Source organism: Herbaspirillum robiniae (assembly GCF_002213415.1).
Classification (GTDB): domain Bacteria; phylum Pseudomonadota; class Gammaproteobacteria; order Burkholderiales; family Burkholderiaceae_D; genus Herbaspirillum; species Herbaspirillum robiniae.
Genome location: NZ_NJGU01000001.1, coordinates 286107 through 400218 on the forward strand (window position 1 = coordinate 286107; position 114112 = coordinate 400218).

101 protein-coding genes (2 of these 101 only partly in view) are annotated in these 114112 nt (G+C 65.6%); 44 read left to right on the forward strand and 57 right to left on the reverse strand.

The features are described from left to right. The 3 genes in view from CEJ42_RS01180 to CEJ42_RS01190 are tightly spaced (at most 17 nt apart) and all read right to left on the reverse strand, a layout consistent with a single transcriptional unit that may run on beyond the window. Positions 1-434: the 5' portion of an ABC transporter ATP-binding protein gene (locus tag CEJ42_RS01180; RefSeq protein ID WP_088749809.1), read on the reverse strand. The gene continues 325 nt to the left of window position 1, outside the view; the window shows 434 of its 759 coding nt (coding positions 1-434); its start codon is at positions 432-434; the stop codon falls past the left edge of the window. After that, complete coding sequence (locus CEJ42_RS01185) at positions 431-1732, reverse strand: branched-chain amino acid ABC transporter permease (protein WP_088749810.1); 1302 nt, start codon at positions 1730-1732, stop codon at positions 431-433. The genes CEJ42_RS01180 and CEJ42_RS01185 overlap by 4 nt, the downstream gene beginning before the upstream one ends. A 17-nt stretch (positions 1733-1749) precedes the next feature. Further along, positions 1750-2697, reverse strand: coding sequence for a branched-chain amino acid ABC transporter permease (locus tag CEJ42_RS01190; RefSeq protein WP_088749811.1), 948 nt, complete (start codon positions 2695-2697; stop codon positions 1750-1752). 200 nt (positions 2698-2897) lie between these two features. On the opposite strand from CEJ42_RS01190, the gene CEJ42_RS01195 reads away from it, so the two are divergent. The 7 genes from CEJ42_RS01195 to CEJ42_RS01225 all read left to right on the forward strand — a co-directional run bounded on the left by CEJ42_RS01195 (position 2898) and on the right by CEJ42_RS01225 (position 8717). Continuing rightward, positions 2898-4391 (forward strand): protein adenylyltransferase SelO, encoded by a 1494-nt coding sequence (locus tag CEJ42_RS01195; protein ID WP_088749812.1) that lies wholly within the window; start codon positions 2898-2900, stop codon positions 4389-4391. 86 nt (positions 4392-4477) lie between these two features. Further along, the gene (gene msrB, locus CEJ42_RS01200) at positions 4478-4873 is read left to right on the forward strand and encodes a peptide-methionine (R)-S-oxide reductase MsrB (RefSeq protein ID WP_079215045.1); all 396 of its coding nucleotides are present in this window, start codon (positions 4478-4480) and stop codon (positions 4871-4873) included. A gap of 74 nt (positions 4874-4947) precedes the next feature. Further along, positions 4948-5568: a septation protein A gene (locus tag CEJ42_RS01205; protein WP_079215046.1), complete on the forward strand. Its 621-nt coding sequence runs from the start codon at positions 4948-4950 to the stop codon at positions 5566-5568. Continuing rightward, on the forward strand, positions 5565-5849 hold the full coding sequence (locus CEJ42_RS01210) for a BolA family protein (protein ID WP_079215047.1): 285 nt from the start codon (positions 5565-5567) through the stop codon (positions 5847-5849). Before CEJ42_RS01205 ends, CEJ42_RS01210 begins: the two co-directional genes overlap by 4 nt. A gap of 84 nt (positions 5850-5933) precedes the next feature. Then, on the forward strand, positions 5934-6710 hold the full coding sequence (locus CEJ42_RS01215) for a peptidylprolyl isomerase (protein WP_079215048.1): 777 nt from the start codon (positions 5934-5936) through the stop codon (positions 6708-6710). 272 nt (positions 6711-6982) lie between these two features. After that, positions 6983-7318: a hypothetical protein gene (locus tag CEJ42_RS01220; RefSeq protein ID WP_088749813.1), complete on the forward strand. Its 336-nt coding sequence runs from the start codon at positions 6983-6985 to the stop codon at positions 7316-7318. 280 nt (positions 7319-7598) lie between these two features. Beyond that, complete coding sequence (locus CEJ42_RS01225; RefSeq protein WP_088749814.1) at positions 7599-8717, forward strand: porin; 1119 nt, start codon at positions 7599-7601, stop codon at positions 8715-8717. Positions 8718-8895: 178 nt separating this feature from the next. Here the strand turns inward: CEJ42_RS01225 and purL are convergent, their stop codons facing one another. Beyond that, positions 8896-12921, reverse strand: coding sequence for a phosphoribosylformylglycinamidine synthase (purL, locus tag CEJ42_RS01230; RefSeq protein WP_088749815.1), 4026 nt, complete (start codon positions 12919-12921; stop codon positions 8896-8898). Between the two features lie 329 nt (positions 12922-13250). Further along, a complete protein-coding gene (locus tag CEJ42_RS01235) occupies positions 13251-13565 on the reverse strand; it encodes a BON domain-containing protein (RefSeq protein WP_088749816.1) in 315 nt (104 codons plus the stop codon). A gap of 5 nt (positions 13566-13570) precedes the next feature. On the opposite strand from CEJ42_RS01235, the gene CEJ42_RS24370 reads away from it, so the two are divergent. The 4 genes from CEJ42_RS24370 (at position 13571) to CEJ42_RS01250 (ending at position 17857) form a co-directional block, all read left to right on the forward strand. After that, positions 13571-13891, forward strand: a complete 321-nt coding sequence (locus tag CEJ42_RS24370) for a hypothetical protein (RefSeq protein WP_129587657.1) — start codon at positions 13571-13573, stop codon at positions 13889-13891. 40 nt (positions 13892-13931) lie between these two features. Then, on the forward strand, positions 13932-15206 hold the full coding sequence (locus tag CEJ42_RS01240; RefSeq protein WP_088749817.1) for an FAD-dependent oxidoreductase: 1275 nt from the start codon (positions 13932-13934) through the stop codon (positions 15204-15206). 175 nt (positions 15207-15381) lie between these two features. Then, positions 15382-16953 carry an NAD(P)H-hydrate dehydratase gene (locus CEJ42_RS01245; RefSeq protein WP_079215054.1) on the forward strand — a complete coding sequence of 524 codons (1572 nt, stop codon included), beginning with the start codon at positions 15382-15384 and terminating at the stop codon, positions 16951-16953. Then, positions 16904-17857, forward strand: a complete 954-nt coding sequence (locus CEJ42_RS01250; RefSeq protein WP_088749818.1) for a DMT family transporter — start codon at positions 16904-16906, stop codon at positions 17855-17857. Before CEJ42_RS01245 ends, CEJ42_RS01250 begins: the two co-directional genes overlap by 50 nt. Before the next feature lie 18 nt (positions 17858-17875). Here CEJ42_RS01250 and CEJ42_RS01255 read toward each other — a convergent pair whose 3' ends face one another. After that, positions 17876-18592, reverse strand: a complete 717-nt coding sequence (locus CEJ42_RS01255; protein ID WP_420809767.1) for an ABC transporter ATP-binding protein — start codon at positions 18590-18592, stop codon at positions 17876-17878. Between the two features lie 49 nt (positions 18593-18641). Between CEJ42_RS01255 and CEJ42_RS01260 the strand changes: the two genes are divergently transcribed. Then, on the forward strand, positions 18642-19277 hold the full coding sequence (locus CEJ42_RS01260; RefSeq protein ID WP_276329104.1) for an arylesterase: 636 nt from the start codon (positions 18642-18644) through the stop codon (positions 19275-19277). Between the two features lie 89 nt (positions 19278-19366). Here CEJ42_RS01260 and CEJ42_RS01265 read toward each other — a convergent pair whose 3' ends face one another. The 3 genes from CEJ42_RS01265 to CEJ42_RS01275 form a co-directional block, all read right to left on the reverse strand. Then, a complete protein-coding gene (locus tag CEJ42_RS01265; protein ID WP_079215058.1) occupies positions 19367-20086 on the reverse strand; it encodes a glutamine amidotransferase in 720 nt (239 codons plus the stop codon). Positions 20087-20530: 444 nt separating this feature from the next. Then, entirely contained in the window at positions 20531-22450 is a 1920-nt protein-coding gene (locus tag CEJ42_RS01270) for a SurA N-terminal domain-containing protein (protein ID WP_088749819.1), read from the reverse strand. Positions 22451-22672: 222 nt separating this feature from the next. Beyond that, on the reverse strand, positions 22673-23167 hold the full coding sequence (locus CEJ42_RS01275) for a TonB C-terminal domain-containing protein (RefSeq protein WP_079215060.1): 495 nt from the start codon (positions 23165-23167) through the stop codon (positions 22673-22675). Between the two features lie 358 nt (positions 23168-23525). Here CEJ42_RS01275 and CEJ42_RS01280 point away from each other — a divergent pair, with 358 nt between their 5' ends. The 4 genes from CEJ42_RS01280 to CEJ42_RS01295 all read left to right on the forward strand — a co-directional run bounded on the left by CEJ42_RS01280 (position 23526) and on the right by CEJ42_RS01295 (position 28861). Continuing rightward, positions 23526-24632 (forward strand): putative 2-aminoethylphosphonate ABC transporter ATP-binding protein, encoded by a 1107-nt coding sequence (locus tag CEJ42_RS01280; RefSeq protein ID WP_079215061.1) that lies wholly within the window; start codon positions 23526-23528, stop codon positions 24630-24632. A gap of 17 nt (positions 24633-24649) precedes the next feature. Further along, on the forward strand, positions 24650-26410 hold the full coding sequence (locus CEJ42_RS01285; RefSeq protein ID WP_088749820.1) for a putative 2-aminoethylphosphonate ABC transporter permease subunit: 1761 nt from the start codon (positions 24650-24652) through the stop codon (positions 26408-26410). Positions 26411-26476: 66 nt separating this feature from the next. After that, a complete protein-coding gene (locus tag CEJ42_RS01290; protein WP_079215063.1) occupies positions 26477-27511 on the forward strand; it encodes a putative 2-aminoethylphosphonate ABC transporter substrate-binding protein in 1035 nt (344 codons plus the stop codon). 153 nt (positions 27512-27664) lie between these two features. Continuing rightward, positions 27665-28861, forward strand: a complete 1197-nt coding sequence (locus CEJ42_RS01295; RefSeq protein WP_088749821.1) for a TIGR03364 family FAD-dependent oxidoreductase — start codon at positions 27665-27667, stop codon at positions 28859-28861. A 66-nt stretch (positions 28862-28927) separates the two neighbouring features. On the opposite strand, the gene CEJ42_RS01300 is transcribed toward CEJ42_RS01295, so the two are convergent. The 3 genes from CEJ42_RS01300 to leuC form a co-directional block, all read right to left on the reverse strand. Further along, positions 28928-30250 (reverse strand): 2-hydroxycarboxylate transporter family protein, encoded by a 1323-nt coding sequence (locus tag CEJ42_RS01300; protein WP_088749822.1) that lies wholly within the window; start codon positions 30248-30250, stop codon positions 28928-28930. Between the two features lie 67 nt (positions 30251-30317). Beyond that, entirely contained in the window at positions 30318-30956 is a 639-nt protein-coding gene (leuD, locus tag CEJ42_RS01305; protein ID WP_088749823.1) for a 3-isopropylmalate dehydratase small subunit, read from the reverse strand. Further along, positions 30943-32364, reverse strand: a complete 1422-nt coding sequence (gene leuC, locus CEJ42_RS01310; protein WP_088750193.1) for a 3-isopropylmalate dehydratase large subunit — start codon at positions 32362-32364, stop codon at positions 30943-30945. Before leuC ends, leuD begins: the two co-directional genes overlap by 14 nt. Before the next feature lie 141 nt (positions 32365-32505). Here leuC and CEJ42_RS01315 point away from each other — a divergent pair, with 141 nt between their 5' ends. After that, the gene (locus CEJ42_RS01315; RefSeq protein WP_088749824.1) at positions 32506-33396 is read left to right on the forward strand and encodes a LysR family transcriptional regulator; all 891 of its coding nucleotides are present in this window, start codon (positions 32506-32508) and stop codon (positions 33394-33396) included. A 340-nt stretch (positions 33397-33736) separates the two neighbouring features. Then, the gene (locus CEJ42_RS01320) at positions 33737-35401 is read left to right on the forward strand and encodes an MFS transporter (protein ID WP_079215068.1); all 1665 of its coding nucleotides are present in this window, start codon (positions 33737-33739) and stop codon (positions 35399-35401) included. Between the two features lie 97 nt (positions 35402-35498). Here CEJ42_RS01320 and CEJ42_RS01325 read toward each other — a convergent pair whose 3' ends face one another. Further along, positions 35499-36425: a LysR family transcriptional regulator gene (locus CEJ42_RS01325; protein ID WP_079215069.1), complete on the reverse strand. Its 927-nt coding sequence runs from the start codon at positions 36423-36425 to the stop codon at positions 35499-35501. A gap of 183 nt (positions 36426-36608) precedes the next feature. Between CEJ42_RS01325 and CEJ42_RS01330 the strand changes: the two genes are divergently transcribed. The 4 genes from CEJ42_RS01330 (at position 36609) to purT (ending at position 41133) form a co-directional block, all read left to right on the forward strand. After that, positions 36609-37910 (forward strand): CitMHS family transporter, encoded by a 1302-nt coding sequence (locus CEJ42_RS01330; protein WP_079215070.1) that lies wholly within the window; start codon positions 36609-36611, stop codon positions 37908-37910. Positions 37911-37944: 34 nt separating this feature from the next. After that, complete coding sequence (locus tag CEJ42_RS01335; protein ID WP_088749825.1) at positions 37945-39309, forward strand: acyclic terpene utilization AtuA family protein; 1365 nt, start codon at positions 37945-37947, stop codon at positions 39307-39309. Position 39310: 1 nt separating this feature from the next. Further along, positions 39311-39619, forward strand: a complete 309-nt coding sequence (locus CEJ42_RS01340) for an AtuA-related protein (protein ID WP_088749826.1) — start codon at positions 39311-39313, stop codon at positions 39617-39619. Between the two features lie 302 nt (positions 39620-39921). After that, entirely contained in the window at positions 39922-41133 is a 1212-nt protein-coding gene (gene purT, locus CEJ42_RS01345; protein WP_079215073.1) for a formate-dependent phosphoribosylglycinamide formyltransferase, read from the forward strand. Here the strand turns inward: purT and CEJ42_RS24375 are convergent. Continuing rightward, complete coding sequence (locus tag CEJ42_RS24375) at positions 41120-41395, reverse strand: hypothetical protein (RefSeq protein WP_129587658.1); 276 nt, start codon at positions 41393-41395, stop codon at positions 41120-41122. The genes purT and CEJ42_RS24375 overlap by 14 nt on opposite strands. Here CEJ42_RS24375 and nadB point away from each other — a divergent pair. The 3 genes from nadB (at position 41394) to CEJ42_RS01360 (ending at position 45902) form a co-directional block, all read left to right on the forward strand. Beyond that, the gene (gene nadB, locus CEJ42_RS01350; RefSeq protein WP_088749827.1) at positions 41394-42998 is read left to right on the forward strand and encodes an L-aspartate oxidase; all 1605 of its coding nucleotides are present in this window, start codon (positions 41394-41396) and stop codon (positions 42996-42998) included. The genes CEJ42_RS24375 and nadB overlap by 2 nt on opposite strands. 109 nt (positions 42999-43107) lie before the next feature. Beyond that, a complete protein-coding gene (locus CEJ42_RS01355) occupies positions 43108-43386 on the forward strand; it encodes a putative quinol monooxygenase (protein ID WP_079215075.1) in 279 nt (92 codons plus the stop codon). Positions 43387-43595: 209 nt separating this feature from the next. Then, complete coding sequence (locus CEJ42_RS01360; protein ID WP_420840737.1) at positions 43596-45902, forward strand: patatin-like phospholipase family protein; 2307 nt, start codon at positions 43596-43598, stop codon at positions 45900-45902. Between the two features lie 19 nt (positions 45903-45921). On the opposite strand, the gene CEJ42_RS01365 is transcribed toward CEJ42_RS01360, so the two are convergent. Continuing rightward, positions 45922-46743, reverse strand: a complete 822-nt coding sequence (locus CEJ42_RS01365; protein ID WP_079215076.1) for an alpha/beta hydrolase — start codon at positions 46741-46743, stop codon at positions 45922-45924. Then, complete coding sequence (locus tag CEJ42_RS01370; protein WP_088749828.1) at positions 46743-48047, reverse strand: MASE1 domain-containing protein; 1305 nt, start codon at positions 48045-48047, stop codon at positions 46743-46745. The genes CEJ42_RS01365 and CEJ42_RS01370 overlap by 1 nt, the downstream gene beginning before the upstream one ends. Positions 48048-48275: 228 nt before the next feature. Here CEJ42_RS01370 and CEJ42_RS01375 point away from each other — a divergent pair, with 228 nt between their 5' ends. The 3 genes from CEJ42_RS01375 (at position 48276) to CEJ42_RS01385 (ending at position 52399) form a co-directional block, all read left to right on the forward strand. Continuing rightward, positions 48276-48797, forward strand: a complete 522-nt coding sequence (locus tag CEJ42_RS01375) for a sigma-70 family RNA polymerase sigma factor (protein ID WP_088749829.1) — start codon at positions 48276-48278, stop codon at positions 48795-48797. Positions 48798-48799: 2 nt separating this feature from the next. Further along, on the forward strand, positions 48800-49780 hold the full coding sequence (locus CEJ42_RS01380) for a FecR domain-containing protein (RefSeq protein WP_088749830.1): 981 nt from the start codon (positions 48800-48802) through the stop codon (positions 49778-49780). 108 nt (positions 49781-49888) lie between these two features. Then, positions 49889-52399 (forward strand): TonB-dependent siderophore receptor, encoded by a 2511-nt coding sequence (locus tag CEJ42_RS01385; RefSeq protein ID WP_088749831.1) that lies wholly within the window; start codon positions 49889-49891, stop codon positions 52397-52399. 70 nt (positions 52400-52469) lie between these two features. Here the strand turns inward: CEJ42_RS01385 and nadC are convergent, their stop codons facing one another. Genes nadC through CEJ42_RS01400 form a run of 3 tightly spaced genes read right to left on the reverse strand, consistent with a single transcriptional unit; the run spans position 52470 to position 56138 of the window. Further along, complete coding sequence (nadC, locus tag CEJ42_RS01390; protein WP_079215081.1) at positions 52470-53378, reverse strand: carboxylating nicotinate-nucleotide diphosphorylase; 909 nt, start codon at positions 53376-53378, stop codon at positions 52470-52472. Further along, on the reverse strand, positions 53375-54514 hold the full coding sequence (gene nadA, locus CEJ42_RS01395) for a quinolinate synthase NadA (protein ID WP_079215082.1): 1140 nt from the start codon (positions 54512-54514) through the stop codon (positions 53375-53377). Before nadA ends, nadC begins: the two co-directional genes overlap by 4 nt. A 22-nt stretch (positions 54515-54536) precedes the next feature. After that, the gene (locus CEJ42_RS01400; RefSeq protein WP_088749832.1) at positions 54537-56138 is read right to left on the reverse strand and encodes an ABC-F family ATPase; all 1602 of its coding nucleotides are present in this window, start codon (positions 56136-56138) and stop codon (positions 54537-54539) included. A gap of 244 nt (positions 56139-56382) precedes the next feature. Between CEJ42_RS01400 and CEJ42_RS01405 the strand changes: the two genes are divergently transcribed. After that, positions 56383-56943, forward strand: coding sequence for a YceB family lipoprotein (locus tag CEJ42_RS01405; RefSeq protein WP_079215084.1), 561 nt, complete (start codon positions 56383-56385; stop codon positions 56941-56943). 46 nt (positions 56944-56989) lie between these two features. Here the strand turns inward: CEJ42_RS01405 and ldcA are convergent, their stop codons facing one another. From ldcA to queE, 4 genes are all read right to left on the reverse strand, one after another. Beyond that, entirely contained in the window at positions 56990-58012 is a 1023-nt protein-coding gene (ldcA, locus tag CEJ42_RS01410; protein ID WP_088749833.1) for a muramoyltetrapeptide carboxypeptidase, read from the reverse strand. Beyond that, the gene (tadA, locus tag CEJ42_RS01415; RefSeq protein WP_079215086.1) at positions 58009-58599 is read right to left on the reverse strand and encodes a tRNA adenosine(34) deaminase TadA; all 591 of its coding nucleotides are present in this window, start codon (positions 58597-58599) and stop codon (positions 58009-58011) included. Before tadA ends, ldcA begins: the two co-directional genes overlap by 4 nt. A gap of 6 nt (positions 58600-58605) precedes the next feature. Further along, complete coding sequence (gene queD, locus CEJ42_RS01420) at positions 58606-59052, reverse strand: 6-carboxytetrahydropterin synthase QueD (RefSeq protein WP_079215087.1); 447 nt, start codon at positions 59050-59052, stop codon at positions 58606-58608. 103 nt (positions 59053-59155) lie between these two features. Beyond that, positions 59156-59791 (reverse strand): 7-carboxy-7-deazaguanine synthase, encoded by a 636-nt coding sequence (queE, locus tag CEJ42_RS01425; protein ID WP_088750195.1) that lies wholly within the window; start codon positions 59789-59791, stop codon positions 59156-59158. A 323-nt stretch (positions 59792-60114) separates the two neighbouring features. Between queE and CEJ42_RS01430 the strand changes: the two genes are divergently transcribed. The 3 genes from CEJ42_RS01430 to CEJ42_RS01440 all read left to right on the forward strand — a co-directional run bounded on the left by CEJ42_RS01430 (position 60115) and on the right by CEJ42_RS01440 (position 62504). Further along, entirely contained in the window at positions 60115-60687 is a 573-nt protein-coding gene (locus CEJ42_RS01430; protein WP_079215088.1) for a TetR/AcrR family transcriptional regulator, read from the forward strand. Between the two features lie 171 nt (positions 60688-60858). Next, the gene (locus CEJ42_RS01435; protein ID WP_088749834.1) at positions 60859-61722 is read left to right on the forward strand and encodes an oxidoreductase; all 864 of its coding nucleotides are present in this window, start codon (positions 60859-60861) and stop codon (positions 61720-61722) included. Between the two features lie 62 nt (positions 61723-61784). Beyond that, positions 61785-62504: an NAD-dependent epimerase/dehydratase family protein gene (locus tag CEJ42_RS01440; protein WP_088749835.1), complete on the forward strand. Its 720-nt coding sequence runs from the start codon at positions 61785-61787 to the stop codon at positions 62502-62504. A 72-nt stretch (positions 62505-62576) separates the two neighbouring features. On the opposite strand, the gene CEJ42_RS01445 is transcribed toward CEJ42_RS01440, so the two are convergent. The 5 genes from CEJ42_RS01445 to CEJ42_RS01465 all read right to left on the reverse strand — a co-directional run bounded on the left by CEJ42_RS01445 (position 62577) and on the right by CEJ42_RS01465 (position 68678). After that, complete coding sequence (locus CEJ42_RS01445) at positions 62577-63281, reverse strand: hypothetical protein (protein WP_243397753.1); 705 nt, start codon at positions 63279-63281, stop codon at positions 62577-62579. Positions 63282-63470: 189 nt separating this feature from the next. Continuing rightward, complete coding sequence (locus CEJ42_RS01450) at positions 63471-64415, reverse strand: AraC family transcriptional regulator (protein WP_088749836.1); 945 nt, start codon at positions 64413-64415, stop codon at positions 63471-63473. Positions 64416-64566: 151 nt separating this feature from the next. Continuing rightward, positions 64567-66840, reverse strand: a complete 2274-nt coding sequence (locus CEJ42_RS01455) for a TonB-dependent siderophore receptor (protein WP_165774370.1) — start codon at positions 66838-66840, stop codon at positions 64567-64569. 243 nt (positions 66841-67083) lie between these two features. Continuing rightward, positions 67084-68067 carry a FecR domain-containing protein gene (locus CEJ42_RS01460; RefSeq protein ID WP_165774371.1) on the reverse strand — a complete coding sequence of 328 codons (984 nt, stop codon included), beginning with the start codon at positions 68065-68067 and terminating at the stop codon, positions 67084-67086. Between the two features lie 71 nt (positions 68068-68138). Next, on the reverse strand, positions 68139-68678 hold the full coding sequence (locus CEJ42_RS01465) for a sigma-70 family RNA polymerase sigma factor (protein ID WP_243397754.1): 540 nt from the start codon (positions 68676-68678) through the stop codon (positions 68139-68141). 199 nt (positions 68679-68877) lie between these two features. On the opposite strand from CEJ42_RS01465, the gene CEJ42_RS01470 reads away from it, so the two are divergent. From CEJ42_RS01470 to CEJ42_RS01480, 3 genes are all read left to right on the forward strand, one after another. Beyond that, complete coding sequence (locus CEJ42_RS01470) at positions 68878-69453, forward strand: TetR/AcrR family transcriptional regulator (protein WP_079215094.1); 576 nt, start codon at positions 68878-68880, stop codon at positions 69451-69453. A gap of 168 nt (positions 69454-69621) precedes the next feature. Further along, positions 69622-70863 (forward strand): MFS transporter, encoded by a 1242-nt coding sequence (locus CEJ42_RS01475; protein WP_079215095.1) that lies wholly within the window; start codon positions 69622-69624, stop codon positions 70861-70863. A gap of 162 nt (positions 70864-71025) precedes the next feature. After that, positions 71026-71772: an SDR family oxidoreductase gene (locus CEJ42_RS01480; protein ID WP_088749839.1), complete on the forward strand. Its 747-nt coding sequence runs from the start codon at positions 71026-71028 to the stop codon at positions 71770-71772. Between the two features lie 50 nt (positions 71773-71822). Here CEJ42_RS01480 and CEJ42_RS01485 read toward each other — a convergent pair whose 3' ends face one another. Beyond that, positions 71823-73205, reverse strand: a complete 1383-nt coding sequence (locus tag CEJ42_RS01485; protein WP_088749840.1) for an NAD-dependent succinate-semialdehyde dehydrogenase — start codon at positions 73203-73205, stop codon at positions 71823-71825. Between the two features lie 104 nt (positions 73206-73309). On the opposite strand from CEJ42_RS01485, the gene CEJ42_RS01490 reads away from it, so the two are divergent. From CEJ42_RS01490 to CEJ42_RS01500, 3 genes are all read left to right on the forward strand, one after another. After that, entirely contained in the window at positions 73310-74260 is a 951-nt protein-coding gene (locus CEJ42_RS01490; protein ID WP_088749841.1) for an AraC family transcriptional regulator, read from the forward strand. 85 nt (positions 74261-74345) lie between these two features. Beyond that, positions 74346-74750, forward strand: coding sequence for a DUF1801 domain-containing protein (locus tag CEJ42_RS01495; RefSeq protein ID WP_088749842.1), 405 nt, complete (start codon positions 74346-74348; stop codon positions 74748-74750). A gap of 79 nt (positions 74751-74829) precedes the next feature. Next, positions 74830-75198, forward strand: coding sequence for a cupin domain-containing protein (locus CEJ42_RS01500; protein WP_079215100.1), 369 nt, complete (start codon positions 74830-74832; stop codon positions 75196-75198). A 92-nt stretch (positions 75199-75290) separates the two neighbouring features. Here CEJ42_RS01500 and CEJ42_RS01505 read toward each other — a convergent pair whose 3' ends face one another. The 5 genes from CEJ42_RS01505 to CEJ42_RS01525 form a co-directional block, all read right to left on the reverse strand. Then, the gene (locus tag CEJ42_RS01505) at positions 75291-77501 is read right to left on the reverse strand and encodes an OsmC domain/YcaO domain-containing protein (RefSeq protein ID WP_088749843.1); all 2211 of its coding nucleotides are present in this window, start codon (positions 77499-77501) and stop codon (positions 75291-75293) included. 146 nt (positions 77502-77647) lie between these two features. Further along, entirely contained in the window at positions 77648-79240 is a 1593-nt protein-coding gene (gene guaA / locus CEJ42_RS01510) for a glutamine-hydrolyzing GMP synthase (RefSeq protein WP_079215102.1), read from the reverse strand. Between the two features lie 131 nt (positions 79241-79371). Next, on the reverse strand, positions 79372-80841 hold the full coding sequence (gene guaB / locus CEJ42_RS01515; protein ID WP_079215103.1) for an IMP dehydrogenase: 1470 nt from the start codon (positions 80839-80841) through the stop codon (positions 79372-79374). A gap of 169 nt (positions 80842-81010) precedes the next feature. Then, the gene (locus tag CEJ42_RS01520; protein ID WP_088749844.1) at positions 81011-81313 is read right to left on the reverse strand and encodes an RnfH family protein; all 303 of its coding nucleotides are present in this window, start codon (positions 81311-81313) and stop codon (positions 81011-81013) included. Continuing rightward, a complete protein-coding gene (locus tag CEJ42_RS01525) occupies positions 81306-81737 on the reverse strand; it encodes a type II toxin-antitoxin system RatA family toxin (protein WP_079215105.1) in 432 nt (143 codons plus the stop codon). The genes CEJ42_RS01520 and CEJ42_RS01525 overlap by 8 nt, the downstream gene beginning before the upstream one ends. Positions 81738-81803: 66 nt before the next feature. On the opposite strand from CEJ42_RS01525, the gene smpB reads away from it, so the two are divergent. Next, entirely contained in the window at positions 81804-82253 is a 450-nt protein-coding gene (smpB, locus tag CEJ42_RS01530) for an SsrA-binding protein SmpB (RefSeq protein ID WP_079215106.1), read from the forward strand. Between the two features lie 64 nt (positions 82254-82317). On the opposite strand, the gene CEJ42_RS01535 is transcribed toward smpB, so the two are convergent. Further along, positions 82318-83907 (reverse strand): tetratricopeptide repeat protein, encoded by a 1590-nt coding sequence (locus tag CEJ42_RS01535; RefSeq protein WP_088750198.1) that lies wholly within the window; start codon positions 83905-83907, stop codon positions 82318-82320. Positions 83908-83949: 42 nt separating this feature from the next. After that, positions 83950-84687, reverse strand: a complete 738-nt coding sequence (locus CEJ42_RS01540; protein ID WP_088749845.1) for a hypothetical protein — start codon at positions 84685-84687, stop codon at positions 83950-83952. Between the two features lie 395 nt (positions 84688-85082). Here CEJ42_RS01540 and CEJ42_RS01545 point away from each other — a divergent pair, with 395 nt between their 5' ends. Together CEJ42_RS01545 and CEJ42_RS01550 are read left to right on the forward strand one after the other, a co-directional pair. Continuing rightward, positions 85083-85772 carry a response regulator transcription factor gene (locus tag CEJ42_RS01545; RefSeq protein ID WP_079215109.1) on the forward strand — a complete coding sequence of 230 codons (690 nt, stop codon included), beginning with the start codon at positions 85083-85085 and terminating at the stop codon, positions 85770-85772. 1 nt (position 85773) lies between these two features. Then, positions 85774-87201 carry an ATP-binding protein gene (locus CEJ42_RS01550; RefSeq protein ID WP_079215110.1) on the forward strand — a complete coding sequence of 476 codons (1428 nt, stop codon included), beginning with the start codon at positions 85774-85776 and terminating at the stop codon, positions 87199-87201. A 100-nt stretch (positions 87202-87301) separates the two neighbouring features. On the opposite strand, the gene CEJ42_RS01555 is transcribed toward CEJ42_RS01550, so the two are convergent. The 4 genes from CEJ42_RS01555 to ppsA all read right to left on the reverse strand — a co-directional run bounded on the left by CEJ42_RS01555 (position 87302) and on the right by ppsA (position 92522). Next, on the reverse strand, positions 87302-88573 hold the full coding sequence (locus tag CEJ42_RS01555) for a serine hydrolase domain-containing protein (protein WP_088749846.1): 1272 nt from the start codon (positions 88571-88573) through the stop codon (positions 87302-87304). Positions 88574-88623: 50 nt separating this feature from the next. Further along, entirely contained in the window at positions 88624-89538 is a 915-nt protein-coding gene (locus tag CEJ42_RS01560; RefSeq protein WP_079215112.1) for an SPFH domain-containing protein, read from the reverse strand. 36 nt (positions 89539-89574) lie between these two features. Beyond that, entirely contained in the window at positions 89575-90009 is a 435-nt protein-coding gene (locus tag CEJ42_RS01565) for an NfeD family protein (protein WP_079215113.1), read from the reverse strand. Positions 90010-90164: 155 nt separating this feature from the next. Beyond that, entirely contained in the window at positions 90165-92522 is a 2358-nt protein-coding gene (ppsA, locus tag CEJ42_RS01570) for a phosphoenolpyruvate synthase (protein WP_243397755.1), read from the reverse strand. Positions 92523-92886: 364 nt separating this feature from the next. Here ppsA and ppsR point away from each other — a divergent pair, with 364 nt between their 5' ends. Beyond that, entirely contained in the window at positions 92887-93741 is an 855-nt protein-coding gene (gene ppsR / locus CEJ42_RS01580) for a posphoenolpyruvate synthetase regulatory kinase/phosphorylase PpsR (protein WP_088749848.1), read from the forward strand. A gap of 72 nt (positions 93742-93813) precedes the next feature. On the opposite strand, the gene CEJ42_RS01585 is transcribed toward ppsR, so the two are convergent. From CEJ42_RS01585 to rpsB, 17 genes are all read right to left on the reverse strand, one after another. Continuing rightward, positions 93814-94293 (reverse strand): DUF6314 family protein, encoded by a 480-nt coding sequence (locus CEJ42_RS01585; RefSeq protein WP_088750199.1) that lies wholly within the window; start codon positions 94291-94293, stop codon positions 93814-93816. Positions 94294-94307: 14 nt separating this feature from the next. Next, positions 94308-95099, reverse strand: a complete 792-nt coding sequence (locus CEJ42_RS01590) for a TrmH family RNA methyltransferase (RefSeq protein WP_088749849.1) — start codon at positions 95097-95099, stop codon at positions 94308-94310. Beyond that, entirely contained in the window at positions 95096-95731 is a 636-nt protein-coding gene (gene rnhB, locus CEJ42_RS01595) for a ribonuclease HII (protein ID WP_129587659.1), read from the reverse strand. Before rnhB ends, CEJ42_RS01590 begins: the two co-directional genes overlap by 4 nt. 55 nt (positions 95732-95786) lie before the next feature. Then, positions 95787-96962 (reverse strand): lipid-A-disaccharide synthase, encoded by a 1176-nt coding sequence (gene lpxB, locus CEJ42_RS01600; RefSeq protein ID WP_088749851.1) that lies wholly within the window; start codon positions 96960-96962, stop codon positions 95787-95789. After that, positions 96946-97734, reverse strand: a complete 789-nt coding sequence (lpxA, locus tag CEJ42_RS01605) for an acyl-ACP--UDP-N-acetylglucosamine O-acyltransferase (protein WP_079215119.1) — start codon at positions 97732-97734, stop codon at positions 96946-96948. Before lpxA ends, lpxB begins: the two co-directional genes overlap by 17 nt. A 129-nt stretch (positions 97735-97863) precedes the next feature. Next, on the reverse strand, positions 97864-98331 hold the full coding sequence (gene fabZ / locus CEJ42_RS01610; protein WP_079215120.1) for a 3-hydroxyacyl-ACP dehydratase FabZ: 468 nt from the start codon (positions 98329-98331) through the stop codon (positions 97864-97866). Continuing rightward, complete coding sequence (lpxD, locus tag CEJ42_RS01615) at positions 98324-99382, reverse strand: UDP-3-O-(3-hydroxymyristoyl)glucosamine N-acyltransferase (protein WP_088749852.1); 1059 nt, start codon at positions 99380-99382, stop codon at positions 98324-98326. The genes fabZ and lpxD overlap by 8 nt, the downstream gene beginning before the upstream one ends. Before the next feature lie 141 nt (positions 99383-99523). After that, the gene (locus CEJ42_RS01620) at positions 99524-100042 is read right to left on the reverse strand and encodes an OmpH/Skp family outer membrane protein (protein ID WP_079215122.1); all 519 of its coding nucleotides are present in this window, start codon (positions 100040-100042) and stop codon (positions 99524-99526) included. A gap of 38 nt (positions 100043-100080) precedes the next feature. After that, a complete protein-coding gene (gene bamA / locus CEJ42_RS01625) occupies positions 100081-102456 on the reverse strand; it encodes an outer membrane protein assembly factor BamA (protein WP_088749853.1) in 2376 nt (791 codons plus the stop codon). A gap of 185 nt (positions 102457-102641) precedes the next feature. Continuing rightward, positions 102642-104015, reverse strand: a complete 1374-nt coding sequence (gene rseP, locus CEJ42_RS01630; RefSeq protein ID WP_079215124.1) for an RIP metalloprotease RseP — start codon at positions 104013-104015, stop codon at positions 102642-102644. Then, positions 104012-105184, reverse strand: a complete 1173-nt coding sequence (gene ispC, locus CEJ42_RS01635) for a 1-deoxy-D-xylulose-5-phosphate reductoisomerase (protein ID WP_088749854.1) — start codon at positions 105182-105184, stop codon at positions 104012-104014. Before ispC ends, rseP begins: the two co-directional genes overlap by 4 nt. 25 nt (positions 105185-105209) lie before the next feature. Further along, positions 105210-106037, reverse strand: a complete 828-nt coding sequence (locus tag CEJ42_RS01640; protein ID WP_079215126.1) for a phosphatidate cytidylyltransferase — start codon at positions 106035-106037, stop codon at positions 105210-105212. Further along, complete coding sequence (uppS, locus tag CEJ42_RS01645) at positions 106037-106795, reverse strand: polyprenyl diphosphate synthase (RefSeq protein ID WP_079215127.1); 759 nt, start codon at positions 106793-106795, stop codon at positions 106037-106039. The genes CEJ42_RS01640 and uppS overlap by 1 nt, the downstream gene beginning before the upstream one ends. Before the next feature lie 207 nt (positions 106796-107002). Beyond that, positions 107003-107563 carry a ribosome recycling factor gene (gene frr, locus CEJ42_RS01650; RefSeq protein WP_079215128.1) on the reverse strand — a complete coding sequence of 187 codons (561 nt, stop codon included), beginning with the start codon at positions 107561-107563 and terminating at the stop codon, positions 107003-107005. A 116-nt stretch (positions 107564-107679) separates the two neighbouring features. Then, the gene (gene pyrH / locus CEJ42_RS01655) at positions 107680-108396 is read right to left on the reverse strand and encodes a UMP kinase (RefSeq protein WP_079215129.1); all 717 of its coding nucleotides are present in this window, start codon (positions 108394-108396) and stop codon (positions 107680-107682) included. Positions 108397-108662: 266 nt separating this feature from the next. Next, positions 108663-109550: a translation elongation factor Ts gene (gene tsf / locus CEJ42_RS01660; protein ID WP_079215130.1), complete on the reverse strand. Its 888-nt coding sequence runs from the start codon at positions 109548-109550 to the stop codon at positions 108663-108665. A 131-nt stretch (positions 109551-109681) separates the two neighbouring features. Continuing rightward, positions 109682-110422, reverse strand: a complete 741-nt coding sequence (rpsB, locus tag CEJ42_RS01665) for a 30S ribosomal protein S2 (RefSeq protein WP_079215131.1) — start codon at positions 110420-110422, stop codon at positions 109682-109684. Positions 110423-110754: 332 nt separating this feature from the next. On the opposite strand from rpsB, the gene map reads away from it, so the two are divergent. Together map and CEJ42_RS01675 are read left to right on the forward strand one after the other, a co-directional pair. Then, complete coding sequence (map, locus tag CEJ42_RS01670; protein ID WP_079215132.1) at positions 110755-111579, forward strand: type I methionyl aminopeptidase; 825 nt, start codon at positions 110755-110757, stop codon at positions 111577-111579. Positions 111580-111792: 213 nt separating this feature from the next. Continuing rightward, positions 111793-114112, forward strand: partial view of a [protein-PII] uridylyltransferase gene (locus CEJ42_RS01675; protein WP_079215133.1) — the 5' portion only. 233 nt of this gene lie beyond the right edge of the window; 2320 of the gene's 2553 nt are visible here — the first part of the coding sequence; its start codon is at positions 111793-111795; its stop codon lies beyond the right edge, outside the window.

Below are 114112 nucleotides of genomic sequence, written 5' to 3' on the forward strand. Positions count from 1 at the left end.
AAGTGCGCGCGCGCCAGCAGGCCCACCCGCTCCAACACTTCATGGGCGCGGTCGGCGGCGTCGCGCAGGCGGCCGATGCGGCGCCAGAAGGCATAGCGGTAGCCCAGCTTCCACAGCACCGCGCAACGTACGTTCTCGAAGGCCGACAGGCGCGGGAACAGGCTGGAGATCTGGAAGCTGCGCGCCAGCCCCAGCCGGTTGATGGCCTGCGGCGTGCTGCGCGTGATGTCCTCGCCGTGCAGCAGGATGCGGCCGGCATCGGCCTGGTGGCGGCCCGACACCAGGTTGAACAGGCTGGACTTGCCGGCGCCGTTGGGGCCGATCAGCGCGCAGCGCTCGCCTTCCCGCAGCTGCAGGTCGACGCCGCAGATGATCTCGGCGCGGTCGAAGGCCTTGCGCACGCCCTGCAACTCCAGCGACAAGGCCTCGCTCATGGCGCCCCCCGTTCCTGCAGCGCGGCCGCGCGGCGCTCGTGCTCGGCGGCTTCCATCGTCTTCCAGGCGCGGCTCCAGGCGACCGACCACGGGGCGCGCAGGCGCGCGATGGCGGCGATGCCCAACGCGGCCGACAAGGCCGCCGCGCCCCAGGCGAGCGGCGAATGCACATCGAAAGCGACCCCGAACAGCACCGCCGGCGCCATGCCTTGGCCGGCGTCGGCCAGGCTGCCCAGGCTCAGCTGGTAGGCCATCTCGGTGGCCAATACCAGGCCCGCCAGCACCGCCAGGCCGGCCGCCGCAAGCCCGGCCAGCAGGCGCGCCAGCTCGCCCTTGAAGGCATGGGCGCGCAGCACGCGCGCCAGGTTGTCGATCAGGCGCGCCAGGCCGCCCGGCACGCACATCACGATCAGGATGAAGAAGGCCCCGAGGTAGAACTGCCAGGCTTGCGTATAGGCCGACAGCAGCGAAGCGAACAGCACCCCGACCACGCCGCCGATGATGGGGCCGTAGAAATAGGCGGCGCCGCCGATGAAAGTAAACAGCAGGATGGAGCCCGAACGCAGCGCGCCCACATATTCGGCGCTGACGATCTCGAAATTGATCGCCGACAGCCCGCCCGAGACGCCGGCGAAAAAGGCCGACAGGATCAGCGCCAGGTAGCGCACCCGTTGCGGGTCGTAGCCGATGAAGGCGGCGCGCTCCGGGTTGTCGCGCACGGCGTTGAGGATGCGCCCCAGCGGCGTGTGCCGCAGCGCATGGATGGCCGCCGCGCAGACCAGCAGCCAGCCCGCGATCAGGTAGTAGACCTCGATCTGGGGCCCGTAGCTGATGCCCAGCACCGGCTCGCCCACCACCCGGTTGCCCGAGATGCCGCCCTCGCCGCCGAACAGATCCGGGAACATCAGCACGCCGGCCGACACCAGTTCCACCAGCCCCAGCGTGATCATCGAGAAGGTGGTGCCGGCGCGGCGCGTGGTCAGGTAGCCGAACACCACGCCGCACAAGGCCCCGACCACGCCGCCGGCCAGCGGCACCAGGGTGATCGGGAACATCACGCTGCCGTCGCCGATGCGGTTCATCAGATGGATCGCGCCGAACGCGCCCAGCCCCGAATACACCGCATGCCCGAAGGACAGCATGCCGCCCTCGCCCAGCAGCATGTTGTAGGACAGGCAGAGCAGCACCATCGTGCCCATCTGCGACAACAGCGACAGCGCCGCGCTCTGCGGAAACACCAGCGGCGCGGCCAGCAGGGCCAGCGCAAAGCACAGCCAGGGGAGCTGGGATCGCTTCATCGTTATCGTCATCGCCCTCACCCTTCCCGCTTGCCCATGAGGCCCTTGGGCCGCACGATCAGCATGCCCACCAGCAGCAGGTAAGGCAGGATGGGCGCGACCTGCGCCAGCGTCAGGCGCAGCACCGGCGCCAGCGGACCGGATGCGGGCGCGCTCACGTGCAGCGCGGCCAGCAGGCCGCCCAGCGAATAGTCGAGCGCCACCGCGAAGGTCTGCATCAGGCCGATCAGGAGGGAAATGATGAACGCCCCGGCCAGCGAACCCAGCCCGCCGACCACCACCACCACGAAGATGATGCTGCCCACGCCGGCGGCCATCCCGGGTTCGGTGACGAAGGCATTGCCGCCGATCACGCCGGCCAGCGCGGCCAGCGCGCAGCCGCCGCCGAACACCAGCATGAACACGCGCGGCACGTTGTGGCCCAGCGCCTCGGCCATGTGCGGATGGGTCAGCGCGGCCTGGATGGTCAGGCCGATGCGGGTATGGCGCAGCACCAGCCAGATGGCCAGCAGCATGGCCGCCGCCACCAGCAGCATGAAGCCGCGGTAGACCGGGAAGGAGGTCGAGTACAGCGTGAACAAGGTGCCCTCCAGCGACGGCGGAATGCGGTAAGGCACCGGCGAGCGCCCCCACACCAGCTGCACCGCCTCCACCACCAGATAGGACAGCCCGAAGGTAAACAGCAGCTCGGGCACATGGCCGTAGCGGTGCACGATGCGCAGGCCGTAGTGCTCCACCAGCGCGCCGGCCAGGCCGACCGCGACGGGCGCGATGAACAGCGCCGGCCAGAAGCCCAGCACCGTGGAAATCGAATAGGCGACATAGGCGCCCAGCATGTAGAAGCTGGCGTGGGCGAAGTTGGGCACGCCCATCATGCTGTAGATCAGCGTCAGCCCGGAGGACAGCATGAACAGCAGGAAGCCGTAGCCCAGGCCGTTCAGGAAGGTGATCAGTACGAATTCCAACGGTGTCATGTGCCTTGAGGAGCTCCGGCGCCCATGCGCGGGGAGATGCGCGACGGAAGTTGCCCGGCCGAAACCGGCCGCGCTGAAAAGTAGCGCGATCCTATGGGATTCGCGCTTCTCTGTCAAAATGACGGATTGCGCCGGAAGCCCCATGCGAACGCCCTCTTGCAACTTCCGCGCGCAGGCATCATCTGCCCGCCATGACGACGACCAACGATATCACCGACGCCCCCGCCCTCCTCAGCTTCGACAACCGCTTCGCGCAGCTGCCGCCGGCCTTCTATACGCGCCTGCAGCCGACCCCGCTGCCCGCGCCCTACCTGGTCGGCTTCAGCGAGGACGCCGCCGCCGTCATCGGCCTGGATGCGGCGGCGACGCGGCATCCGGACTTCCTCGACGTCTTCACCGGCAACCGCATCGCCGCGGGCTCGCAGCCGCTGGCGGCGGTGTATTCCGGCCACCAGTTCGGCGTCTGGGCCGGCCAGTTGGGCGACGGCCGCGCGATTTCGCTGGGCGACGTGCCGGCGGCCGACGGCGCAGGCCGTATGGAGCTGCAACTGAAGGGCTCGGGCCAGACGCCCTATTCCCGCATGGGCGACGGCCGCGCCGTGCTGCGCTCGTCGATTCGCGAATTCCTCTGCTCGGAGGCGATGGCCGCGCTCGGCATCCCCACCACGCGCGCCCTGGCCGTGACCGGCTCCGACCAGCGCGTGCTGCGCGAGGCGGCGGAGAGCGCCGCCGTGGTCACGCGCATGGCGCCCAGCTTCATCCGCTTCGGCTCCTTCGAGCACTGGTATTACAACCAGCGCTTCGACGAGCTGAAGATCCTGGCCGACGCGGTGCTGGAGCAGTTCTATCCGGCCCTGCTGCAGCAGGCCAACCCCTACAAGGCGCTGCTGAGCGAGGTCACCCGCCGCACCGCCGAGCTGATGGCGCAGTGGCAGGCGGTGGGTTTCATGCACGGCGTGATGAACACCGACAACATGTCCATCCTCGGCCTGACGCTGGACTACGGGCCGTTCGGCTTCATGGAGGCCTTCGACGCCCGCCACATCTGCAACCACACCGACAGCCAAGGCCGCTACTCTTACCAGATGCAGCCGCGCATCGGCCAGTGGAACTGCTTCGCGCTGGGCCAGGCCATGCTGCCGCTGGTGGGCAGCGTGGAAGACACCGAAGCCGCGCTGGCCGGCTATGAGGCCGTGTTCGAGGCAAAACAGGACCAGCTGCTGCATGCCAAACTGGGCCTGACCACATCCCGCCCCGACGACGACAAGCTGATCGACGCCATGTTTGCCATCCTGCAGAACGGCCATGTCGATTTCACGCTGTTCTTCCGCCGCCTGGGCGAGTTGCAGATCGGCAATCCGGCGTCCGACGAGCCCATCCGCGACCTCATCATCGACCGCCCCGCCTTCGACGCCTGGGCCGCGCAATACCGCGAGCGCCTGCGCACCGAGGCCAGCGACGACGGCCAGCGCCGCCTTGCAATGCACGCGGTCAACCCCAAATACGTGCTACGCAATTATCTGGCCCAGGTCGCCATCGAGAAGGCGCAGCAGAAGGACTTCTCGGAGGTGGCGAAACTGCAGGCCATCCTGCGCCGCCCCTTCGACGAGCAGCCCGAGCACGACAAGTACGCCGACCTGCCGCCCGGCTGGGCCAGCCATCTGGAGGTAAGCTGCTCGTCCTGAGCGCGACGCCGCGGCGCAAAACGCATTACACTTGCCGCCACGCAAGCTTAACCATCCCGTCAGCCAGCAGCACAAAGGAGCCCCACATGACCAAGCGCGTAGAAAAGACCGAAGCCCAATGGCGCGAGCAGCTCGATCCCCTCGAATACCAGGTCGCCCGCGAAGCCGCCACCGAGCGCGCTTTCACCGGCCGCTACTGGGATCACCACGAAGCCGGAACCTACACCTGCGTGTGCTGCGACACGCCGCTGTTCACCTCCGACGCCAAGTTCGACTCGGGTTGCGGCTGGCCCAGTTACTTCGAACCCATCGATCCTGCCAACGTCCGTGAAAAACTGGACCGCAGTTATGGCATGATTCGCACCGAGATCATCTGCAACGTCTGCGACGCCCACCTGGGTCACGTCTTCCCCGACGGCCCGCCGCCGACCGGACTGCGCTATTGCATCAACTCGGCTTCGCTGCGCTTCGATCCCGCGTAAGGATCCTGCGCCAAGCTGTTTCGATGTGTAACGGATGACTGCCGATCAACCCGATTCATGAAAAAATCCGCAAGATGAAGTTTTTGTTCGATCTGTTCCCCGTCATCCTCTTTTTCGGCGTCTTCAAGTGGGCCGAAGGGCACCCCGCGACCGCGCAGGACCTGGTCATGCAATACCTGGGCGGCGCCATGTCGGCCGGGGCGGTCACCGCCGCGCAGGCGCCGATCCTGCTGTCGACCGCGGTGGCGATCGTCGCCTCGCTGGCGCAGATCGGCTGGCTGCTGCTGCGCCGTCGCAAGGTGGACGCCATGCTGTGGGTGTCGCTGGCCATCATCGTGGTCTTCGGCGGCGCCACCATCTACTTCCGCGACGACACCTTCATCAAGTGGAAGCCCACCATCCTGTACTGGGCCTTCGGCGTGGCGCTGCTGTTCTCGCAGCTGTTCATGAAGAAGAACCTGATCCGCGTGATGATGGAAAAGCAGGTCAGCCTGCCCGAACCGATCTGGCCGCGCCTGAATCTGGCCTGGATCTTGTTCTTCGCCGTGATGGGCGTGCTCAACCTCTACATCGCCTTCAACTACCCGCTCGACACCTGGGTCAACTTCAAGATGTTCGGCAGCATGGGGCTGATGTTCGTGTTCATCATCGGCCAGAGCCTGTTCCTGTCGAAGTACATGAAAGACGCCGAATGAGCGCGGCCGATACCCGTCCCGCGCGCATCCGCGAGAAGCTTCTTGCAACTTTCTCGCCCTCGGAATGTCTGGTCGAAGACGAGTCCGCACTGCATGCCGGTCATGCAGGCGCGGCCTCAGGCGGAGGACACTACAGGATCCGCCTGGTTTCGGGCTTGTTCGAGGGTAAAAATCGCGTGAATCGGCATCGGCTGGTGTATGATTGCCTGTCCGACCTGATGCAGCATGAGATACACGCGCTCGCCATCGTGGCGCTGGCCCCATCAGAGGCAAAGAACTGAGACCAAGAACAACGACCGACGCCATCCCTCCTGTTTTCCAATCTCCGTTTTTGATTCATTCCTTTCTTTTCTAGGATTTCAACAATGACATTCAAACCCGCTCGCCTGCTGGTTCTGCTGTTCGCAATCGCTTCCATCCCGGCTTTCGCCCAAAACCTGGCCGTCGTCAACGGCAAGGCGATCCCTTCGTCCCGCGCTGATCTGATGGTCAAGCAAATGACTTCCCAAGGCCAGCCGGATACCCCGCAACTGCGCGGCGCCATCAAGGAAGAACTGGTGAACCGTGAGATCCTGATGCAGGAAGCGGACAAGCAAGGCCTGTCCAACAGCTCCGACGTCAAGAACCAGCTGGAACTGGCCCGCCAGTCCATCGTGATCCGCGCGCTGATCGCCGACTACCTGAAGAAGAACCCGGTGTCGGACGCCGACATCAAGGCTGAATACGACAAGTTCAAGGCCCAGGCCGGCGACAAGGAATACCACGCCCGCCACATCCTGGTCGACAAGAAGGAAGACGCCGACGCCATCATCGCCAAGCTGAAGGCCGGCACCAAGTTCGAAGACCTGGCCAAGCAATCGAAGGACACCGGTTCGGCTGCCAACGGCGGCGACCTGGACTGGGCAACCCCGGCCTCCTTCGTCAAGCCGTTCTCCGACGCCATGGTCGCCCTGAAGAAGGGTGAAGTCACCCCGACCCCGGTGCAGACCCAGTTCGGCTGGCACGTGATCAAGCTGGAAGACGTGCGTCCGGCCAAGGTCCCGACCCTGGACGAAGTCAAGCCGCAGATCGCCGAAGCCCTGCAACAGAAGAAGCTGCAGGCTTACCAGGAAGAACTGCGCAAGAAGGCCAAGGTGCAGTAAGCAATTCCCTTCGGCAGTACAAAAAACCGGCAAGCATCCTTGCCGGTTTTTTTATGCCCGCGGATATCTCCATTATCTCCATTGGCCCGGCCTTGATCGTGCCGAATCGAGAAGCCGCTGTGATCCAACCCGCAATACAACCTGCGATATAACCGAAGTATCCCGAGCGATTTGCAGATCTTCTTCTAAAATTGCGCCACGCAACCGAGAAGGCGGAATCTCCGCGAAAAATCCGGCTCACAGATCACTCCCGACCTTCATGGAGCCTGTCGATGCCCCCGCTGCAAACCGTCCTGTCCCTCAATTTCCTGCTGCCCCTGATGGGCATCGTCCTGCTGCTGGCCTGCGTCGTCTTCTGCATCCACCGCGTCATGCGACGCAGCCCGCCGCGCTGGTACTGGCTTGTCTTGTTGCTGCTGCTGTGCGGCGGCACGCTGACCAGCCTGGTCAGCGCCGAATTCGCAGAGGGGCCGGAGATGCCCGCCATCTTCCAGGTCGGCCTTCGCCTGACCGTCCTGGGCATGATCGCCGCCGTCGCGTCGGCCATTTTGCTGGCCACGAAACGCATTCTTGCCCGACGGGAATCAGCAGGCAAAATTCCCCAATAGCTTTTTTGTTTATGAAAAAATGGGAAATACCCATTTAACAAATCGATTTATTTTTTATAAATAATTTTAAAATTAAAATTTATCGGCCTCAAATCAATCATTTCACCAATACGCATTCTGATATTCTTCGATCCTGCTTCAATCGGGGCAAGGCCGCGCGCTCACCAAGCATCAAGAGCAGAAAGAGCCGCGGCATAAAAAGGCGTTACGGGGGGAGGCACATAAAGTCGCTCCGCGGCGCCGCTCATTACACAACATCGTGGTATCAGGAGAGACACCTATGAAAAAGAGTTCCATGCTGCTGCTCGCTGCCGGTCTGACCACCGGCGGCGCCGCGTTTGCGCAATCGACCGTGACCATCTACGGCATCGTCGATACCAGCCTGCACTATCTCAGCAACGCCAACGCCAACGGCAGCAGCGTCATCCGCGTGGATAACGGCGCCATTGCCAACAGCCGTATCGGCTTCAAGGGCACCGAAGACCTCGGCGGCGGCCTGAAGGCCATGTTCCAGCTGGAAAACGGTTTCAGCAGCGACAACGGCGCCATGCTGCAAGGCGGTTCGCTGTTCGGTCGTCAATCGTGGGTTGGCCTGGCAGGCAGCTTCGGCAAGGTCCGCATGGGTCGTCAGAACACCCCGCTGTTCGACCTGCTGGCCGACCACTTCGATCCGCTGACCGTCGGCAACTACGGCAGCAACTCCTGGCTGCCGGCCGCCGGTACCCTGATCCGTACGCCCAACATGCTGCGCTATGACGGCGACTTCGGTCCGGTGTCGGCTGCGGCCAGCTGGGCCTTCGGCGAAAAGGCCGGCTCGACCCGCATGGGCAGCCAGTTCAGCAGCTCGCTGCGCTACACCGCAGGCGCCTTCGCCGTCGGCGGCGGCTTCCAGCAAACTGTGAGCGCGACCAACTCCAGCTACAAGGACACCGTCTGGAACCTGTCGGCTTCCTATGACTTCGGCCCGGCCAAGGTATTCGGCGGCTGGTTCAACATCAAGGATCAAACCGGCACCACCGGCGCCTACATGGCTGTCGACAGCGACACCACCGGCTGGACCACCGCCAGCACCGTCGCGGCCACCACCGGCAACGAACGCAAGGACAACGGTTTCTTCCTGGGCTCCAGCTACAAGGCTACCAGCGCCCTGACCCTGACCGGCGCGTTCTACTACGACAAGAGCAAGAACGTGTCGTACAGCGGCCTGGGCAATGTCGGCGACGGCAAGCGTTACGCCGTGGTCGGCTGGGCTGACTACGCGCTGTCCAAGCGCACCCAGGTGTATGCCACCATCGACTACAACAAGGCCAAGGACGCAGCTGTGTACGAGCTGACCAACTCGGCATCGGGCAAGAACAGCCTGACCACCGTCGGCATGGGCATCCGCCACATCTTCTGATCGGAACTGAACGTTGCCGCGTCCCCGGAGGCGGCAACGGCAAGCTCCCGCCGGAAAACAAAAAGCGCAGTTCCGAAAGGAACTGCGCTTTTTTATCGTCCTGCGTTTGTCTTGCGTTTGTCCTGCGTTCCGGCACGCCCGCCGAAGCGGGCCCTGCCGGATCACTGGACCAAGCCGATCAGCCCACCCACTTGCGGGCGTTACGGAACATGCGCATCCACGGCGAATCCTCGCCCCAGGCATCCGGGTGCCAGGATTGGGTCACCGTGCGGAACACGCGCTCGGCGTGCGGCATCAGCACCGTGAAGCGGCCGTCCGGCGTGGTCACCGAGGTGATGCCTTGCGGCGAGCCGTTCGGGTTGTACGGATAGCCTTCGGTGACGGCGCCCTTGTTGTCGACGTAGCGCATGGCCACGATGGCCTTGGTGATGTCGCCGGTCTGCGAGAAGTCGGCGAAGCCTTCGCCGTGGGCGGTGGCGATCGGCGCCTGGGTGCCGGCCATGCCCTGCATGAAGATCGACGGCGAGTCGGCCACTTCCACGTTCACGAAACGCGCCTCGAACTGCTCGGACTTGTTGCGGGTGAACTTGGGCCAGGCTTCCGCGCCCGGGATCATCGACTTCAGGTTGCTCATCATCTGGCAACCGTTGCAGATGCCCAGCGAGAAGGTGTCGTCGCGGCCGAAGAAGCGCGAGAACTGCTCGGCCAGCTGCGCGTTGAACAGGATGGTCTTGGCCCAGCCTTCGCCGGCGCCCAGCACGTCGCCGTAGGAGAAGCCGCCGACGGCGATGAAGCCCTTGAAGTCGTCCAGCTTGGCGCGGTTGGCGATCAGGTCGCTCATGTGCACGTCGACCGCGGTGAAGCCGGCCTTGTGCATGGCGAACGCGGTCTCGATGTGCGAGTTCACGCCCTGCTCGCGCAGGATCGCCACCTTGGGACGCGCGGCGGCGCCGATGTTCAGGAACGGAGCTGCGATGTCTTCCTGCGGGTCGAACGTCAGCTTGGGCGTGATGCCGGGGTCGGCCGCGTCCAGGATGCGGTCGTATTCGGCGTCGGCGCAGGCCGGGTTGTCGCGCAGGCGGGCGATGCGCCAGCTGGTCTCGCTCCAGGCGCGCTGCAGTTCGATGCGGGTCTGGCTGTAGATGTTCTTGGCGTCGCGCATGAACTCGACCACGTCGCGGTCATTCGGCTTGCCGATGATGTGGCTGCAGGCGCCCAGGTTGAAGCTGCGCAGCACGTTCATGACTTCCGACTTCTCCGCTGCGGCCACCTGGATCACAGCGCCCAGTTCTTCGTTGAACAGCGCGCGCAGGGTCTGCTCGTTGCGGCGCTCGGCGACCTGGGTGGTCCAGTTCTTGGAATCGCCCCAGTCGTCGCCGTGGCCGCCTTCCATGGTCAGGATGTCGAGGTTGACCGAGATGCCGGTGCGGCCGGCGAAGGCCATTTCGGTCAGCGCGGCGAACAGGCCGCCGTCGGAGCGGTCGTGGTACGCCAGCAGCTTGCCTTGTTCGTTGAGTTGCTGGATGGCGTTGAAGAAGCCCTTCAGGTCTTCCGCGCTGTCCACGTCCGGGGTCTCGTTGCCGATCTGCTGCATCACCTGCGTCAGCGCCGAGGCGCCCATGCGGTTCTTGCCGCGGCCCAGGTCGATGGCGATCAGGACGGTGTCGCCCTTGTCGCGGCGCAGCTGCGGCGTGAGCACGCGGCGGATGTCGGTCACCGGCGCGAACGAAGACACGATCAGCGACACCGGCGAGGTGACGGACTTGGCGCCTTCATCGTCGCTCCAGGTGCTGCGCATGGACAGCGAGTCCTTGCCCACGGGGATCGAGATGCCCAGCGCCGGGCACAGCTCCATGCCGACCGCCTTGACGGTGTCGAACAGCGCCGCGTCGTGGCCGGGCTGGCCGCAGGCGGCCATCCAGTTGGCCGACAGCTTGATGTCGCCGATCTCGGCGATCGGGGCGGCGGCGATGTTGGTGATCGCCTCGCCCACGGCCATGCGGCCCGAAGCGGCGGCGTCGATCACCGCCAGCGGGGTGCGCTCACCCATGGCCATGGCTTCGCCGCGATAGCCTTCCAGGCCCATCGCGGTCACCGCCACGTCGGCCACCGGCACCTGCCACGGGCCGACCATCTGGTCGCGTACGGTCATGGCGCCCACGCTACGGTCGCCGATGGTGATCAGGAAGGACTTGTCGGCCACGGCCGGCAGGCGCAGCACGCGGTGCGAGACTTCCACCAGGTCCATGCCGGTCAGGTCCACCGGCGGCAGCTGCTGCTCGACGTGCTTGACGTCGCGGTGCATCTTGGGCGGCTTGCCCAGCAGCACGTCCATCGGCATGTCGACCGGGCTGTTGTTGTGCTCGGGGTCGATCACCTTCAGCTGGCGCTCTTCGGTGGCGGTGCCGACCACGGCGAACGGCGAACGCTCGCGCTCGCACAGGTAGGTGAACAGCTCCAGGTGCTCGGGCGCGATGGCCAGCACGTAGCGCTCTTGCGATTCGTTGCTCCAGATTTCCTTGGGCGCCAAGCCGGACTCTTCCAGCGGTACACGGCGCAGGTCGAACAGCGCGCCGCGCTTGGCGTCGTTGGTGATTTCCGGGAAGGCGTTGGACAGGCCGCCGGCGCCGACGTCGTGGATCGACAGGATGGGGTTCTCGTCACCCAGCGCCCAGCAGGCGTTGATGACTTCCTGGGCGCGGCGCTCCATCTCCGGATTGCCGCGTTGCACGGAGTCGAAGTCCAGGTCGGCGGTGTTCACGCCGGTGGCCATCGACGAAGCGGCGCTGCCGCCCATGCCGATGCGCATGCCGCGACCGCCCAGCTGGATCAGCAGGCTGCCCACCGGCAGGTCGCTCTTCTTGGTGTGCTTGGCCGAGATGTTGCCCATGCCGCCGGCGATCATGATGGGCTTGTGATAGCCCATCACCTGGCCGCCCACGTTCTGCTCGTAGGTGCGGAAATAACCGCCCAGGTTGGGACGGCCGAATTCGTTGTTGAACGCGGCGCCGCCCAGCGGGCCGTCGATCATGATCTGCAGCGGCGAAGCGATGCGTTCGGGCTTGCCGTAGATGCCGCCCTGCGCATGGGCGTCGCGGGACGCCGCCGGCTGCGCCACGTCGCGCGCGTTTTCCCACGGCTGCACGGCATGCGTGACCATCAGGTTGGAGACGGTGAAGCCGGTCAGGCCGGCCTTGGGCTTGGAGCCGCGGCCGGTCGCGCCCTCGTCGCGGATTTCGCCGCCGGCGCCGGTGGAGGCGCCCGGGAACGGCGAGATCGCGGTCGGGTGGTTGTGGGTCTCCACCTTCATCAGGATGTGGGTCAGCTCTTCCGATGCCTCGTAGACGTTGCCGCGGCCGGCGCCGCGCTGGTAGAAGCGCGGCACGGTGGCGCCTTCGATGATCGAGGAGTTGTCGCTGTAGGCGACCACGGTGCCCTTGGGGTTCAGCTGGTGGGTGTTCTTGATCATGCCGAACAGCGACTTGTCCTGCGCCACGCCGTCGATGGTCCAGTCGGCGTTGAAGATCTTGTGGCGGCAGTGTTCGCTGTTGGCCTGGGCGAACATCATCAGTTCGACGTCGGTCGGATTGCGCTGCACCTTGGTGAAGGCGTCCACCAGGTAATCGATTTCGTCGTCGGAGAGCGCCAGGCCCAGCTCGGTATTGGCGCGCTCCAGCGCGGCGCGGCCGCCGCCGATCACATCCACCGACTCCAGCGGCTTGGCCTGCAGTTCGGTGAACAGGCCGGCGGCCTCGTCCGGATGGCGCAGCACGGTCTCGGTCATGCGGTCATGCAGCAGCGCCGCCACGGCCGGGATGCTGGCCTCGGCCAGCTTCTTGGCGCCGCCCAACAGGCCGCTCTTGACCTGCACGTGGTAGATCACGCCGCGTTCGACGCGGTGGATATGGCCCATGCCGCAGTTGTGCACGATGTCGGTGGCCTTGCTGGCCCAGGGCGAAATAGTGCCGAAACGCGGGATCACCACGAAGGCGTCGCCCTCGTCGCTGCCGTTGAACGGGTCGCCGTAGGTGAGCAGGCCGTTCAGGCGCGCCTCGTCTTCCCGGGTCAGCGCCTGGGCGGCGTCGACGAAGTGCAGGTGGCGGCCGGACACGCCGGTGATGGCGGGGTCGACAGCTTGCAGTTGGGTCAGGAGACGTTGGGTACGGAAAGCGGAAAGGGCATTGGAGCCCGGCAGGATCAGCATGGCGAGGTCGAGGCAGTTAGCTTGAATCGGGAAGACTGTCGCAGCATCGCGGCAGGGACCGGTTCACCGACGCCGGGCGCATCCATCGTGCCGCATTGCAACAGGACCGGGCCTGCCGCGGGCAAGGGACGCTGCGCCGGACTGATGAATCGTGCGCGCGTTTGCTGACAAAGCCGGAATTATACAGTGGACGGGGGTGTTCGGCCCACAGAAAGCGAGCGCATCGCCCTCCTTTTGCCGACCCCGGCCTGCGGCCCGCCCGGCGCGCTTTTTGCTGCACCATGAAAAAGCCCGGCCGCAGGGGCCGGGCTGCGCCGCCACCGAGGGCTTCAGCGCAGGATCATGCTGTTTTTCACACCCTTGACGCCCTCCACCTGCCGCGTGATCGCGACCGCCTTGTCGATGGCGGCCCTGGAACTGACGAAGCCGCTCAACTGAACCTCGCCCTTGAAGGTTTCGACCGAGATCTGGCCGGATTTCAGGTCGGGCTCCTTGAACAGCTCGGTCTTGACCTTGGTGGTGATCACCGTGTCATCGAGGTATTCGCCGGTGCTGGCCTGTTTGGAGGTGGATGCGCAGCCGGCCGCGGCAAATGCGAAGGCGGCCGCTACCGGCAAGGCGAAACGACGGAAAGATACGGACATGTGTATTGACTCCTTTGAAACATCGAAAACGTGAAACGCGTCAAACCGCGTTGAAGATCGCTGGAAAACGCCCGTGGCAGGCTGCCGGAGCCACCTTCGGATGCTCGCTGTCATCGGCGGTTCCGGTCCGCGCGTTGTTGCTGTGCAAACTTGCAGCGATTCTTGAAGAAATTCCAAGAACGGTTTCCGTCCAAGGAAAAATATTTTGCATCCCGGCAATATCGAAGCGGCAAGGAAATTTCGATGTATCATTCCGGCCGCATCGGAGAACCGGCCCGCCGGATGGAGACATTGCCATCCTGACCACGACAGAGGCCAACCGGTGACGACGACCAAAGCGGCCTTATCCGCATCAAGACGAACAGAGTGAACAGCACACATCGACAGATCGCCGTCATCGGCGGGGGACTTTCAGGGATTTGCACCGCCTACTTCCTGGCTGCCAAGGGGTATGAAGTGGCCGTCATCGAACGGCGCGCGCACGTCGCCGAAGAAGCCACCTTCGGCAACTCCGGCCTGCTCGCGCCCGGCGCGGCCATGCCGCTGACGCTGCCGGGCGCCTTCGCCACCTTCGCCTGCCGCTTCAAGGAAGAACCGCGCGTGCTGCTGGCCTCGGGCGCCGATTTCGTGCGCAACCGCTGGATGCGCCACACGCGCCAGGCCCAGCAGCAGCGCTTCGCCGCCAACAAGCTGCGCCTGACGCGCCTGTCGGCCTATGGCCAGGAGCTCACGCTGCAACTGCAGGCCCATCACGGCATGGAGCACGAGAACAGCAACGGCGTGTTCCACCTGTTCCGCCTGCCGGCCGAAGCGGCCCGCATGCCGCAGATGCAGGAAGCCGCGCAGCAATCCGAACTCAGGTTCAAGGCCCTGGACACCGCCGCGATCCGCCAGCTGGAGCCGGCGTTCTCGTCGGAGGCGGCGCTGGCCGGCGCCCTGCACTATCCCGACGACATCGCCGGCAACGCCGTGCTGTTCGCCAAGCAGATGCGCAACGCCGCCCAGGCGCTGGGAGTGGCGTTCCATTTCGGCGCCAACGTCAAGGCCATCCAGCCTGAGTTCGGCGGCCGCGTGGCGCTGGAGATCGAGTCGCCGCACCTGGCCGGCCGCATGATGGTGGACGGCGTGGTGCTGGCCGCCGGCATGCAGACCGCCGAGCTGCTGCGTGCGCACGATACCCCGGTGCCGCTGCGCGCGCTGCAGAGCTGGTCGGCCCTGGTGCCGATCAAGAATCCGGACGACGCGCCCAACATGGCCCTGTTCGACGACAGCTACAAGGTCGCCATGACGCGCCTGGGCAACCGCCTGCGCATCACCGGCCTGCTGGGCTTCGTGCCGCCCTCGCAGACCATCCCGCCCAAGGCGCTGCGCAACCTGCTCAAGATCGCCGGCGACTACTATCCGAACGCGGCCAATTACAATCAGGCGCATTTCTGGGCCAACACCATCCCCGTGCTGCCCAGCGGCCTGCCGCTGTTCGGCCCGACGCGCCACGGCAACGTCTTCGTCAACGTCGGCCACGGCGTGACCGGCTGGGCCGCGGCCGTCGCCTCGGCGCGCGTGCTGGCCGACATGGTCGCGGGCGAGGAGCCGGAGCTGGATCCCGACGGTTTCACGCCGCGCGACCTGGCCGCAGGCTGAGCGCCCTCCCCGCGTCTGCCTCACGAAAAATCGGCACGGATTCATCCGTGCCGATTTTTTTCATCTGCGGCTGCTCAGCGCATCGCACGCAATTGACTTAGAATGATTTCGAGTCGTCGCAACACCTCCGCCGCACCCCATCCACTGCAGCAATAACTCATCAGCGATCACAGCCATGAGCGCGCTCTATTCCGTTGCCGAAATCCGTGAAGTCGAGCAGAAAGCCCTGTCCGGATTGCAGCCCTATACCCTGATGCAGCGCGCCGGCTCGGCCGTGGCCGAATACGCCCAGGAGCTGCTGTGCTCGGCCACAGAATCCTCGCCCTCGGTGCTGATCCTGGCCGGCCCCGGCAACAACGGCGGCGATGCGCTGGAGGCGGCCTGCCTGCTGGAAGAAGCCGGCATCGAAGTGGCCGTGCAGCTGCACGCCGACGAAAGCAAGCAACCCGAAGACGCGCGCCGGGCCCTGGCCCGCGCGCGCGAAGCCGAGATCCAGTTCATCGACGACCTGACGCCGGCCGGCCTGCGCGGACAATCGTGGGCGCTGGTGATCGACGGCCTGTTCGGCATCGGCCTGTCGCGCGCGCCGACCAGCAAGCTGCGCGCCATCATCGACTACGTCAACGGCCTGCGCTGCCCGGTGCTCTCCATCGACGTGCCCAGCGGGCTGAACGCCGACAGCGGCAGCATCGTCGGCGCGGCCGACGGCGCCGCGGTCAACGCCAGCCACACCATCACCTTCATCGGCGACAAGCCCGGCCTGCATACCTGCGACGGCAAGGACCACAGCGGGCATATCACCTTGCGCCCGCTGGACATCGACCACGGCTGCTACAAGCCGACCCGCGCCTTCCTCAACGGCCCGCAATACTTCGCCGCCTCGCTCAAGCCGCGCGCCAACAACTCGCACAAGGGCAGCTACGGCGACGTCATCGTCGTCGGCGGCGCGCGCGGCATGGCCGGCGCACCGGTGCTGGCGGCCCGCACCGCGGCCTTCGGCGGCGCCGGGCGGGTCTACCTGGCTTTTGTCGACGACGGCCCGGCCTACGACGGCGAGCATCCTGAACTGATGTTCCGGGTGGCCGACCGCGTCGAGTTCGGGCCCGGCGCGGCGCTGGTGGTCGGCCCCGGCATGGGCACCTCGCGCCATGCCTACGACATCCTCTCGCGCGCGCTCGACAGCGAGGCCGACATCGTGGTCGACGCCGACGCCCTGAACCTGATCTCGGCCGAGCCGACGCTGCAGCACAAGCTGCACGACCGCAACCGCGCCGGCGGCGAGGTGGTCAGCATCATCACGCCGCACCCGCTGGAAGCGGCCCGGCTGCTCGACACCACCACCCAGCAGGTGCAGAACGACCGGCCGCAGGCGGCGCGCCTCCTGGCCAGGCACTTCAACGCCATCACCGTCCTGAAGGGCGCCGGCACCGTGATCGCCTTCCCCGACGGCGAGATGGCGATCAACCCGACCGGCAACCCGGCGCTCTCCACGGCCGGCACCGGCGACGTGCTCTCCGGCCTGTGCGGCGCGCTGCTGGCGCAGGGTTGGCCCACGCGCGCCGCCGCGCTGGCCGCCACCTGGATCCACGGCGCCGCCGCCGACCGCCTGGTGGCCGAAGGCCTGGGCCCGGTCGGCCTGACTGCGAGCGAATTCATCCCGGCCATCAGAGCCGTGTTCAACAACATCATCCGAGACCATGTCCACCACCGTCCTTCCCACGTCGCACACCATCGCACCCACGCCTAAACTCTGGCTGGGCATCATCTTTCTGGTGACGGGGCTGTGGACGCTGTCGCTGCTGGACTCGGCGGGCAAGCTGCTGGCCATTTCCGGCTACCACGTGGTGATGATCGCGTGGATGCGCTACACCATCAACGTGCTGTTCATGGCCGCCACACTGGTGCCGCTGTACCAGCGCCGCACCGGGCGCAGCATCTTCCGCTCCAACCGCCTCAAGCTGCAGCTGGGACGCGGCGCGCTGCTGCTGGGGTCGACGCTGATCTTCTTCTCGGTATTGAGGATCGTACCGCTGGCCGAGGGCACGGCGATGAACTTCTGCGCGCCGCTGATCGTGCTGGCGGTGTCGCCCTGGCTGCTGGGCGAACGCAGCTATGTTTCGCGCTGGATTGCGGTGCTGGTGGGGTTCAGCGGGATGCTGATCGTGATCCGGCCGGGCGGCGACATTCCTCCGCACGGCGTGGCGCTGGGACTGCTGTCGGCGTTCACGATGGCGATGATGTCCATCCTCAACCGCAAGGCCAACCAGGCGGACGACCCGATGGTGACGCTGTTCTACGGCGCACTGGTGGGCAGCGCGCTGTCGACGCTGGCGGTGCCCTTCTTCTGGAGCGTGCACAGCCCGGACCTGGTGGAATGGGCGATCCTGATCTCCACCGGCATCACCGGCACCATCGGCCATTTCCTGCAGAACAGCGCCTACCGGCACGCCGAAGCCTCGGTGCTGACGCCGTTCTTCTACGCCCAGATCATCTCGGCCTCCGGCATGGGCTGGCTGGTGTTCGGCCAGTTCCCGGACGGCCTGACCGTGCTCGGCATCGCCATCATCTGCGCCAGTGGGGTAGGCATCGCCCTGATCGAGCGCCGGCGCCACCACCGCCTGCCGGCCGCGGACCCGATGGAGTCCGTCTAGCGCCGGCCCGGATCGCGCTCAGGCCAGCCGGCCCGCGGCGATCGTGATGGTGCGCGCGCAGCGCGCGGCGATCGAACTGTCGTGGGTCACCAGCACCAGCGTCGAGCCGCGTTCCTGGTTCAGTTCGAACATCAGCCTGATCACCGATTCGCCGGTGGCCGCATCCAGGCTGCCGGTGGGCTCGTCGGCAAACAGCAGCGGCGGCTCGGTGACGAAGGCGCGCGCCAGCGCCACGCGCTGCTGCTCGCCGCCGGAGAGATATTTGGGATAGTGCTTCAGGCGGCTGCCCAGGCCGACGCGCGCCAGCATCTGCTCCGCCTTGGTCCGCGCCTGCGCGTCGCCGCGCAGCTCCAGCGGCAGCATCACGTTTTCCAGCGCGTTGAGGTGGCCCAGCAACTGGAACGACTGGAACACGAAACCCAGCTTGCGCTTGCGCAGCGCCGCGCGGCCGTCTTCGTCGAGCCGGTAGATGTCTTCGCCATCGAGCTTCACGGAACCTTCGCTGGGCGTATCCAGTCCAGCCAGCAGGCCCAGCAGCGTCGACTTGCCGGAACCGGAGGCGCCGACGATGGCCACCGTGGTGCCGGCGGCCACGGTAAAATCGATGCCGGAAAGGATCGCGAGCTGGCCGGATTCGGCCGACGCATCGGCCACGCGTTTGGACAACTGAAGGACTTCAATGGCAGGTACAGCGGAAGCAGCGGGAACAGCAGAAATGGAGATGGCAGCGCTCATGCAGGGCATTCTGGCAATAGGATCCGGGACGGTTGCAGCGCACCGGCGCATGGGCACTGGCTTGAGGCGCCTGATGCGGCTGCTGGCGGGCATCGCCCTGATGCTGGCGGCGATGAGCGCCTATTCTGCCCCAAAAACCCTGCTCGTGCTCGGCGACAGCCTCTCGGCCGAATACGGACTGGAGCGCGGCGCGGGCTGGAGCAAGCTGATGGAACAGCGGCTGCAGAAGAACAAGGTCGACGCCGTCGTGGTCAACGCCAGCATCAGCGGCGACACCACCATCGGCGGTCGCAACCGCCTGCCGGCGCTGCTGGAGAAGAACAAGCCCGACATCGTGCTGATCGAACTGGGCAGCAACGACGCGCTGCGCGGCCTGCAGCTCAAGGCCACCCAGGACAACCTGCAGGCCATGATCGACCTGGCGCGCCAGAACAAGGCCAAGGTGCTACTGGTGGGCATGCAGATCCCGCCCAACTACGGCCCCGATTACACGCGCCGCTTCTCCGACATGTTCCAGTCGCTGGCCAAACAGAACAAGACGCCGCTGGTGCCCTTCTTCATGGACGGCATCGCCGCCGACCTGGATTTGTTCCAGTCCGACCGCATCCACCCCAACGAGCGGGCCCAGCCGATGCTGCTGGACAATGTCTGGCCGCACCTGAAACCGTTGGTGGGCCTGAAGTAGCGGCGCCGGACCAGACCCGCACACGGAAAAAGCCCCTGCCCGCGATAGCGGAACAGGGGCTTTTTTCTGCCTGCGCGCGTCGCGCGAACTCAGTGGCGCGCGTACAGCTCCAGGAAGCGGCGCAGCAGCCCGGTCGACTGCGGCGTTTCGCTGACCTTGTCGCACAGGGCCTTGGCGTCGATGCCGCAACCGCGGTAGACGTCGGCGTAGTAGTTCAGGTGGGCGCGCACGAACGCGGGAGAAAACTCCGGGTGGAACTGCGTCGAGTAGACGTTGTGCTTGTGCTTGATCATGTGGTGCGGATCCATCGGCGAGCGCGCCATCACGACCGCGTCCTTGTGCGGGCGCAGCACCGACTGCATGTGCAGCATGTGGGCCGGGAACTGCTCCGGCAGCACGCCGAACAATTCATCCTTGCGGCAGCAGTCGAAGGTTTCCACGTGCATGGTGCCGGCCGCCCTGCCTGCCGGGTTGTAGCCGACCTCGCCGCCGAAGGCGTAGGTCAGCAGCTGGTGGCCGTAGCAGATGCCGAACATCGGCGTGTCCATGTCGGCGGCGTCGCGGATCCATTCGGCGGTGCGCTCGCTCCAGTCTTCCTTGTCGGTGACCATGGCCGGCGAACCGGTGATGAAGACCGCGCGATAGGTCGACGGGCAGCCAGGCTGCTCGCCTTCGTACACGGTCACGGTCTGGATTTCGCTGCTGCACAGTCCGGCGGCGCATCCGATCTGCTGCGCGTAGCCGCCATAACTGCTCTTGAGGGTTTGGTTGGGATCGCCGGTTTGGATGATCAGGACTGGGGCAGGCATAAAGACTTGGTCGGTATTCAAGGGCAGAACATTGCATCGGCGCATTTCCCTGGTGGAAATGCGCGTGCGACGCCTTTCGAATTCGACTGGAGGCAGCGACAACTCTTACGGCAGCCGGACAATTCAGAAACGACGCAAACGTCCATCCGGATGACAAGGAAGCACTGCCAGAGACGCAAACCGATGCATGTTCCCATCGGCTGGAAAGCTGACAAAACACCAACAAAAAGGCGGAAGACTGAAGTCTGATTTCCCCTGCCCGGCTCCCTCGCGCATCCCGCGGAATGTCGCGCCGGTCTCCATGATGAAACAAAAAGGGCCGCTGGAAAAGCGGCCCTTATAAATTTTTTAGCGAATTGTCGCGCCCATGCCTACAGATCACCGGCATGGGGCGCCGCCGTGCACCGAATCACGAACTCGGTGCGGCGGCTTGCGCCTCATGCATCACTTTGCGGCATCGTCAGCGCTCACCGTGGCGGCGCCCTTGAGCAGCTTGGTCTTGGCCTTCTCGCGCAGGAAGCCGAGGTAAGCCAGCGCCTCCTGTTGCGACAGCGCGTTGGCGATCTGGTCCTGCTCGGTCTTGCGGCGCGCGGCGTCCACGGCCTTGGGCTGCTCCACCTTGGTCACGCGGTAGATCTGGTAGCCCAGGCCCAGGGTCTCGGCGCCCACATACGACGGCAGCTTGGCGGTATCGGCCTTCATCACGGCATTGAAGGCTTCCTCGGTCCAGCCATCGGCCTTCACGCGCGAGACCACCTTGGCGTCGCTGAAGCCGGCGCCGTCGTCCTTGGCCTGCAGTTCAGCCAGGCGCGCCTGGCCGGCCTTGACCGCCAGCGCCTGCTCTTCCTGCAGCAGCACGGCCTTCTGCACGTCGGCCTTCACTTCGTCGAACGGACGCTTGGCCACCGGCTTGTACTCGGTGATGCGGCCGGCCACCAGGGTATTGGGAGCGACCTGCACGGCTTCGGTGTTGTGCTTGGACTTGATCACGTCGTCGGTGAACAGCGCCGTCAGGAACTTGGCGTTGTTGAACGGCGCGGCGCCGGCAGCCGGGTTCGGGTTGCGCATCACGCCGGAGGCGGTCTGGATCTTCAGCTTCAGCTTGTCGGACACGGCCTTCAGGCTGTCGCCGTTTTCGTAGACCAGGTTGCCGAACTGGTCGGCCATCTCGGAGTACTTCTTGGCGGCGATCTGCTTCTTGATCTCGCCGGCGATCTCATCCTTGACCGAATCCAGCGACTTCACGGCGGCCGGCTTGATGCCGGTCACTTCAATCACGTGGTAGCCGAAGTCGGATTCCACCGGAGCGCTGATCTCGCCCTGCTTCAGGCTGAACGCCGCGTCTTCGAACGGCTTGACCATGGCGCCATGGCCGAAGTAGCCGAGGTCGCCGCCGTTTTCAGCCGAGCCCGGATCCTGCGAATTGGCCTTGGCCAGCTTGGCGAAGTCGCCCGGGTTCTTGCGCAGCTGCGCCGCCAGGCCTTCGGCCTTGGCCTTGGCCGCAGCCTTGTCGGCCGCCGGCGCATCCTTCTTGACGGTGATCAGGATGTGGCTGGCGCGACGCTGCTCGTCGGTCGAATACTGCTTCCTGTTCTGCTCGTAGTAGGACTTGATGTCGTCGTCGGTGACGGCCGACTGGGCCGCCACGGCGGCGGCGTCCAGCACCACGTACTCGATGCTGGCCTGCTCGGGCGTCTCGAAGCGGCGGCCGTTCTTGTCATAGAAAGCCTGCAGCATCTCGTCGGTCACCTTGACTTGCGAGGCGTAGGTGTCCGGCTTGAAGTTGAGCATCTGCACCGTGCGTTCCTGGTCGTTCAGGTTCGACAGGTTCTCGGACACGGTCTTGGGCGCGAAGGCGGTGGTCTGGATCGCGGCATTCAACTGCTGCAGCGCCATCTCGCGGCGCAGGCCGGCTTCATAGCTCTTCGGGGTCAGGCCTTGCGCGGCCAGCAGCACGCGGTACTGCTCGTTGTCGAAGCTGCCGTCGGGCTTGGTCAGGCCGGGGATCTGCAGGATGCTTTGCTGCAGCGCCTGGTCGGGCACCACCAGCTTGCTGGCCGCCACTTCGGCGCCGAGGGCGCGCTGGGCGATCAGGTTGTCCAGGATGGCGCGGCGCGTTTCAGGGGTGTCGAACAGCTTGGCGTCGAATTGCTGGCCATAGACCTGGCGCATGCGGTCGAGCTGCTGGCGATGCGCGGCATCCCATTCTTCCTTGGTGATGGTCTGGCCGGCCACCTTGGCCACGCCGCTGTCATCAGTCAGGCGGCTATAGCCTTCCAGGCCGAAGAACGCGAATGACGGGAAAATGAACAGCAACAGCAGGAACTGCATCAGGCGCTGGTGGGTACGAATGAATTCAAACATGAATAGCCAATCAATAAACGATCCGGTCAATGAAAGTGCGCGCCTGCGGTCTTGCCGAACTTCGCCGGGACAGGTAATAAAAAAGGCGAACTCACGTTCGCCTCGATCCGGCGGAGCGGAAAACCACTCTGGCGCACACTCAGTCGTGCACGCGCGACATTATACACATGCCAATGCCCTGCGGCACCTTGCGCAGGGATGCCGATACGGCCGAACGGCCGCTCATCGGTCCATCTGCGCCAGCGCCACGCTGCGCAACTGGAAACGGCCGTCATTGTTGAACAGCCAACTTTCCGACAGCTCGATGCGCCCATTCTTCAGCAGGGCCTCGGGCGGCTTGGGGAAAGGCGCGGTGTTCTTCAGGCTGCCCATGGCGCTGGCTTCGGCGTGCTTGTCCTTGTTGGTGCGCAGGATTTCGCTTTTGACCAGGTTGCCGTCGCGGTCGACGATGTACTTGATCACGATCACCGAACGCAGCAGCGCCTGCGGACGCTCCACATAGACGCTGGTGAAATTGACCTGCGAGATGCGCTTGGCGAGGTCGGTCTTGTAACCGTCTTCGGTGGTGGCGGTGGAGGTGCCGTCGGAGGTGGTCTTCTTCTGCTCGATGATGGACTTGGCCAGCTCGTCGCGCTGCTCCTGGGTGCTCTCCGGCGCGGAACATGCCGCCAGCAGCGCGGCCACGCCCAGCCCGCCCGCGGCCAGCCTGGCGCCCATGCGCCGGGGTCTCCTCGATTGCTTCATTGTTGTTCTCCTTGCGCGCGCGCAAGCTTGCCGCGCGGGAAATCCATCTTCATCGGTTCGGCGGCTTCCCGCCACCTTCCTGTTCGACCGTTTTCGACGCCGGCGATTCCCTGCCGGCGGCCGCATCGATGCTCAAAAAAGCATCATCCATAACTTCAAGCTATAGATCGGATATTACCCCGCTATCACAGGGGCAACTGTCATCCAGCAGTCATATTTGCTACGTAACATCCGCTTGCCTTGAGACCGGCGACACCCCGCAAATGCGCTTCGGCACTGCATTCGGGCAACAAGAACAACGCCGGCCGCCCCACTGTGAGACCACTTCGACATGACGCAGACTTCCTCCCCGGCAGCAGCCCCGCACCATCACGACGGCGATGAGAGCTTTCTCTCGGTGCGCGGCATCGAAAAACGCTTCGGCGCCTTCACCGCGCTGGACCGCGTCTCGCTGGACGTCAGGCGCGGCGAGATGGTCTGCCTGCTGGGTCCGTCCGGCTGCGGCAAGACCACGCTGCTGCGCACCATCGCCGGCCTGGAGCGCCAGGATGCGGGCAGCCTGCACGCAGGCGGCCGCGACATCTCGCAGCTGCCGCCGCAATCGCGCGACTACGGCATCCTGTTCCAGTCGTATGCGCTGTTTCCCAATCTTACCGTCGAAGACAACGTCGGCTATGGCCTGCCCCGCAAGCTGTCGCGCCAGCACAAGCGCGAACGCGTGAGCGCGATGCTGGGCATGGTGGGCCTGTCGGGCAGCGAACGCAAGTATCCCGGCCAACTCTCCGGCGGCCAGCAGCAGCGCGTGGCCCTGGCGCGCGCGCTGGCGCCCTCGCCTTCGCTGCTGCTGCTGGACGAGCCGCTGTCGGCGCTGGACGCCCAGGTGCGCGAGCACCTGCAGCTGGAGATCCGCCGCCTGCAGAAGGAATTCCGCATCACCACGCTGATGGTCACGCACGACCAGGAAGAAGCAATGGTGATGGCCGACCGCATCGCCGTGATGAACCGCGGCCGCATCGAGCAGTTCGGCACGCCCGACGACATCTACCGCCGCCCGGCCTCGCCCTTCGTGGCGGACTTCATCGGCCAGTCCAACTGGCTGCCCTTCACCCGCATCTCCGGTTCGCAGGTGGCGGTCGGCTCGCTGCAGCTGGAGATCCGGCCGGAGGAGGAGGAGCTGGCCAACGGCCGCCTGTTCTGCCGCCCCGAGGCGATCGACCTGTTCCCGCACGACGCCGCCGCCAACCGCTTCCGCGCCCGCGTGGTGGACCGCATCTATCTCGGCAACCGCTACCGGCTGGCGCTGTCGTGCGAGGCGCTGCCGGGCCAGACGCTGCTGGCCGACGTCATGGGCGACGCCCACGAACGGCTGGCCGGCATGCACGGCGGCGACGGCATCTGGATCGCGCTGCCGCGCCAGGCACTGCAGGTCTTCGTCTGATGCCGGAACGAAACGCCATGAATTCTTCCGTCTCCACCACCGCCATCCCCGGCCTCGGCACCGACGTTCCGCTTGTCGACGCCAGGCAGGCCGCGCCGCGCATGTTCGACGGCAGCCAGTTGCTGACCTCGGGCCTGAAGTGGCTGTTGCTGGCCCTGCTGCTGGTCGGCATGGGTTGCCCGCTGCTGTTCATCCTGGACCAGGCGGTGCTCACGCCCGACGGCGCCTGGGCCGGCAGCGCGCCCTTCGTGCGCCTGTTCTCCAACATCAATTTCCTGCCCATGCTGGGCCGCAGCCTCTGGGTGTCCTTCGTCACCGCCGCGGTGACCGTGCCGCTGGCCTACGCCTTCGCCTACGCGTTGCAGCGCACCTGCGTCCCGCTCAAGGGCATGTGGCGCGGCATCGGCCTGCTGCCGCTGCTGGCGCCGTCGCTGCTGCCGGGGATCGCGCTGATCTACCTGTTCGGCAACCAGGGGCTGTTCAAGGAGCTGATGAACGGCGGCATCTATGGTTTCTGGGGCATCCTGCTGGGCGAGGTGTTCTACACCTTCCCGCATGCGCTGATGATCCTGCTCTCGGCGCTGTCGCAGGCCGACGGCCGCCTCTACGACGCCGCTTCCGCCATGGGCGCCTCGCGCTGGCGCACCTTCGCCAGCGTCACGCTGCCGGCCACGCGCTACGGCATCTTCGGCGCCTTCTGCCTGGTCTTCACGCTGACCATCACCGACTTCGGCGTGCCCAAGATCGCCGGCGGCGCCTACAGCGTGCTGGCGGTGGAAGCCTACAAGGCGGTGGTCGGCCAGCAGCAGTTCGGCCGCGGCGCGCTGATCGGCCTGCTGCTGCTGGTGCCGGCGGTGCTCACCTTCGCGGTGGACGCCTGGCTGCAGCGCCGCCAGCGGGCCCAGATGAGCAGCCGCTCGGAAGCCTACGTGCCGCGCCCGGACTGGAAACGCGACGGCTTCAACCTGCTGGCCGTGGCGCTGATCTCGGCCTCGATCCTGATCATGATCGCCGTCGCCATGGGCGCCTCGCTGGTCAAGCTGTGGCCCTACAACCTGGCGCTGACGCTGCAGCACTACGACTTCGACAACATGGACGGCGGCGGCTGGCTGGCCTACTGGAACAGCCTGAAGCTGGCCTGCGGCACCAGCGTGGCCGGCACCATCGTGATCTTCACCGGCGCCTGGCTGATGGAAAAGACGCGCGGTCCGGCGCGCCTGGGTGCGGTATTGAGCCCGCTGCTGCGCTTCCTGTGCTTCCTGCCCATGGCGGTGCCGGGGCTGGTGCTGGGCCTGGGCAGCCTGCTGTTCTTCAACCACCCGGCCAATCCGTTCAATTTCCTCTACGGGACCATGGCGCTGCTGGTGGTGTGTTCGGTGGTGCACTTCTACACCACGGCCCACCTGACCGCCGTGACCGCGCTGAAGCAGCTCGATCCCGAATTCGAGGCCGCCTCGCTGTCGCTGAAGGTGCCGGTGCTCAAGACCTTCCTGCGCGTCACCGTGCCGCTGTGCCTGCCGTCGCTGCTGGAGATCTTCCGCTACCTGTTCGTGTCGTCGATGACGACCGTCTCGGCGGTGATCTTCCTGTACCGCCCCGATACCGTGCTGGCCTCGGTCGCCGTGCTGAACATGGACGACGCCGGCGACGTCGGCCCGGCCGCGGCGATGTCCACGCTGATCCTGCTGACCTCGGCCGCGGCCTCGCTGCTGATGCACTTCGCCGGCAGCGGCCTGGTGACGCGCACCCAGGCATGGCGCCGCGGGCGCGGCCACTGAACCCGATACGTTTCCCCACACTGCGTTCCACGGACGCTTTTTCAACCCAGCCCATCAAAGGCCATCATGAAAAAAACCAAGCTGTTCAAACTGCTCGCATCGGTCATCGGCGCCGGCATGCTGTTCTCGGCACAGGCCGCCCACGCCGCCACCACGCTGACGGTCTACACCGCGCTTGAAGCGGACCAGATCAAGGCCTACCAGGCCGCCTTCCAGAAGGCCAATCCCGACATCGAGATCAAGTGGGTGCGCGACTCCACCGGCATCGTCACCGCCAAACTGATGGCCGAGAAGGCCAACCCGCAAGCCGACGTGATCTGGGGCCTGGCCGCCACCAGCCTGGCGCTGCTGGACAAGGAAGGCATGCTGAGCCCATACGCGCCCAAGGGCCTGTCGGCGATCGAAGCCAAGTACCGCAGCGCCGCCAACCCGCCGGCGTGGGTGGGCATGGACGTGTGGGCCTCGGCCATCTGCTTCAACACCGTGGAAGCGCAAAAGCTGGGCCTGCCCAAGCCGACCTCCTGGGCCGACCTGACCAAGCCGGTCTACGCCGGCAAGATCGTGATGCCGCACCCGGCCTCCTCCGGCACCGGCTACCTGGACGTCTCGGCCTGGCTGCAGATGATGGGCGAAGACAAGGGCTGGGCCTACATGGACGCCCTGCACAAGAACATCGGCCAGTACACTCACTCCGGCTCCAAGCCCTGCAAGCAGGCCGCCACCGGCGAGTTCCCGATCGGCATCGCATTTGAATACCGCGCCGTGAAGACCAAGAAGGAAGGCGCGCCGATCGACGTGATCCTGCCGTCCGAAGGCCTGGGCTGGGACATCGAAGCCACCGCCATCGTCAAGGGCACCAAGAACCTGGAAGCCGCCAAGAAACTGGCTGACTTCTCGGCCAGCAAGGAAGCCATGGCCCTGTACGAAAAGAACTTCGCCGTGGTCGCCATCCCCGGCATCGCCAAGCCGGACGAGCTGCTGCCGTCGGACTACGAAAAGCGCCTGGTCAAGAACGACTTCACCTGGGCCAGCACCAACCGCGACCGCATCCTGACCGAATGGAGCAAGCGCTACGAAAGCAAGGCCGAGAAGAAGCAGTAATCGACGCCCTGTAGCCGCAACACCCATGCCGTCGCCGTGAACCGCGGCGGCGGCATGCCGGGAGGACCTGCAACAACCATGACGGACGACAACAGAGCGTCCGCGCACAACAGGCAACACGACATCTCGCAAACCGAATCCGATGGAGCATCCATGAGCAACACCGATCCCAACCACTTCGACGTCGCCGTCGTCGGTTCCGGCATCCTCGGCCTGGCGCATGCCTATGCCGCAGTCAAGCGCGGCCTGCGCGTGGCCGTGTTCGAACGCACCAACACCCCGCTGGGCGCCTCGATCCGCAACTTCGGCATGGGCCTGGTCACCGGCCAGCCGCCCGGCATCATGCTGGACCTGGCGCGCGAAAGCCGCGAACTGTGGCTCTACCTCGCCGCGCGCGCCAACTTCAGCGCCCGCGAAGCCGGCACCCTGCTGTTCGCCCGCACCGCGGCCGAACACGACGTGCTGCAGGAATTCATGATCGTGCGCGCCCGCCAGCACGAATACCGCGTATCGCTGCTGCAGGGCGAGAAGCTCGAAGCGCTCTACAACGGCCGCTTCCGTCACCACCGCTCGGTCCTGCACGGCACCGAGGACCTGCAGCTGTATTCGCGCGAAGCGATGCCGGCGCTGGTGGCCTACCTGCATTCGCAGGGCGTGCATTTCCGCTTCAACACCCTGGTGCATGGCGCAGCCGACGGCCGCCTGTCGACCACCGCCGGCGAATTCCGCGCCGAGCGCGTGATCGTCTGCTCCGGCCACGACTACCTGACGCTGTTCGCCGAGCGGCTGCAGGCCATGAACCTGAAGCAGTGCCGCCTGCAGATGCTGCGCCTGAAGACCGAAGACGCGCTGCCGCTGACCCACGCGGTGCTGACCGGCCTGTCCTGCACCCACTACGGCGCCTTCTCCGACCTGCCCACCGCGCGCGCGGTGCATGCCGAGATCGAGGAAACCGCGCCGCTGCTCAACAAGCACGGCATCCACCTGCTGGTCAGCCCGACGCCGTACCAGGAGCTGATCGTGGGCGACTCGCACCACTACGGCACCGACTCGCCGCCGTTCAACAGCGAGGAAGTCGACAACCTGATGCTGGGCCTGGTGGAGCACACGCTGGCCACGCGCGTGAAGGTGGTCGAGCGCTGGCAAGGCGTCTACGGCAGCAAGGGCCCCGGCCCGTTCTCGGCGCTGGCCATCGACGACAAGACCACGGCCGTGCTGATGCACACCGGCATCGGCATGAGCGTGGGCCTGGGCCTGGGCGAACGCGTGATGAAGGCGCTGCTGGAGGGCGATGCCCTGCCTTCCGGCAATCCGGCCGCGGCGCCGCTTCCGACCACGGCGCTGGCCTGATCCGGCGGGCCAATGAAAAAACGGCGCCTGCGGGCGCCGTTTTTCATGACCGGAGCATGCCGGACATCAATAGAACAACTTCATCAGCACCGTCGCGAACACCACCATCGCAGCCCCGCCGATGCGGGTCGAGATCTGCGCGAACGGCATCAGTCCCATGCGGTTGGACGATGACAGGATGGCCACGTCCCCGGTGCCGCCCAGGCCGCTGTGGCAGGCCGTGACGATGGCCGACTCCACCGGATACATCTTCAGCCAGGCGCCGACGAAGAACCCCGCCGCCACCATGGCCAGCACGATCACCGCGCAGATCACGAAGTAGGCCGGCGAGAACGCCGCGATCAGCTTGTCCCACGAGACGAACAGCGTGCCCAGGCCGACCAGGATGGCAAAGGTCAGGTTGGTCGACATGAATTTGTACATCTGGTAGGCGCCCACTTCCATGCTCTCGGGAATGGCGCGAGCCACCTTCAGCAGCGCCGCCGCCACGATCATCAGCACCGGCCCCGGGATGCCGGTCAGCGGCGCCATCAGCTCGCCCAGGATGAACAGCGTGCAGCCCAGCAGCAGGCCCGCGCCCATGAGCCGCAGGTCGAGCGGCGCGTCGTCCTTCTTCTCGCGCAGCAGCGCCTGGTCTTCGCCGGTGCGCACCAGCACGCCGTCGCCGCTGTACTGGCGATACTTCTCGCCGAAGCGCTTCAACAGGCCCGCCGACAGGATCGCCACCACGTTGCCGATCAGCGCCGCCGGCACCAGCGACGCGATCAGTTCGCCCTGCGGCGTGCCCAGGATCTGCGAATAGCCGATCGACAACGGCAGCACGCCCTCGCCGATGCCGCCGCCGAGAATCGGCACGACGATGAAGAAGAAAGTGTGCTTGGGGTCGTAGCCGAAGGCCAGGCCCACCAGCATGCCGGCGGCGACCGCGGCGGCGGTGCCGGCCAGCAGCGGCACGAACATCTTCAGGAAACCCTGGATCAGGATCTTGCGGTTCATGCCCAGGATGCTGCCGGCCACCAGGCAGGCGATGTAGAGGTATTGCAGGTTGGCCGTCTTCATCGTGGTGGTGATGGTCTTGAGCGCCGCCGGGTCCATCAGCTTGTAGCCGATCAGCGCCGAAGGCACGAACAGGCACAGGATGGCGGGGCCGCCGATGTGGCGCAGCAGCGGGATGCGGCGACCGACCTCGGACAGCAGCAGCCCGGCCAGCATCAGCACGGCGAAGCCGCCGATCATGTCATTGGGAAGGCGACCGCTGGCTATTGCCAGCACAGTCACCAGCATGACGGCGACGAACATCGGCAAGGGCATGCCGCCGATGCGGAACTGCATGATTGCAAAACGACGGCCGAGCGCCGGCGCGTCCTGCTGGACGGTGGTGGTTTCCATCTTTGTCTCCTGTTGGTATTGGAATTGCCCGGCCCGCCGTCGCGGGCCGGCATGCTGCGAAATGCGTTCAGGCCGCGGCCTGCTGGCGCGGCAGGTCGATCTGCATCCACGGGTTCTGCGCCCGGTGTGTTGCCTCGAAGGCGTCGATCGCGCCGGCATCGGCCAGGGTCATGCCTATCATGTCCAGTCCCTCGGTGAACATGCGCTTCTGGCGCGGCGCAAGCTCGAAGGGATAGGCGCTGCCGTCGGCCGCCAGCACGCGCTGGTTCTGCAGGTCGATGCGCAGCTCCGCGCCGCCGGGGCGGCTGACCGTCTCGGCCAGCGCGGCCACCGACTGCGCCTCCAGCGTCACCAGCAGCAGCCGGTTGTTCTGGGCGTTGAAGTAGAAGATCTCGCCGAAGCTGGGCGCGATCACTGCCTCGATGCCGGCCTGCATCAGGCCCCACACGGCGTGCTCGCGGCTGGAGCCGCAGCCGAAGTTGGCGCCGGCCACCAGGATGCGCGCATCGCGGTATTCGGGCCGGTTCAGCACGAACCCGGGGCGCGGCTGCCCGTCGCCGTCCATGCGCAGGTCGTACAGCACGCCGCGCGCCAGGCCGCTCTTGTCGATGCCCAGCAGGAATTGCTTGGGCATGATCTGGTCGGTGTCGAGATTGTCGATGGTGAGCGGCGCGGCGATGCCGGCCACGGTGTCACGCTTGCTCATGGCGGTACTCCTTGCGTACGTCGACGATGCGGCCGGCCAGCGCGGCGGCGGCAGCCATCGCCGGACTCATCAGGTGGGTCCGGGCGCCGCGTCCCTGGCGCCCCTCGAAATTGCGGTTGGTGGTCGAGGCGCAACGCTGCCCCGGCTTCAAGACGTCGTCGTTCATGGCCAGGCACATCGAGCAGCCCGGCTGGCGCCACTCGAAGCCGGCCGCGATCAGCGCCGCGGCCAGTCCTTCGCGCTCGGCCTGCTCGCGCACGCGGCCCGAGCCCGGCACCACCATGGCGCGTACGCCGGCGGCCACCTTGCGTCCGCGCACCACGGCCGCGACTTCGCGCAGGTCTTCGATGCGGGCATTGGTGCAGGAGCCGATGAAGACATGGTCGACCGCCAGCCCGTCGATGGCCGCGCCGGCGTCCAGGCCCATGTAGTTCAGGGCCTTGGCGACGTTGGCCTGCTCCACCGGCGCCCCCGGCAGCGCCGGGATGCGGCCGCCGACCGGGATCGCCTGGTCGGGGCTGGTGCCCCAGGTGACGTAGGGCGCGACATCTGTGGCGTCGAAACGGTGTTCGATGTCGAAGACCGCGTCCGCGTCCGACTTCAGCGCGCGCCATTGCTCGCTGGCGGCGGCGATCGCCGCGCCCGGCATGTCGCGGATGCGTTCTGCCACATAGCGCACGCTGGTCTCGTCGGGTGCGATCAGCGCGCCGCGCGCGCCGGCTTCCACGGTCATGTTGCACAAGGTCATGCGGGCCTCGGCCGACAGCGCCTCGATGGCGCTGCCGCCATATTCCACCGCATAGCCGCGCGCGCCCTGGGCGCCGATGCGGGCGATGATGTAGAGCACCAGGTCCTTGGCGCTGACGCCGGCGGCCAGCTTGCCGTCGACGCGGATGCGCATGTCTTTGGCCACACGATAGATCAGGGTCTGGGTGGCCAGCACGTGCTCCACCTCGGAGGTGCCGATGCCGAAGCCCAGCGCACCCAGCGCGCCGTAGGTGGTGGTGTGGCTGTCGCCGCACAGCACCACCATGCCGGGCCGGATCAGGCCGATCTCGGGCGCCACCACGTGTTCGATGCCCTGCTCGCGGTCCTGCACGTCGAACAGGTGGATGCCGTGCTTGCGGCAATTGCGGGTGAAGTTGGCGGCCTGCTGGGCGGCGGCGTCGATCATGATGGTGCGCGCGTCGCGCGCCACCGGATGGGTCGGGATCACGTGATCGACAATGCCCATCTGCTTTTCGGGGCAGCGCACCGGCAGCTTCTTTTCGGCCAGCCCGGCGAAGGCCTGCGGGCTGGTGTATTCGTTCATGATGTGCAGGTCGGCGTAGAGCGCGACGTGCTGTTCATCGACGCGCAACACCGTATGGCTGTCCACGATCTTGCGGTAAAGCGTCTTTCCCTCGATTGGTCCCACGATCTCCTCCAGATGCGCCCTGCGATGGAATTCATCGCTTTTGCTGGCGAAATCAGTGTAACTTCATAGCTATCGCGGCATAATTCATACTTCTTTAAGCTATTCTTAAATTTAATTTAACAATAGACCCGCATGGACCCGATCAGCGATCTTGAATTCTTCACGCGCCTGGTGCGCTACGGCAGCCTGTCGGCGCTGGCGCGCGACCTCGGCGTGACGCCGCCGGCGGTCAGCTCACGGCTGGCCCTGCTGGAAAAGCGCCTGGGCGTGCGCCTGCTCAACCGCACCACGCGGCGACTGACCATGACGCAGGAGGGCGAGCTCTATCTGGGCACCGGATCGCGGCTGCTGGAAGAGGTGCAGGAGCTGGAGCGCATGGTGTCGAGCAGCCGCGAGGTGCCGCGCGGCCTGCTGAAGGTGAATGCCACCTTCGGTTTCGGGCGGCGCCATATCGTGCCGGCGCTGTCGGCGTTTCGCCGGCAGTATCCCGAGGTCGAGGTGCAGCTGGATTTGACCGACCGGCCGATGAACCTGGCCGAGTCGGCCTTCGACGTCGGCATCCGCTTCGGCGAACTGCCGGACTCGCGCCTGGTGGCGCGTCGCCTGGCGGCCAACCAGCGCTTCGTGTGCGGCGCCCCGTCCTACCTGGAGCGCCACGGCGAACCGCAGTCGCCCGACGACCTGCGCAGCCATCGCTGCATCGTGCTGCGCGAGAACGACACCGCCTACGGCACCTGGCATCTCAGCCGCGGCAAGCGACACGAGACGGTGAAGGTGCACGGCGCGATGAGCAGCAACGACGGCGAAGCCACGCTGCAGTGGGCGCTGGATGGTCACGGCCTGCTGCTGCGCTCGCAGTGGGACGTGCAGCAGTACATCGACGCCGGCCGCCTGCGCCGCGTGCTGCCCGAGTGGGACCTGCCGCCGGCCGACATCTACGCGGTCTATCCCGAGCGCCTGAACCTGTCGGCCAAGGTGCGCGTGTTCGTCGATTTCCTCGAGAAATCCGTCAGCTTCGCCTGAGGCGAAAACGCGAGCGCGATGCCAGGATCGCTGCATCGCAAAATCGGATGCCTCCCCGCAAAGCCGCGTCCTGCGGCGTTCTTTTTGCTGCGCCGCAGCTCATTTCCAGCCTTGCCCGGCTGTAAGCTTGTGTAAGTTTCAAGCAAGTCCTGCGTAAGGTTGGGGTCGCACACTCGCGCCGTGGACAAGTGGGCCATTACGCAAGCAATGCGGAACCAATATCGCACGTTGTGTAAACCGGGGATGGCTGTCGCGTAGGTCACATCATCTCTGCTGCGTTCTTGCATAACGCCCCATTCGGCCATGTACCGAACCATCTACTAAAACCAAGGAGACAAGCATGACGACAGCATCAGTCAATACGACTGCGCGCGGCATCACATCCGAAGAGCGCAAAGTCATTTTCGCCTCTTCGCTAGGCACCGTTTTCGAATGGTATGACTTCTACCTGTACGGCTCGCTGGCGGCGATCATCGCCAAGCAGTTCTTTGCAGGCACCGATCCCAACACCGCGTTCATCTTCGCGCTGCTGGCCTTCGCCGCCGGCTTCATCGTGCGCCCGTTCGGCGCGCTGGTGTTCGGCCGCCTGGGCGACCTGGTGGGACGCAAGTACACCTTCCTGGTCACCATCCTGATCATGGGCGCGTCGACCTTCATCGTCGGCATCCTGCCCAACTACAACTCCATCGGCATCACCGCTCCGATCATCCTGATCATCCTGCGCATCCTGCAAGGCCTGGCGCTGGGCGGCGAGTACGGCGGCGCTGCCACCTACGTGGCCGAGCACGCGCCTGAAGGCCGCCGCGGCGCCTTCACCGCATGGATCCAGACCACTGCGACGCTGGGCCTGTTCCTGTCGCTGCTGGTGATCCTGGGCGTGCGCACCTCGGTGGGCGAAGCCGCCTTCGCCGAATGGGGCTGGCGCATTCCCTTCCTGGTCTCCATCCTGCTGCTGGCCATCTCGGTGTGGATCCGCATGTCCATGAACGAGTCGCCGGCCTTCCTGAAGATGAAGTCCGAGGGCAAGGGTTCCAAGGCGCCGCTGACCGAAGCCTTCGGCCAGTGGAAGAACCTGAAGCTGGTGATCCTGGCGCTGGTGGGCCTGACCGCCGGCCAGGCCGTGGTGTGGTACACCGGCCAGTTCTACTCGCTGTTCTTCCTGACCCAGTCGCTGAAGGTTGACGGCGCCACCGCCAACATCCTGATCGCAGCCGCCCTGCTGCTGGCGACCCCGTTCTTCCTGTTCTTCGGTTCGCTGTCCGACCGGATCGGTCGCAAGCCCATCATCCTGGGTGGTTGCCTGATCGCCGCGCTGACCTACTTCCCGATCTTCAACGGCCTGACCCACTTCGCCAACCCGGCGCTGGAAGCCGCGCTGCAAAAGGCGCCGGTGGTCGTGACCGCGGATCCGGCCAGCTGCCAGTTCCAGTTCAACCCGACCGGCACCAAGAAGTTCACCTCCTCGTGCGACATCGCCAAGGCCAAGCTGTCGGCCGCATCGGTGAACTACGAGAACGTGGCCGGCCCGGCAGGTTCGGTGGCCACCATCAAGATCGGCGACAAGGTCATCACCTCCTATGACGCCGCCGGCCTGTCCAAGGAAGACGCCGCCGCCAAGGACAAGGCGCTGTCCAAGGAACTGGCTGACGACATCAAGGCCGCCGGCTATCCGACCAAGGCCGATCCCGACCAGATCAACAAGCCCATGGTCCTGCTGCTGCTGTTCATCCTGGTGCTGTACGTGACCATGGTGTACGGCCCGATCGCCGCCGCCCTGGTGGAGATGTTCCCCACCCGCATCCGTTACACCTCGATGTCGATGCCCTACCACATCGGCAACGGCTGGTTCGGCGGCCTGCTGCCCACCACCTCCTTCGCGCTGGTGGCCTACAAGGGCGACATCTACTACGGCCTGTGGTATCCGATCGTAATCGCCCTGGCGACCTTCGTGATCGGCCTGTTCTTCGTCAAGGAAACCGTCCACAACAACATCTCCGCCGAGTAAGCGGAACCGGCCGCCACCGCCGCCATGCGGCGGCCGGCCGCTGCAGTATTCCTTCAAGCTTGGGCCGTTCGGGACTTCGGATCCGGACGGCCTTTTTTCATGGGCGGCGCGTTTTCGGCGCCGGCTTCTCGGCTCGCCCCGCTTTCTCCCGCACCAGCGCCAGCAAGCCCTGCGCGGCAATCGACAGGCTGCGCTCCTTGGGCGTGACGATCAGCAGCGGACGCACCAGCTCGGGCGCGTCCAGCGGGATCGCCACCAGGTTGGGCAGGCGGAACTGGAACAGCGTCAGCTCCGGCACCACCGATACGCCCAGGCCGCTCTCGATCAGCGCCGCCACGGTAGCCAGGTGCTCCACCTCCAATCCGGTATTTACCGTGCCGCTGGGATGCAGCATGGCCTCCAGGTGCTGGCGCACGCTGGTCGAGCGCGCCAGGTGGATCAGTTCGCAGCCGGCCAGCTGCGCCACCTTGATGCGGCGTTTGCCGGCCAGCTTGTGGTCCTTGCGGCAGACCAGGTAGAACGGGTCGGAGCACAGGGGATCGGTATCGAATTCGGTCAGGTTGGTCCCCGGCGCGGTCAGCGCGATGTCGGCCTTGCCGTGGCGCAGCAGGTCCAGGCACTGGTCGGAGATGGCGTCGAACAGCTCCACCTGCACGCCGGGATAGCGCGAGCGGTAATCGGCCAGCACCGGCGGCAGCCAGCCGGCCGCCAGCGACGGCAAGGCGGCGATCGCCACTCGCCCCTTGCGGCGCGCCACGTAGTCGCTCATGTTGGAGAACGCCGACTCGATGTCGGCCACCAGCTGGCGCGCCACTTCCACGAACAGCTCGCCCTCGGGCGTCAAGGTGACGTTGCGCGTGTCGCGCTCGAACAGGCGCGCGCCGGCGGCCGCTTCCAGCTTCTGGATCATGACGCTGAAGGCCGATTGCGAGACGTGGCAGCGTTCGGCCGCGTGGCCGAAATGGCGGCAATCGGCCAGCGCCAGGAAGGCCTGCAGCAGCCGGGTCGAGATATTGGTTTGCATAACGCGGAGCGGGCGGGATTGATTTGAAAATCAGATCAATTGATCGAAAAAATCAACTTTACAACAAAATCGGCGCAAACCTACACTCGCTCCGAATCTGCCCTACCTCCGCACGAGGATCGAACAATAAAGCGGGAAGGCGGAACGGCGAAGAAAAAATCGAACCAGAACCCGGAGACACGCATGCTAGCCCTGCTCGGCTTTATCACGATCGTCCTTTTGTTTACGGCCATCCTCACCAAGAAGATGTCGCCGCTGGTGGCGCTGATCGCCATTCCCATCGTCGCCGCGCTGATCGGCGGCTTCGGCCTGCAAACCTCGAAATTCATCGTCGCCGGCGTCACTTCGATTGCGCCGGTGGCCGGCATGTTCGTGTTCGCCATCCTGTTCTTCGGCATCGTCACCGACGCCGGCATGCTGGACCCCATCATCAGCCGCATCCTCAAGACCGTCGGCAGCCGCCCCACCCGCATCGTGCCCGGCACCGCCCTGCTGGCGCTGCTGATCCACCTGGACGGCTCGGGCGCGGTGACTTTCCTGATCACCATCCCGGCCATGCTGCCGCTGTACGACCGCCTGGGCATCGACAAGCGCATCCTGGCCTGCGTGGCGTCGCTGGCCGCCGGCGTGAACTTCCTGCCCTGGACCGGCCCGATGATCCGCGCCTCGGCCGCGCTGCACATCCCGGTGTCGGACATCTTCACGCCGCTGATCCCGGTGCAGCTGGTGGGCCTGGCCTTCGTGTTCATCGCCTCTTACCTGCTGGGCCTGAAGGAAGAGCGCCGCCTCGGCCTGGGCAAGGGATCGAGCGTCAGCTTCGTGCAGCAGCATGAGCTGACCGAAGCGCAGCAGAAGATCCGCCGCCCGCAGAACTTCTGGATCAACATCGTGCTGACGGTGTTCGTGCTGGGCGTGATGATCAGCGGCAAGATCGATCCGGTGGTGATGTTCATGATCGGCGTGGTGCTGGCGCTGATGATCAACTACCGCGACGTCAACATGCAGCGCGAGCGCATCGACGCCCACGCCAAGGCGGCGCTGCTGATGGCCAGTATCCTGTTCGCCGCCGGCGTCTTCACCGGCATCATGACCAAGTCCGGCATGCTCAGCGCCATGGCCAAGACCGCCGTGGGCTTCGTGCCGCCCGAGATGGCCGGCCACATCCCGGTAGTGCTGGGCGTGCTGTCGATGCCGCTGTCGCTGCTGTTCGACCCGGACTCGTTCTACTTCGGCGTGCTGCCGGTGATCGCCGAGGTCAGCCACATGCTGGGCGTGCCCACCATCCAGGTGGCGCAGGCGGCGCTGCTGGGCCAGATGACCACCGGCTTCCCGGTCAGCCCGCTCACGCCGGCTACCTTCCTCGTATGTGGCCTGGCCGGCATCGAACTGGCCGACCACCAGAAGTACACCATCCCCTTCCTGTTCGGCGCGTCGATCGTGATGACCATCGCCTGCGTCGTGCTGGGACTGTTCCCGCTGTTCTGAGGCGGCACGCAAAGCAACAAGGAGTTCAATCGCCATGAACGGCACCACTGACACCAAGGGACGCGTCGTGCGCATCGGCGCCGGCGCCGGCTACTCGGGCGACCGCATCGAGCCGGCCGCCGAGCTGGCCGAAAAAGGCGACCTCGATTACCTGATCTTCGAATGCCTGGCCGAACGCACCATCGCCATCGGCCAGCAGGCGCGCCTGGCGGATCCGGACAAGGGCTACGACCCGCTGCTGGCCGAACGCATGCATGCGGTGCTGAAGACCTGCGCCGACAAGGGCATCCGCATCGTCACCAACATGGGCGCGGCCAATCCGCTGGCCGCCGCGCGCCGTATCCGCGAGATCGCCCGCGAGCTCGGCCTGCCGCAGCTGAAGGTCGCCGCCGTCAGCGGCGACGACGTGCTGCAGGTGGTCAGGGACTCCGGTTTCGCCATCGAAGACAACGGCCAGCCGGTCGCCTCGCTGGGCGAGCGCCTGATCTCGGCCAACGCCTACCTGGGCATCGCTCCCATCGTCGAGGCGCTGCAAGGCGGCGCCGATGTCGTGGTCACCGGCCGCGTGGCCGACCCGGCGCTGGTGCTGGCGCCGCTGGTGCATGAATTCGGCTGGGCCGCAGACGACTGGGACAAGCTGGGCCAGGGCACGCTGGTAGGCCATCTGCTGGAATGCGCCGGCCAGGTCACCGGCGGCTATTTCGCCGACCCCGGCAAGAAGGACGTGGCCGGACTGGCGCGGCTGGGATTTCCAATCGGCGAAGTCAGCGCCGACGGCAGCGCGGTGATCACCAAGGTGCCGGGCTCGGGCGGCCAGGTCACGGCGCAGACCTGCAAGGAACAACTGCTCTACGAGCTGCACGACCCGCGCAGCTACTTCACGCCGGATGTGGTGGCCGACTTCTCGCAGGCGCAGATCGCCGAGATCGGCCCGGACCGCGTCGCCGTCTCCGGTGGCCGCGGCCGGCCGCGCACCGCCACGCTCAAGACCACGCTGGGTTACCGCGACAGCTTCACCGGCGAAGGCCAGATTTCCTACGCCGGTCCCGGCGCGCTGGCGCGCGCGCAGCTGGCGCTGGAGATCGTGCGCGAGCGCCTGCAGCTGACCGGCGTACAGGCCGATGAGCTGCGCTTCGACCTGATCGGCGTGAACGCCATCTGCGGCGCCGAGATGTCCGCCGCCGCGCCCGAACCGTTCGAAGTACGGGCCCGCGTGGCCGGCCGCACGGCGACGATGAAGGAAGCGGTGCGCATCGGCAACGAAGTCGAGACGCTCTACACCAACGGCCCCGCCGGCGGCGGCGGCGCCACCAAGTCGGCACGCGAAGTGATCGCGGTGCTGTCGATGCTGCTGCCGCGCGAGCTGGCCAGGACATCCGTTCATTTCGAGGAGAGCTGACATGCTGCTGCGTGACATCGCCCATTCCCGCGCCGGCGACAAAGGCGACATCTCCAACATCTCGGTGATCACCTATCGCCAGGAAGACTATGCGCTGCTGGAGCGCGAACTGACCGCCGAGCGCGTGCGCGCACATTTCGCCGGCGTGGTGCACGGCGAGGTGGTGCGCCATGCGCTGCCGCACCTGGGCGCGCTCAACTTCGTGATGCGCCACGCGCTCGGCGGCGGCGTGACGCGGTCGCTGGCGCTGGACGCGCACGGCAAATCGCTGTCGGGCGCCATGCTGAATTTGCATCTGGGCGAAAAATAATTCCGATGATCCGCCGGCTTTCAATAGCGGCGGAGCAGGCCCTGCGCATTGGATGACGCCCGGCCTTGACGCCGTTGATCGATTTTATCGACCGTTGCGGGCGCAAAGAGGGATGTTATGCGATGCGCCGCCACGCGGCTCGCCTCATTCATTGCATGGTGGAAATATAGGCAATAAATTGCCGTTTCCCATCCACTGCAACTGCGGTCATTGCGGCTGTCCAAACGGGGCAAGATTTGGTATCGTCCGCCGGTTATTTATTTCTCGCACCGCATCAGCGCCCTGCTGATCCTTCTCCCCTTATGAAAAAACCAACCCGACTCGGCACCCCGCTTTCCCCGACAGCTACCAAGGTCATGCTGCTAGGCTCCGGCGAACTCGGCAAGGAAGTCATCATTTCCCTGCAGCGCCTGGGCGTGGAAGTGATCGCAGTGGACCGCTATGAGAATGCGCCCGGCCACCAGGTCGCGCACCGCGCCCACGTGATCAACATGACCGACGGCGCTGCCCTGGCCGCGCTGATCGAGAAGGAACAGCCTGACCTGATCGTGCCCGAGATCGAGGCCATCGCCACCGAAACCTTGGTCAAGCTGGAAGAAGCCGGCAAAGCCCGCGTCATCCCCACCGCCCGCGCCGCCTGGCTGACCATGAACCGCGAAGGCATCCGCCGCCTGGCCGGCGAGACGCTGAGCCTGGCCACCTCGCCCTATCGCTTCGCCGACAGCCTGGAAGAACTGAAGGCCGCCATCGGCCAGATCGGTTTCCCCTGCGTGATCAAGCCGGTGATGTCGTCGTCGGGCAAGGGCCAGTCCAAGATCGACGGCCCCGACGAGATCGAAGCCGCCTGGAACTACGCCGCCGCCGGCGGCCGCGTCGATGCCGGCCGCGTGATCGTGGAAGGCTTCATCGACTTCGACTACGAAATCACCCTGCTGACGGTGCGCTCGCTCAACGAAAACGGCGAGACCGTCACCAGCTTCTGCGAACCCATCGGCCACGTGCAGGTCAAGGGCGACTACGTCGAATCCTGGCAGCCGCACCCGATGCCGTCGGCCGCGCTGGAAAAGGCCCGCGACATCGCCCGCAAGGTCACCGAGAACCTCGGCGGCCTGGGCCTGTTCGGCGTGGAGCTGTTCGTCAAGGGCGACATGGTCTGGTTCTCCGAAGTCAGCCCGCGTCCGCACGACACCGGCATGGTGACCATGGTCAGCCAGGTGCAGAGCGAATTCGAACTGCACGCCAAGGCTATCCTGGGCCTGCCGGTGAACACCGCGCTGAAGACCCCGGGTGCTTCCGCCGTGATCTACGGCCAGCACGACGCCCGCGCCATCGCCTTCGACGGCGTGGCCGACGCGCTGCGCATTCCCGGCGCCGACATCCGCCTGTTCGGCAAGCCGGAATCCTTCCAGCGCCGCCGCATGGGCGTGGCGCTGGCCTCCGGCGAAAACATCGAAGCCGCGCGCATCCGCGCCAAGCAGGCTGCGGCCAAGGTGAAGCCGGTCATTCCGGAATAAGCCTTAGGTCGCGCAGTTCCAGAGCCGGGTTCCGATGCAGGTCGGGACCCGGTTTTCTTTTGTCTGCAGCGGCAATGCGCCGGGGCATGGGCGATCTGCGTTTCGTCGTGCCGATCAAAATCAGCCCCCGGCCTGCGCCGGCATGACGGAGGCTTATCAGGCCGCGTCCATGCCGCTCATCAAAACGATATAAACAGTTCTCTCGCCAACGCTGGGTATAATCAGCGCCTCCCACCACAACAGCAGTGTTGCTCACGATCATGAAGTTCGATGTCGCCATCATCGGCAGCGGTCTGGCCGGTCTTTCTGTTGCACTCCACCTCGCCGAAAAGCACAAGGTCGTCGTCATCTCCAAGGGCGAACTGCTCGACGGCGCCAGCAACTGGGCCCAGGGCGGCATCGCCGCCGTGCTCGACTCCGGCGACAGCCATGACCAGCACATCGACGACACCCTGGTGGCCGGCGCGGGACTATGCGACGAAGGCGCCACGCGCTACATCGTCGAACACGGCCGCGAGGCCATCGAGTGGCTGATCGCGCAAGGCGTGCCGTTCACGCGCGACGCCAGCGCCGAACTGGGCTACCACCTGACGCGCGAAGGCGGCCACAGCCAGCGCCGCATCATCCACGCCGCCGACGCCACCGGCCATGCGGTGCAGGTGACGCTGGAGCAGCGCGTGCGCGCCCATCCCAACATCACGCTGCTGGAGCATCACTGCGCCATCGACCTGATCCACTCGCGCAAGCTCGATCCCCAGGCCGAACCGCGCTGCCTGGGACTGTACGTGCAGGACACGCGCGCCGGCCGGGTGCTGGCCATCGCGGCGGCGCGCACGGTGCTGGCCACCGGCGGCGCCGGCAAGGTCTACCTGTACACCTCCAACCCCGACTCGGCCACCGGCGACGGCATCGCCATGGCCTGGCGCGCGGGCTGCCGCGTGGCCAACATGGAGTTCATCCAGTTCCACCCGACCTGCCTCTACCACCCTTACGCCAAGTCCTTCCTGATCAGCGAAGCGCTGCGCGGCGAAGGGGCGTTGCTGAAGCTGCCGCCGTCGGCCGGCGCCGCCGCCGGCACCCGCTTCATGCCGGAACATGACGAACGCGCCGAACTGGCGCCGCGCGACATCGTGGCGCGCGCCATCGACTTCGAGATGAAAAAGCGCGGCCTCGACCATGTCGACCTCGACATCAGCCACCAGAGCCCGGAATTCATCCGCGAACACTTCCCGACCATCATGGCGCGCTGCCTGGAGTTCGGCATCGACATCACCCGACAGCCGATTCCGGTGGTGCCGGCGGCGCACTACACCTGCGGCGGCGTGGTCACCGACATGGCCGGCCGCACCGACCTGCCCGGCCTGCACGCGGTCGGCGAGACCGCCTACACCGGCCTACACGGCGCCAACCGGCTGGCCAGCAACTCGCTGCTGGAATGCCTGGTGCTGGGACGCTCGGCGGCGGCCGACATCGAGCAGGGACTGGCCGCCGACCGGAGCGTCGCCGATGTGCCGGCCTGGGACGAAAGCCGCGTCACCGACGCCGACGAGGAAGTGGTGATCGCCCACAACTGGGACGAGCTGCGCCGCTTCATGTGGAACTACGTCAGCATCGTGCGCACCGACAAGCGGCTGGAACGCGCCCAGCACCGCATCGCGCTGCTCAAGGAAGAGATCGCCGAGTACTACGCCAACTTCCGCATCTCGCGCGACCTGCTGGAATTGCGCAACCTGGTCGACGTGGCCCAGCTGATCGTGGCCAGCGCGCTGACGCGCAAGGAAAGCCGCGGCCTGCATTTCAGCCAGGACTATCCGCGCACCCTGCCGCGCGCCACGCCGACCATCCTGCCCGGCAAGGACGCCTAGCCGCCGTGCGCGGGTGACGCCCTGCAACATGGATTGTCCTTGCCAGGCGAGGCGTGCGGCGACTAGCATTTCAGCAAGGGTCAAGGCCGCCAGCGCCAGGGAGATCATCATGAGCATCACCCGCATCAACAACTTCCGGGCGCGCGAGCATCACGCCGCCGACCTGAAGAACTTCCTGGCCGGCATTCTGCCGGCGATCCGCGCCTCGGCCGGCTGCCAGTCCTGCGAGCTGCTGCAGGACCATGCCGATCCGTCTCGTATCGTGATCGTGGAAACCTGGGACAGCATCGAAGCGCATCGCGAATCGCTGTCGCACGTGACGCCGGAGAGCATCCGCCAGGCCAAGGTGTTCCTCGCCGAGGCGCCCAGCGGGGCCTATTACTCCTGAGCATTACTCCTGAGCATTACTCCTGAATCGCCGCGCTCGGGGATCCTTCCGACCCGGGCCTATTTCCCGCCTGCCGGCTTGCCGCCGCCCCCGGGCGCTGGTGTAATATCCGCCATCGATCGCCCGGGCGTATTGGCATATTGATTGGTATGCCGCCCGCACCTTGATCGCCCCCATATCACCTTTAATCCATTGCGGAACGCCAGCCCGTGCAACGGTCTTCTTTTGCCTACGCGCGCCCCCGAGCGCGCCTGTCCCTTCTTGCGGCCGTCGCCGCCCTGCTGCTCGCATCCGGTGTCGCCCCAGCGGCCCGGGCCGATGAGCCATCGCTGCCCCAGGCGACACAGCCCGGCCAGAAGCGCCCCCGCATCTGCCTGGTGCTCTCGGGCGGCGGCGCGCGCGGCTATGCCCACCTGGGCGTGCTGCAATACCTGGAGAAACTGCATGTGCCGGTCGACTGCATCGCCGGCACCAGCATGGGCGCGCTGATCGGCGGCCTGTACGCCAGCGGCCTGTCGGCCGAGGAACTGGAGCATCGCCTGTCGGCGACCAACCTGTCGGACATCGCCTTCGACCGCAATGACCGCGCCCAGCTGCCGCAATCGCAGCGTGAGGACGAATACCAGTATCCGATCTCGATCTCGGCCGGCTACGACGAAGGCAAACTCAAGCTCGCGCCCGGCCTGGTCCAGGGCAACAACCTGCTGACGCTGCTGCAGAACTGGACCGCCCAGCTGCCGGCCAACATCGACTTCAACCGTTTGCCCATCCCGTTCCGGGCGGTGGCCACCGACCTGAGCCAGGGCACCAAGGTGGAAATGGGCGAAGGCTCGCTGCCGCGCGCCATGCGCGCCAGCATGGCCGTGCCCGGCCTGTTCGCGCCGTTTCGCGTGGGGGAGCGCACCCTGGTCGACGGCGGCCTGGTGAGCAACCTGCCGGTGCAGACGGCGCGGGAGATGGGCGCCGACGTGGTGATCGCCGTCAATATCGCCACGCCGCTGCAGGACGCCGCGGCGCTGCAATCGCCCACGGCGGTGGCGCAGCAGATGGTGGGCATCCTGATCCAGCAGAACGTGCAGGCGCAGAAGGCCCTCCTGGGCGCGCGCGACGTGCTGGTCGAGCCGCAGCTGGCGGGCATCTCCTTCACCGATTTCGCGCGCGGCAAGGATGGCGTCAACGCCGGCTGGGATGCCGCGCAACGCCAGAGCGCGCGCCTCACCGAGCTGTCGCTGCCGCCCTCGCAATGGCAGGCCTACCTGGCCGAGCGCGCGCGCAACGGCAGCGCGCTGGCCAAGGGCACCCGCATCGACGCCATCGAGGTCCGCAGCGGCGCGCACATCCCGGCCGATTACGTGCGCGGCAAGCTGACCGTGAAGGAAGGCGACGTCTATGACGGCGCCGAGCTCAATCGCCAGCTGTCGGCGCTGTCGACCAACGGCGACTTCAACGGCGTGACGCAGGAGATGGTCACCCGCGACGGGCGCAACGTGCTGGTGGTGGATGCGGAAGAGAAATCCTGGGGGCCGCAATACCTGCTGTTCGGCCTGGGCCTGTCCAACAGTTTCAACGGCCGCGGCGGCTACAACCTGCAGATCGGCCACCGCTACCCGTGGATGAACGCCAGCGGGCTGGAGTGGCGCAACGACCTGGTGCTGGGCAATACCCGCATGAGCCTGCAGAGCGAATTGCGCCAGCCGGTGTGGGGCAGCACCGGCGCCTATGTGGCGCCCTATGTGGAGCTCAGCCGGCGCTACCTGGACTACTACCTGGACGGCAGCGATGTGAAGGCGTCCCCGCTCAACGAATACCGCATCGACACCGCCATCGCCGGCGTCGACCTGGGCCTGCCGCTGGCGCGCCTGGGCGAGGTGCGCCTGGGCGTGAACTACCGGCACCAGAGCTATTCCCCCACTTACGACTACGGCCAGTCGCTGCCCAGCGGCAGCGACGGCCAGCCCGCGGCCCGTGTGCGGCTGACCATCGATCAGCTGGACGATGTGCTGTTCCCGCGCAAGGGCTACTACATCTACGCCGAGGCCAACCACGGTTTCGGCGGCAGCGACGCGCGCTACTCCGACGTACAGGCCAAGACGCTGTGGGCCTTCGGCAGCGGGCTCAACACCATCAACATCGCCCTGGAAGGCGCCCGCAGCCTGTCGGCCAACGAAGCCAGCCCCGGCAGCAGCGGCATAGGATTCACGCTGGGCGGCTTCCAGCGCCTGTCGGCCTATGCGCCGGACCAGTTCTCCGGCAACTACCTGTTATATGGCCGTGTCACCTGGCTGCGCGACCTCAACCAGTACAGCCTGGCCGGCCTGCGCAATCCGGTGCTGGGCACCAGCCTGGAGGCGGGCAACGTCTGGCAGTCCAGGGACAATTTCGGCGACGGGCCCTACAAGACCAGCGCCAGCGTTTTCCTGGGCGGCAACAGCGCGGTCGGGCCGATCTACTTCGGCGTCGCCGTGGGGCAGCGCGGCGTGTGGAACGTCTACATGCAGCTGGGACGGGTATTCTGAGGCGCGCCCCGGCGCGGGCTTACTCCGGCGCCGCGGCCGCGGCGCGTTCGCGACGCCGCACGCGGACTTCCTGGGGCGGATAACCGAAGAATTCGAGCACGCTGTTGGCGACCTGGTCGCGGTCGTTGTCCACGCAGATCATGTGATAGCTGTTTTCCAGCACCACCACGCGCGTATCGGCGATCTGCTCCCTGAGGAATTCCGCCGAACGCAGGCTGGTCAGCTCGTCCTCGCGGGCATGCACCACCAGCGCGCTGGCCTTGATGTTCTTCGCGCCCGCCATGGCCCAGCCGCGCAGGCGGTCGACCTGCTTCACGCAGATCAGCGGCACCCAGCGGTAATGGAAGTTGTCGCCGCGTTCGAACTTGGCCTTCACCACCGCGCGCACCAGCGTGTTCTTGATGCCGAAGGGCTCGCCCTCCTCCACCTTCATGCGCGTGGCCAGGCCCGGGATGAAGTAGAACAGCTTGCGCAGCGCGGCATACCAGGGCGTGGACCAGCCGTCGATATAGATCGGCGGCGCCAGCGTGACCAGCTTGCCCTGCGCCGGACCGTGCTGCACGCGCTCGGCCAGCACCAGCGCCACCAGCGCGCCCATGCACATGCCCATGATGTGCAGCTGGTCGTACTGCGGCTGCAGCTCGCGGTACTGCGCCACCACGGCGTCTATCCATTGCTCGGCGCGCACGCCGGCCAGGTCTTCGGGCGTGGTGCCGTGGCCGGCCAGCGTGATGGCGTGCGTCTCCACCCCGGCCTTGGCCAGGATCTTGTGCATCGAGCCCAGGTCGTACTGGGTGCCGCCCAGCCCGTGGATGAGCAAGGCGCCGACACGGCCGCTCATTACGCGCTCCGGCCTGCGGGCGTTGGCGCATCCCCTGCGTCGGTGAAGCGCCAGACGCCGGCCACCAGCGCCAGCTGGTCCTCGGCATCGAGCAGGCTGCGGCTGGCGTCGAGCACCACCGCGCCGCTGCCGTCGAGCCGGAACGGCATGTCGGCGCGCTCGTCGCCGTCAGCGCCGTCGGCGGTGTCGCCGCCATCGAGCAGGCGCCGGCGCAGGCGCGCCTGGTCCAGCGGAGACACCAGCGCCAGCACCTGGTCCAGCGTGCGCAGCTGCGCCGCCGGACGGCCCAGCAGGGCCTCGACATCGCCGCTCCAGGTGAAGGTGAGTTGCTGCGGATCGAGCGTATAGGCCAGCTGCCGGCTGGCCGACAGCGACAGTTCGACCTCGGTTTTCCAGCGCGCGACATCCTCGTGCAACTGCTCGCGCGTGGTCTTGAGCGCGCTGATGAGCAGCGACAGCAGCGACGCCACCGCCAGGTAGACCTGCAGCTCCAGCAAGGCATTGCTGGAATGCAGCTGCACCAGCTCGACGAAGGGCCCGCGGCCCAGGGAGTTGTAGACGAAGGCCATGAGCGAGAGCACCACCACCGACAGCGCGCCGCCGCGGCCGCCCCAGAGGATCGTCACCAGCGCGATGAAGAACAGCGGCACGTAGCTGGTCGAGAAGCTGACGTCGAACACCAGCCGGTCGATGTCGCTATCGAAGGCCAGGTAGGCCGAGACCACCATCGCGATGAACGAGCCCAGGCCAAGCAGGAATTCGGTGCGCGCGATGCCGCCCGAGCGGGTGGCGCGAAACTGCGACCAGCCGGCCAGCACCGGCGTCATGATCAGGATGCCCACCAGGTCGGACATGGCCCAGATGCGCAGCGTCTGCCAGAACGGCTGGCCCTGGGTCAGCTGGAACCACGCGGCGCCGAACAGGCCGCTGACCACGCTGGCGCCCACGCCTATCATCAGCAGGCCGCGCACGAAGAACAGCCCCTCCATCGGGAACGGGGCGCGCCGCACCAGCCACACGGCGATCGCGGCCACGCCGATTTCGTCCAGCGAGAACAGCATCATGCGCAGCAGGTCGCGCTGCTCGACCCAGCCCAGCAAGACCTGGGCGGCCACCAGCAGCACCAGCAGCGGGAACCAGCGCGCCGTGGGCGTGAGCAGCAGCGCGCCGACCGTGATGCCGGCCGGCAGCCAGATGTAGCCGCTGGCGATGAAGGCGCCGTTGAGCTCATGCGAGGTGAAGCCGAACAGGAAATAGACGACAGCCCACGCCAGCGGCGCGACGAGATAATTTGATTTCACCATGGGTCCCCGGAGATGAAGGCGGTGCGTGGTTTGCCGCGATGTGCCGCAATATGCCGCGTATAGCCGTCGCTTGTTGACGCCTATTGCCACCTGTTGCCGCTTACTACGGTCACGCGGCAGCTGCGCGCAATTTTAGCAGGCGCTTGCCGCGGCGCATCTTCCTTACATGTGTGCAGATCAAGGCCATATGTGTAAAATGCGAACAATTCTCATTAAAGTTTGACATCGATGGCCGCCCCCGACATCAGCGTCTCCGACCGCGCTCCCGCAGCCGACTTCAGCCTGCTCTACACGCAGCATCACGGCTGGCTGCATCAATGGCTGCGCGGCAAGCTGGGCAACGCCTTCGACGCCGCCGACCTGGCCCACGACACCTTCCTGCGCGTGCTGGCCGGACGCAGGGTAGCCGACATCAACGAGCCGCGCGCCTACCTGACGACCGTCGCCCGCGGCATCCTGGTCAACTGGTACCAGCGCCGCGCGCTGGAAACCAGCTTCCTGGAGGCGCTGGCCCTGCTGCCCGAAGCCCAGGCGCCCTCGGCGGAACACCAGCACATCATCCTGGAAACCCTGGCCCAGGTCGACGCCATGCTCGACACCCTGCCCGCGCGGGCCAAGAACGCCTTCCTGCTGTCGCAACTGGAGGGGCTGAAGTACGAGGAAATCGCCGAGCGCCTGGGCTGCTCGCTGATCAGCGTCAAGCGCTACATGAAGCAGGCCTTCCTGGCCTGCCTCACGCTGATGGAATGAGCATGCGCGGCCACTCCAGCGCCGGCGCCATCGACGCCCGCATCCTCGACCAGGCGGCCGAATGGCTGGTGCGCCTGCACGACGGCAACGCCTCCGAGGCCGACCGCCGGGACTGCCGCATCTGGCAAAACGCCAGCCCTGAACATGCCCGCGCCTGGGCCCGCGCCGAGGCGCTGATGAACAAGCTCGGCACGCTTCCTCCCGAACTGGCCATGCCGGTCCTGCAGCGCCCGACCGCGCCGGCGCGGCGGGCGGCGCTGGCCAAGCTGGCCGGCCTGATCGCCGCGGTTCCGGCTGCCTGGCTGGGCTGGCGCACGCTGCAAGACAGCGGCCTGACAGCCGACCACCGCACCGCCACCGGCCAGCGACGCGACATCCGCCTGGCCGACGGCACCCGCGTCATGCTCAACAGCGGCAGCGCCATCGACGTGCGCTTCGACGGACAGCGCCGGCTGCTCCGGCTGCGCAGCGGCGAGATCATGGTCACCACCGCCCCGGATACGGCCGCATCGCCGCGCCCGTTCTACGTGGAGACCGCCGAGGGCATGCTGCAGGCGCTGGGCACGCGCTTCTCGGTGCGGCAGGACGACGGCCGCAGCCGGCTGGCGGTGTTCGAGCACGCCGTACGCATCGAGCCGCGCCGCCTGCCGGCTTCGGCCTGGCTGACCGTGCCGGCCGGCAGCAAGGCCACGTTTTCGGCCGACGCCATCGACGCCCTGCAGCCCGCCGGCGCAGCCGACGACGCCTGGACGCAGGGCATGCTGCTGGCCGACAACATGCGCCTGGCCGATTTCACGGCCGAGCTGGCGCGCCACAGGCCCGGCCTGCTGCGCTGCGAGCCGGACGTGGCCGAGCTGCGCGTGTCCGGCACCTTCCCGCTGGACCAGCCGGACCAGATCCTCAGCATGCTGGTCTCGACCTACCCGGTCCAGGCCATGCGCCGCTTCGGCGGCTACTGGGTGACGCTGTCGGCGCGGAGTTGATGGTTTGCCGCGCGCCGGAAATTATTTTTCGCCATCCGCTGATACTTTTTTCGATCCTGGCTGGCAATGGAAGTGAAACCACCTTCTTCCATTGAAAGGATCCGCCCGATGCATCCCCAGCCAGACCGCCTGCGCGCGCGCTCCCTGCGCCAGCCCCCGTTACGCTTGCGCCTCACGGCGCCGGCCTTCGCCGCCCTGCTCGCCTGCACCGTGTGCGCTGCCTGGCACGGCACCGCGCACGCCGCCGATGCCGATGCGCCGACCCTGAACGACAGCGCCCGGCGCAGCTACGACATCCCGGCCGGCCCACTGGGACGCAACCTGTCCTCGTTCGCGCTGGCCTCCGGCATCGCGCTGTCGTTCGAGCCGGCGCTGACCGACGGCAAGTCAGGCCCTGCGGTGTCGGGCCAGATGAGCATGCGCGAGGCCGCGACGCGGCTGCTGGCCGGCAGCGGGCTGGAGATCGTCGGCCGCGCCGACGGCAGCTTCACGCTGCGCCGCGCCACCGCCGGCGCCCAGGCGCCGCAGGCGCTGCCGGCGGTGACCATCACCGCCCAGGCCGAGGCCGGCACGTTGACCGAAGGCAGCGGCTCCTACACCACCCGCGCCACCGGCGCCGCCACCCGCATGCCGCTGTCGCTGCGCGAGACGCCGCAGTCGGTCAGCGTCATCACGCGCCAGCAGATCGAAGACCAGAACCTGCTGACCCTGAACGACGTGCTGCGCCAGACGCCCGGCATCGTCGCCGACCGACTGGACGAGCGCGTGAGCTTTTCCTCGCGCGGCTTCGCGCTCAACACCATGATCGACGGCGTGCCCACGCTTTCCTTCAACAGCGTGGCCGGCGAAACCAGCATGGCCAGCATGCAGGTCTATGACCGCATCGAGGTGGTGCGCGGCGCGGCCGGCCTGCTCAACGGCTCCGGCTCGCCCGGCGGCTCGGTCAACCTGGTGCGCAAGCGCCCCACCGCCGACTTCTCCGGCCATGTCGGCGCGGGTGTTGGCAGCTGGAACCGCTACAGCATGGAAGCCGACCTCAGCAGCCGGCTCAACGAAGCCGGCACCGTGCGCGGCCGCGTGGTCGCCTCGCATTCCGACGGCGGCAGCTTCACCGACAGCAAGAAGCAGAGCGAAGACGTGTTCTACGGCATCGTCGAGGCCGACCTCTCGCGCGACACGCTGCTGTCGGCCGGCGTGGAATACCAGCGCACCGCGATCAAGGGCGCCAACTTCGGGCAAAGTCCGCTGTTCTACGCCAACGGCTCGCCCACCAGCCTGCCGCGTTCGTTCAGCTCGAGCTCGCCCTGGAGCACCTGGAACATGGATACCCAGCGCTACTTCGTCAACCTCGACCACCATTTCGAGAACGACTGGCGCCTGAAGGTGGACGCCGCCCTCATCACCAATGACCGCGACCGCTACAGCGCCGACATCTGGCTCTACCCGGGCAACATCAACGCCGCCACCAACATGGGCACGGTGCAGGTGTCCAACAACCCGGCCACCTCCGTCACCCGTGCGCTGGACGTCTACGCCACCGGCCCCTTCAGCCTGTTCGGCCGCAGCCATACCGCGGTGCTGGGCGCCAACTACAACCGCTACGCCTATGACTACGGCAACTACAGCCGGCTGCTCAACACGGTGGACCGCCAGGCGGTCAACATCGTCAACCTGGGCGCCGTGGCGCAGCCGGACTTCCGCTATCCGATCAACCAGTTCAGCGGCGTGACCGAGGAAAAGGCGGTCTACGGCGCGCTGCGCTTCAAGCCCACCGACGCCTTGTCCATCATCATCGGCAGCCGCCTGTCCTGGTACGACAACGACCTCGTCAGCCGCAGCTGGCAAAGCGGGGCCAACGGCCGCGCGGTGGCCAGCAGCTCGGGCCACGAGAGCGCGGTCTTCACACCGTACGGCGGCATCGTCTACGACCTCGACGACACCTGGTCGGCCTACACCAGCTACACCAACATCTTCCAGCCCAACACGGTGCGCAACGCCAGCAACCAGATCATCGATCCCAAGCGCGGCACCAACCTCGAGTTCGGCGTGAAGGGCGAGCACATGGGCGGCAAGCTCAATACCAGCTTCGCCGTGTTCGAGGTGGAGGAAGACAACGCCACCGAACTCGATACCGGCGCCGGCGCGCTGCCCGACGGCACCACGCCCTATCGCGCCGTCAACGGCGCCAGGACGCGCGGCTTCGAGACCACCATCTCGGGCGAACTGGCGCGCGGCTGGCAGCTCATGGCCGGCTATACCTACAGCGCCAAGTTCACCAGCAAGAACGTGCTGATGAACACCAACTACCCGCAGCGCATGTTCCGGCTGGCCACCAGCTACCGCTTGCCGGGCGCGCTGTCGAAGCTGACGGTCGGCGGCAGCCTGTCTTACCAGAGCGGGATTTCGTATGTGGAGACCTACAGCAACCAGACCGCCTACCAGGGCGGCCTGACGCTGGTGGGCCTGATGGCGCGCTACGAGGTGTCGCCGCAGCTGAGCCTGTCGCTCAACGTCGAGAACCTGACCGACAAGTACTACTACACCGGGCTGGGCGGCTACAACGGCTACACCTACGGCAATCCGCGCAACACCTGGCTGAAGGCGAACTACAAGTTCTGAGCCCGGCGCCGCAAAGCAAAAAGCCCGTCACGGTTCGCGTGACGGGCTTTTTTCATGGGTGCAGGCTGCGTCAGCCGACCACGCGCAGCGAGAAGTCGGCCGCCCGGATGTCCTTGGTCAGGCTGCCGATGGAAATGCGGTCCACGCCGGTCTCGGCGATGGCGCGCACGGTATCCATGTTGATGCCGCCCGAGGCTTCCAGAACGGCGCGCCCGGCGTTCAGCGCCACCGCTTCGCGCATCATCTCCAGCGAGAAGTTGTCCAGCAGCACCGACTCGGCGCCGGCGGCCAGCGCCTCGTTGAGCTCGGCGATGTTCTCGACCTCGACCTGGATGGTGACGCCGGCATTGAGCTTGTGCGCCGCGCCCACGGCCGCGGTGATGCCGCCGGCGGCGGCGATGTGGTTTTCCTTGATCAGGATGCCGTCGTACAGCGCCAGGCGCTGGTTGGCGCCGCCGCCCACGCGCACCGCGTACTTCTGCGCCAGGCGCAGGCCGGGCAGCGTCTTGCGGGTATCGAGGATGCTGGCGCGGGTGCCGGCCACCACGTCCACGTAGCGGCGGGTGGCCGTGGCCACGCCCGAGAGCAGCTGCAGGAAGTTCAGCGCGCCGCGTTCGGCAGTGAGCAAGGCGCGCGCCGGGCCTTCGATGGTGCAGACCTCGGTGTCGGGCTGCATCAGGTCGCCCTCGGCATAGCGCCAGCTGACCTGCAGGCGCGGGTCCAGCCGCACCATGACGGCCTCGAACCAGGGCGCGCCGCACAGCACGGCCTGCTCGCGCACGATCACGCGCGCGATGACGAACTCATTCTCGGGCACCAGCAGCCCGGTGTAGTCGCAATCGCCCACGTCCTCGGCGATGGCCTGGTTGACGTTGGCGTCGAAGGCCGCGTGCAGCGCCGGGTCGAACGGCGCGTAGGGGTTGTCCAGAGTGCTTACGGCGCTGATGCTGGCGCCTGTCTTGATCGCGTGGAGTGTCATGCTGGGCCGATTCCTGCAAACAGTTGCTGTTCGTCTTCAAGGCGGCCGGTGGGCAACGCCTTGGCTTTCTTCCTGGCTGCGAAATCCAGCATGCGGTCGATGCAGACCACGGCTTGTTTGCCGACCGCGGGGTCGACGTGAATCTCGTTGGCTCCGGTTTCCAATACGTGAAGCAGATTCTGCAAGCCGTTCATCGCCATCCACGGGCAATGCGCGCAGCTCTTGCAGGTGGCGCTGTTGCCGGCCGTGGGCGCGTCGATGAAGAGCTTGCCCGGCGCGGCCGTACGCATCTTGTGCAGGATGCCGTTGTCGGTGGCGACGATGAACGACGGCGCGCTGGAAGCCTGCACCGCCGCAATCAGCTGCGAGGTGGAACCGACCACGTCGGCCAGCGCCACCACCGCCTCCGGCGACTCCGGGTGCACCAGCACCAGGGCCTCGGGATGCTCGGCACGCATGAGCTCCAGCTCGACGCCCTTGAACTCGTCGTGCACCAGGCAGGACCCCTGCCACAACAGCATGTCGGCGCCGGTCTGCTTCTGGATGTAGCCGCCCAGGTGCTTGTCGGGCGCCCACAGGATCTTCTTGCCCTGGGCATGCAGGTGCTGCACGATCTCCAGGCCGATGCCCGAGGTCACCATCCAGTCGGCGCGCGCCTTCACGGCGGCGCTGGTGTTGGCGTAGACCACCACGGTGCGGTCCGGATGCTGGTCGCAGAAGGCCGCGAACTCGGCCGCGTCGCACCCCAGGTCGAGCGAACAGGTGGCGTCCAGGTCCGGCATCAGGATGCGCTTTTCCGGGCTCAGAATCTTGGCCGTCTCGCCCATGAAGCGCACGCCGGCCACCACCAGGGTCTGGGCCGCGTGGTCGCGTCCGAAACGCGCCATCTCCAGCGAGTCGGACACGCAGCCGCCGGTTTCCTCGGCCAGGTCCTGCAGGTCGGCGTCGACATAGTAATGCGACACCAGCACCGCTTGCTTTTCCTTCAACAGCTGCTTGATGCGCGCCTTCAGGCTGGCGCGCTCTTCAGGACTGGGCGTCGGCGGCACCTTGGCCCAGGCGTTGGCGGTGCAGCTGCCGCCGGTCTCCATTTGCGGCCGTTCGAATTCGACGACCTTCGTTGCTGTCGCTTGCATGGCGTTGGCTGTTGCTCCGCGATTATTCGATGCCCTGGCTGGCCAGGTAGTCTTCGTAGTTGCCCTGGAAGTCGATCACCTTGCCGTCCTTCACCTCGAGGATGCGGGTGGCCAGCGAGGAGACGAATTCACGGTCGTGCGACACGAAGACCAGCGTGCCGGCGTATTTTTCCAGCGCGATGTTGAGCGACTCGATCGACTCCATGTCCATGTGGTTGGTCGGCTCGTCCATCAGCAGCACGTTGTGGCGGCCCAGCATCAGCTTGCCGTACATCATGCGGCCCTTCTCGCCGCCGGACAGCACCTTGACCGACTTCTTCACGTCGTCGCCGGAGAACAGCAGGCGGCCCAGGATGCCGCGCACGGCCTGGTCGTCGTCGCCTTCTTGCGTCCACTGGCCCATCCAGTCGGTCAGGGTCTCGCCCTTGGCGAATTCCTCGGTCGGATCCTGCGGCATGTAGCCGGGGTTGGCGTTCTCGGCCCACTTCACCTGGCCGTGGTCGGGATGCACGTCGCCGGCCACTTCGCCGCCGATGGTGCGCAGCAGGGTCGTCTTGCCGGCGCCGTTGGCGCCGATGATGGCGATCTTCTCGCCGGCTTCGACCATGATGCTGAAGTTCTTGAAGATGTCGCGGTCGTAGGTCTTGGTGATGCCCACGGTCTCAACGGCCAGGCGGTGCAGCTTCTTCTCGCCTTCGAAACGCACGAAGGGGTTCACGCGGGAAGACGGCTTGACGTCCTCGACCTTGATCTTCTCGATCTGCTTGGCGCGGGAGGTGGCCTGGCGCGCCTTGGACTTGTTGGCCGAGAAGCGGCGCACGAAGTCCTGCAGTTCGGCGACCTTTTCCTTGGCCTTGGCGTTGACCGCCAGCTGCTGCGCGCGCGCCTGCGACGAGGCCAGCATGTATTCGTCGTAGTTGCCCGGATAGACCTTCAGCGTGCCGTAGTCCATGTCGGCCATGTGGGTGCAGACCTGGTTGAGGAAGTGGCGATCGTGGGAAATGATGATCATGGTGGAGTTGCGCTCGTTGAGCACGTTCTCCAGCCAGCGGATGGTGTCGATGTCCAGGTTGTTGGTCGGTTCGTCCAGCAGCAGGATGTCGGGGTTGGAGAACAGCGCCTGCGCCAGCAGCACGCGCAGCTTCCAGCCGGGCGCGACGTTGCTCATCGGGCCCTGGTGCTGTTCGATGGGCACACCCACGCCCAGCAGCAGCTCGCCGGCGCGCGCTTCGGCGGTATAGCCGTCGTACTCGGCGAACTTGGCTTCCAGGTCGGCGGCCTTCATGTAGTCGTCGTCGGTGGCATCCGGATTGGCGTAGATCGCATCGCGCTCGGACATCGCCGCCCACATCTCGACGTGGCCCATCATCACCACGTCCAGCACGCGCATCTCTTCATACGCGAACTGGTCCTGGCGCAGCTTGCCCAGGCGCTCGTTGGTGTCCAGGCTGACGTTGCCGGCCGAGGGTTCCAGGTCGCCGCCGAGGATCTTCATGAAGGTCGACTTGCCGCAGCCGTTGGCGCCGATCAGGCCATAACGGTTGCCGTCGCCGAATTTGACGGAGATATTTTCAAACAACGGCTTGGCGCCGAACTGCATGGTGATATTTGCGGTGGATAGCACTGCGAAAACCTTTTCTAAAATGAAACCTGCGTACGAAAATCGATGCGAAAGCCGCGGTACGCGAAACCATCGATTTTACCACTGAGAGCCGGGCGCGGCTTGACCTGCAGCCTCGCCGGCCGGAGTTTTATTGCCATTTGACAAGCAAAAATGCGGCCCGCCGCTTGCCTGAAATACAATGCCGGGGATTTTTAGCGCCGCGGCTGCGCTCCAAGCCGCTTTACCGCAACGACATCGAACCCATATGAATCAAGCAAAAACACTGGCCTGCGCGGCCCTGCTGGCGCTGGGACTGGCGCAGGCGGCGCACGCCGCCTACAACGTCTGGACCAACGAATACAGCGTGTCCAGGCAGGAGTTGGAGACGGCAATCGCGCCGCAGTTTCCGCGCAAGCTGCGCTACATGGATATTTTCGACGTCACCCTGAGCAATCCGCGCCTGGGCATGGACGCGGCCAACAATCGCCTGACCACCGTGGTCGACGCCCAGATCGCCAACCCGCTGCTGCTGGCCAAGCCGGTCAACGCGGCGCTGACCATGAGCAGCGGCTTCAGGTACGACGCCGCCTCGCGCTCGCTGCGGCTGGATGCGCCCAAGGTGGACAACGTCGACAGCCAGGACCTGCCGCCGCAATACGCGCGCCAGCTGACCGCGCTGGGCAACGCCACCGCCGACCAGCTGCTGCGCGACTATGCGGTCTATACCTTCAAGCCGGAGCAGCTGGAGATGAACGGCAAGCGCTTCGAACCCGGCAAGATCACCGTCGAAAAGGACGCGGTGAAGGTCGAGATCAAGGAGCAGTAAAAGAACGACAAGACAGCCGGGAACGCAGCGGCAAACGCGCCCGGGTTCAGCGCGCGCGCAGCGACGGATAGTCCGACAAGGCCAGCGTGAAGCCGGCCGCGCCCTGCGAATCCAGCACCGCGTGCGCGCCCACCGGCAGCGTCACCAGGTCGCGCACATGGCCGAACGGCAGGCCGGTGACGATGGGCGTGGCGATGCGCCCGCGCAGGAAGGCCAGCATCTCGCCGAAGTTGTAGCCGTTGTCGATCTCGGCCAGCCGGTAGCTGGCGAAGTCGCCCAGCACCACGGCTTTTTGCCGCGCCAGCACGCCGGCGTGCTCCAGCTGCAGCAGCATGCGTTCGACGCGGAAGGGATGTTCGTTCACGTCCTCCAGGAACAGGATGCCGCCCTCGACCTGCGGGAACCAGGGACTGCCCAGCAGGTGCGCCACCATCGCCAGGTTGCCGCCCCAGAGTTTGCCCGCGGCGCGCAGCACCGGGCTGTCGGCGTCGGTCAGGCGGTCGCCGCAGCGCGGGTCGGACGACTCCCGGCCGTCCTCCTCGCTGGGACGATGTTCGTGCACGGTCACGGCCGGCGACGCCAGCGTGCGCCAGAACGCCTGCAGCGCCTCCCAGTTGGGTTCGTCCGCGCCGAAGTCGCCGTTGAGCATCGGTCCGGCGAAGCTGGCCGCGCCGGCCTTGAGCAGCGCCAGGTGCAGCGCGGTGATGTCGCTGTAGCCGACGAACAGCTTGCCGCTGGACGCCAGTCGGCCGATGTCGAGCATCGGCAGGATGCGCGAGACGCCATAGGAGCCGCGCAGCGCCAGCACCACCTCCACCTCGGGGTCGGCCGCCGCCTGCATCAGCTGCGCGGCGCGCGCCTCGTCGCTGGCGCCGAAGCGCTGGTAGCGCTCTTCGTGGCGATAGAAATTCTTGACGCGGCAACCCAGCGCTTCCAGCAAGGCCACGCCGCGCTCGACCGCGGCCGGGTCCGGCGCGTAACCGCCGGGCGCCACCACCGCCACGCAGGTGCCCGCGGGCACCGATGCCCGCACGCTCTCCAGGCTTGCTACGCTTGCCGCTTGCTTCATGCTTGTCCGCCTTGTTGGTTGTCTTGTCGCGATGCGGTTTCCGCCAGTTCTGCCGCGCCCGCCTCGGCCGCCGCCAGCTGGCGCTGGCGCTTCACTTCCTCGCGCCGCATGGCGAAGAAATCCTTCAGCAGCCGGCTGCATTCTTCGGCCATGACGCCGCCTTCCAGTTCCGTATGATGGTTCAGCTGCTCCTGCTCGAACAGGTTCACCACCGAACCGCAGGCGCCGGTCTTGGGATCGGCCGCGCCGAACACCACCCGCGCCAGGCGCGCATGCATCATGGCGCCGGAGCACATCACGCAGGGTTCCAGCGTCACATACAGTTCGCAGCCCGGCAGGCGGTAGTTGCCCAGTTTCTCGGCCGCGCGGCGCAGCGCCATGATCTCGGCGTGCGCGGTCGGGTCATGCTTGCCGATGGGCTGGTTGAAGCCGGTGGCGATCACTTCGCCATCCTTCACCACCACCGCGCCGACCGGGATCTCGCCCAGCGCCCAGGCGTTGTTGGCCTGCTCCAGCGCCAGCCGCATGTAGCCAAGGTCGCGCTCGGAAGGCTGCGGCGCGGCTGCGGGCCCGATAGCGTGGTCCATGTGGGCTCAGTCGGCAGTGACTTCGGCCCAGCAATTGGGCGTTTCGTGCAGCACGATCTTTTGCAGGTGCAGGCCGGTGCCGTAGCGGTCCTTGTAGGCCGCCTTGAGGATGTTGAAGGCGGCGCGCGCCAGGTTTTCCACGGTCGGGATGCTGTCGATGATCACCGTCTTGTGGCCCGGCAGGCTGGCCAGGAAATCGCGCACGGGGGTGTCCTTTTCATAGACCAGGAAGGCGTGGTCCCAGACGTCGACCAGGTGCTCCTTGGCCAGCGACTTGATGTCGGAGAAGTCCATGATCATGCCGTTGTCGGAATTGCCCTCGATGTCGATGACGGCGCCGGTCAGCGTGATCTCCAGCGTATAGCGGTGGCCGTGCAGGTTGCGGCACTGGCTCTTGTGGTCGGGGATGCGGTGGCCGGCGTCGAACTCGAGTTTGCGGGTGATGGTCAGCATGAATCTTTTCTTCAATGAAAGCCCGCCCGCGCAACGCGCGCAGGCAGGCGAAAAACGGCGATAAGCGATTGTAATCAGGAATCCGGGAAACGCCCGGAAACGCTCAGGGAATATTGAGCAGCTTGTGGGTCTGGATGCTCAGCTTCCACTTCGGGTTGTTCTTGACCATCTCGATGGCCATCTTCGTGTTGGCGGCGGCGTCGGGGCCGTCCATCGGCTGCAGCAGGAAGTTCTGGAAGTCCAGCCGCTCGTACTCGTCCAGCGGCTGGCCCGGCTGGGGCACCACCACCTTGAGTTCGCTGCCCTTCTTCACCTTCAGCTCGGAGCCCATCTTGGGGCTGACGCAGATCCAGTCCACGCCCGGCGGCACCTCGATGGTGCCGTTGGTCTCGATGGCGATCTCGAAACCCGCCGCATGCATCGCGTCGATCAGCGGGCCGTCCAGCTGCAGCAGCGGTTCGCCGCCGGTGAAGACCACATACTTGCTGGGCGCGTAGGTCGCCGGCCACAGGCTGTCGATCTTCGCGGCCAGCTCCTGGGGCGACCTGAACTTGCCGCCGTTCTCGCCGTCGGTGCCGACGAAGTCGGTGTCGCAGAAGCGGCAGATGGCGCGGCTGCGGTCTTCCTCCCGGCCGGTCCAGAGATTGCAGCCGGAAAAGCGGCAGAACACTGCCGGACGCCCCGCATGGGCGCCCTCGCCCTGCAAGGTATAGAAGATTTCTTTGATGCTGTAGGTCACGATGTCGGTGCGGGGATGCCGCCAATATTGCGGGGTCATGCCGGGCAATGCGCTGCGGGCGGTTGCGGCGGCGCCTGCATGGCGCCCGGAATTGCCGCCCGGCTTTCGGATTGCTGCGTAAATGCCTGATATTTCGGAAGATTTTCCGAACGGCCAAGGCCGACATTATAGCCCGTCAACCCGCCGCACGCACCCGGCGGGCGCGCTTGTGGCCGCTTGGCAAGGTAGGCCCGAGGCAAATTCGCGACGCGCCGGGGCTTGCAATTCCCGGGGCCAGCCCATAAAATGAGTGCGTACTCATTCATTTTATTGAAAAGCATCGCATGGCCCGTCCCAGAAGCGAAGACAAGCGCAACGCCATCCTCGCCGCCGCCGTCAAGGTGATGGCCGAGCTCGGCGCGGGTGCGCCCACCTCGAAGATCGCCCGCGAAGCCGGCATCGCCGAAGGGACGCTGTTCACCTACTTCGCCACCAAGGACGAACTGCTGAACCAGCTTTACCTGGAAGTGAAGGCCACGCTGCACGAGGCCATGATGCAAGGTTTCCCGCACGGCGCGTCGCTGCGCGAACGGGTGCGCCATGTATGGCACGCCTATGTGCATTGGGGCGCGCTGGATGTGGCGCGGCGGCGCGTGATGCAGCAGCTCTCGGTATCGGCCGCGGTGTTGCCCGCCACCCGCGCCAAGGGTGCCGAAGCCTTCTGCGCGGTCAGCGAGATGATCGCCGAGAGCGTGTCGAACGGCATGCTGCGCGACCAGTCGCCGGATTTCGCCGGCGCCATCATGAGCTCGCTGGCCGACATGACCATCGATTTCATGCTGGCCCATCCGGACCGGGAAGAAACCTACTGCGAGGCGGGTTTCGTCGCCTTCTGGAACGCCATCGGCGGCAAGTGAAACAGGACCGGCGGCGCCGTCAGGCGAGTTGCCGGTTCAGGGGGAAGGTAGGAAGCGGATTTTTCCGTTTTCTTTTTAAATCAATAAATGAGTGATTACACACTCATATTGCATGAAATTGATGGACATCGTCGTTCAGGCAAACCCAAACCTCCAATGAAAGGAAACACCATGAGCACCCAAATCTGGTTCATCACCGGCAGCGCCAACGGCCTCGGCCGCGACATCACCGAAGCGGCGCTTGCAGCCGGCCACAAGGTCGTGGCCGCGGCGCGCACGCCCGCGCAACTGGACGATCTCCTGCGCGCCCATCCAGAACAGCTGCTGCCGGTGCAGCTCGACGTCACCGAGCGCCCCGCCGTCGCGCGTGCCGTGCGACAGGCGATCGCCGCGTTCGGCCGCATCGACGTGCTGGTCAACAACGCCGGCTACGGCCAGATGCTGCCCTTCGAGCAGATGGACGAAGCCGACTTCCGCGCCCAGATCGACACCAACTTCTACGGCGTGGTCGACGTCACCCGCGCCGTGCTGCCCTTCATGCGCGAGCGCCGCAGCGGCCACATCATCAACGTCTCGTCGGTGGGCGGACGCATCGGCGTGCCGGGCATGAGCGCCTACCAGTCCGCCAAATGGGCGGTCGGCGGCTTCACCGAGGTGCTGGCGATGGAAACCGCGCCGCTGGGCATCAAGGTCACCGCCATCGAGCCGGGCGGCATGCGCACCAACTGGGCCCAGCGCGCCCGCGGCAATGCGCCGGAAGTGATGGCCGACTACGAGGAATCGGTCGGCCACTGGATGAAGCAGCTGGTCCAGATCGCCGGCGCCGAGCACAGCGACCCGGCGCGCGTGGCGCAGGTGGTGCTCAAGCTGGCCGGCCACGCGGCCCCGCCCATGCACCTGATGCTGGGCGAAGACGCCCTGCACTACTTCAACATGGTCGAAGAGCAGCGCGTGGCCACGGCCGAGCGCTGGAAGCACGTCACCACCGCCACCGGCTATTCGGAACAGCCGGTGCCGGAACTGCCGGCACAATAAACGGCGGCCCGGTCCGTCATCGCCATGACCACGAAAAGACAACGAAAAGACAAGGAAACACGATGAAAGTATTGATCTTCGGCGCCAGCGGCATGGTCGGACTGGGCGTGCTGCGCGAGTGCCTGGTGGCCGCCGACGTCACCCAGGTGACCACCATCGGCCGCACCCCGGCCGACACCAGCCTGTTTCGCCGCGACCGCATGGACGCCGGCTTCAACTACGCGGTAAGCCACAAGCTGCGCCAGGTGACGCATGCCGACATGTTCGACTACGCCGCCATCGAACCGCTGCTGGCCGGCTACGACGCCTGCTTCTTCTGCCTGGGCGTGTCTTCGCTGGGCATGCGCGAGGACGACTACGCGCGCATCACCTACGACCTGACCCTGGCCGCGGCGCGCACGCTGCGCAGGCTCAATCCGGGGATGCGCTTCGTCTACGTCTCCGGCGCCAGCACCGACAGCAGCGAGCAAGGCAAGACCATGTGGGCGCGCGTCAAGGGCCGCACGGAAAATGCGCTGCTCGGGCTGGGTTTCGGCGGCGCCTTCATGTTCCGCCCGGGCGCGATGATCGCCATGCACGGCGTGCGCTCCAAGACCCTGGCCTACCGCATCCTCTATCCGGTGCTGGGGCCGCTGCTGCCGCTGGCGCGCCTGATCTGGCCGGACCAGGTACTGACCACCGAACTGATCGGCCGGGCCATGCTGGAAGCCGCGCGCCGGGGCGCAGCCAAGGGCGTGCTCGAGAGCCCGGACATCCGCCGCCTGGCCGCGGGCGGCGCCTGAGGCTCGTTCGCAGCTCAGCGCCGCGACTCCGGTCGCCCTCCTGCGCTTGCAACGTTACAACGCGTCAGCGCGTCAGCGCGCCACCTCGAAACTGAGCGTGGCGACATGGCGCACGTCGGTATATTCCTTGCCCTCGATGGTGACCGAACCGTTCACCTTGGCCGTCACCTCCAGCACGTACAGGCCGGGGAACGGCGTGCCCAGCGTCACGGTGCCGTCCTTGGCGGGCGCCAGCACGCGGCGCCAGCCCTCGGAGGTCTCGACGTTGACCTGGGAGGCGGCCACGGCATTGCCCTTCCACATCAGGCGGAAGGTATTGCCGCCGGCCTCGGTGGGCACCAGCTCCAGGTCGTTGACGGCCGTGGTCTCGCTGCGGCCATAGCGCGCCTGGTAGAACACCACGGTGTTCTTGCCGGTGACCTCGCGCGCCGAAAAGCGCAGGTCGCCGGCCGCCGGCGCGCGGTCGATCTGCAAATGGTCGCCGGCGGTGGTCAGCGGCAGGCTGGACGAGGCATCCGCGGGAAACGCCTTGGGCATCTCGATTTGCGGCATGGCCGCATCGCGCTTGGCCAGCTCGCCCGAGTAGACGCGGAAACGGTTGCCGGCGGCTTCGCCGGCGCCATCCTTCTCCAGCCACAGGTAATTGGCGTAGGCCGGATTGGCCAGCGCCAGCGAGGCCGTCAGCGCCACGGCCGACATCAGCTGCTTGCGCCCGCTGCTGAAACAATGGGACACGGTGGCGGGCAAGGCCGTGGTTTTCTTGTTGCTGATCGTCATGATGTTTGCGTTGCGTTCAATGGGCGCCATGGCCTTGCCGACGGGCACGCGATGGCCGGAATCATTTGCCAGGCGGGAGTGCCTTCAAATAATAATAATTCTCATTTGAGATGATACCCGTTTGCACCGGAAAGCTCCATTGATATTCACTTCAAAACGTAACTTTCTCTCCCACCACATCCAGCCGCCTCAACTGGGAATGAAGATTTCTTCCTCAGGCTGAAGCGCAAATCCGCCGCGCTTGATGCGCTGCAGCTCCTCCGCCGGTGGCATGCCGAACATGCGCTTGAACTCGCGGTTGAACTGCGGCGCACTCTCATAACCGACCTGGCCGCTGGCGGACACGGCGCTCAAGCCATAGCGCTGCATCAGCATGCGCGCCCGGTGCAGCCGGATCGCCTTGAGATATTGCAGCGGCGAGCTGCCGGTGGCGGTGCGGAAATGCACGTGAAAAACCGGCACGCTCATATCGGCCTCCTTGGCCATGCGCGCCACCGTCAATGGCTGCATGTGCCGCGCCACCATCAGGCGCAGCGCCCTTGCCACATCCCCGAAACGCCCCTTGCCGATCAGCGAGGCGCGCAACAACGATCCCTGCGCGCCGCTCAAGGCGCGAAAGAAGATCTCGCGCAGCAAGGAGCGCCCCAGCACGCGCGACTCGGTGGCGTCGCCGGCCACCTCGAGCAGCCGTTGCAGCGACGTCCGCATGTGCTCGTCCATCGTCGCCGCAATGCGCGCTTGCGGCGCGGGCAGCTCGGCGCCGCGCGGATCGGTCTCGCGCAGCAGCTCCGTCATGAGCACGGGATCGAGTCGCAGATGCGCGGCCAGCAAGGGCTCGTCCTCGGTCGCCTCGATTTCGCAGACGAACGGCAGCGTCAGCGTCAGCATGCGGTAGTGTTGCGCGTCGGACTCGGACGCCTCGTCGGCCAGGTAGTCCCGCTTGCGGCCCTGGGCCACCAGCAAGATTCCCGGACCGTGCAACACCGGCATGCGCGGCTGCGGCCGGCCGGCGCGCAAGACGCGCAGTTCGGCCAGCGATGTCATGTTGTAGCCCTCATCGGGGGCAAGCGCCGCCAGCAGGTCCGCCGTACGTGACGAGGCGGGGTCTTCGGATGCGTGTGCGCGCTTGATCATGTTCTTCTCCTTCTCAACTTTCCTGTCGCCGCAACCGCTGCGAAGCGGATCGTGACGACAACTGCCCGGTCGCGAACATCGCCCAAAGCGGCCGGCCGCGCCGGTAAAAAAATCTGCCCATCCTCACTCAAACGGCCGGGCCAGCCCTGCCTCAAAACTCCATCCGCACATTCAGGCTGAGCGTGCGCGGCGCCCCGGCGAACATGTAATTGCTGCCGTTGTAGACCCAGTAGCGGTTGTCGGTGAGGTTCTGGATCTGCGCATTCAAGGTGACGTCCCGGCCTGCCAGGTAGGTACGGAACTGCGCGCCGCCGTCGAAGACGGTGTAAGACGGCAGATCCAGATCGGAAGTGGTATTGAGCCTGGAGCGGCCCACGTGACGCCCGCCGGCATTGAGGCTCAGCCCGGGAAACTGCGGTACGCGGTAGCGCACCGACGCAGTGGCCTGGAAGCGCGGCGCGCCGGCGACCGCCCTGCCCGCCATGTCGGCGGAAGTCTGCAGGTACCGGGCGTCCAGGCGCATCACCCCGCCCGCCACCGACAATGCCGGTGTCAGGTCGTAGCGTCCCCACAGATCCAGGCCCTGGTAGCGGGTCTCGCCGTCCTGCACGAAGTCATTGGCGGCATTGACGTATTCGGCCGCGCGCCGGATGCGAAACAAGGCGGCCGTGGCGGCCCAGCGTTCGCGCCCGGCTTTCAGGCCCAGCTCCACCTGCCGGCTGCGGACCGGCCCCATTACCTCGCCGTAGTTGGCCGTACGCCCACCGCTGCCATTGTTGCCGGCGACACCGCCGCGTTCCAGCGCCTCCACATAGCTGCCGTAGAGCGTGGCGCCCTCGGCCGGCTTGAACATCAAGGCCAAAGTCGGCGTCAGCGGGCTCTGGCGATAGGTGCCGCCGGCCGTGCCGTCGTCGTTGTAGTCACGCTGATCGAAGCGCGTATAGCGCGCGCCCGCGATCAGCGACCACCTTTCGTCCAGCGCCAGCGTATCGCTCGCGAACAAGGCATCCTGGACGATGTCGGTGGAACGATACTGCCGGTGGCCATCGTTGCTGATGCCGCCGGTGCCGAGGCTGTTGTCGCGATAGAGGCTGCCGGCGCCCACCGTGGCAATGGTGGCGTCGCGGTCGTCCAGCATCTGGTAGACCTGGCGGCTGGCGCCCAGCGCCAGCTGGTGCGTGACGGCGCCGGTCCGCACCTGACCTTCCAGCATGGCCTGCAGCTGCTGGAACTGGAAACCGTAAATGCCCGCGCTTTGCGATACCGTTGTGTCGCCGGCGGCATTGCCGATCCTCACCGTGCTGTAGACGTAATCCACGTCCTCGCGCGCGTAGCGATAGTCGAGGCGGGCCTTCCAACCCTCCTCGAGCCGCCACTGCAGCCCGGTGCTGACCATGATGTTTTCGTTGTTGAAGTAACTGCCTGCGGGTTGCTGGCGCGTACCCGGCTCGATGGTGGCGGGAATGGGCAATCCCTTGCCCAGCGCAAAGCCCCAGAAGGCGTTGCCCAGCGATTTGCGCCTGGCATACAGCGTATCGAAGCTCAGGGTCAGGCGGCTGGTCAGCTTCAGCTCAAGGGCCAGCGAAGCGGCGTCGCGCACCAGCTCGCCGCCGGTGAAGTAGGTCCCGCCCTGCTCATGCACAAGATTGACGCGGTATCCGAAACGCTTGTCGTCGCCGGCCCGCCCGCCGGCGTCGATATGCTGCGCCAGCAGCGAACCCGTCTTGTAGCCGACGTCCACTGCGAAAACGTTATCATCGACAGGCCGCTTAAGGACGTAGTTCATGATGGCGCCAGGTGCGCCGAAGCCATACATGAAACCGCTCGCCCCCTTGAGCAGTTCGACGCGCTCGAACATTTCCAGCGGCAACATATCGTTACCCCACCCGGGCATGGCCAAGCCATCCATCTTGAGGCCGTCGGTCTCGTCTATGCCCAGCCCGCGCACCAGAATCGACGAGCCGCGGGCGTACTCGCCGCTGGCCGCGGTCACCGAGGGATCCAGGCGAAACGCCTGTTCGACGGTGGTGACCTGGCGCTCCTGGATTTCTTCCCGCTCCACCACGCTGACCGAAAACGGCGTATCCAGCACGGCGCGCGCGCCCAGCGCTCCGCCGGCAATCGCGCGCCTCATGCCCTCGCGACCGGGATCGGCGCCGGCAACCACCGACACCACCGGCAAGCTCGCCATGTCATCATCGCGCCGGCGCAGCACCACGCTGTCGTCGGCGCGGCGCTCGGCTTGCAATCCGCTGCCCGCGAGCAACAGCTCCAGCGCGCGCTCCTTGTCGTAGCTGCCGCGCAAGCCGGCGCTGCGCTTGCCCTGCGCCAATACCGGATCGATCACCAGCAGCGTGTGCGAATGCAGGGCATACAGGTTCAGGGCCTGGTCCAGCGGACCGGCGGGAATGTCGTAGGCCAGCATCCGGCCGGAGGAATCAGGCGAGGCAGCCGCGCGTGCGGACGAAAGCGGGAAGGCACACCACAGCGCGATGACGCCGGCCGCCAGGAAGTGCGCGGCGCACGCAGGCGCAGGCGAAGCCCCGGACGGCCGCCGCCCGGGGGCGGATGCGGATCTGGGGCGAATGAAGTGCATGGTGTTTTATCCTCGTGGTCGATGCAGGAGACGCAGCTCCCATCTCCTTTAACGAACGAGAATAAAAAAGTGCTATGGTTTGGCCGATTTTTTTTCCGGCGCCCGCGTCAGGCTGATCCAGTAGCGGGTACGACGTTCGGCGCGAACGGGGAAAGCGCGCTCCAGCGCCGCCAGCACGCGATCGCTGTCGCCCAGCGGGAAGACGCCGGTGACGCGGATGTCGGCGATATCGTCATCCACGCGGACCACGCCGTGCCGGTAACGCGCCAGCTCCTGCGCCACTTCCGCCAGCGGACGATCGCGCACCACCAGCATGCCATCGATCCAGGCTTGCGCATTGGGATCCAGTTGCGCCACATCGCTCACCCGGTCCAGGTCGAAGTCCGCCTGCTGTCCGGCGGTCAGCGTGAAGCCCTCCCCTGAAACGCCGTGCGGACGAACCCGCACCGCGCCCTGCAACACCTCCACCCGGCTCAGGCCTTGGCTGTCGAGCAGGCCCTCTTCTTTCGTCCGGCGCACGACAAAGCGGGTCCCCAGCGCCTGCACCCGGCCCTGGCTCGTGTCCACCACCACCGGCTGGTCACGCCAGGCGTCGGCATGGGCGGTTTCCAGCATGATGGCGCCGCGCAGCAACACCACCCGGCGCATGCCTTCTTCAAAACGGATATCCACCGCGCTGTCGGTGTCCATGACCATGCGGCTGCCGTCAGGCAGCATCGCCTCGCGCTGCTCGCCGACGCCGGTACGCAGACCCGCGCTCAGCGCCGCCAACTCCTTCCTGCCGCCGAAGCACAACACGGCCAAGGTCGTCGCGCCCGTGATCGCCAGCACACGGCGGCGCGACAGGCGCGCCTTTGCGGGCACGGCGGCGCTGCGCAATGCCTGTCCTGCAGCAGGCTCCGGCACATTGCGCAGCGCCGACTGAAAGGCGAGCACCGAGGTCCAATGCAGGGAATGAGACGGATCGGCGGCCAGCCAGCGGTCGAAATCGGATTGCTCCTGCGCCGACACTTCGCCCGAAGACAGCACCACGAACCAGTGCAAGGCCTGATCCATGGCATCTCCGGCCGGCGCTGCGTGCGGGTCGCTCTCGGGAATATCCGCCGGCATGCTGGGCCTCACCGGCCTCAGCGGGCAGCCGGCACGGCGCCGGCTTCCTGCATGGCGACAAAGCAGGCGCGCGTGGCGGTCAGCATGTGCTTGCGCACCGTGGCCACGGCGATCCCCAGGGATTCGGCGATGGCGCTGTAAGTCTGGCCATCGAATTGCGACATCAGGAAAGTCTCGCGCACCTTGGCCGGAAGGCTGTCCAATGCGCGGTCGATCGCGCCCAGCGTCTGCAGGGCGATCAGGGTTTCTTCATGGGACGGCGCCGCCGTTTCAGGCAAGCTGGACAAGGCGTCGACATAGGCGGCCTCCAGCTTGCGGCGACGATACAGATCGATGACCAGATTCCTGGCGATGCGCACCAGGTAAGGCCGCGCCTCTTCCGGCCTGGGCATGCTGGCGCCGGACGCCACGCGCACGTAGGTATCCTGGGCCAGGTCGGCGGCATCGACCGTGTTGCCCAGCTTGCGTTGCAACCACTGCACCAGCCAGTTGTGATGGCCGCTGTACATCCGGTCCAGCGAATCGCTGCGCTGCGTGTTCAAGGACTGCCCGTTCATAGAGCTATTAATAATCTTTTGCAGAGGAAAATCGTAATCTGATGAATTTCTGACGAATTTGTCAGCTTGACCAGTGTAACGCGTTTCCTAATTTGCATCAGATGACACTTTTTCATTCAGGCAAGACTGATAGTCATCATTCCGCACACGTCGAAAACTTCTCCTTGAATTTTAAGACGACTGGTCATATTATCCTTGCATGACCAAACCCAACACCCGCGAACAGATCTTCGATGCCGCCCTGAAACTGCTTTCCGAGCGCAGCTTCAACTCGTGCAGCGTGCAGGACATCACGGCTGCGGCCGGCGTGCCCAAGGGTTCGTTCTACAACCATTTCGAGAGCAAGGAAGCGCTGGCCGCCGAGATCGTCACGCACTACGGCGTGCTGGGCAAATGGCGCGAGATGCTGCTGGACGATGCGATCGCGCCGCTGGAGCGCCTGCGCCGCTACTTCACCATCGTCAACGGCAAGCTGGCCGAAAGCGGTTACCAGCACGGCTGCATGGTCGGCAACATGAGCGCCGAGCTGGCCGAGCAGAGCCCGATGATCCGCGCCCAGCTGGGCGAAGTCTACGAGCGCTGGACCGACAAGCTGGAATACGCGGTCGCCGCCGGCCAGAAGGAAGGCAGCATCCCCGCCAAGACCGATGCGCGGATCCTGGCGAGCTTCCTGCTCAATGCCTGGGAAGGCACCATCCTGCGGGTACGGGTCGAGCGCAGCAGCGTGCCGTTCGAGCAGTTCATGGATCTGGCGTTCAACAAGATCCTGGCCTGAGCGATCCGGCGGCCCGGCATCCCGCGCAGCACGCAGTACGCAAGGTTTCGACTGTCAGCCTGATCACATCTTCATGCAGCAAAGCCGCCCGCAACCCGGCGGCATTTTTTTAAATCATTTTAAGACGACCGGTCATATTAAACATATTTCAAGCACAAGGACTCCGCCATGAACACCGCAGACACTCCCGCGCCAACCCCATCCGCTCCCGCCGCCGCATCCACCGGCATGGCTCCGCTTTACTGGATGGCCCTGGGCACCTTCGCCATCGGCACTGAAGGCTTCATGATCGCCGGCATGCTGCCCACGGTCGCCAGCGACCTCCATGTCACCCCTGCCATCGCCGGCCAGCTGGTGGTGGCGTTCACCGCGGCGTATGCGATCAGCTCGCCCATCCTGACCGCGCTGACCGGCGCGATCAACCGCCGACTGCTGCTGATCGCGTCGATGACGCTGTTCGCGCTGGCCAACCTGCTGGCCTGGCAGGCGCCCGGCTATGAAGCCCTGCTGCTGGCCCGCATCGTGCTGGCCATGGCCGCCGGCCTGTACGTGCCCAATGCGATGGCGCTGGCCGGCGCCCTGGTGGCGCCCGACAAGCGCGGCGGCGCGCTGGCCATCGTCAGCGGCGGCCTCACCGTAGCGGTGGCGCTGGGCGCGCCGCTGGGCGTGCTGATCGCCGATCGCCTGAACTGGCGCATGACCTTCGCCGGGGTCGCCCTCCTGGCCGCCCTGGCCGTGCTGGGACTGATGCGCGGCCTGCCGCGCGGCATCGGCGCCCACATCCCGGTGGCAAGCCTGAGCGAGCGCCTCAACGCCGCGCGCAACGGCCGCGTGCTGCACGGACTGCTGACCACGCTGCTGTGGGCCACCGGCGCCTATACGATGTACACCTACTTCGCAATCTATCTCAATGAAGTGGTCGACATCCATGGCGCGCACGTGGGCTACGGCCTGCTGCTGTGGGGCGTGTCGGCCGCGGTCGGCGTGATGCTGGGCGGCAGGCTGTCTGACAAGCTGGGTTTTGCCCGCGTCTCGGGTCCGGCGCTGGTGTTCATGATGGCGTCGTTCCTGGCGCTGACGGTAATCGCCTATACGCTCTCGCCGGCGCATGCCTTGCCGCCGGTGTACCTGGCGATGATCGTCTGGGGCGTGTCGGCCTGGGCCTTCTATCCGGCCCAGCAGGCGCGACTGATGAACATCGCGGGCGTGAAGCTGGCCTCGATCGTGCTGTCGCTCAATGCGTCGTTCATGTATCTGGGGTTCTCGCTGGGCGCGGCCGTCGGCGCGCTGACGGTGGCCACCGGTTCGGTGCGCGAAGTGGGCCTGGTGGCCGCGGCCTTCGTGGCCGGCGCGCTCCTGCTGCTGCGCGGCGCCATCCGTCGCGACGCGGCTTGCGTGGCGACGGCCTGAACTGCGCACGGATGACACCCGAGCGGCCTGCCGGGTGTCATCGTCAATTGCAGGAATAGGCGCAAAACGCGGAACCCCGTGCATGTTCAGCGCCGTGTCGCTTTCCTATCATGCCTGCATCGCCGCTTCACCCGATGCGGGACATGACGAAGGAGCTACACCATGCACAGTCAAGCCAACCCCTCTTCCAAGGTCATCCTGGTCACCGGCGCCAGCAGCGGCATCGGCCTGGCCGCCGCTCGCCTGCTGGCGGCGCGCGGGCACCGCCTGATGATAGGCGCGCGCCGCACCGACCGGCTCGAGCAACTGGCCGGCGAGATCCGCGCCGCCGGCGGCGTGGCCGAACTGCGCGCGCTGGACGTCACCGACATGCAGGACGTGCAGGCCTTCGCCGACGCCGCGGCCGAGCGCTTCGGCCGCATCGACGTGATCGTCAACAATGCCGGCGTGATGCCGCTCTCGCCACTGGGCGCGCTCAAGCTCGACGAGTGGAACCGCATGATCGACGTCAACATCCGCGGCGTGCTGCACGGCATCGCCGCGGTGCTGCCGCGCATGCAGGCGCAAGGCGCAGGACAGGTGATCAACATCTCGTCCATCGGCGGGCTGGCGGTGTCGCCCACGGCGGCGGTGTATTGCGCCACCAAGTTCGCGGTGCGCGCCATCTCCGACGGCCTGCGCCAGGAGAACGACAAGATCCGCGTCACCAGCATCTGCCCCGGCGTGGTCGAGTCCGAGCTGGCCGACACCATCACCGACCAGGCCACCCAGGCCCTGATGCGCGAATACCGCCGCATCGCGCTGGACGGCGACGCCATCGCGCGCGCCATCGCCTACGCGGTGGAACAGCCCGACGACGTCGACGTCAACGAGATCGTGGTGCGCCCCACCGCCACCGTCGGCCGCTGATCTGCGGCCTCCTTGCCGGCCTCCACGTCGGCCACTACGTCGGCCTGCAGTCAGCGCTGCAGGCCGGCCATCAGCACGTACTTGGCTTCGACGTATTCTTCGATGCCGTAGTAGCTGCCTTCGCGGCCATAGCCGGAGTGCTTGACGCCGCCGAAGGGCACCGAGGCCGTTCCCACCGAACCGGAATTGAGGATCACCATGCCGGCCTCGACCTGCTGCGACAGCCGCCAGGCGCGGCCGAGGTCGCGGGTGTAGGCATAGGCGACCAGGCCGCATTCGGTATCGTTGGCGCGTCGGATCACCTCGGCCTCATCCTTGAAACGATAGATCGCGAAGACCGGGCCAAAGATCTCGGTCTGCGCCAGCCGCATGCCGTCATGCAGGCCGGTCAGAATGGTCGGTTCGTAGAACAGCCCGCCCCTGGCGTGCGGGCGGGCGCCCAGCGCCACTTGCGCCCCCTGCCGCCTGGCGTCGTCGACCAGCTCGGCGACCTTGTCGAAGCCGGCGCGGTTGATCAGCGGGCCGACCACGAACTCGTCCTGCAAACCCTGGTCGACCCGGATCGCCGCCACTTTCGCGACCAGCGCCGCGACGAAGCGGTCATGCACGCCCTCCTGCACGAAGATGCGGTTGGGGGAAATGCAGACCTGCCCCGAGTTGCGCAGCTTGGCCGCCACCAGGCCCGCCACGGCATCGTCGAAATGCGCGTCGTCGAACACGATGAACGGCGCGTTGCCGCCCAGTTCCAGCGTCATCTTCTTGAGGCCCTGGCCGCAGGCCGCGGCCAGCAGCTTGCCCACCGCCGTCGAGCCCGTGAAGGAGATCTTGCGGATGCGGTCGTCGCCGGTCAACAGCGCGCCGATCTCCTTAGGATTGCCGGTCACCATCTCGAACACGCCTTCCGGAATGCCGGCGCGGCGGGCGTAGTCCAGCAGCAGCCAGGCGGTCAGCGGGGTCTCTTCCGAGGGCTTGATGATCATGGTGCAGCCGGCCGCCAGCGCGGTGGCGATCTTGCGCGTGACCATCATGAAGGGAAAATTCCACGGCGTGATGGCCGCCGTCGGGCCGACCGGCTGCTTGACCACCATCACGGCGGCGTCGGCCGCATGGCTGGGAATGGTGTCGCCATAGACGCGCCGGGCTTCTTCCGCATACCACTCGATGAAGCCCAGGCCGTAGTCGATCTCGCCCAGCGCCTCGGACAGGCACTTGCCGTTCTCGCGCACCATGGTCTCGGCAAAGAGCTGCCTGTCGGCACGCACCAGCTCGAACCAGCGGCGCAGCATGTCGCCGCGCTCCTTCGCCAGCACCCGCGACCACGCGGGGAACGCCGCACAGGTGCGGTCGATTGCCGCGCGCACCTCGGCGGCAGACATATCGGGAGCTTCGCCGACAACGCTCGCGTCGGCCGGGTTGATGACCTTGATCGCCATGATCCTATCCTTTCCGGTTGTTGAAACAAAGAACACGGATTGAATGATAGGATTTGATAACCGCCTTAACGATGGCCTGAAATCTCAAATTCTTGCCTATTCATATGAACAACAAGAACATCCAGCAACCGGACGACCGCACTGGCGCCGCCGCGCTGCTCGCCCGCCTGGCGCCGGACGAGGGTTATAACCTGAGCCCGCTGCCCGATGTGCGCTTCCTGCGCTCCAACCGGCCGCTGGCCTCCACGCCGGTGCTGTACGACCCCGGCATCGTGATCGTCTGCCAGGGCCGCAAGCGCGGCTTCTTCGGCGACGAGGTGTACCTGTACGACGCCAGCCATTACCTGGCGGTCTCGGTGCCGGTGCCCTTCACGATGGAGACCGACGCCAGCCAGGCCGAGCCGCTGCTGGCGATCTACCTGCACCTGGATTTCCGCCTGGCGGCGGACCTGATGCTGGAGATCGACCGTCACGGCGGCCCGCCGCCCTCGGCGCCGCGCGGCATGTTCTCGACCGCCATGGACGACCGCATGGCCGCATCCGTACTGCGCTTCCTGGCGGCGATGGCCGCGCCGATGGAAGCCGCCATCCTCGGTCCGGCGCTGCTGCGCGAGCTCTATTTCCATGTGCTGGCCGGCGAGCAAGGCCACTCGATGCGCGCGGCGCTGGCCATGCAGGGCCAGTTCGGCAAGATCGCGCGGGCGCTGCGCCGCATCCACGCCGCGTATCGCCAGGCGCTGGACGTGGAGTCGTTGGCCGGCGAGTCGGGCATGAGCGTGCCCAGCTTCCACACGCATTTTCGCAGCGTCACCCAGACCTCGCCGATGCAATACCTGAAGTCCACGCGGCTGCACCAGGCGCGGCTGCTGATGGTGCGCAACGGCGTGACGGCGGCGGCCGCCAGCAACGAGGTCGGCTACGAGAGCCCGTCGCAGTTCAGCCGCGAATTCAAGCGCCTGTTCGGTCGCAGCCCGATGGAAGAAGCGCGCCGCATGAAGGCGGAATTCGCGCTGCCGCCGCCGCATGCGGGATCACCCTTCGTTTCTTCACATTGAGCTTCGTATCGACCTCAGTACCGGCGGCGTCGCAGGTAAAATCGGCATCCATCACGACAACACATCAACGCACGGAGACACCAGCATGAGCAAGAACGACGCCGCCGTATCGCCGGCCGAACTGATCGACGCCCGCATCGCCGAGCTCGGCGACTGGCGCGGCGAGCAACTGGCCCGCGTGCGCGCGCTGATCAAAGAAGCGCTGCCGGACGTGACCGAGGAGTGGAAATGGCGCGGCGTGCCGGTGTGGGAGTCCGGCGGCATCCTGTGCACCGGCGAGAGCTACAAGCACTACATCAAGCTGACCTTCGCCAAGGGCGCAGCGCTGGAGGACCCAGCCGGCCTGTTCAATGCCTCGCTGGAGGGCAACACGCGGCGCGCGATCGACCTGCATGAAGGCGCCCAGTTGGACGGGAAGGCCTTCCAGGCGCTGGTGCGCTCGGCCGCGCAGCTGAACCACGCCGGCCGGGCCAAGAAGAAGGCCGGCTGAAACAGGCGGCCAAACGTACGGGGCAAAGCCGGCTGCTGGTACACTTCGGGCCTGTTTCCCCACCCTCGCTCCTGCTGCCATGACCACGCCCGCCATCACCCAGTTCAAGCTGCAATCCCCGCTCGCCGAAATCGACTACCCGCGCGAAGACCGCCGGCTGGACGGCAACCCGAAGCGCACCACCTGGAACCACTTCAGCAGCGCCGCCGGCGACCTCAACGCCGGCGTCTGGGCCTGCGAAAAAGGCAGCTGGCGCATCGCCTTCGCGCCGACCAAGGACGAATACTTCTACGTGCTGGAAGGCCGCTGCCGCGTCATCGATGAAGGCGGCCACGCCGCCGAGGCCGGCCCCGGCGACGCCATGGTGATCCCGGCGGGATTCAAGGGCGTCTTCGAGGTGGTGGAACCGATACGCAAGCACTACGTCATCATCGAGCGCGCCGGCTGAGCGGCCCTGCGGGTACAAGCTCGCCCATGAAAAAGCCCGCATTGCGCGGGCTTTTTACTTTGCGTCGCCGGCACAGGCCGGTACAAGCAGGATCAGGCTGCGGCAGCAGCCTTTGCGGCAGCCGCGCGCGCCTTGTGCAGCTTGCGGTAGCTGTCGAGCAGGCGCTGGTGCCGGTCCAGGCCTTCCAGCTGCATGCTGGTCGGCGCCAGTCCGTAAAACCGCACGCTGCCGTCCACCGAACCCAGCGCCGCGTCCATGCGCGCGTCGCCGAACATCTTGCGGAAGTTGACCACGTAGTCGTCCAGCTCAAGGTCCTCGTCCAGCGTCACCTCCAGCACCACGTTCAGCGCCTGGTAGAACAGCCCGCGCTCCACCGAGTTGTCGTTGTACTGCAGGAAGGCGCCCACCAGCTCGTGCGCCTCTTCAAACTGCTGCAGCGCGAGCCGGATCAGCAGCTTCAGCTCCAGCACGGTGAGCTGGCCCCATTCGGTGTTCTCGTCGAAGTCGATGCCGATCAGGGTGGCGATGTCGGAGTACTCGTCGAGCTCGTTGTTTTCCAGGCGGTCCAGCAGCGCCTCCAGCGCGTCGTCGTCCAGGCGATGCAGGTTCAGCACGTCGGAACGGAACAGCAGCGCCTTGTTGGTGTTGTCCCAGACCAGGTCTTCCACCGGATAGACCTCAGAATAGCCCGGCACCAGGATGCGGCAGGCCGTGGCGCCCAGCTGGTCGTAGACGGCGGTATAGACCTCCTTGCCCAGGTCCTTGAGGATACCGAACAGGGTCGCCGCTTCCTCGGCGTTGGAGTTCTCGCCCTGGCCAGAGAAGTCCCATTCCACGAACTCGTACTCGGCCCTGGCGCTGAAGAAGCGCCATGAGACGATGCCGCTGGAGTCGATGAAGTGCTCCACGAAGTTGTTGGGTTCGGTGACGGCGTTGCTCTCGAAGGTCGGCTGCGGCAGGTCGTTGAGGCCTTCGAAGCTGCGTCCCTGCAGCAACTCGGTCAGGCTGCGCTCCAGCGCCACCTCGAAGCTCGGGTGCGCGCCGAACGAGGCGAACACGCCGCCGGTGCGCGGATTCATCAGCGTCACGCACATCACCGGATAGACGCCGCCCAGCGAGGCATCCTTGACCAGCACCGGGAAGCCCTGCTCTTCCAGCCCCCTGATGCCGGCCACGATGCCGGGATACTTGGCCAGCACCGCCTGCGGCACATCCGGCAGGGCGATCTCGCCTTCCAGGATCTCGCGCTTGACCGCGCGCTCGAAGATCTCCGACAGGCACTGCACCTGCGCCTCGGCCAGCGTGTTGCCGGCGCTCATGCCGTTGCTGACGAACAGGTTCTCGATCAGGTTGGAGGGGAAATACACCTCCTTGCCATCGGACTGCCGCACGTACGGCAGCGAGCAGATGCCGCGCTCGGCATTGCCGGAGTTGGTGTCCACCAGGTGCGAGGCGCGCAGCTCGCCGTCGGGGTTGTAGATCGCCAGGCAGTAGTCGTCCAGGATTTCCTTGGGCAGCGCGTCCTTGCGGCCGGCCTTGAACCAGCGCTCGTTCGGGTAATGCACGAACTCGGCGTTGGCGATGTCCTCGCCCCAGTAGGAACCGGCATAGAAGTGGTTGTTGCTGATGCGCTCGAGATACTCGCCCAGCGCCGACGCCAGCGCGCTCTCCTTGGTCGCGCCCTTGCCGTTGGTGAAGCACATCGGCGAATGGGCGTCGCGGATGTGCAGCGACCAGACGTTGGGGATGATGTTGCGCCAGGACGCGATCTCGATCTTGATGCCCAGGTCAGCCAGCAGGCCCGACATGTTGGCGATGGTCTGCTCCAGCGGCAGGTCCTTGCCCAGGATGAAAGTGCTGGCGCCGGCATCGGGCTTGACCGTCAGCAGCGACTGGGCGTCGGCGTCCAGGTTCTCGACTTCCTCGATGACGAAGTCGGGCCCCTCCTGCACCACCTTCTTCACGGTGCAGCGCTCGATGGAGCGCAGGATGCCGTTGCGGTCGGCCTGCGAGAAATCGGCCGGCAGCTCGACCTGGATCTTGAAGATCTGCTTGTAGCGGTTCTCCGGATCGACGATGTTGTTCTGCGACAGGCGGATGTTCTCGGTGGAGAGGTTGCGGGTATTGCAGTACAGCTTCACGAAGTAAGCCGCGCACAGGGCCGACGAGGCCAGGAAGTAATCGAACGGCCCCGGTGCCGAGCCGTCGCCCTTGTAACGGATGGGCTGGTCGGCGATGACCGTGAAGTCGTCGAACTTGGCTTCGAGGCGCAGCTTGTCGAGGAAGTTGACTTTGATTTCCATGGGGGAATTCCAAAAATGGGGCTCAAGGGAAGATGGCCGCTATTATCCGCCATCCGTCGCCGCGCCGGTATCGGACGGGCGGCAAGCCAAAAGATAAAGCCCTGTAAAAACAGGGCTTTACTGATCGGTCAGCTACCTGGGAAGGCTTATTCCCACTCGATCGTGGCAGGCGGCTTGCCCGAGATGTCATAGACCACCCGGTTCAGGCCGCGCACTTCGTTGATGATGCGGTTGGACACGCGGCCCAGCAGCTCGTGCGGGAGGTGCGCCCAGTGCGCCGTCATGAAGTCCTGGGTCTGGACTGCGCGCAGCGCCACCACGTATTCGTAGGTGCGGCCGTCGCCCATCACGCCCACCGACTTGACCGGCAGGAAGACGGCGAACGCCTGGCTGGTTTTTTCGTACCAGCTTTGGCCGTCTTCATCCTTGGTGTTGCGCAGTTCTTCGATGAAGATGGCGTCGGCGCGGCGCAGCAGGTCGGCGTATTCCTTCTTCACTTCGCCGAGGATACGCACGCCCAGGCCCGGGCCCGGGAACGGGTGGCGGTAGACCATTTCCGGCGGCAGGCCCAGCGCCACGCCCAGCTCGCGCACTTCGTCCTTGAACAGCTCGCGCAGCGGCTCCAGCAGCTTCAGGTTCAGGGTTTCCGGCAGGCCGCCGACGTTGTGGTGGCTCTTGATGGTGTGGGCGGTCTTCTTGCCCTTGCCGGCGCTTTCGATGACGTCCGGGTAGATGGTGCCTTGGGCCAGCCATTTGGCGCTCTTGAGCTTGCCCGATTCGGCCTGGAATACTTCCACGAACTCGCGGCCGATGATCTTGCGCTTGGCTTCGGGATCGGTGACGCCGGCCAGGTGGCCCATGAACTGGTCGGTGGCGTCCACGTGGATCACCTTCACGCCCAGGTTCTTGCCGAACATCTCCATGACCATCTTGCCTTCGTCCAGGCGCAGCAGGCCGTGGTCGACGAACACGCAGGTCAGCTGGTCGCCGATGGCGCGGTGAATCAGCGCGGCAGCCACGCTGCTGTCGACGCCGCCTGAGAGACCCAGGATGACTTCATCGGTGCCGACTTGCTGGCGGATGGATTCGACAGCTTCGGAGATGTAGTCCGGCATGTTCCAGTCCGACTTGCAGCCGCAGATTTCGTGCACGAAGCGCGACAGCATGGCCTTGCCCTGCACGGTGTGGGTGACCTCGGGGTGGAACTGCACGCCGTAGAAGCGGCGCTCCTCGTCGGCCATGCCGGCGATCGGGCAGTTGCCGGTGGAGGCCATCAGCTTGAAGCCGGCGGGCATCTCGTTGACCTTGTCGCCGTGGCTCATCCAGACCTTCAGCATGCCGTGGCCTTGCGCATTGGTGAAGTCGCTGATGTTTTCCAGCAGCGCGGTGTGGCCGTGGGCGCGCACTTCGGCGTAGCCGAATTCGCGCAGGTGGCCATTCTCGACCTTGCCGCCCAGCTGCTCGGCCATGGTCTGCATGCCGTAGCAGATGCCCAGCACCGGCACGCCCAGTTCGAACACGGCTTGCGGCGCGCGCGGGGTGTCGCCTTCGGTGACGCTGTTGGGGCCGCCGGAAAGGATGACGCCGGCCGCGCCGTAGTTACGCACGAACTCGTCGGTCACGTCATGCGGAAATACCTCGGAAAACACGCCGGCTTCGCGCACGCGGCGGGCGATCAGCTGGGTCACCTGGGAACCGAAATCGAGGATCAGGATTTTCGAATGCGAATGCGTGGACATGGGCAATGAGGTCTGGCTACGTTGGAAAATGGTTTGCGCATGCAAGGCATGCGCGGTAAAAAATCAACAGCCCGACAGCCGGGCAATCTGCAATCTGCCGCTGCGCTGTCGGGCTGTGGCCGCACCGGGAATTACTCGGCGCGGTAGTTCGGGGCTTCCTTGGTGATCTGCACGTCGTGGACGTGCGACTCGCGCATGCCGGCCGAGGTGATCTCGACGAACTCGGCGCGTTCGCGGAAGTCGTCGATGGAGGCGCAGCCGCAGTAACCCATGGAGGAGCGCACGCCGCCCACCAGCTGGTACAGGATGGCGACGACCGAGCCCTTGTAGGCGACGCGGCCTTCGATGCCTTCCGGCACGAACTTGTCGGCGGTGTTGTCGCCGTCCTGGAAGTAGCGGTCGGCCGAACCGTCGGCCATCGCGCCCAGCGAACCCATGCCGCGGTAGGACTTGTAGCTGCGGCCCTGGTACAGGATCACTTCGCCCGGCGCTTCTTCGGTGCCGGCGAACATGCTGCCCATCATCACGGTCGAGGCGCCGGCGGCCAGCGCCTTGGCGACGTCGCCCGAGAAGCGGATGCCGCCGTCGGCGATCACCGGCACGCCGGTGCCCTTCAGGGCGTCCGCGACGTTGGCGATGGCGGAGATTTGCGGCACGCCCACGCCGGCAACGATACGGGTGGTGCAGATGGAGCCGGGGCCGATGCCGACCTTGACGGCGTCGGCGCCATGCTCGACCAGCGCCAGCGCAGCGGCGGCGGTGGCGATGTTGCCGCCGATCACTTCCACGTGCGGGAATTTGGTCTTGACCCACTTCACGCGGTTCAGCACGCCGGCCGAATGACCGTGGGCGGTGTCGACCACGATCACGTCCACGCCCGCGGCGACCAGCAGCTCGATGCGCTCGTCATTGTCCGGACCGACGCCGACGGCCGCGCCCACGCGCAGCTTGCCGTGTTCGTCCTTGCAGGCGAAGGGGTGTTCGGTGGATTTCTCGATGTCCTTGACGGTGATCAGGCCGCGCAGCTCGAAGGCGTCGTTGACGACCATCACGCGCTCCAGGCGGTGCTTGTTCATCAGGCGCTTGGCTTCTTCAGGATCGGCGCTCTCGCCGTTTTCCTTGACGTAGACCAGCTTTTCCTTCGGGGTCATCTTGGCGCGCACTTCGGCGTCCAGATCGTTCTCGAAACGCAGGTCGCGGTTGGTGATGATGCCCACCAGGCTCTTGCCTTCGACCACCGGGAAGCCGCTGATGCCGTGCTGCTTGGACAGCGCGATCACGTCGCGGATCTTCATGGTCGGCGGGATGGTGATCGGGTCGCGCACGACGCCGGATTCGAAACGCTTGACCTTGGAAACCTCGCGCGCCTGTTCCTTGGGCGTCAGGTTCTTGTGGATGATGCCGATGCCGCCCTCTTGCGCCATGGCAATGGCCAAGCGGGCTTCAGTCACGGTGTCCATGGCCGCGGAAACCAGCGGAATGTTCACGGTGATGTTGCGCGTCAGGCGCGTGGTCAGCGAGGTATCTTTGGGGAGAATGTCCGAGTAGGCCGGAACGAGCAGCACATCATCGAACGTGAGTGCTTTTTGGAGAAGACGCATAGTGTTTCCTATAGGCGCAAAAGCGAATTATACAGAAAAGCTTTGCGTGCGTCTCGCCACAGTTGAGTTTTGCCCTCCGGCCTGTGGCAAACAGGTCAGATGCATTGAAATTCAGGCAAGCCGCAGCGGCCCAATGGCGGAAAATGCAAGGCCGGTCGCCGCCCGCGGCTCATCGCGCGGCCTGCTCCTTGTGCGCCACGCGGCGGCGGCGCGACTCCTTGGGGTCGGCGATCAGCGGCCGGTAGATCTCGATGCGGTCGCGCTCGCGCAGCGGCGCCTCGAGCGGTTTGATCTTGCCGAACACGCCGACCTTGCAGACCGAGAGGTCGATGGACGGCTGCTCGCGCAGCAGGCCGCTGGCGATGATGGCCTGCTGGATGGTGCAGCCCTCCTCCACTTTCAGGTCCTTCTGCACCTGCAGGCCGGGCGCGGCGTAGCAAAGCTGGACTTGCAAACGGCGTTGCTCAGCCATATATCTGTTCGGCGCGCTTGCAGAAGGAATCGACGAAGCTGTTGGCGATCATGTTGAACACCGGGCCGATCACGCCTTCGAGGATGCGGCTGGAGAATTCATACTCCATGTCGAACTCGATCTTGCAGGCATCTTCGCGCAGCGCCTTGAAATGCCAGCGCCCTTCGAAATGCTTGAACGGGCCCTCCACCAGGCGCATGGTCATGCTGGTCGGGCGTTCATTGGTGTTCTGGGTGGAAAAGGACTGCTTCAGGCCGTGGTAGTTGATCTTCAGCTTGGCCGTGAGGCTGTGTTCGCTGCGTTCGGACACTTCCACGCCACCGCACCAGGGCAGGAATTCAGGATAGTCCTCGACCCGGTCCACCAGGTTGAACATCTGCTCCGCGCTATAGTTGATGAGGACGGTTTTGTGTACGACTGCCATCTAGGGTGGTCCGTTTGATAAAATCGCAAAGGTACAATTTTAACCGACAGGACGATTTTTTCTTAGATGAGCATAGTTGACAACAAAAAAGCCTTTTTCGATTACTTCATCGAGGAGCGATACGAAGCGGGCGTCGTCTTGCAAGGTTGGGAAGTCAAATCCATACGCGCCGGGCGCGTCCAACTGAAAGAAGCCTACGTCATCATCCGCAACGGCGAGATCTATCTGTTCGGCTGCCACATCAGCGCGCTGACCAGCACCTCGACCCACGTGCATCCGGAGACCACCCGCACCCGCAAGCTGCTGCTCAACGCCGCCGAAATCGCCAAGCTGATCGGCAAGGTAGAGCGCTCCGGCTACACGCTGGTGCCGCTGAACCTGCATTACAGCAAGGGACGCATCAAGTGCGAGATCGGCCTGGCCAAGGGCAAGAAGCAGCACGACAAGCGCGAAACCGAAAAGAACCGCGACAGCGCGCGCGAAATCCAGGCGGCGATGAAACAGCACCGGCGCTGATCCGGATACCTGCCATGAAAAACGGCCGCCTTGCGCGGCCGTTTTCAATTGCGCGGCGCATTCCTCAGCCGCTTGCTGCGAAATGCCCGCGACAAGCGGCAACCACCCGCTCCACCACGCCGCCCCATTCACCGCGCGCCTGCTGACGGAACAGCCGCGTGCCCGGATACCAGGGCGTGCTGTCGGCGCCCAGCCCCCAGCGCCACTCCCCCTCCAGGCGCAGCATCAGGAAGGCCGGCCGGCCGAGCGCTCCCGCCAGGTGGGCGACGGCGGTGTCGACGCTGATCACCAGGTCCAGGCTGTCCATCAGCGCTGCGGTATCGGCCCAGTCCGCCAGCGCCACATCGTGCAGACGCTCGCCAAGCGCTTCACGCGCGGCTACGTCCCCTGCCGGGACCTGCGGCTGCAGGCTGATGAAGTCAACTTCCAGATCGAACAGCGGCGCCAGCTGCGCCAATGCGATATCGCGCGAGTAGTGGATGGTGGCGTACTGGCGCCCCGCCCAGGCGATGCCGATGCGCGGACGGCGCGGCGTGGAGGGGCTCAACGCGCCTGCCTGCTCGCGCCAGCCGTTGGCGCGCTGCGCGTCGACCCGCAGATAGCGCGGCATCGGTCCCTGGGCCGGATCGGGGAGATCCAGCAGCAGCGGCAGGCTCAGCAAGGAAGCGCGAACATCATGCGCGGGCGGCGCCTTGTCGTTGACCACGAACGCGCAATCGGGGAAGGACGGCGCCAGCAGCGGCAGCAGGCCCGGCGGCACGCACACGGTCGTTTGCCCCGCCAGCCTTGATGCCGGTCCGATGTAACGCGCGAACTGCAGGGCGTCGCCCAGCCCCTGCTCGGCCCACAACAGCAGGTGCCTGCCACGGATGTCTTCACCGGGCCGCCATGCGGGACGGTCGCTGCGGATCGCCCGCGCCGCCAGTTCGGCGATGTCGTTGCGCGCCTCGTGTTCGCGCCAGCCTTCGACATGGTCGCCGCGCATGAGCAGCATATGGGCGCGCCCGACGCGCGCCTGCGCGAAGCCGGGATGCAGCGCCAGTGACTCGTCGTAGCCCGCCAGTGCCTCATCGGTGCGGCCCATCTGGCGCAGGATGTCGGCGCGATTGAACAGCGCCAGCGCGCGCTGGTCTGCACCCGCAGGCGGCAACTCCCGATAGCCCGCCAGCGCCTCCTCGTGGCGGTTCAGGCGCAGCAGGATGTCGGCGCGCAATGCGAGCGCCGGGAAATTATCCGGCGCCGCCGCCAGCGCCTGTTCGGCATGCAGCAGCGCCTGCGGCAGCTCGCCCGTCTTGAACAGGGCTGCGGCCAGCGTGAATCGGATTCCCGAGGGATCGTCGCCGCCATCGGCCAACGCGGCCTGGCATTGCGCCACCAGGGCTTCCAGCGCCAGCCGGCGCGCCGCGCGCGCATCGTCGAAATCGGGCGCGATGTCCAGGCAAGCCTCATAGGCGGCGACGGCGGCCGCGTGCTCGCCCTGCTCGTCCAGCAGGCCGGCGCGTTGCATGTGAATGGGGATGAAGCCGGGATCGAGCGCCAGCGCCTGGTCGAGTGCGTCGAGCGCCTGCGGGAGCTGCCCGGCGCCGCGCAGCGCGATCGCCTCGCACATCAGGCCCATGAGGCGGGCCAGCGTGGCCGGGTCGTGGGTAGTCATGGCCGGCAGCTTATCATGGCCGCCGGCCCGCAAAGGAGAGGATCAGGCGGTGGTGTCGACCAGGTTGCCGGTGGTCTTGCCGTTGGCCAGCTTGCTCTGCAGCGACTGCAGGAAGCTCGACAGCGAAGTGCTGTCGGAAGACACGCCCAGCGAACTGAGCAGGCTGCCGAAGGCGCTTTGCAACGACGACAGCGCACCGCTGGAGGTGCCCGACGCGTCGCTGCTGCCCGACAGATCCGAGATCAGGCTCTTGAGGTCGGCCTCGAGCCCGCCTCCCGGTGGCGGCGGGCGGCCGGCCGGAGAATAGGAGGACGCTGTTTCGGTCGAAGATGTCGATGACGTCGAAGATGTCGACGCGGTGCCGTCGGTCTCGCCGGCGGCGCTCGCATCGCTGTCGCTGGTCGAAGAAGATGCTGACGGCGGCGGCCCCGGCGGCTGGTTGCCCTGGGCATGCAACGCCGCCATCAGCTGTTGCAGGAAGGAGTCCAGCTTGGAGTCCACGTTGCTGGTGGAAACCGAGCTGGTGGACGTCAGCGAGACGGCGCTGGTGGCGCTGGTGGCGCTGGTCGCGGTGGTGTCGCCGTCAAGCTCGATCCCCAGCGACTCCAGCGCGCTCTTGAGCGCGCCCAGCAAACCGCCGCCGCCCCTCGGGCCGCCCGAAGGCGGCGGTGGCGGCGCGTCCAGGCGGGTGCTGGCGCTGGTGGAGATGCTGCTGACGCCGGACAGGCCGGACAGATCTGCAATCGAATAATTGCTGGACGATACGCTGCTGATGGCCATGGCGGACTCCTTTTTGTTCTGCGCGTTGCGGGCGCGACGTGTGCTTTCCCCTTCGCTTTCAGTATCGGATATCGCAGCATGTTAAGTTCATGCCGATTGCGTAAAGCCGGGTAAAGTTTTGTTAGGAGCCGGACCGGCGCGCTGCTCCAAGTATCGATGCGCACGCCGTACCGTTAAGATTCTCACAACATTGCACCGGAAAATTGCGAGCGGGCAATCCGCAAAAAACACGATCGGGAAGAACTTGAAATGTTCGCGCCGTCGTGGGTAAATGAATGTAAAGATGCAATTGTAAAGACGGTCTGAAACACCTCTGCAAAACCTTTTACGGCATATTAGCGACTGCCGACGCCCTGCGGCATTAATGCAAGGCAACTCAAGAATGGAATGCAGCAATGTCTAAAGTGCTTTTGATCGACGACGATGTCGAGCTCGTCGATATGCTCAAGGAATATCTGGAGCAGGAGAAATTCGAAGTCAACGTCGCCTACGACGGCGAAGCGGGCGCAGCCGAAGCGCTGACCGGCCAATACGCCATCGCCGTGCTGGACGTGATGATGCCGCGCCTGAACGGCGTCGACACCCTGCGCCGCATCCGCGCCAAGAGCAGCATGCCGGTGGTGATGCTGACGGCCAAGGGCGACGACACCGACCGCATCATCGGCCTCGAACTGGGCGCCGACGACTACGTCCCCAAGCCCTGCACCCCGCGCGAGATCGCCGCCCGCATCCGCGCCATCCTGCGCCGCGCCTCGGCCGAAAGCAACGAGCAGTCGCCCTATTCCCCGCTGGCCGTCGGCGCCCTGTCGATGTGGCCGGAACAGCGCCGCGCCACCTGGTCCGGCCGCCCGCTGGAGCTGACCAGCAGCGAATTCAACCTGCTGGAAGTGCTGGCCCGCAACGCCGGCAAGCCGGTCAGCAAGCAGCATCTTTCCGAGCAGGGCCTGGGCCGTCCGCTGGCCCGATTCGACCGCAACATCGACGTCCACCTCTCCAGCATCCGCCAGAAGATCGCCGCCCTGGGCAGCGACAAGAGCTGCATCCAGACCGTCTACCGACTCGGCTACCAGTTCATCAAGGAATAAAGTGGGCCGGTTATTCTGGAAGTTCTTCTTCTTCATCGCCATCGCCCAGATCACCGCCACCTTCGGCGTGGGCGTGCTGTTCTGGGTGGAGAATCTTGAGCGCAACAACCGCAATTCGGAAATCGACCTCAGCCCGCCGGCCTCCTTCATGATCCGCTCCGCGGCCGCCACCTTGCAGTTCGGCGGTGCGGAAGCGCTGCGCAGCCTGATCAACGAGGGCCGCCAGCATCGCCTGCAGCTGTACGCGGTGGATGAAGACAACAAGGACCTGATGGGCCGCGAAGTCTCGCCCAAGCTGGTGGAAGAGGCGCGCGCGCTGCTCAGGACCGAGCGCGAACGCGACCGGCGCGTGGTCGAGCTGGTGCGGGCCGCCAACGGCCACAGCTACCTGATGTTCATTCCGGCCCCGTCCGACGAATTCGCTCCCGGGCCCGGCCCGGGCCCCGGCCGCGAGCCGCGCCACATGCGCGACCGCGGGCCGCAGCCGCTGTTCTTCCCGAGCATGCCGATCGCCGTGGCGCTGGTGGCCAGCCTGGTGTTCGCGCTGCTGCTGGCCTGGTATTTCTCCTATCCGATCCGCCATCTCAAGAACGCCTTCAACCAGGCCGCCTCCGGCAACCTGGACCTGGAACTGGAGCCGGTGATGAGTTCGCGCAGCGACGAGCTGGCCGACCTCGGGCGCGACTTCGACGTGATGACGGCCAAGCTGCGCACGCTGATGGAAAGCCAGCGCCGCCTGCTGCACGACGTCTCGCACGAGCTGCGCTCGCCGATCGCACGCCTGCAGATGGCGATTGGCCTGGCGCGCGTGCAGGACAAGGACAAGCTGGACCTGACGCTGGAACGCATCGAGCGCGAGAGCGTGCGCATGGACAAGCTGGTGGGCGAGCTGCTGACATTGTCGCGGCTGGAAGCCAACGTGCCAGGCTCGATGGAAGAACCGATCGCGATCCAGCCCATGCTGGCCGACATGATCAACGACGCCAGCTTCGAGGCGGGCGCCAACGGCAAGCACATCGAAGGGCACATCGACTGCCGGGTGCAGATCAAGGGCAATCCCGAACTGCTCTACCGCGCCATCGAGAACGTGCTGCGCAACGCCATCAAGCACACCGCCGCTGACACCACGGTGGAACTCCATACCCAGCTGGACGAGATCAACAAGCTGCTGCACCTGTCCATCCTGGATCGCGGACCGGGCGTGCCTGAAGATGAGCTCAACAGCATTTTCGAACTGTTCTTCCGCAGCAGCCGCACCAAGAGCAACAGCTCCGGCCACGGCCTGGGCCTGTCCATCGCGCGCCGCATCATCGACGCCCACAGCGGCTTCATCCGCGCCGCCAACCGCCGCGACGGCGGGCTGCGCGTGGACATCACCCTGCCCTTCATGGCCGACGAGCCGGTCAAGGGACAGACGCTGGAATCCTGATTGCAGCAAACCGCCTGAGCCCCAGGCAAAACGGCCCGCCCTGCGTGAAGCAAGGCGGGCCGTTTTCTTTTGGCGCGATCGAGGCGCTCGCTTCGGGCGCTTATCTGCCGGTTTGCGGATCGGCCCGGTTGATGATCGCCGACATCAGGCCGCGCTGCACCGTGGTCTGGAAGGACTGCAGTTCGCTCAGCGCCTTCTCCGGCGGATACGGGATCGGCAAACGGTTGAACAGCACCGCCCACGACCAGCCGTCCTCGCGCGCCTGCAGATAGCCGTAGGTGCCGGTGGTGAGCGCGCCGCTGTGCGAGATGATGTTCACGCCGTCCATCTTGGTCACCACCCAGCCCAGGCCGTTGTTGTTGTCGGGCATGGCGCCGTTGCGCTGCTTCATCAGCGCAACCGTCTCAGGCTTGAGCAGGGCCGCTCCCTTGGCCGTGCCCTGGGCGGCATCGACGAAGCGCACCAGGTCGGCCGCCGTGGCGGCCCAGCCGCCATGCGCGTCCATCGTCTGCAGGTGGAAGCCGAAGTACGATTCCGCGCCGGTGGCGCCGCTGCCGTCCTGGTCGGGCACCGGCGGCCAGCGCGGATCGTCGTAGTAGACGGTCTCGTTGGCCACGCGCTGCACGCGCTTGTCGGCGGCGATCACGGCGCTGCTCACGCCGGCGGGCTTGAACACCAGCTCCTGCACCGCCTGCTCATAGGGCTTGCCGCTCTTGTATTCGATGATGCGACCGAGGATGTTGTAACCGAAGTTGCTGTAGTGGACTTCCACACCCGGCGGCACGTCCAGCGAGCGTTGCTTCAGCATGAAGGCGATCACGTCGCGCGCCGACGCAGGCGCCTTGACGTTCATGGTGCGCGCGATGTCGATGAGGTCGTATTGCGGATCGTAGTCGGTGGCGCCCCAGCCGGAGGTATGCTGCAACAGGTCGCGCAGCGTCACCTTGAGCACGCGCGGATCGCGCGGATTGGCGAATTCGGGATAGGCCGAATCCGGCAGCAGGCCGTCCGGCCCGAATACCTTCCGGTCCAGCGCCTGCGGCAGCTCGTTCTCGAACAGCTTGAGTACCGCCACCGCCGTCACCGGCTTGGAGATGCTGGCGATGCGAAACACCGTCTGCGGCGTGGCCGGCGTATTGGTCTCCATCACGGCCATGCCGTAGCCGCGCTGGTAGACCAACTCGCCCTTGTAGGCGATGGCGATGCTGGCGCCGGGAATCGGGTACTTGCCCAGCAACTGCTCCATCTGCGCATCCACCCGTCCGGCCAGCTCCTGATCCTGCGCCTGGGCATGTGCCGACGAGGCGGCGCCGGCGATGAATGCGATGGACAACGCCGCCGGCAGCAGCCGGCGGATGTGGCTGAAAATCATGCGTGTTCCTCTTCCGAATTCCTGTTGATCCCGGCGGCGCCTGCGCCGCCTTATTTCTGCTGCGTCTTGACCACCTGCATGGCCGCGGCGATCAATCCGCTCATGTCCGACAGGTTGGCCGGCACGATGATGGAGTTGTTGGTCTTGGCGAGTTGGCCGAAGGCGCTCACGTACTGCTCGGCGACCTTCAGGTTCACCGCGTCGGAACCGCCCGGCTCCTGGATCGCGGCCGCCGTCTTGCGGATCGCCTCGGCGCTGGCTTCGGCAATCGCGAGGATCGCCGCGGCCTGGCCCTGGGCGCGGTTGATGGAGGCCTGCTTCTCGCCTTCGGACTTGGCGATGGCGGCCTCGCGTTCGCCGGTGGCGATGTTGATCTGCTCCTGCTTGCGGCCTTCGGAGGCGGCGATCAGCGCGCGCTTCTCGCGTTCGGCGGTGATCTGCGCCTGCATCGCGTGCAGGATTTCCTTGGGCGGCGTCAGGTCCTTGATCTCGTAGCGCAGCACCTTCACGCCCCAGTTCTCGGCCGATTCGTCGATGGCGCTGACGATGGCGGTGTTGATGTGGTCGCGCTCCTCAAAGGTCTTGTCCAGTTCCATCTTGCCGATCACCGAGCGCAGCGTGGTCTGGGCCAGCTGGGTGATCGCCGCGATGTAGTTCGACGAGCCGTAGGAAGCGCGCATCGGATCGGTGATCTGGAAGTACAGGATGCCGTCCACCTGCAGCTGGGTATTGTCCTTGGTGATGCAGACCTGCGGCGGCACGTCCAGCGGGATCTCCTTCAGGATGTGCTTGTAGGCCACGCGGTCGATGAAAGGCACCACCACGTTCAGGCCCGGCCCCAGCGTGGCGTGGTATTTGCCGAGGCGCTCGACGACCCAGGCATGCTGTTGCGGGACCACCTTGACCGTCTGCACGACGAACACGATGGCGATGAAGAAAATGACCAGGGTGACGCTTCCCAGCATGAGGCTCTCCTTAGGTGTGATGCAGGATCTGCGGTATCAGCGCGGCGCGACGATGAGCCGGCTGCCGCGTATCTCGCGGATGACGTAGGCGCCGGGCAAGGCGTGGTGGCCGGCCTGCAGCTCCACGTCCCACAAGGCGCCGCGATAAGGCACGCGGGCGATGTGCTGGCTGCCGTGCTCCTGCCAGGCCGCCACTTCCACGGTCTGGCCGATGTCGAGGATGACGTTGGGATCCTTGTTGGCGTCCGTGCCGCGCAGGCGGCCGAAGCGGCTGCGGCGCAGCGCCAGCACGGCGGCCACGCCGACCACGGCCGCCGCCAGCAGCTGCCATTCAGCCTGCGCGCCGGCGAGCGCGGCAACGCCGCCGGCAGCCACGCCCAGCGCGATCATCAGCAGGTAGAAGGTTCCGGTGAACAGTTCGGCTGCGATCAGCACGCCGGCCAGCACGAACCAGATGGCCCAATCCGTCATGTGCGATTCCTTTGAAAAACACCGGTTTTCCCTCCGGCAAGGGCGGCATTAGTCTACCCCACAATCATGCGCCCAAAAACAAAGGCGCGGACATTTCTGCCCGCGCCTTCATGCTTGTCGTATCCGCCGCCGTCTTCACGGCGACGGACAAGCCGTTACTTCTTCTTTGCCAGGTGCTGCCAGGTGTCGATCACGGTATCCGGATTGAGGGAGATCGATTCGATACCCTGCGCCATCAGCCACTCGGCGAAGTCCGGGTGGTCGGAAGGACCCTGACCGCAAATGCCGACGTACTTGCCCTTGGCCAGGCAGGTCGAAATGACCTTGCTCAGCAGGGCCTGCAGCGCCGGATCGCGCTCGTCGAAGTCGGCCGCCAGCAGTTCCATGCCGGAGTCGCGGTCCAGGCCCAGGGTCAGCTGGGTCAGGTCGTTGGAACCGATCGAGAAGCCGTCGAAGTGCTCCAGGAACTGCTCGGCCAGGATGGCGTTGGACGGCACTTCGCACATCATGATGACGCGCAGGCCATTCTCGCCGCGCTTCAGGCCGTACTTGCCCAGGAGACCGATGACCTTCTCGGCCTGGCCCAGGGTACGCACGAACGGCACCATCACCTCGACGTTGGTCAGGCCCATGTCTTCGCGCACGCGCTTCATGGCCTGGCATTCCATCTGGAAGGCTTCGGCGAAATCGTCCGCCAGGTAGCGGGCGGCGCCGCGGAAGCCCAGCATCGGGTTTTCTTCGTCCGGCTCGTAGCGCGAACCGCCGATCAGCTTCTTGTACTCGTTGGACTTGAAGTCCGACAGGCGCACGATCACCGGCTTGGGCCAGAAGGCCGCGGCGATGGTGGCGATGCCTTCGGCCAGCTTGTCGACGTAGAAGGCCTTGGGCGAAGCGTGGCCGCGAGCCACCGACTCCACGGCCTTCTTCAGGTCGTTGTCGATGTTCGGGTATTCCAGGATCGCCTTCGGGTGCACGCCGATGTTGTTGTTGATGATGAACTCCAGGCGCGCCAGGCCCACGCCGCCGTTGGGGATCGACTGGAAGTCGAAGGCCAGCTGCGGGTTGCCCACGTTCATCATGACCTTCAGCGGGATTTCCGGCAGTTCGCCGCGCGCCACTTCGGTCACTTCGGTTTCCAGCAGGCCGTCGTAGATCTTGCCTTCGTCGCCTTCGGCGCAGGACACGGTCACCAGGGTGCCGTCCTTCAGCACGTCGGTGGCGTCGCCGCAGCCCACGACCGCCGGCACACCCAGCTCACGGGCGATGATCGCCGCGTGGCAGGTACGGCCGCCGCGGTTGGTGACGATCGCCGAAGCGCGCTTCATCACCGGCTCCCAGTTGGGGTCGGTCATGTCGGCCACCAGCACGTCGCCGGGCTGCACGCGTTCCATCTCGGCAGGGTCGTTGATCACGCGCACCGGACCGGCGCCGATCTTCTGGCCGATCGCGCGGCCGGTGGCCAGCACGGTGCCCGAGCTCTTGAGCTTGAAGCGTTGCTGGGCGTCGGTCGCCTTCTGTTGCGACTTCACGGTTTCCGGACGCGCCTGCAGGATGTACAGCTTGCCGTCGCGGCCGTCCTTGCCCCACTCGATGTCCATCGGACGCTGGTAGTGCTTTTCGATGATGGTGGCGTACTTGGCCAGCTCGACCACTTCGGCGTCGGTCAGCGAGTAGCGGTTGCGCAGTTCGACCGGCACGTCGACGGTCTTGACCGAACGACCGGCCTTGGCTTCGCCGGTGAACTCCATCTTGATCAGCTTGGAGCCCAGGTTGCGGCGGATCACCGGCTGCTTGCCCAGTTCCAGCATCGGCTTGTGGACGTAGTATTCGTCCGGGTTCACGGCGCCCTGCACCACGGTTTCGCCCAGGCCGTAGCTGGAGGTGATGAAGACCACATCCTTGAAGCCGGACTCGGTGTCGATGGTAAACATCACGCCGGCCGCGCCCAAGTCAGAGCGGACCATGCGCTGCACGCCCGCCGACAGCGCGACTTCAGCGTGGGTGAAGCCCTTGTGCACGCGGTACGAGATCGCGCGGTCGTTGTACAGCGAGGCGAACACGTGCTTCATCGCTTCGAGCACGTTGTCGATGCCGACCACGTTCAGGAAGGTCTCCTGCTGACCGGCGAAGGATGCGTCCGGAAGGTCTTCCGCGGTGGCGGAGGAACGCACGGCGAACGACATCTCGCTGGTCGAATCGGCGACCAGCTTGTCGTAGAAGGAACGGATTTCCTGATCCAGACGCGGCTGGAACGGGGTGTCGACGATCCATTGACGGATCTCCGCGCCGGCGGCTGCCAGCGAGCGCACGTCGTCGATATCCAGGCCTTCAAGGCGCGCGGCAATGCGTGCAGCCAAGGTCTGGCCACCGTCGGCGCTGTGTTCAAGGAAATCGCGGAAGGCTTGCGCAGTTGTGGCGAAACCGCCCGGCACGCGTACACCTGCCCCGGCCAGCTGGGAGATCATTTCACCCAGCGATGCGTTTTTGCCACCGACGGACTCGACGTCCGTCATGCGAAGAGTTTCAAAGGAGGCTACGTATACTGCCCCCTGGGTGTTTACTGCGTTGGACATGACAACCCCTAGCTTGATGATAAGAAATCTTCGCGGGTGCGGCATGCGTCTGTTGATTTTTGTTATTCTGCGACGGTTGCGGCAGCAATGGCGGCATCGGAGACGAGCCCAGAGACATCACGAAACGCGCGCACGCACCGAGGACGTTTGCCAATGCAAACATCGTAAGATACTCGGTCAGACTGCGGGGGCGATTGATGGTCATCAGGATGAGCTTCTCGATCTGTTGCTAGGCATTGTAACCCGCGAAATCATTTTTGTTCATCGCAGCACTTTTTTTTTAATATTTATTTCCGACAACACTATGCTCGACCCCATGCCCCTCCCGCGCACCGCGCCGGTCATCGCCGCCAACCGCACGGTGTTCTTCGTCTCCGACGGTACCGGCATCACCGCCGAGACGCTCGGGCATTCCGTGCTGAGCCAGTTCGAGCTGCGTTTCAAGCAGTTGCGCCTGCCCTTCATCGACACGCTGGACAAGGCGCATGACGCCACCCGCAAGATCAACGAGGCCTATCAGGTCGACGGCAAGCTGCCCATCGTGTTCTCCACGCTGGTGAAGTCGGAGCTGTCGTCGGTGATCCGCCAGGCCAAGGCCATGCACATGGACCTGTTCCAGACCTTCGTCGAGCCGCTGGAGCAGGAGCTGGAGATGAAGTCCACCCACACCATCGGCCGCAGCCACAACACCGCGGACTCCGAGGAATACAAGAACCGCATCGAGGCCATCAACTTCTCGCTGGCGCATGACGACGGCCAGTCCAACAAGAACCTGTCGGAAGCCGATGTGATCCTGGTGGGCGTGTCGCGCTCGGGCAAGACCCCGACCAGCCTCTACCTGGCCATGCAGTTCGGCATCAAGGCGGCCAACTATCCGCTCATCCCGGAAGACTTCGAACGCGACAAGCTGCCCAGCGGCCTGCTGCCGCACAAGAAGAAGATCTTCGGCCTGACCATCGCCGCCGAACGCCTGGCCGAGGTGCGCAACGAACGCCGCCCCGGCAGCAAATATGCCGCGCTGGAAAATTGCCGCTACGAAATCAACGAGGCCGAGAAGATGATGCGTCGCGAAGGCATCCGCTGGATGTCGTCGACCGCCAAATCCATCGAGGAGATCGCGGCCACCATCCTGCAGGAAATCAAGCCGGAGACCCGCTGAGCGGCGGCGATCGTCCATGCAAAAGAGCCGGCATGCGCCGGCTCTTTTTTTTGCATTGATGTCGTCGCTTCTTCAGGGCTGGAGCCGCTCGTACACGGTCAGCACCCGCGTTCTTTTCTTGGGACCGCTGATGAAGGTTTCCATCGTGAAGCCGTTCTCGCCGTCCAGCGTGTAGGCCGCGTTGTAACAGTCCGGCCCGCAGAGATGGTCGGCCGCCGGCGCCAGCAGGTCGCCCTTGAGTTCGTAGCGCTGGTAGGACTGGCCGCCGCGCTCGCCGTCGGCGAACAGCACTTCCACATCGGCATCGCCGAAGCGGTAATCGAAGACGCGGGTAAAGGGAATCGGCCGGGCGCCGGCGGACACCGGCAGCATGCGCAGGGTGCCGCGCTCGCGGTAGATCAGTTGCCGCGGCAGTTCGCCCGCGACGAATTCGCAGTCGCCGCCGGCCTGCGCCTGCGGCTCTTCGCGCCCCTCCCAGATCGTGCGCGCAAAACGCCAGGGCCCGCGCAGGAAATCCGCGAGGGCGGGAATATCTGCTGGAGGGAACACCACGCCGCCTCCGCGCTTCAACGGCCGGCGGTGCGCTGGCGGACCTGCTCGAAGAAGCATACCGCCGCCGCCGCCGCCACGTTGAGCGACTCCATCTCGCCCAGGTGCGGAATCACGACCTCATGCGAGGCCGCTTCCTGCAGGTGCGGCGACACGCCCTGCCCCTCGTGCCCGAACAGCCAGGCGACGGCGCCGGACAGGTCGCAGTCGTAGATGGTCTGCGCCGCGTGCGAACTGGTGGCCAGCACCGGAATGCGGCTGTCGGCGCACAGCGGCTCCAGTTCGGCGTTCTCGAAGATGTCCAGCACGAAATGCGCGCCCATGCCGGCGCGCAGCACCTTGGGCGACCACGCGGCGGCCGTGCCCGCCGAACAGAACACCTGGCCGATGCCGGCGGCGGCGGCGCTGCGCAGCACCGAGCCCAGGTTGCCCGGATCCTGCAGGCCGTCCAGCAACACGGCCGACTCGGCCAGCGCCTGCGGCGCCTTGGGGTTGGGCGTGCTCACCACCAGCAGCAGGCCCACGCCGTTCTCGACCTGGCTGACCGCGTTGTAGAGGTTGTCCGGCAACCCCAGGCACAGCACGCGGCTGCGCTCGCATTGTTCGAGGATGGGCGCAACCTCGGGATGATGCAGCGCGCTCTCGGCCACGATGCACATCTGCGGCGCGCCGCGATGCTGCAGCCACGCCTGCGCCAGGTGCACGCCGTCCAGCAGCGTGAGGCCGGCGCGGCGGCGCGCCTGGCTGCTGCCGGCGAGCTGCTTCAGGTCCTTGAATTGCGGATTGTCCTTGGAGCTGATGATCTTCATGCGCGGCGCCCCGGCTTGGGTTCGACGGGAAGCAGTGCCTTGACCGGCGCATATGAACGCCGGTGCACCGGCGACACGCCGTGCAGGCTCAGCATCTCCAGGTGCAATGCGGTGGGATAGCCCTTGTGCCTGTCGAATCCGTAGTGCGGATAGGTGTCGTGCAGCACCATCAGCGCGGCGTCGCGCGCGGTCTTGGCCAGGATGGACGCGGCCGAGATGGCCGGCACCTTGTCGTCGCCCTTGACGATGGCTTCGGAGCGGATGCTCATCACCGGGCAACGGTTGCCGTCGATCAGCGCCAGCGTCGGCTGCGTGGCCAGGCCTTCCACCGCGCGGCGCATGGCCAGCATGCTGGCGTGCAGGATGTTGAGCTCGTCGATCTCCTGTTCGCTGCAGGAGGCGATGGACCAGGCCAGGGCATTGGCCTTGATCTCCAGCGCCAGGCTGTCGCGCGCCGCCTCGGAGAGCTTCTTGGAGTCGCGCAGGCCGTTCACCGGGCGCGAAGGGTCGAGGATCACCGCGGCGGCGAACACCGGGCCGGCCAGCGGGCCGCGGCCGGCCTCGTCCACGCCGCAGATGATCTCGCCGGCGTAGTCGAACAGGGACAAAGTCTGGGGCGCCGCCTTGGGCATGTCGGTTTCCTTCTCGTATCTCTTGAATCTTCTTGCGGCCACGCGGGCGCGCAGCTTACTTGCGGCGGGCGCCCAGCACTTCGCACACGGCGTTGGCGCTTTCGCGGCTGGTGTCGCGCAGCAGCGCATGATGCATGTCGGTGAAGCGGCGCACCAGACGCTGCTGGTGCGCATGGTCTTCCAGCTGGTGCCACATGGCGTTGGCCAGCGCCTGCGGCGTGGCGTCGTGCTGCAGCAGCTCGGGCACCAGGAACTCGCGCGCCAGGATATTGGGCAAGCCTATCCACGGCTGGTAGCCCATGTGACGCATGATCTGGTACGAGGCCCACACCACCTTGTAGGAGATCACCATCGGTTTCTTGTACAGCGCCACCTCCAGCGAGGCGGTGCCGGACGCCACCAGGACCGCATCGGCCGCTTCCATCGCGCAATGCGACTGGCCGCTGATGAGCTTCAGTTCCAGGTCCTCATATCCGCCCTGCCTGATCTGCTCCTGGAAGAAGGCCATCTGCCGCTCCCCGGCCATCGGCGCAACGAACTGCAGCTGCGGATCGCGCTTGCGCAGCAGGCGGGCCGCGGCGAGGAAGCCTTCGCCGTTGTGCTTGAGCTCGCCCATGCGGCTGCCCGGCAGGATGGCCACCACGCGCCTGTCGGCGGCCAGTCCCAGGCGCGCCCTTGCCGCGGGCAGATCCGGCTGCATCGGGATCACTTCGGCCAGCGGGTGGCCCACATAGGTCACCGGAATGCCGGCATTGCGGTAGATATTTTCTTCGAACGGGAAGATCACCAGCATGTGCGACACCGCGCGCGCGATCTTCTTGATGCGCCAGCCGCGCCAGGCCCAGATCTGCGGCCCGATGAAATGCATGGTCGGGATGCCGGCCTTGCGCAGTTGTTCTTCCAGCCCGAGATTGAAGCCGGGATAGTCGACGCCGACGAACACGTCCGGCCTATCCGCCAGCAACCTGTCGCGCAACTCGTTCTGGATGCCCTTGATCTCGCGGTAGCGCGGGATCACTTCGAACAGCCCGCGCACCGTCAGCTTGTCCATGGCCCAGTCGCTGGTGAAGCCTTGCGCCATCATGTGCTCGCCGCCGATGCCGTGCAAGCGCACCTCCGGCAGGCGTTCGCGGATGCCGGCCAGCAAGCGGCTGCCGAGCAGGTCGCCCGAGTTTTCGCCGGCGACCAGCGCGATCGATTGCCTGCGAGCAAGGTCAGCGGATGATGCCACGGGCCGAGGCTTCGATGAATTCGCGCAGCAGGCGGATGTATTCGGCGGAATGGGCCGACTTGGCTTCCATCTGCGCCAGCTCCTGCTTGGCCTCTTCCAGCGGCAGGTTGGAGCGATAGATCACCTTGTAGGCGCGCTTGATCTCCATGATCTGCTCGCTGGTGAAGCCACGGCGCTTCAGGCCTTCGCTGTTGATGCCGGCCGGCACCGCGCGATTGCCGGCGGCGGTCACGAACGGTGGCACATCCTGGCTGACGGCGGCCGTGAACGCGGTCATCGCGTGCGCGCCGATGTGGCAGAACTGGTGCACGGTGGTGAAGCCGCCCAGGAAGACGTGATCGCCCAGGTGCACGTGGCCGGCCAGCGTGGCGTTGTTGGCCAGGATGATGTTGTTGCCCAGCTGGCAGTCGTGCGCCAGGTGGACGTAGGCCATGATCCAGTTGTCGTTGCCGATGCGGGTGGCGCCGGCATCCTGCACCGTGCCGCGGTTGAAGGTGACGAATTCGCGGATGGTATTGCGGTCGCCGATTTCCACGGTGGTCGGCTCGCCGGCGTACTTCTTGTCCTGCGGAGCGGCGCCGATGGAGGCGAACTGGAAAATCTCGTTGTCGCGGCCGATGGTGGTGTGGCCTTCGACGACCACATGCGGGCCGATGCGGGTGCCCGCGCCGATGCGCACATGCTCGCCGATGACGGCGTAGGCGCCGACTTCGACGCTGGCGTCCAGTTCGGCTCCGGGCGCGATGACGGCGGTTGGATGAATCTTCGACATAGCGTGTTCTGACTCGATAAGCGCATCCCGAATCCGGGAAACGCGGCAACATTCAATGAATCAGGCCCGGCGCCGATCGCTTGTCGATCGCCGGCCGGGCCTGCATGCTCTGCCTTGCGGCGTTCCGGCTCAGGCGTTCTGGCTGGAGTCGGCCACGCTGCGCATGGTGCACATCAGGTCGGCTTCGACCGCGACCTGGCCATCCACGGACGCCACGGCGGTGTATTTCCAGATGCCGCGCGCGGCGCGGGTGATCTTGACGTCCATCTTCAGCTGGTCGCCGGGGCCGACCGGACGCTTGAAGCGCGCGTTGTCGATGCCCACGAAATAGACCACGGTGTTCTCGTCGGGCTTGCGGCCTTCGGTCAGGAAGGACAGCAGCGCGGCGGTCTGCGCCAGCGCCTCGATCATCAGCACGCCGGGCATGACCGGCACGTGCGGGAAGTGGCCGTTGAAGAACTCTTCGTTGACGGTCACGTTCTTGATGGCGGTGATCGTCTTGTCTTCCAGGCTCCAGTCCAGTACACGGTCCACCAGCAGCAGCGGATAGCGGTGCGGCAGGTACTGTTTGATTTGGTTGATGTCGAGGCTATTCATTCTCTTCTTGATTCGGGTTAAGCGTTTTCAGCGTTTTTTCCAACGCCCGGATTTTCTCACGCATCGAGCCCAGATTGCGCACCAATGCGGCGGATTTTTCCCAATCGCGATGCTCCGTGATCGGATAGAAGCCGGTGTACTGGCCGGGTTCCAGGATCGAGCGCAGCGCCAGCGTGCCGGCCGAGACGTGCACCCGGTCGACGATGGTGATGTGCCCGTGGATCATGGCGGCGCCGCCGATCGAGCAATATTTACCAATCGTCGCGCTGCCGGCGATGCCGGCGCAGGCCGCAATCGCGGTGTGCGCGCCGATGTGGCAGTTGTGGGCGATCTGGATCTGGTTGTCGAGCTTGACGCCCTCCTCGATCACCGTATCGGCCAGCGCGCCGCGATCGATCGTGGTGTTGGCGCCGACTTCGACGTCGTCGCCGATCATCACGCGGCCGACCTGCGGGATCTTGATCCACTGCCCGGCTTCATTGGCGAAACCGAAGCCGTCGGCGCCGATCACCGCCCCGGAATGGACGATGCCCCGGGCGCCGATCTGGCAGCCGTGGTGCAGCGTGGCGCGGGCATGGAAATGGGTGTCGTCGCCGACGCGCGCATTGCGGCCGACGAAACTACCGGCGTCGATGCGCACGCGCTCGCCGATGACGGCGCCCGCCTCGATCACGACATGCGGGCCGATCACCGCGCTGGCGGCCACTGTCGCGCCCGGCTCGACCACCGCGCTGGCATGGATGCCGGGCGGAACCGCCACCTCTGCCTGCGCCTGGAACAGCTGGGCCGCACGCGCGAAGTAGGCGTAGGGATTCTTTGTGACGATGCGCGCGCCGCCGTAGACCTGCACCTGGGCGTCGTCCGCCTCGGACAGGATCAGCGCGGCAGCCTGCGTCTGGTCTGCCTGGGCGCGGAACTTGGGATTGGAAAGGAAGGTGATATGCGCCGAACCCGCGGCGTCCAGCGGCGCGATGCCCTGGACTTCCAGATTCGCATCGCCCTTCAGCTGCCCGCCCAAGCGTTCGACCAATTGTGCCAGCCTGATGCTCATCTTGGCCTTCCGATTGATATGCGTTGCTTCAAATGCCAAATCGCCGCCGCGTCGCGTCACATCACGCGAAACGGCGGCCCTTCAAGCGGCATGCGGGCGCGGAGGCGTTTCCGCCCCGGCGCCCGCATCGTCGCACGGCGATTACTTCGCCAGTTCTTTCAGCACCTTGTCGGTGATGTCGATACGCTTGCTGGCGTAGACCGCTTCCTGGAAGACGATATCGTACTTTTCGGCTTCGGCGATCTGGCGGATGACCTTGTTGGTGCGCTCCAGAACCACGGCCAGTTCTTCATTGCGGCGCTGGTTCAGGTCTTCGCGGAACTCGCGCTGCTTGCGCTGGAATTCCTTGTCCAGGTCGGACAGGTCACGCTGACGCTTGGCGCGGTCGGAGTCGGACAGCACGGCGCCGTCCTTGTCCAGCTTTTCCGACTGGGTCTTCAGACGCGCGGCCATGTCTTGCAGTTCGCGGTCGCGCTTGGCGAATTCCGCTTCCAGCTTGGATTGGGCGGCCTTGGCCGGCACGGCTTCACGGAAGATGCGCTCGGTGCTGACGAAGGCGATCTTCGAGCTCTCCTGTGCGTGGACGGCCGAGGCACTCATCAGGCAGGCGGCCATCACGACGGTCTGCAGGGACAGGAATGATTTGGTAATGAACTTCAAGGTTGCTCTCCGTATTACAAAATTCGATAACGACCGCTTTAGAAGCCGGTACCCAGTTGGAACTGGAAGGTTTGAGACTTGTCGCCGTCCTTCAGGTTCAACGGCTTGCCGTAGCTCAGCTTCAACGGACCGATCGGCGACACCCAGCTGATACCGACACCGGCCGAATAACGCAGGTCGTTGAACTTGATGTTCTGGCCATCGGCGAAGACGTTGCCGCCGTCAAAGAAGGTGAACCAGCGCAGCGTACGATCCTGGCCCGAGCCCGGGAACGGGAATTGTAACTCCGCATTGGCGTAGAAACGAGAGGCGCCGCCCATGGAGTCGCCGTACTGGTCCTTCAGGCTGCCCAGCGACGAAGCCTCGTAGCCGCGCACGGTGCCGATGCCGCCGGCGTAGTAGTTCTTGAACACCGGGTACGGCTTGCCGCCGAAGCCGCGGCCGTAGTCCAGTTCGCCGTTCAGCGCCAGCGTCACCGCCTTGCTGAAGAAGGGCTGGAAGTACTGGTGCTGGTAGCTGGCGCGATAGTACTTCAGCGTGCCCAGCGACGACACTTCGAGGTTGGCGCGCATGAACTGGCCGGTGGTCGGCACCAGGGCGCTGTCGCGGCCGTCGCGCTGCCACGCCACGGTCAGCGGGATGCTGGTGGTGCGGGCGCTGCCGATGCCGCAATTGTTGGTGGTCGAGGTCACATCGCAACCTGCCGCGCCGGCGCCGCCGAAGTCGCGCACGTACTGGCGATACAGCGACGGGCTGGTGTTGTCGGTGCTGACGTCGGTGTTTTCGATGCCCACGCCGAAGAACACGCGGTCCAGTTCCGAGAACGGCACGCCGAACTTGACGCTGCCGCCCAGGGTCTTGACGCGGTAATCACCGGTTGCGTACACCGACGGGCGGATGGTACGCAGGTAGATTTCGTAGGTGCGGCTGATGCCGTCGTCGGTGAAGTACGGGTTGGTGGTCGACACCGAGATCGTGCGGTAGCGCGAGCTGGTGTTGATGTCGATGCCCACGGTGTTGCCGCTGCCGAACGCGTTTTCCTGCGAGATCGAGCCGGTCAGGCTGAGCTTGTCGGATTGCGAGAAACCCGCGCCGATCATGATGTTGCCGGTCGGCTTTTCCTCGACCTTCATGTTGACGTCGACCTGGTCGTTGGCGCCAGCCACTTCCGGCGTCTCGATGTTGACTTCCTTGAAGTAGCCCAGGCGGTCCACGCGGTCGCGCGAGAGCTTGATCTTCTCGCCGTCGTACCAGGAGTCCTCGAACTGGCGGAATTCGCGGCGGATCACTTCGTCGCGGGTCTTGGTGTTGCCAGCGATGTTGATGTGACGCACGTACACGCGCTTGCCCGGGTCGATCATGACCGTGAAGGCGACTTCCTTCTTCTCGCGGTCGACGTTCGGGTTGGCGTTGACGTTGGCGAAGGCATAGCCGAAGTTGCCCAGGCGCTCACCGATCTTCTTGGTGCTGTCGGTCAGCTTGGAGCCGGAGTACACGTCGCCCTTCTTCAGCTGCATCAGCTTGGCCAGCTCGGGCTCCATGCCGAACATCTCGCCTTCCAGCTTGATGTCGGAGACGGTGTACTTCTCGCCTTCCTTGATGTTGACAGTGATGTAGATGTCTTTCTTGTCCGGGGTGATCGACACCTGGGTGGACTCGACCTGCATCTCCAGGTAACCGCGGTCCAGGTAGTAGGAGCGCAGGGTTTCGATATCGCCCTGCAGCTTTTCCTTGGAGTACTGGTCGGCCTTGGTGTACCAGGTGAACCAGCCCGGGGTGGTCAGCTTGATCTGGTCGCGCAGCGTGCTGTCGGAGAAGACCTTGTTGCCGACGAAGTTGATCTGCTTGATGCGCGAGACTTCGCCTTCGTCGACGGTGAAGGTGATGGCCACGCGGTTGCGTTCGACCGGGGTCACCGTGGTCGACACCTTGGCGCCGTACAGGCCGCGCGACAGGTATTGACGCTTCAGTTCCTGCTCGGCGCGATCGACCTGCGAGCGGTCGAAGATGCGGGACTCGGCGACGCCGATTTCCTTCAGGGCCTTGGTCAGCTGTTCCTTGTCGAATTCCTTGATGCCGGAAAAGTCGACGCTGGCGATCGCCGGGCGCTCGACCACCTGCACCACCAGCACGTCGCCTTCGGCTTCGATGCGCACGTCGCGGAAGAAACCGGTGGCGTACAGCGCCTTGATGGCGGCGGTGCCCTTTTCATCGTTGAAGGTATCGCCCACGCGCACCGGCAGGTAGCTGAAGACGGTGCCGGCTTCGGTACGCTGGATGCCTTCGACGCGGATGTCCTTGACCACGAACGGCGTGACCGCCATGGCTTGGCTGGAACACAGGGCGAAAGCGGCTGCGGCGATCAGGCGACGGGAGAGTGTCGGGATGGGATATTGCGCAGGGTGTAATTTCATCTATCGTTCATCAACAGTGTGTTCGCCGCGGCACTGCCTGACAAGATGCTGGTAAGCAATTGAAAACGGACGCGCTGTCCATTGCCAATTGCTTAACAACTGCCATCGGGGTTGGCCGGCAAATGTAAAAAATCCGGTCATTTCGCCCGCACCGCTTTTTCGGCGGTCCGGGCATCAGGCCGGATCTATCCTTGGAACATCAAACGCACGATGTCGTTGAAAGCAGCCACGAGCATCAATGCCATCAGTATCCCCAGGCCGGCGCGCTGCGCGATTTCCCCAAACCGCTCGGAAACGGGCCGCCCTGTCAAAATCTCCAGCGCATAATACAGCAAATGACCGCCATCTAAAACCGGGATTGGCAAGAGATTCATCACTCCCAGGCTGATACTGATGAAAGCCAGGAAGCTGAGATAGCTGACCAGGCCCACGCGTGCGGTCTGGCCGGCGTAATCGGCGATGGTGATGGGGCCGGTGATGTTCTTCAGGGAGACCTGGCCGACGATCATCTTGCCGATCATCTTGATGGTCATCACGCTGGTGTCCCAGGTCCGCCGCGCGCCCTTGGACACCGCTTCCAGCGGGCCGTCGCTGATGGTCGCCATCTCCGGCGCCAGCGGCACTTCGACCTTGATGCGGCCGATGCGCTTGCCGGAAGCACCGTCCTCGACGCTGTCCGGCACCACCGCGACGTCAAACGTCGCCTGGCCGCGCAAGCCGTGCAGCTGCAGGGTCTTGCCGGCGGATTCGCGCACCTTCTCGACGAACGCCAGGCCGTCGCGCACCGCCACGCCGTCGATGGCGACGATCCGGTCGCCGGTCTGCAGGCCGGCCGCCTTGGCCGGGCCATCCATGATCTTGCCCAGGACCGCGGGCGGGCGCGCCAGGCCCAGGCCCAGCTTGGCCAGGAAATCGCCTTCCAGCTCGTTGCTGGAAACGCCGTCCAGGCGCAGCGTGACCGTATTGAGCAGCTTGCCCGCCCCGTTCGGGTTGGGTCGCTCGACGTCGATGCGGGCATCAGCCTTGGCCAGCACCGACTGCATGAGTTTCCAGCGCACTTCCGACCACACCTGCACCGCTTCGCCATTGATGGCGGTGATGCGGTCGCCGGCGCGCAGGCCGGCCTGGTAGGCGGCGCTCTGCTGCTCGGCGCCGCGCAAGGCCGGCACCGGCTCGGGCACGCCATGCATGTAAAGTCCTGCAAACAGCAGGATCGCCAGCAGGAAATTGGCGATCGGGCCGGCGGCCACGATGGCGATGCGGCGCCAGACCGACTGCCGGGTGAACTCCCGCTTCAGGTCTTCCGGGGCGATGTCCTGCAAATCCTGCTCGCGCGCATCCAGCATCTTGACGTAGCCGCCCAGCGGCAGGATCGACAAGGCCCACTCGGTCTGGTCGCGGCCGAAGCGGCGCGACCAGATCACGCGTCCCATCCCTACCGAGAAGCGCAGCACCTTCACGCCGCACCAGCGCGCCACGAGATAGTGCCCCAGCTCGTGCACCACCACCAGGGTGCCGAGGGCGACGAAGAAGGCGATCAGGGTATGCAGCAGCGTCATTGTGAAATCAGGGCCTCGGCATGGGCGCGCGCCTGCGCATCCTGCTCCAGCAAGGCGCCGATATCGGCCGCTTGCCGGTTGGGAATCGCGGACATGACGCGTTGTATCAATTGATCGATCATCCTGAAACCAATGCGGCGATCAAGGAAGGCTTGCACGGCAACCTCGTTGGCGGCGTTCAGGATCGCGGCCAGCGTGCCGCCGGCGCGCAAGGCATCATACGCCAGTTTCAGGCAGGGAAAACGACCGAAATCGGGTTGACTGAACGACAACTGCGCGATCTGCGCCAGGTCCAGCGGCGCCACGCCGGAAGCGATGCGCTCCGGATAGGCCAGCGCATTGGCGATCGGGGTGCGCATGTCGGGATTGCCCAGCTGCGCCAGCACCGAGCCGTCGGCATAGGACACCATGGAGTGGATCACGCTCTGCGGATGGATCACCACCTCGATCTTGTCGGCCGGCGCGCCAAACAGCCAGTGCGCCTCGATCACCTCCAGCCCCTTGTTCATCATGGTGGCCGAGTCGACCGAAATCTTGCGCCCCATCACCCATTTGGGGTGGGCCACCGCCTCCTCCACCGTGACCTCATTGAGCGTGGCGACGTCGCGCGTGAGGAACGGGCCGCCGGAGGCGGTCAGCAGGATCTTTTCGACGCCGTGCGCCGGCATGGAACGGGTATAACCCGGCGGCAGGCACTGGAAAATCGCGTTGTGCTCGCTGTCGATGGGCAGCAGGCCGGCGCCGTTGGCGGCCACCGCGTCCATCAGCAACTGGCCGGAAATGACCAGCGCCTCCTTGTTGGCCAGCAGGATCTTCTTGCCGGCGCGGGCAGCGGCCAAGGTCGACGCCAGGCCGGCTGCGCCGACGATGGCGGCCATGACCATGTCGCAGCCGTCGGCGGAGGCGATATCGCACAGCGCCTCTGGTCCGCAGGCGACCTGCGTGGGCAAGCCCTTGCCGCGCAGCAGCGACTCAAGCTCCGCGGCTGCGGCGGCCGAGCCGACCACCGCCACCTCGGGACGAAAGCGCTCGCACTGCTGCGCCAGTTCGGCCACGCGGGAATGGGCGCTCAGGGCATGGACGCGATATCGGTCGGGATGACGGGCGACCACGTCCAGCGTGGAAACGCCGATGGAACCGGTGGAGCCGAGAATGCTGATGGACTGCATGGAATTTCCGGAGGAAGCCGGCGGCTCAGGGCGCCGCCAGCCAGAGATCGATCAGTGCCGCCAGCGGCAGCACCGGAATGAGCGCGTCGATGCGATCGAGCACGCCGCCGTGTCCGGGCAGCAGATTGCTGCTGTCCTTCATGCCGGCGCGGCGCTTCAACTGCGACTCGAACAGGTCGCCGACCACGCTGGCGACCACCATCACGGTCAGCACGCCGACGAAGCCGAGCCAACCCCAGCGGCTGTAGAGGCGCAGCTCGAAGGTCTCGCCCAGGCCGACCGACATGGCCACCGCCGCCGAGATGACCAGCACCGCCAGCCAGCCGCCGATGGCGCCTTCCCAGGATTTACCCGGGGAAATCGAGGGCGCCAGCTTGTGGCGGCCGAAACCCTTGCCGGCGAAATAGGCGCCGATATCGGCCACCCACACCACCGCCATCACCGACAGCAGGTACAGCGGCGAACGCTGGAACAGATCCACGATGGCCACGAAGCAGCCCAGGATGGACAGCATGTAGGTGCCGTTGAGCAGGCGGTTGGCGAACACCTCCGCCCTGGGCAGGCCCAGCGCCAGCGCCGGCGCGAACCGTATCGCCCACAGCACCACGCACAGCACGTACAGCGGGCGCACGCTGGGCAAGCCGCTGAAGAACAGGATCACGCAAAAGGCCAGCGTCCACAGCACCGCCCACACCGCCGGGCGCGGGCTCTTGAACAGGCGGAAACATTCCCAGGCGCCGGCCGCGAAGAACACCAGCACCACCATCGCGAAGGCCGGGAAATAATCGAAATACAAGATCGGCAACAGGATTGCCAGCAGGATCAACGCCGTGATGACACGCGTCTTGAGCATCAGGAAGCCTTTTTCTGATCCAGCACTTGCGCGCTGGTGCGCCCGAATCGGCGCTCGCGTTGTTGGTACGAGGCAATGGCCAGGTCGAGCGCCTTGGCGTCGAAATCGGGCCAGAAGGTGTCGGTGAAGTAAAGCTCACTGTACGCCAGCTGCCACAGCAGGAAATTGGAGATGCGCTGCTCGCCGCCGGTACGGATGAACAGGTCCGGCTCGGGCGCATAGGCCATGGCCAGATAAGGCCCCAGCTGGTCTTCCGAGAAGTCGGTCACGCCGGGGTTGGCCCGGGCCATCTTCGAGACCGCCTGCATGACGTCCCAGCGGCCGCCGTAGTTGGCGCACACGGTCAGCGTCAGGCGCGTATTGCCGGCGGTCTGGGCCTCGGCCTTGGTCGCCATCTCCTGCAGCTTGGGATCGAAGCGGCTCATGTCGCCGACGATCTTCAGGCGGATGCCATTGGCCGACATCTTGCCGACTTCGCGCTCCAGCACGGTCATGAACAGGCGCATCAGCACCGACACCTCGTCGGCGGGACGGCGCCAGTTTTCGGAACTGAAGGCGAACAGGGTCAGGTATTCGACGCCGCGCGCAGCGCAGGCCTCGACGATGGCGCGCACCGCGTCCACGCCCTTGGCATGGCCCGCCACGCGCGGCAGGAAACGTTTGGTTGCCCAACGTCCGTTGCCGTCCATGATGATGGCAACATGACGCGGAACCGCGGAAATATCCGGAACCGCAAGAGTTGAGCTTTGATGCTTCATGAAAAATTATTTAGTGCATTAATGGCTTCGAGCCGCACCATGGTAGCGGGCTGCCGGGACTTTGACAAACCGGGCGGCCAATGAGATCCCTACCCTTTTGCCGGCAGCTTTTGCGCTGCCCGCCGCACATTTGCTTCTCTTTCTGATTCTGTGCCGCGCGGCGGGAATCTCCATTCTCCGCCGCGCGCAGGCCCTGCAGGAACGGCGTCACACCGTCATGACTTCCTTTTCCTTGTCGCCGACCAGCTTGTCGATTTCAGCGACGAACTTGTCGGTCAGCTTCTGGATATCGTCCTGGCCGCGACGCTCGTCGTCTTCCGACGCGATCTTGTCCTTGACCAGCTTCTTCAGGGTTTCGTTGCCTTCGCGACGGATGTTGCGCACCGCGATCTTGGCGTCTTCCGCCTCGCCCTTGACCAGCTTGACCATCTCCTTGCGGCGCTCTTCGGTCAGCGGCGGCATCGGCACGCGGATCAGTTCGCCGTGGGTGGCGGGGTTCAGGCCCAGGTCGGCCTCGCGGATCGCCTTTTCGACGACGGCGACCATTTTCTTCTCGTACGGCTGCACGCCGATGGTACGGGCATCGACCAGGGTCAGGTTCGCTACCTGCGACAGGCCGGTGGGGGAACCGTAATAGTCGACCATCACTTGATCCAGCAGGCCGGTGTGTGCGCGGCCGGTGCGGACCTTGGCCAGGTTGGCCTTGAGCTGCTCGATCGACTTGCTCATTTTCTGTTCACTGTTCTTTTTGACGTCAGCGACACTCATGCTGCTCTCCTAACTTGATGCAATAACTTGGCTTGTCTTGAATGCAAATGCCCCGGAAAGGGGGCATTGTAAACGGGAATACCGGCCCATGGCCGGATTCCCTCTGCGAATATGGATCAGACGTGGACCAGGGTGCCCTCGTCGTCGCCCATCACCACGCTCTTGAGCGCGCCCGGCTTGACGATCGAGAAGACCTTGATCGGCAGCTTCTGGTCGCGGCACAGCGCGAAAGCGGTGGCGTCCATCACCTGCAGGTGCTTGGCGATGGCTTCGTCGAACGAGATCGACGCGTAGCGGGTGGCCGAGGGATCCTTCTTCGGGTCGGCGGTGTAGACACCGTCCACCTTGGTGGCCTTGAGCACGATCTGGGCGCCGATTTCCGAGCCGCGCAACGCAGCGGCGGTGTCGGTGGTGAAGAAGGGGTTGCCGGTGCCGGCGGCGAAGACCACGATCTTGCCTTCTTCCAGGTACTGCAGCGCCTTCGGGCGCACGTAAGGCTCGACCACCTGTTCGATGCCGATGGCCGACATCACGCGGGCGGTCAGGCCGGCCTGGCGCATGGCGTCGGCCAGTGCCAGCGAGTTCATGACGGTGGCCAGCATGCCCATGTAGTCGGCGGTCGCGCGATCCATGCCCTGGGCGCCCGGCGCCACGCCGCGGAAGATGTTGCCGCCGCCGATCACGATCGCCAGTTCCACGCCCAGTTTGCTGATTTCTGCCACATCCGCGACCATGCGTTCGATGGTCGCGCGATTGATACCGTAGGCGTCGTCGCCCATCAGTGCTTCGCCGGAAAGTTTGAGGAGTACGCGCTTATAAGCAGGTGTTGTCATTGCAGGGCTCCGTGTTCTATCCGATTTTGAATTGCCGTTGACACATCCCGTACCACTCCCGCTCAGGCGAAGCGGCGCTGCTTCACCGCGGGAGACGTCAGGACGCATAGTAGATTTGCTGCTGCGCCTTATTGTTTTTTTTGCCACCTTCCATCCTGCCCTTCGCGTGTGGACCGCGAAGGCCATGACAGTAGATGCCGCTTTCCCGGAAAGTTCCGGAGAGAGCTTAAAAAAACGGGCCTCTCGGCCCGCTTTTTTCACAACGCTTACTGAGCTTGTTTCGCTGCAGCCACTTGCGCAGCCACTTCAGCTGCGAAGTCGTCCTGCTTCTTCTCGATGCCCTCGCCCACCACGTACATGGCGAACGACTTCACGGAGGAGTTGGCCGCCTTCAGCATCTGCTCGACGCTTTGCTTGTCGTTCTTCACGAAAGCCTGGTTGAACAGCGAGACTTCCTTCAGGTACTTCTGCACCGAACCTTCGACCATCTTGGCGACGATGTCGGCCGGCTTGCCGGATTCGGCAGCCTTCAGGGCGGCGACCGAGCGTTCCTTCTCGATCAGGTCGGCCGGCACTTGCTCGGACGACAGGGCCACCGGCTTCATGGCGGCAATGTGCATCGCCACGTCCTTGCCGACTTGCTCGTCGGCGCCTTCGAACTCCACGACCACGCCGATGCGGGTGCCGTGCAGGTAGGACACCAGCTTGGCCGAGGTTTCGAAACGCTGGAAGCGACGGAACGACATGTTCTCGCCGATGCGACCGATCAGTTCGGTGCGCAGCTCTTCCAGGGTCTTGCCGTCAGGCAGCTTGCAGGCGCCCAGGGCAGCCACGTCGGCCGGATTTTGCTCGGCCACCAGCTTGGCGGCAGCCTGGACCAGGCCGATGAACTCGTCGTTCTTGGTCACGAAGTCGGTTTCGCAGTTCACTTCGACCAGCGCGCCGACGTTGCCGGCGATGTAGGTCGAGATCACGCCTTCGGCGGTGATGCGCGAGGATGCCTTGGAGGCCTTGCTGCCCAGCTTGACGCGCAGGATCTCTTCGGCCTTGGCCAGATCGCCGTCGGCTTCGGTCAGCGCCTTCTTGCATTCCATCATCGGCGCGTCGGTCTTCGCGCGCAGTTCACCCACCAATGCTGCGGTAATTGCCGCCATACTATTCTCCTGACTTGGAGGCGCCCCGCGAACCGCGAAACGCCTGAAAACTCGAAAATTGACTCAAAAAAAAGGGGTCACCGCGACAATCCCGCTGCACCCCTTTTTTGTACTGCACGGAAGAAGCAGAATTAAGCCTGCTCGACCTCGACGAACTCGTCGCCCTTGACAGCTTCGACCACGTCGTTGACAGCGTTTGCACGGCCTTCCAGCACGGCGTCAGCCATGCCGCGGGCGTACAGAGCGATCGCCTTGGCGGAGTCGTCGTTACCCGGGATCACGTAGGTGACGCCTTCGGGCGAGTGGTTGGTATCGACCACGCCGATGACCGGGATGCCCAGCTTGGCGGCTTCGGTGATGGCGCCCTTGTGGTAGCCGACGTCGATCACGAAGATGGCGTCAGGAATGCCGCCCATGTCCTTGATGCCGCCGATGGCCTTTTGCAGCTTTTCTTGCTCGCGGCTGAACAGCAGGGCTTCCTTCTTGGACAGCTTCTCGACCGAACCGTCTTCGATCGCGGCTTCCATGTCCTTCAGGCGCTTGATCGAGGTCTTGATGGTCTTGAAGTTGGTCAGCATGCCGCCCAGCCAGCGCTGGTCAACGAAAGGCACGCCTGCGCGCTGAGCTTCGCCAGCCAGGATTTCGCGGGCTTGACGCTTGGTACCGACGAACAGGATGGTGCCGCGGTTGGCGGACAGCTGGCGCACGTACTTTTGCGCTTCCTGGAACAGGCCCAGGGTCTTTTCCAGGTTGACGATGTGAATCTTGTTGCGATGGCCGAAAATGAAGGGGGCCATCTTGGGGTTCCAGAAGCGGGTTTGGTGACCGAAGTGGACACCGGCTTCCAGCATTTCGCGCATGGTAACGGACATGAATTTCTCCAGGGTTAGGTCTGGAATCCGCTCGGTCATCCGGCTCATGCAGCCAGACACCCTTTTAGCGAACGGATTCGCGTTTCAAAAAATACAATCAAAACATGATGACGACAGGAAACTCCCTGCAAACATCGCCATGTCCAACCTGACATTTCAAGTTAGCCCGATATTCTACCCGGCCCCGGCAATTTGTTCAAGTCTCACATGAAGTACCGAATCCCTGCCCGCCCCGGGCGCGAAGACCGGGCGTCGCCTGCCGCGGCCGACAGAAAATACCCCTGTCGTCTATAATCCCATCTTGACGATTTTCTAGCGAATTGCAATTCACCATGGGCAACATCATCATCAAAACCGCCGAAGACATCGAAGGCATGCGCGTGGCCGGCCGCCTGGCCGCCGAGGTGCTGGACTATATCGCCCCCTTCGTGAAACCCGGCGTGACCACCGGCGAGATCGACCGCCTGTGCCACGAATACATGACCAACGTGCAAGGCACCATCCCGGCGCCGCTCAATTATTGCCCGCCCGGCTACACGCCCTACCCCAAGGCCATCTGCACTTCGCTCAACGACGTGATCTGCCACGGCATCCCGGGCGACAAGGTAATGAAGAGCGGCGACGTGCTCAACATCGACGTCACCGTCATCAAGAACGGCTATCACGGCGACACCAGCCGCATGTTCTTCCTGGGCGAGCCGTCCATCCTGGCGCGCCGCCTGACCGACATCACCTATGAATGCATGTGGCTGGGCATCTCGAAGATCAAACCCGGCGCGCACCTGGGCGACATCGGCCACGTGATCCAGCAGCATGCCGAAAAAGCCGGCTACAGCGTGGTGCGCGAGTTCTGCGGCCACGGCATCGGCAAGGTGTTCCACGAAGAGCCGCAGGTGCTGCACTACGGCCGCCCGGGCACGCTGGAGAAGCTGGCCGCCGGCATGATATTCACGGTCGAGCCGATGATCAACGCCGGCCGCCGCGAAATCCGCGAAATGGGCGACGGCTGGACCATCAAGACCAAGGATCGCAGCCTGTCGGCGCAGTGGGAGCACACGGTGCTGGTGACCGAAACCGGCTTCGAGGTCCTGACCGTGTCGCCGGGCATGCCCGCGCCGCCGGCCTTCATCCAGAACCAGGTGGCCGCGGCGGCCTGATCGCCCGGACAGCCCGGCCGGCGCTCGGCGGAAATCGCGATGGATACCGGTTCGGTCATCGCGATTTCCGCCGAAAACGTTTTGGGAACAGCTGCAAGCGCCGCCTGCCCGCACACCCCGGGCATGAAACCTGCTAAAAGCCGGAGGCCGCACGGGGACGCGGCAAGATGACCGACCAGCGGCCGCCCCGCCGCCACAACAAGATCCGAACCGATGCCGACACTCGCCGTCACGCTCAAGAAACAGCTCAAGGCCGCCCGCCAGCAGGCCATCGAGGTGTTCCAGACCAATCACAAGACCGAACAGCTGCTGACCCAGCTGCGCCGCAACGTCGACGGCGCGCTCACGCAGGCCTGGGACGAGCTGGCCATGCCGGCCGACGCCGCACTGGTGGCCGTGGGCGGCTACGGCCGCGGCGAGCTGTTCCCGCACTCTGATGTTGACGTGCTGATCCTGCTGACCAAGACGCCCGAAGGCGCCGAAAAGGAAAAACTGGAGTCGCTGGTCCAGCTGTTCTGGGACATCGGCCTGGAGATCGGCCACAGCATCCGCACCATCGACGAATGCATGGACGAGTCGGCCGCCGACATCACGGTGCAGACCAGCCTGCTGGAAGCCCGCCTGGTGACCGGCAGCCGCAGCCTGTTCAAGCACCTGCAGGAGCGCTACCAGGCCGCGCTGGACCCGCTGGCCTTCTTCCAGGCCAAGACGCTGGAGATGCGCCAGCGCCACATCAAGTACGAAGACACCCCCTACAGCCTGGAACCCAACTGCAAGGAAAGCCCGGGCGGCCTGCGCGACCTGCAGGTGATCCTGTGGGTGGCCAAGGCGGCCGGGCTGGGCGACTCCTGGAGCAAGCTGGCCGAGCACGGCATGCTGACCTCCACCGAGGCGCGCCAGCTGCGCCAGAAGGAGCGCGCCTTCAAGGACATCCGCATCCGCCTGCACATCCTCACCGACCGCCGCGAAGACCGCCTGGTGTTCGACATCCAGACGCCGATCGCGGAAACCTTCGGCTTCAAGACCACCGATACCCGCCGCGCCAGCGAATACCTGATGCAGCGCTATTACTGGGCCGCCAAGGCGGTGACCCAGCTCAACTCCATCCTGCTGCAGAACATCGAAGCCCACCTGTTCCCCCAGGACATGGTGCCCAAGCAGATCAACGAGCGCTTCAACGAGGTCAACGGCTTCGTCGACATCGCTCATGACGACGTGTTCGAGCAGACCCCGTCGGCGATGCTGGAGGTGTTCCTGGTGCTGTCCGAGCACCCCGAGCTCAAGGACATGTCGGCGCGCACCGTGCGCGCGCTGTGGCACGCGCGCTTCAAGATCGACAACGCGTTTCGCGCCAACCCGGAAAATCACCGTCTGTTCATGCAGATCATCCAGAGCAGGCGCGGCATCACGCACGCGCTGCGCCGCATGAACGCCACCAGCGTGCTGGGCCGCTACCTGCCCAACTTCCGTCACATCGTCGGCCAGATGCAGCACGACCTGTTCCACGTCTATACGGTGGACCAGCACATCCTGATGGTGGTGCGCAACGTGCGCCGCTTCACGATGAGCGAGCATGCGCACGAATACCCGTTCTGCAGCCAGCTGATGGCCAACTTCGGCCAGCCCTGGGTGCTGTACGTGGCCGCGCTGTTCCACGACATCGCCAAGGGCCGCGGCGGCGACCACTCCAAGCTGGGCATGGACGACGCGCGCCAGTTCTGCGAGCAGCACGGCATCTCGCAGGAAAACACCGAGCTCATCGTGTTCCTGGTCGAGCAGCACCTGGCCATGTCGCACGTGGCGCAAAAGCAGGACCTGTCCGACCCGGACGTCATCACCGCCTTCGCGCAACTGGTCAAGGACGAGCGCCACCTCACCGCGCTCTACCTGCTGACGGTTGCCGACATCCGCGGCACCAGCCCCAAGGTATGGAACGCCTGGAAGGGCAAGCTGCTGGAAGACCTGTACCGCATCACGCTGCGCGTGCTGGGCGGCGAAGCGCCCTCGGCCGACCGCGAGCTGAAGAACACCCAGCAGGAAGCGATCAAGACGCTGCGCCTGTACGGCCTACCGGCCGACGCCCACGAGCACTTCTGGAAGCAGCTGGACGTGGCCTATTTCCTGCGCCACGACGCCTCCGACATCGCCTGGCAGACGCGCTGCTTCTACGACAAGGTCGACACCGCCGTGCCGCTGGTGCGCTGCCGCCTGGCGCCGATCGGCGAAGGCGTGCAGGTGGCCGTCTACACGCCCGACCGCCCCGACCTGTTCGCGCGCATCTGCAGCTATTTCGACGAGAAGAGCTTCAGCATCTTCGACGCCAAGATCCACACCACCAGGAACGACTACGCGCTGGACGCCTTCCTGATCAACGCCCCGGTGTTCGCCAAGAACTACCGCGACATCATCAACCTGATCGAGCACGAGCTGGGCGAACTGCTGCAGTCCGACGCCCCGCTGCCGGCGCCGTCCAAGGCGCGCCTGTCGCGCCTGTCGCGCACCTTCCCGGTCAACCCCTCGGTGGACCTGCGCC

Excerpts from the sequence above, each read along its gene's own strand:
- CEJ42_RS01560 (WP_079215112.1), bottom strand. The coding sequence starts at position 89,538 with ATGCTGGGAAGCGTCACCCTGGTCATTTTCTTCATCGCCATCGTGTTC.
- CEJ42_RS01255 (WP_420809767.1), bottom strand. The coding sequence starts at position 18,592 with ATGAGCGCTGCCATCTCCATTTCTGCTGTTCCCGCTGCTTCCGCTGTA.
- CEJ42_RS01300 (WP_088749822.1), bottom strand. The coding sequence starts at position 30,250 with ATGGAAACCACCACCGTCCAGCAGGACGCGCCGGCGCTCGGCCGTCGT.
- CEJ42_RS01520 (WP_088749844.1), bottom strand. The coding sequence starts at position 81,313 with ATGGCTGAGCAACGCCGTTTGCAAGTCCAGCTTTGCTACGCCGCGCCC.
- CEJ42_RS01265 (WP_079215058.1), bottom strand. The coding sequence starts at position 20,086 with ATGCCTGCCCCAGTCCTGATCATCCAAACCGGCGATCCCAACCAAACC.
- fabZ (WP_079215120.1), bottom strand. The coding sequence starts at position 98,331 with ATGAATAGCCTCGACATCAACCAAATCAAACAGTACCTGCCGCACCGC.
- tadA (WP_079215086.1), bottom strand. The coding sequence starts at position 58,599 with ATGGACCACGCTATCGGGCCCGCAGCCGCGCCGCAGCCTTCCGAGCGC.
- CEJ42_RS01405 (WP_079215084.1), top strand. The coding sequence starts at position 56,383 with ATGAATCAAGCAAAAACACTGGCCTGCGCGGCCCTGCTGGCGCTGGGA.
- CEJ42_RS01545 (WP_079215109.1), top strand. The coding sequence starts at position 85,083 with ATGTCTAAAGTGCTTTTGATCGACGACGATGTCGAGCTCGTCGATATG.
- nadB (WP_088749827.1), top strand. The coding sequence starts at position 41,394 with ATGAAGTTCGATGTCGCCATCATCGGCAGCGGTCTGGCCGGTCTTTCT.
- CEJ42_RS01490 (WP_088749841.1), top strand. The coding sequence starts at position 73,310 with ATGAACAACAAGAACATCCAGCAACCGGACGACCGCACTGGCGCCGCC.
- CEJ42_RS01270 (WP_088749819.1), bottom strand. The coding sequence starts at position 22,450 with ATGTTTGAATTCATTCGTACCCACCAGCGCCTGATGCAGTTCCTGCTG.
- ppsR (WP_088749848.1), top strand. The coding sequence starts at position 92,887 with ATGCTCGACCCCATGCCCCTCCCGCGCACCGCGCCGGTCATCGCCGCC.
- CEJ42_RS01375 (WP_088749829.1), top strand. The coding sequence starts at position 48,276 with ATGGCCGCCCCCGACATCAGCGTCTCCGACCGCGCTCCCGCAGCCGAC.
- CEJ42_RS01555 (WP_088749846.1), bottom strand. The coding sequence starts at position 88,573 with ATGATTTTCAGCCACATCCGCCGGCTGCTGCCGGCGGCGTTGTCCATC.
- CEJ42_RS01320 (WP_079215068.1), top strand. The coding sequence starts at position 33,737 with ATGACGACAGCATCAGTCAATACGACTGCGCGCGGCATCACATCCGAA.
- uppS (WP_079215127.1), bottom strand. The coding sequence starts at position 106,795 with ATGAAGCATCAAAGCTCAACTCTTGCGGTTCCGGATATTTCCGCGGTT.
- frr (WP_079215128.1), bottom strand. The coding sequence starts at position 107,563 with ATGAGTGTCGCTGACGTCAAAAAGAACAGTGAACAGAAAATGAGCAAG.
- CEJ42_RS01185 (WP_088749810.1), bottom strand. The coding sequence starts at position 1,732 with ATGAAGCGATCCCAGCTCCCCTGGCTGTGCTTTGCGCTGGCCCTGCTG.
- guaB (WP_079215103.1), bottom strand. The coding sequence starts at position 80,841 with ATGCGTCTTCTCCAAAAAGCACTCACGTTCGATGATGTGCTGCTCGTT.
- CEJ42_RS01295 (WP_088749821.1), top strand. The coding sequence starts at position 27,665 with ATGAGCAACACCGATCCCAACCACTTCGACGTCGCCGTCGTCGGTTCC.
- CEJ42_RS24375 (WP_129587658.1), bottom strand. The coding sequence starts at position 41,395 with ATGATCGTGAGCAACACTGCTGTTGTGGTGGGAGGCGCTGATTATACC.
- lpxA (WP_079215119.1), bottom strand. The coding sequence starts at position 97,734 with ATGTCGAAGATTCATCCAACCGCCGTCATCGCGCCCGGAGCCGAACTG.
- CEJ42_RS01540 (WP_088749845.1), bottom strand. The coding sequence starts at position 84,687 with ATGGCCATCAGCAGCGTATCGTCCAGCAATTATTCGATTGCAGATCTG.
- CEJ42_RS01355 (WP_079215075.1), top strand. The coding sequence starts at position 43,108 with ATGAGCATCACCCGCATCAACAACTTCCGGGCGCGCGAGCATCACGCC.
- ldcA (WP_088749833.1), bottom strand. The coding sequence starts at position 58,012 with ATGAAGCAAGCGGCAAGCGTAGCAAGCCTGGAGAGCGTGCGGGCATCG.
- CEJ42_RS01220 (WP_088749813.1), top strand. The coding sequence starts at position 6,983 with ATGCCCCCGCTGCAAACCGTCCTGTCCCTCAATTTCCTGCTGCCCCTG.
- CEJ42_RS01640 (WP_079215126.1), bottom strand. The coding sequence starts at position 106,037 with ATGCTCAAGACGCGTGTCATCACGGCGTTGATCCTGCTGGCAATCCTG.
- CEJ42_RS01340 (WP_088749826.1), top strand. The coding sequence starts at position 39,311 with ATGCTGCTGCGTGACATCGCCCATTCCCGCGCCGGCGACAAAGGCGAC.
- CEJ42_RS01590 (WP_088749849.1), bottom strand. The coding sequence starts at position 95,099 with ATGAAGATCATCAGCTCCAAGGACAATCCGCAATTCAAGGACCTGAAG.
- CEJ42_RS01475 (WP_079215095.1), top strand. The coding sequence starts at position 69,622 with ATGAACACCGCAGACACTCCCGCGCCAACCCCATCCGCTCCCGCCGCC.
- leuD (WP_088749823.1), bottom strand. The coding sequence starts at position 30,956 with ATGAGCAAGCGTGACACCGTGGCCGGCATCGCCGCGCCGCTCACCATC.
- ispC (WP_088749854.1), bottom strand. The coding sequence starts at position 105,184 with ATGCAGTCCATCAGCATTCTCGGCTCCACCGGTTCCATCGGCGTTTCC.
- CEJ42_RS01205 (WP_079215046.1), top strand. The coding sequence starts at position 4,948 with ATGAAGTTTTTGTTCGATCTGTTCCCCGTCATCCTCTTTTTCGGCGTC.
- CEJ42_RS01470 (WP_079215094.1), top strand. The coding sequence starts at position 68,878 with ATGACCAAACCCAACACCCGCGAACAGATCTTCGATGCCGCCCTGAAA.
- CEJ42_RS01450 (WP_088749836.1), bottom strand. The coding sequence starts at position 64,415 with ATGATCAAGCGCGCACACGCATCCGAAGACCCCGCCTCGTCACGTACG.
- CEJ42_RS01440 (WP_088749835.1), top strand. The coding sequence starts at position 61,785 with ATGAAAGTATTGATCTTCGGCGCCAGCGGCATGGTCGGACTGGGCGTG.
- CEJ42_RS01495 (WP_088749842.1), top strand. The coding sequence starts at position 74,346 with ATGAGCAAGAACGACGCCGCCGTATCGCCGGCCGAACTGATCGACGCC.
- CEJ42_RS01325 (WP_079215069.1), bottom strand. The coding sequence starts at position 36,425 with ATGCAAACCAATATCTCGACCCGGCTGCTGCAGGCCTTCCTGGCGCTG.
- purT (WP_079215073.1), top strand. The coding sequence starts at position 39,922 with ATGAAAAAACCAACCCGACTCGGCACCCCGCTTTCCCCGACAGCTACC.
- nadC (WP_079215081.1), bottom strand. The coding sequence starts at position 53,378 with ATGACACTCCACGCGATCAAGACAGGCGCCAGCATCAGCGCCGTAAGC.
- CEJ42_RS01225 (WP_088749814.1), top strand. The coding sequence starts at position 7,599 with ATGAAAAAGAGTTCCATGCTGCTGCTCGCTGCCGGTCTGACCACCGGC.
- CEJ42_RS01235 (WP_088749816.1), bottom strand. The coding sequence starts at position 13,565 with ATGTCCGTATCTTTCCGTCGTTTCGCCTTGCCGGTAGCGGCCGCCTTC.
- rseP (WP_079215124.1), bottom strand. The coding sequence starts at position 104,015 with ATGACGCTGCTGCATACCCTGATCGCCTTCTTCGTCGCCCTCGGCACC.
- bamA (WP_088749853.1), bottom strand. The coding sequence starts at position 102,456 with ATGAAATTACACCCTGCGCAATATCCCATCCCGACACTCTCCCGTCGC.
- CEJ42_RS01315 (WP_088749824.1), top strand. The coding sequence starts at position 32,506 with ATGGACCCGATCAGCGATCTTGAATTCTTCACGCGCCTGGTGCGCTAC.
- CEJ42_RS01365 (WP_079215076.1), bottom strand. The coding sequence starts at position 46,743 with ATGAGCGGCCGTGTCGGCGCCTTGCTCATCCACGGGCTGGGCGGCACC.
- ppsA (WP_243397755.1), bottom strand. The coding sequence starts at position 92,522 with ATGACGGACGTCGAGTCCGTCGGTGGCAAAAACGCATCGCTGGGTGAA.
- CEJ42_RS01285 (WP_088749820.1), top strand. The coding sequence starts at position 24,650 with ATGAATTCTTCCGTCTCCACCACCGCCATCCCCGGCCTCGGCACCGAC.
- CEJ42_RS01480 (WP_088749839.1), top strand. The coding sequence starts at position 71,026 with ATGCACAGTCAAGCCAACCCCTCTTCCAAGGTCATCCTGGTCACCGGC.
- CEJ42_RS01430 (WP_079215088.1), top strand. The coding sequence starts at position 60,115 with ATGGCCCGTCCCAGAAGCGAAGACAAGCGCAACGCCATCCTCGCCGCC.
- CEJ42_RS01290 (WP_079215063.1), top strand. The coding sequence starts at position 26,477 with ATGAAAAAAACCAAGCTGTTCAAACTGCTCGCATCGGTCATCGGCGCC.
- CEJ42_RS01460 (WP_165774371.1), bottom strand. The coding sequence starts at position 68,067 with ATGGATCAGGCCTTGCACTGGTTCGTGGTGCTGTCTTCGGGCGAAGTG.
- CEJ42_RS01275 (WP_079215060.1), bottom strand. The coding sequence starts at position 23,167 with ATGGGCGCCAGGCTGGCCGCGGGCGGGCTGGGCGTGGCCGCGCTGCTG.
- CEJ42_RS01250 (WP_088749818.1), top strand. The coding sequence starts at position 16,904 with ATGTCCACCACCGTCCTTCCCACGTCGCACACCATCGCACCCACGCCT.
- CEJ42_RS01445 (WP_243397753.1), bottom strand. The coding sequence starts at position 63,281 with ATGACGATCAGCAACAAGAAAACCACGGCCTTGCCCGCCACCGTGTCC.
- queD (WP_079215087.1), bottom strand. The coding sequence starts at position 59,052 with ATGCTGACCATCACCCGCAAACTCGAGTTCGACGCCGGCCACCGCATC.
- CEJ42_RS01260 (WP_276329104.1), top strand. The coding sequence starts at position 18,642 with ATGGGCACTGGCTTGAGGCGCCTGATGCGGCTGCTGGCGGGCATCGCC.
- CEJ42_RS01465 (WP_243397754.1), bottom strand. The coding sequence starts at position 68,678 with ATGAACGGGCAGTCCTTGAACACGCAGCGCAGCGATTCGCTGGACCGG.
- purL (WP_088749815.1), bottom strand. The coding sequence starts at position 12,921 with ATGCTGATCCTGCCGGGCTCCAATGCCCTTTCCGCTTTCCGTACCCAA.
- CEJ42_RS01210 (WP_079215047.1), top strand. The coding sequence starts at position 5,565 with ATGAGCGCGGCCGATACCCGTCCCGCGCGCATCCGCGAGAAGCTTCTT.
- CEJ42_RS01505 (WP_088749843.1), bottom strand. The coding sequence starts at position 77,501 with ATGGAAATCAAAGTCAACTTCCTCGACAAGCTGCGCCTCGAAGCCAAG.
- CEJ42_RS01455 (WP_165774370.1), bottom strand. The coding sequence starts at position 66,840 with ATGCTGGCCTACGACATTCCCGCCGGTCCGCTGGACCAGGCCCTGAAC.
- CEJ42_RS01280 (WP_079215061.1), top strand. The coding sequence starts at position 23,526 with ATGACGCAGACTTCCTCCCCGGCAGCAGCCCCGCACCATCACGACGGC.
- CEJ42_RS01370 (WP_088749828.1), bottom strand. The coding sequence starts at position 48,047 with ATGGTGAAATCAAATTATCTCGTCGCGCCGCTGGCGTGGGCTGTCGTC.
- smpB (WP_079215106.1), top strand. The coding sequence starts at position 81,804 with ATGAGCATAGTTGACAACAAAAAAGCCTTTTTCGATTACTTCATCGAG.
- CEJ42_RS01385 (WP_088749831.1), top strand. The coding sequence starts at position 49,889 with ATGCATCCCCAGCCAGACCGCCTGCGCGCGCGCTCCCTGCGCCAGCCC.
- CEJ42_RS01245 (WP_079215054.1), top strand. The coding sequence starts at position 15,382 with ATGAGCGCGCTCTATTCCGTTGCCGAAATCCGTGAAGTCGAGCAGAAA.
- CEJ42_RS01485 (WP_088749840.1), bottom strand. The coding sequence starts at position 73,205 with ATGGCGATCAAGGTCATCAACCCGGCCGACGCGAGCGTTGTCGGCGAA.
- CEJ42_RS01500 (WP_079215100.1), top strand. The coding sequence starts at position 74,830 with ATGACCACGCCCGCCATCACCCAGTTCAAGCTGCAATCCCCGCTCGCC.
- CEJ42_RS01435 (WP_088749834.1), top strand. The coding sequence starts at position 60,859 with ATGAGCACCCAAATCTGGTTCATCACCGGCAGCGCCAACGGCCTCGGC.
- CEJ42_RS01535 (WP_088750198.1), bottom strand. The coding sequence starts at position 83,907 with ATGACTACCCACGACCCGGCCACGCTGGCCCGCCTCATGGGCCTGATG.
- CEJ42_RS01215 (WP_079215048.1), top strand. The coding sequence starts at position 5,934 with ATGACATTCAAACCCGCTCGCCTGCTGGTTCTGCTGTTCGCAATCGCT.
- CEJ42_RS01525 (WP_079215105.1), bottom strand. The coding sequence starts at position 81,737 with ATGGCAGTCGTACACAAAACCGTCCTCATCAACTATAGCGCGGAGCAG.
- guaA (WP_079215102.1), bottom strand. The coding sequence starts at position 79,240 with ATGTCCACGCATTCGCATTCGAAAATCCTGATCCTCGATTTCGGTTCC.
- CEJ42_RS01380 (WP_088749830.1), top strand. The coding sequence starts at position 48,800 with ATGCGCGGCCACTCCAGCGCCGGCGCCATCGACGCCCGCATCCTCGAC.
- CEJ42_RS01335 (WP_088749825.1), top strand. The coding sequence starts at position 37,945 with ATGAACGGCACCACTGACACCAAGGGACGCGTCGTGCGCATCGGCGCC.
- CEJ42_RS01195 (WP_088749812.1), top strand. The coding sequence starts at position 2,898 with ATGACGACGACCAACGATATCACCGACGCCCCCGCCCTCCTCAGCTTC.
- CEJ42_RS01565 (WP_079215113.1), bottom strand. The coding sequence starts at position 90,009 with ATGACGGATTGGGCCATCTGGTTCGTGCTGGCCGGCGTGCTGATCGCA.
- CEJ42_RS01330 (WP_079215070.1), top strand. The coding sequence starts at position 36,609 with ATGCTAGCCCTGCTCGGCTTTATCACGATCGTCCTTTTGTTTACGGCC.
- map (WP_079215132.1), top strand. The coding sequence starts at position 110,755 with ATGGGCAACATCATCATCAAAACCGCCGAAGACATCGAAGGCATGCGC.
- nadA (WP_079215082.1), bottom strand. The coding sequence starts at position 54,514 with ATGCAAGCGACAGCAACGAAGGTCGTCGAATTCGAACGGCCGCAAATG.
- rpsB (WP_079215131.1), bottom strand. The coding sequence starts at position 110,422 with ATGTCCGTTACCATGCGCGAAATGCTGGAAGCCGGTGTCCACTTCGGT.
- pyrH (WP_079215129.1), bottom strand. The coding sequence starts at position 108,396 with ATGACAACACCTGCTTATAAGCGCGTACTCCTCAAACTTTCCGGCGAA.
- tsf (WP_079215130.1), bottom strand. The coding sequence starts at position 109,550 with ATGGCGGCAATTACCGCAGCATTGGTGGGTGAACTGCGCGCGAAGACC.
- lpxD (WP_088749852.1), bottom strand. The coding sequence starts at position 99,382 with ATGAGCATCAGGCTGGCACAATTGGTCGAACGCTTGGGCGGGCAGCTG.
- rnhB (WP_129587659.1), bottom strand. The coding sequence starts at position 95,731 with ATGCCCAAGGCGGCGCCCCAGACTTTGTCCCTGTTCGACTACGCCGGC.
- msrB (WP_079215045.1), top strand. The coding sequence starts at position 4,478 with ATGACCAAGCGCGTAGAAAAGACCGAAGCCCAATGGCGCGAGCAGCTC.